The sequence below is a fragment of the Streptomyces sp. NPDC059373 genome, from assembly GCF_042751495.1.
Lineage (GTDB): Bacteria > Actinomycetota > Actinomycetes > Streptomycetales > Streptomycetaceae > Actinacidiphila.
Genome location: NZ_JBHYXC010000001.1, coordinates 524,569 through 635,260, shown reverse-complemented (window position 1 = coordinate 635,260; position 110,692 = coordinate 524,569). Strand labels below are relative to the sequence as shown.

The following is a 110,692-nucleotide window of genomic DNA, read 5'->3' as shown; positions in this document are numbered from 1 at the left end:
GAGGTCGTGCGGGCGGACGATGGTGTGCTCGTAGAGGAAGGCGCCGACGACGATCACCAGGCCGAGCCAGAAGAAGGCTCCGGCGCCGGTGGCGAGGGCGTACCAGACGAAGAGCCCGGTGGTGAGGGCGTGGCAGACGCGGGCGCCCCGGATCGCGGCCGGGATGCCGAAGCGGGCCGGCACCGACATGACGCCGATCTCGCGGTCCGTCTCGACGTCCTGGCAGGCGTAGATGAGGTCGAAGCCGCCGATCCAGACGCCGACGGCGAGGCCGAGGATCACCGCGTCCCACGACCATTCCCCGGTGATGGCGAGCCAGGCGCCGATCGGGCCCATCGCCTGGGCGAGGCCGAGGATGGCCTGCGGGAAGTTCGTGAAGCGCTTGCCGTACGGATAGAGCACCATCGGGAAGACCGCGATGGGGGCGAGCGCCAGGCACAGCGGATTGAGCAGGGCGGCCGCGCCGAGGAACACCACCAGGGCGACCAGCGCCCCCGTCCAGGCGGACTTCACCGTGACCGCGCCGGTGACCAGTTCGCGGTGAGCGGTGCGCGGATTACGGGCGTCGATCTCGCGGTCGATGATCCGGTTGGCGGCCATCGCGAAGGTCCGCAGGCCGACCATGGCGATGGTGACCAGGAGCAACCGCCCCCAGTGGACGTTCCGGTCGAGCTGGAACATCGCGGTGAGGGAGGCGATGTACGCGAAGGGCAGCGCGAAGACCGAGTGCTCGATCATCACCAGGCGCAGGAAGGCCTTGGTGCGGCCCGGCTGCGGGATCGCGGCAGAGGCGGTGCTCACAGGCCGTACTCCTTCCAGCGGCGGTCGACCTTCGTGGCCGTCTCGGGGTCCGGCAGGACCATGTCCGGCCAGCCCCCGTCCCGCGTGTAGCCCTCTTCGGGTAGCTTCCTGGTCGCGTCGATCCCTGCCTTGCCGCCCCAGAACTGCTGGTACGAGGCGTGGTCGAGGTGGTCGACCGGGCCCTCGACGACGGTCAGGTCACGGCCGTAGTCGGTGTTGCCGAGCGCCCGCCAGGCGACCTCGTGCAGGTCGTGCACATCGCAGTCGGCGTCGACCACGATGATCAGCTTGGTCAGCGACATCATGTGCGCGCCCCAGACGGCGTGCATGACCTTCTGGGCGTGCTTGGGGTACTTCTTGTCGATCGAGACGATCGCGCAGTTGTGGAAGCCGCCCGCCTCGGGCAGGTGGTAGTCCACGATGTCCGGCACGATGACCTTCAGCAGCGGCAGGAAGAAGCGCTCGGTGGCCCGGCCCAGTGGCCCGTCCTCCATCGGCGGCCGGCCGACCACCGTGGACTGCAGCAGCGGACGCCTGCGCATCGTCACGCAGTCGATGGTCAGGGCCGGGAAGGGCTCCTGCGGCGTGTAGAAACCGGTGTGGTCGCCGAACGGCCCCTCGGGGAGCATCTTTCCCGGCTCCAGCCAGCCCTCGACGACGACCTCGGCCTGCGCGGGGACCTGGAGCGGGACGGTCCTGCAGTCCACCAACTCCACCCGCTTGCCCTGGATGAAGCCCGCGAAGAGGTACTCGTCGATGTCGCCGGGCAGCGGCGCCGTGGCCGCGTACGTCACCGCCGGCGGGCAACCGAAGGCGATCGCGACGGGCAGCCGCTCACCGCGCCGTTCGGCGGCCTTGTAGTGGTTGCGGCTGTCCTTGTGGATCTGCCAGTGCATGCCGATGGTGCGGCGGTCGTGCCGCTGCAGCCGGTACAGGCCCAGGTTGCGGATGCCGGAGTCCGGGTCCTTGGTGTGCGTCAGGCCCAGGTTGAAGAAGGACCCGCCGTCCTGGGGCCAGGTGAACAGGGCCGGCAACTGCTCCAGGTCCACGTCGTCGCCGGTGAGGACGACCTCCTGGACGGGCGCGTCCTTGACCTTCTTCGGCGGCACATGCGTCATCCCGGCCAGCTTGCCGAAGGCCTCGCGGACGCCGACGAAGCCGTGCGGCAGCTCCGGCTTCAGCAGGCCGCCGATCCGGTCGCTGATTTCGGCGTACGACGTGAGGCCGAGCGCCTTCAGCAGGCGGCGGTCGGTGCCGTAGACGTTCATGGCCAGCGGCATCGAGGACCCGGTGACGTTCTCGAAGAGCAGCGCCGGGCCGCCTGCCTTGTTCACGCGGTCGACGATCTCGCCGACCTCCAGATAGGGGTCGACCTCGGCCTTGATGCGCTTGAGGTCGCCGTCCTTCTCCAGAGCTCTGAGGAACGAGCGAAGATCGTCGTAAGCCATGCGTTCCAGTATCCGGTACGCACTACTCTGGACCCGTCACCGGGCCCCTCGTGCGGCCCTTCGCCGTGTTCTGGGGGACCCTGCCGCGATGTCCGGTTATCTGCCGTACCTGTTGGTGCTGGCGCTGTGGATCTACGCCTTCATCGACTGTCTGAACACCCCGGAGCAGGAGGTGCGCGGGCTGCCCAAGGTGGTCTGGGTCCTCATCATTCTCCTCTTCGGTGAGGTGCTGGTCGGTCCCATCGCCTGGCTGGTGGCGGGCAAGCACCGTGGGGTCCCGGCGGGCGGCAGCACGCCGTCGGAGTGGCACCGCAACCACCGCACCGAGGCTGCTGAGACGGGGCCGTGGATCGCGCCGGACGACAACCCGGAGTTCCTCAGGTCGCTGCGCGAGGAGCGCAAGAGGGACGAGTCGCTCCTCAAGGACTGGGAGGCCGACCTGCGGCGCCGCGAGGACGAGCTGCGGCGGCGGGAGCAGGGCGGCCCCGGGCCCGAGGACGACCCCAGGGCCTGAGGCAGCCGGAGGCATACATCCTGTACGCCTCCGGGGCGGGCGGTGCGGACATCGCGCCCGTTGGGCCGGGCGGCCGGGGCCCGGATAGTTGAGGTGCATGACGACCGCTCCCACCAGCGCCGCAGCGCCTCCCGACAGCCCCGCGTACGGCGACAAGGTGATCGCCGTCGAACCGGCGGGCGCCGAACCGATACCGCTCGCCGAACGGCACGGCAGCCCCGTCCAGCTCCTGTGGACCTGGGCCTCGCCCAACATCGAGTTCGCCACCGTCTTCATCGGCGTGCTCCCCGTCATCGCCTTCGGGCTGACCTTCTGGCAGACCGCCGTCGCCCTGGTCCTCGGCACAGCGGTGGGCGCGGTCTTCCAGGGCATCCTCAGCCTGGAGGGGCCGCGCTTCGGGGTCCCGCAGATGGTCGCCGGGCGGCTCGCCTTCGGCTACCGGGGCAACGCGCTGCCGTCCGGGATCAACGCGGCCGTGGCGGGCATCGGCTGGTTCGCCGTCAACAGCGTCAGCGCGGCCTTCGCGCTGAACACGCTGACCGGACTGCATCCGCTGCCGAGCCTGTTCCTGGTCGTGGCCGCGCAGATCGTGGTCGGCTTCATCGGGCACAACTTCGTGCACGCCTTCGAGCGTTACGCCTTCCCGGTCCTCGGGGTCATCTTCGTACTGGCCGCGATCTGGACCTTCGGCAAGGCCGATCTGTCCGCCCCCGCCGCCTACCACGGCGGCACCGCCGGCTTCCTGCTCGCCTTCAGCACGGCCTTCGGCTACGCGGCCGGCTGGAACTCGTACGCCTCCGACTACACCCGCTACCTGCCCCAGGCCACGGCGAAGTGGAAGACGGCGCTGTACCCGGCCCTCGGGCTCTTCGTCTCCGTCACCTTCATCGCCCTCATCGGTGCGGCCTCGGCCACCATCGCCTCGCCGAAGAACGCCACGCCCACGGCAGCGTTCACCGGTCACCTGCCGGGCTGGCTGGGCAATCTGACGCTGCTCGCGATCATCATCGGCGCGATCTCGGCCAACGCCCTCAACGTCTACTCGTCGGCGATCTCCTTCGCCGCCATGGGCATCCGGCTGCCCGCCCGGCTCGGCCGCAGCACCCTCGTCGTCGTCTTCGGCGTGCTGGGCCTGCTCTTCGCCTGGAGCGGCCTGTCCGACGCCGGTTCGTCGTACGAGGCGTTCCTGCTGATCATCTCCTACTGGGTCGCCCCCTGGCTCGGTGTGGTCTTCGTCGAGCAGTGGCTGTCGCGCAGGGCGCCGCACGACGGGCTGGCCGCCCGGCTCACCGACTCCTCGTATGCCAACTGGGCCGGTCCGGTGGCGCTGGTGGTGGGGATGGCGGTCTCGATCTCGCTCTTCTCCAACCAGACGAAGTACGTGGGGTGGGCCGCCAAGCACTGGTCGGGCATCGGCGACATCACCTGCGTGGTCGGCTTCGTCGTGAGCGCCGCGCTGTACGCCGCGCTCCGTCCGGTGTTCCGGGCGCGCACCTGACGGCCTGATGCTCTGACCGACCCAGAGGCTGCGCGGCGAGCGGGATAGGCTCGCAGGCATGGACGACAGCAAGCCGCGCAAGCCCTGGGTCGTCGGCGTGTCCGGGGCTTCCGGGACGCCGTACGCGGCGGCTGTGCTCCGCGGGCTGCTGCAGGCGGGCGAGGCGGTGGACCTGGTGGTCAGCCGGGCCGCGCGGCTCACCGTCCTGGACGAGACGGGGGCCCCCTTCCGCGACGCGCACTGGCGGGAGGACCTGGCCCGGTGGCTGGCCCGCGGCGCCGACGGGACGGCCGAACGCTTCGCGGGCGCCGACCTGGCCGACGTACGGTACTGGGCCGCCGGGGATTTGGCGGCGGGGCCCAGTTCGGGGTCGTACGGCGTGAAGGGGATGCTGATCGTCCCGGCGAGCACGGCGTGTGTGGCGGGGGTCGCGCTCGGGCTGTCCAAGGACCTGCTGCAGCGTGCGGCGAGCGTGACGCTCAAGGAGCGGCGCCCCCTGGTGGTGGCGGTGCGCGAAACCCCGCTGAGCGGGCAGACCCTCCGGCACCTGGTCACCCTGGACGAGGCGGGCGCCGTGGTGCTGCCTGCCTCGCCCGCTTTCTACGCCGGTGCGACCGGTATCCAGGACCTGGTGGACTTCGTCGCGGGGCGGGTCCTGGACGCGGCAAGGGTGCCGCACAAGCTCTACCGCAGGTGGGAAGGCGAGCTCGGTGGAGCCAGAGCCGAGTAGATGCGCAGGGCGCACCGCCACTTATGCCTTAGATTCTTGTCCAGACAGCGCAGTCACGGCACGAATGAAGGGGTCCATTCTGATGGACGCGGTGGACAGGCAGCTCATCCAGGCGCTACGTGAGAACGGCCGCGCTTCTTACGCCGAGCTGGGCCGGTTGGTAGGCCTGTCGGGCCCCAGCGTCACCGACCGGATCAACCGCCTGGAGCAGGCCGGCGTCATCACCGGCTACCGGGCCACAGTCGCGCCCACGGCGCTCGGCCTCGGCGTCACCGCCCTGGTCGGCCTGCAGCTCAGCGACGCCGCCGACCACGAGGACGTGGCCATGCGGCTGCGCGACCTGGACGAGATCGAGGACTGCTGGTTCATCGCCGGCGAGGATTCGTACATGCTCAAGGTCCGGGTCCCGGACGTGGACGGCCTGGAGCGCACCATCCGCCGGCTGTCGGGAACCAAGGGCGTGGCCAGGACCCGTACGACGATCGTGCTCAGCACGAAGTGGGAGAACCGGGTCGGCTCACTGCCCGACGAGTGAGGGCGCCTGGGGGTCGTGCCCCCAGGAATACGCAGTGGCGTAGGCTCGATCGGGTCGAATCGGACTGGCGGACTGACTGGAGGACGCGGCATGGACGCTGGGCTCAAGCGTGAGCTGGAGGACAAGGTTCACTCGGGCGAGCGGCTCACCCGGGAGGACGGCATCGCCCTCTACGAGTCCGACGACCTGGCGTGGCTCGGGGGCCTCGCGCACCACGTGCGGGAGAAGAAGAACGGCGACGTCGTCCACTTCAACGTCAACCGGCATCTGAACATGACGAACGTGTGCACCGCGTCGTGCGCCTACTGCTCCTTCCAGCGCAAGCCGGGCGAGAAGGACGCGTACACGATGCGCATCGAGGAGGCCGTCCGCCTCGCCACGGCGATGGAGGGCGAGAACCTCACCGAGCTGCACATCGTCAACGGCCTCCACCCGACGCTGCCCTGGCGCTACTACCCGCGCTCGCTGAAGGCCCTCAAGGAAGCGCTGCCCTCCGTCTCGCTGAAGGCCTTCACCGCCACCGAGATCCACCACTTCGAGACCATCTCCGGGCTCTCCGCCTCCGAGATCCTCGACGAGCTGATCGACGCCGGCCTGGAGTCCCTGACCGGCGGTGGCGCCGAGATCTTCGACTGGGAGGTCCGGCAGCACATCGTCGACCACCGCACCCACTGGGAAGACTGGTCGCGCATCCACCGCCTGGCCCACGAGAAGGGTCTCAAGACCCCCTGCACCATGCTCTACGGCCACATCGAGGAGCCCCGGCACCGCGTGGACCACGTCCTGCGCCTGCGTGAGCTCCAGGACGAGACCGGCGGCTTCCAGGTCTTCATCCCGCTGCGCTACCAGCACGACTTCGTCGACCTCAAGGACGGCAAGGTCCGCAACACCCTCCAGGCCCGCACCACCATGGCCTCCGGCGCGGACGCGCTCAAGACCTTCGCCGTCTCGCGGCTGCTCTTCGACAACGTGCCCCACGTGAAGGTCTTCTGGGTCATGCACGGCGTCCAGACCGCCCAACTCGCCCTCCAGCACGGCGCCGACGACATGGACGGCTCCGTCGTCGAGTACAAGATCACCCACGACGCCGACAACTACGGCACGCCGAACAAGCTGACGCGGGACGACTTGCTGGACCTCATCCGGGATGCGGGCTTCCGACCGGTGGAGCGCAACACGCGCTACGAGATCATCCGCGAGTACCCGGGCCCCGACGCCGGCCGCCGCGAAGCGCCGCAGCCCATGCGCCTCTGACTTTCCGGCGCGTTCTCAGGTTCGGCTGGATCGTGCCGAAGCCGCCCCGGGAAAGGCAGGCGCAGCGCCCCCACGCGCAACACGCCTGCCCTCCCGGGGCGGCTCCGTCGTATCCCCTGGCCGTGCCTCCTATTGCCGTACCGCGTTCAGGTGGTGGCGGGTGCGGGCGGTGGAGGTGACCTCTTCGAGGAAGGCGGCGGCGCGGTCGGAGGTGCCGGGGACGAGCCAGGACTGGATGGCGTCGTGGACGACGATCTGGACGCCGGTGCCCTCGAGGACGGTCGGGAGGGTGTGGACGACGGTCGAGGGGAAGCTGACGACCGTACGGGCCACGGGCCCGGAGCGCAGGGCGAGTTCGAGGGGAAGCTCGGGTGAGATGATCTCGACGCCGGCGACCTCGGCGATGCGGGCGAGCTTGGCGGGGTCCTCGCGGCGGTGGGCCAGGTAGCGGTCGATGCCGTACTCGTGGGCGAGGGTGGTGACCTCGGCGATGTAGCGGTTGACGGAGACCAGGCCGGTCTCGGCCAGCGAGGTGCCGACCAGGTCGACGCCCGGCAGTATCCGGGGCGGCCCGTAGCGGCGGCGGGTCCAGCTGTAGCCGTTGACGGAGGCGACGCCGCCGGGGGGCAGCCGCAGATCCGTGGCGAGGGAGGAGAAGACCTCCAGCCGCCTGCCGTGGCCGGGGGTGAGCCGGCGCCCGGCGCGGACGGCGGCGGCCGGGGCGGACTTGCCGTCACGGTGCCACCGTACGAGGGGTTGTCCGGCGAGCAGTTGGGTGGACAGCTCCAGGGTCGCCGTACCGTCGTCGACGAGCACCACGTCCTGGGCGCGGGTCAGCGGCAGCAGGTGCTGGATGAGGCCGGAGAAGGGGTCGCCGATCACCAGCCGGCCGGCCCCGGCCAGCTTCGGCGCCATGGCGGCGACGCAGCGGGCCAGGGCGACCGGGTTACGGCGGATGTCGTGCACGCTCACGCCGACGCCCTCGGCACGAGCCACCGACACCATGGCGTCCAGTTGGCGCCGGGTGGTGTCGTCGAGGGGGAGAAGGACCGCGGCGTCGAGCCGGCCAGGGTCAACAGCGCCACGGCGCTCTCCCAGCGCCCACTCCAGCAGGTTGAGCAGCTGGGCGGGGCTCTCCACCAACGCGAGCGTGCGGCTCATCAGGCGGAGGCCAGTTCGGCCTCGGCGGCCTCCTGCTCGGCGATGACGCCGGGCACGCGGCGGAGCTTCTTCATGGGGCCGAGTTCGCCGTCGTAGACCTTCTTGACGCCGTCGCCGAGGGCCTGCTCGATGATGCGGATGTCGCGGACGAGGCGGTCCAGGCCCTGGGGTTCCACCGAAGCGGCCTGGTCGGAGCCCCAGTTGGCGCGGTCCAGGGTGATGTGGCGCTCGATGAAGACCGCGCCGAGGGCGACGGCCGCGAGGGTGGTCTGCAGGCCGATCTCGTGGCCGGAGTAGCCGATCGGGACGTTCGGGAACTCGTTCTGCAGGGTGTTGACCATGCGGAGGTTGAGCTCTTCGTTCTTCGCCGGGTAGGTCGAGGTGGCGTGGCAGAGGATGATGTTGTCGCTGCCGAGCACCTCCACCGCGTGGCGGATCTGCTTCATGGTCGACATGCCGGTGGAGAGGATGACGGTCTTGCCGGTGGCGCGCAGGGCGCGCAGCAGTTCGTCGTCGGTGAGGGAGGCGGAGGCGACCTTGTGGACGCGGATGTTGTCGAACTTCTCCAGGAAGGCGACGGCCTCGACGTCCCACGGGGACGCGAACCAGTCGATGCCCTTCTTGGTGCAGTACTCGTCGATGGCGCGGTAGCCGGCCTCGTCGAACTCCACCTTGTGGCGGTAGTCGATGTAGGTCATGCGGCCCCAGGGGGTGTCGCGTTCGATGTCCCACTGGTCGCGCGGGGTGCAGATCTCCGGCGTGCGCTTCTGGAACTTCACCGCATCGGCGCCGGCCTCGACGGCCGCGTCGATCAGGGCGAAGGCGTCCTCCAGGCTGCCGTTGTGGTTGATGCCGATCTCGCCGGTGACGTAGACGGGGTGGCCGGGGCCGACCAGGCGGTCGCCGATCCGGCGGACCTTGATAGGGGAGGAGGTCATCGCTTGTACAGTTCCTTTCCGAGAAGCCAGGCGGCTATCTCCCGGACAGCTCCGTGTCCGCCGTTTTTGGTCGTGGTAGTCCTGGCGGCGGCACGGGCTTCTGGTTGGGCGTCGGCGACCGCTACCGGCCAGCCGACGATGTTGAAACAGGGCAGGTCGTTTACGTCGTTTCCGGCGTAGAGCACCCTTTGGGGATCAACCCCCTGCTCGTCGCACCACTTTTTGAGTGCGAGGTCTTTGCGGTCGATGCCGTGCAGCACGGGAATGGAGAGCTTCCGTGCGCGGGCGGCGACGACCGGGTTGGTCTCGGTGGACAGGATCAGGATCTTCAGGCCCGCGCGGCGCAGTGCCGCGATACCGAGGCCGTCGCCGCGGTGCACGGCCACCGTCTCCCGGCCGGCCTGGTCGATCCAGACGCGGTCGTCGGTCTGCGTACCGTCGAAGTCCAGCACGACGGCGTCGACGTCGTCGCGGGTGGGCAGGGACCCCGGAGCGTCGGCGTCCAGCAGCGGGGCGAGGGCGCGGGCCCGGTCGAGGTCGCCGGGCTCGTCGATCTCCAGAACGCGGTCCGGGTCGGTGCGTACGACGGTGGTGCGGCCGAAGAAGCGGTGCCCGGCGGTACGGAAGCCGTCGGCCCGCATGGCGTAGGCGGTGCCGGTCTCCAGGAACTCCTGCGGGCGGTCCTGGCGGCGTGGGCGGGAGGCCTTGTCGTGGTTGACGCCGAAGGCGCCGTCCTCGTCCGTGCGCCAGAGGAAGCCGTGGGTGGGCGCGGCGGTGAGTGCCGAGTCTGCGCCCTCCTCCACGACGGCGGCGGCGACGCCCTGGACTTCCTCGTGGGTGATGAAGGGGCTGGTGCACTGCACGAGCAGGACCACGTCCACCACGGCCTGGTGCCGGGCCTCGTAGTCGTCCATCGCGTGCAGTACGGCCGCCTCGCTGGTCGCGGTGTCGCCGGCGATCGCGGCGGGCCGCAGCACGACCTCGGCGCCGGCGCCACGGGCGGCCTCGGCGATCGACGGGTCGTCCGTGGAGACGACGACGTCGGTGATCAGGCGGGCCTCACGGCAGGCCCGTACGGCCCGCGCGACCAGCGGGACGCCGCCGACCGGGGCGAGGTTCTTGCCGGGGACGCCCTTGGAGCCACCCCGGGCGGGGATGACCGCCAGGACGCGCGGCTGCTGACCGGTGCTCATATCTGCCCCCAGCGGCGGATCATGGGGGCTACCCGCTGGTGGCCGACCCGGTAGAGGCCCTTGGCGCTGCTGCGTACCGCTTTTCGCAGCGGGCGGCTGATGACCCCGGCGAAGCCGCTGCCGTCCCCGAGCGGGACGGGGAGCGGGCGGCCCTTCTCGTCCAGGCCGTGCCGGGCCAGGAGCTCGGGGAGGTAGAAGCTGCTGCGCTGCGGGGTGTGGAAGGTGCGCAGCACCGGCAGCGGGCCGTTCTCGCGCAGCACGGCGATCCGGGCGCGGGCGGCGGCGTACGGGTTGCTCTTGCCGACGCCCTGGGAGGCCACCCACTGCGCGTCGGGGACGGGCACGACCCCGTTGTCCAGGTCGTCCCAGGAGGCGAGGCAGCCCGAGTTCACGAAGTAGTGGTTGCCGTGGGCCTCGCGGACGCCGAAGTCGGTGAGGATCGCGGTCGGGATGCCCCGGTGCAGGGACTCCAGGGCGGCCGTGGAGCTGACCGTGACCAGCAGGTCGGTGTGGTCCAGGACCTCGCCCATGTTGCCGTACACCAGCTGGAGGTTCGGCGGCGCCGTCTCCTCCAGCTCCTCGATGAGAACCTGGTACGGGTGCGCCTCGACGTGCGTGGTGTGCTCGCCCGGCAGGCTGCGCAGCTTGAACAGCACCAGGCGCTCGGGGTGGCGGCGGGCGTGCGCGGCGGCACGCTCCAGCAGGCGTATTCGGGCGTTGCGGCCCTTGGGTACGGACGGCTGGACCGCGAAGCAGAGGGTGAAGGGCCGGTCGGCGCTGTAGACCGCGGGAGGGTCGTACGGGTCGCCGCCGAGGAAGGGCAGGGCGGCCTCGACAACCGTGTCCGGGTCGATGTCGACCCCCCGGAAGGCGGTCCGGAAGCGGTCGGCGTCGAAGGCGCTGTTGGCGATCACGATGTCGATGCCGGCCCGGGTGAGCAGGCCGTCGATCAACTTCTCGTAGACAACTCCGACATATCCGGTCACGGTGATCGGCCGGTGCGGACGCCCGTCCCAGTTCTGTCCGAGGCTGTGGGCCAGGGCCAGCGTCGTGCCGCCCGCGGTGGCGAAGACCAGGATGTCGGCGGCGGCCAGCTCCTCGTCGTCCATCAGTTCGGCGGCGATCACCTCGCGCTGGGTGTCCGGCTGGATTCCGACCTCGGCCAGCTGACGCTCGGTCGGCGTCGAACGGGCACGCAGGAAGTACGCGTCGAGCCTGTGCTCGGGGGCGATTTGGCGAGCGACCGAGGCACCCCACTTCCAGCGGGTGTCCGAGTCGGCCAGCACGACGACGCGCTTCGGGGTTGTTGTCACGTGTGTGGCCCTTCCGGGCGGGCGGTGCGACGCCCGGTGATGATGTGATTGTGGGGGTACTCCCGTTACGGGAGTGAGCTGAAGCTACGGACCGGGCATGAGGCAGGCCTGAGGACTGCCTTAGTCCCGGATGAGGAGCATCTGAGTGTTCGCCTCACGGGCGAACAGACCTCCTCGGTGTTGACGCATGGTCGACCAACAAGGTGACGCTTAGGGAAACCAGGTCTATACGGACCGTGTCATGGGTCTGTGACCTGCGGCGTCGTGATTGTTGGGTTGGTCACTCCCAGGGTCGGTGGTCAGCCCAACTACCCTTGCCGGGCGGGCATATGGGGACCCAGGAGGCATTCCGCGGCGGCGGCCGCACGCCGGCCGCGTCTACGCTCGTTACTTATGGCGACGCTCACCTATGAACTCGACCCCGAGCCCACCCCGGCGCTCCTGGATCAGCTGACCGACCTCTGGGCCGAGGTATCCAACGCCGGCGGCGCGGTCGGCTTCGCCGACCTCCCGGTGCCCCGTGAGGTCGTACGGCCCGAGGTGGAGCGCTACGCCATGACCCTCGCGGAGGGCCGCACCCGGCTGCTGGGCGGCTTCGACGAGGACGGACGGCTGGTCGCCACCGCCTTCTTCGGCTTCAACACCCACCGCCTCCAGGGCCACTGGTGCTGGCTCTACACCGTCATGGTCCACCCCTCCCTCCAGGGCGGCGGCCACGGCAGCGCCCTGCTCGCCGAGGCCGAGCGGCACGCCCGCGCCCTGGGCCTCGAAGCGCTCCGGCTCACCTGCCGGGGCGGCATGGGCCTGGAGGACTTCTACGGGCGCTGCGGCTACAAGGAGGTCGGCCGCGTGCCGGGCGGCCTGCGGGTCTCCGCCGACGACTACCGCGACGACATCATGATGTGGCTCCCCCTGACCTGACCGTCGGGGCGCCATGCTTCACTGGACGGGCACAATCCACGAAACCGAAAGAGGGAATCCGTCGTGAGCTGGAAGCCGAGTCCCATGCTCCGCTACACGCTGCTCCGCCTCGGCCTCTTCGTCGGCTGCTTCGCCGTCATCTGGGGCCTCGTCTACGTACGGGTCCTCCCCGCGGGCCTCGGCAACTCCAACCTGCTCTGGGTCATGCTCCTCGCCCTCGTCATCAGCGCCCCGCTCAGCTTCGTCCTGCTGCGCGGCACCCGTGAGGCCGCCTCGGTGCACGTCTCCCAGCGCGTCGAGCGGGCCAGGCGCAACTTCGAGTCCACCGCCTCCCACGAGGACGCGGCGGACGACGCAGCGCGGGCCGCGCAGAGCTGACCCGGCCACCGCACCTGCTCAGCCGGGGCCGACGGTCCCCGTGACGTGCAGCCGGTCCCGGCCGCGCAGCTCGAAGGCCCCGCCCTCGGCGGCGTACGTCACCGTGGCCGGCAGCAGCACCGGTGCCCTGAACTCCGCCCGGGCGGTGACGGGCCGGTCCGTCGGCGGCGCGGCCGCGGCGACGCAGCGGGCGAACGTCCACATCCCGTGCGCGATCGGCCGGGAGAAGCCGAAGGGCCTGGCCGTCCACGGGTAGAGGTGGATGGGGTTGTAGTCGCCCGAGACCGCGGCGTGCCGACGGCCCAGGCCGGCCGGCAGCCGCCACTCCTCCACATGTCCCGCCCCGGCCGGGGGATCGACCGGCGGGGCCTCGGACGGCGCCGTACGGTCGGTGCGGTGGCGCGAGAGGTACGTACTGCGGTCGTACCAGACGAGCGTGCCGTCCAGACGGGCCTCCGTGACCACGACCGCTTCGGTGCCCCGGTGGTGGGGACGCAACTCCTCGGCGTAGACCGTCAGTTCGGGGCGGTCGTGGACGCTCAGCGGCCAGTGCTGGGTGATCTCGATCGACGTATGCACCAGCCCGAGCAGGGGCAGCGGAAAGCTCCGCGCCGCCATGAGCTTCGCCGCCAGCGGGAAGCCCAGAATGTGCGGGTATGTGAGCGGCACCGGTTCCGTCGTCCCGAAGCCGCACACCCGCGCGTACGCGGCCACCCGGCCGGCGTCGATCCGTACGTCCGTCTGCCTCAGCCGCGTGTCCGGCAGCATGGCTCCGGCCGAGGGGTGCTTGCCGATGCCGGTGAGAACGCCGCCGGCCAGGGTGAGAAGCAGGGGCACGTCAGCCTCCGTGTGAGGGGTCGGGGGCGTCGGGGATGTCAGGGGGGCACCGATCGCGTCAACCGGTGTCACGTCAGGGGCCCAGGAGGCTCTGGCCGCGGACCCTCACGACCCGCCCTGTGACGCCGCCCGACCCGGGTCGGCGAGCCAGGCGACCGTCTCGGCCACGTCGACGGGCAGGCCGCACCGATCGCCCATTGGCCTTCTCCTTACTCGGGAGTAGATTTACGCGAGAGTAGGTTACCGGAGGTAAGTGCACGTCCGCCAAGGAGACTCCCGATGAGCCCCACGAGCAACAGCCCCCGCCGAGTCGCGATCCTCGCCGGGAACCGGATCCCCTTCGCCCGCGCCGACGGCCCCTACGCCACCGCCTCCAACCAGGACCTGCTGGGCGCGCTCGCCACCGGCCACCCCTTCGCAGCCACCGGCGCCCGCAGCACGGCGACCCTCGCCAAGCTGCTCGCCGAATCCGCGAAGCAGGGTGGCGGCCCGTCCCGCGGCCTCATCTCCGTCTGCGCCGCCGGGGGCCAGGGGGTCACCGCGATCCTCGAACGCCCCTGAGCCTGCCGCCGCCCGTCGCCGTACGTACTGCCAAGCCCTCACCCTCGCCCATGGAGCCGCCATGTCAGCCGCCACTGCCCTCGCTCCGCCCGCCCTCGTCGAGCCCGAAAAGCTGGTCACCAACGGCCGTGTCGTCCAGGTGTCCGTCCCCCCGCTCGTGACGCCGGCCGTGCACGGCAGCCTCGCCGACATCCCGTTCGGCAACGCCGCCGAGGCCCCGGACGAGCCGGTCCTCAGCCGCAAGGACGGGCAGGGCACCTGGCAGGACGTCACGGCCGCCGTCTTCCGGGACGAGGTGCTGGCGGTGGCGAAGGGCCTGGTGGCGGTGGGCCTGCGGCCCGGCGACCGGTTCGCGATCATGGCGCGTACGTCCTACGAGTGGACGCTGCTGGACTTCGCGGCCTGGGCGGCGGGCCTGATCACCGTGCCGATCTACCCGACCTCCTCCGCATCCCAGACCGCGTGGATCCTTGCCGACTCGGGCGCGGTGGCCTGCGCGGTGGAGACCGTCGACCAGTCCCGCCTGATCACCGGTGTACGCGACAGGATCCCCGGCCTCCAGCACCTCTGGCAGATCGACGCGGGCGCCGTCGGCCAGCTCCTCGCCACCGGCCGCGGCATCCCCGACGAGGAGATCCTGGCCCGCCGCAGCATGCTCACCCCCGGCACCGTCGCCACCCTCATCTACACCTCGGGCACCACCGGCCGCCCCAAGGGCTGCATCCTCACCCACGGCAACTTCTTCGCCGAGGTCGACAACGCGATCGAGCTCCTCCACCCCGTCTTCAAAGCGAGGACCGACGAGCCCGCCGCCACCCTCCTCTTTCTCCCGCTCTCCCATGTCTTCGGCCGTATGGTCGCCATCGGCTGTCTCCGCGCCCGCGTCCGCCTCGGCCACGCCCCCAGCATCGCCACCGACGACCTGCTCGCCGACCTCGCCGGCTTCCGGCCGACCTTCCTGCTGGCGATCCCGTACGTCCTGGAGAAGGTCTACAACACCGGCCGCGCCACCGCCGAGAAGATGGGCCGCGCCTCCTCCTTCGACCGCGCCGCCCGCATCGCCCAGGCCTACGGCGAGACGCTCGCCGCCGGGCGCGGCCCCTCCCTGAAGCTCAAAGCCGCGCACAAGCTGTACGATCCGCTGGTCTACCGCCGCATCCGGGCCGCCCTCGGCGGACGCGTCCGGTACGTCATCTGCGGCGGCTCACCGCTCGGCCGCCGCCTCACCGCCTTCTACGCGGGCGCCGGCATCCAGGTCTTCGAGGGCTACGGCCTGACGGAGACCACCGCCGCCGCCACCGTCACCCCGCCCCTGGCACCCCGCCTCGGCACCGTCGGCTGGCCGCTGCCCGGCTCGGCGGTCCGGATCGCCGAGGACGGCGAGGTGCTGCTCAGCGGCGGCCAGGTCTTCAACGGCTACTGGAACACCTCCGTCGGCGCCGAACGCGCCCTCCGGCACGGCTGGTTCGCGACCGGTGACATCGGCGAACTGGACGCCGACGGCTACCTCACCATCACCGGCCGCAAGAAGGAGATCATCATCACCGCGGGCGGCAAGAACGTCGCCCCCGCGCCCCTGGAGGACCGGCTCCGCGCCCACCCCCTGGTCGCCCAGTGCATGGTCGTCGGCGAGGGCCGCCCCTACGTCACCGCGCTCGTCACCCTCGACCCCGACGGTCTCGCCCACTGGCAGCACATGCGCCACAAGGACGGCCGCAAGCGCGCCGAGGCCGCCCTGGACCCCGAGCTGCTGGCCGACATCCAGCGCGCGGTCGACGACACCAATTCGACGGTCTCCCGCCCCGAGTCCATCCGCCGCTTCGCGGTGCTCCCCATGGAGTTCACCGAGGACTCCGGGCACCTCACCCCCTCCATGAAGCTGAAGCGGCAGGCCGTCCTCACCGACTTCGCCCAGGAGATCGAGGCGCTCTACGCCCCGCGCTGAGCGCAAAAGAGAGCAGGAGCCCCGCACCGAGGTGCGGGGCTCCTTGGGTACTGCTAGCAGGCCGCGATCAGACCGGCGTGACGTTCTCCGCCTGAGGACCCTTCGGGCCCTGAGTGACATCGAAGTTCACCTGCTGGTTCTCCTCGAGGGAGCGGAAGCCAGAGGCATTGATCGCGGAGTAGTGAACGAAGACATCCGGGCCGCCGCCGTCCTGGGCGATGAAGCCGAAGCCCTTTTCAGCGTTGAACCACTTGACGGTTCCGGTAGCCATAAGCCCTCCTTGGGCCAAAGGGTTGCCCTGCTCCAGAACCTGCTACTGCGAAGTCTGAAAACTACAAAAGCCTGCGGGTTACATGCTCCGCAGGCTCTGTACTGCAAGGGAAACCAAACTGCAACTTGCGATGACAGTAGCACGCAGGATCAGCGCCGGGGAAGACCAACAAGATCGGATTTCTGAGCGGGTGTCGCGGCAGTAACGATCACTTCGCGCGGGGGTTGCGAGGCGGTGTCGCGAGGCCCCCGCCGCAAGATCCACGAGTGCCGGGACTAGCCTCCTGATGTGGATAAATCTGCGCCTTATGCCGCCGGCCGACCCACCCGCCCCCGAGTCGGGCACATCCAGTTCCTGAACTGCGTCCCCCTTTATTGGGGCCTCGCCCGGACGGGTGCCCTGCTCGACCTGGAGTTGACCAAGGACACCCCGGAGAAGCTCAGCGCCCAGCTGGTCCGGGGCGACCTGGACATCGGGCCGATCACCCTCATGGAATACCTCAAGCACTCCGACGAGCTGATCGCCCTCCCCGACATCGCCGTCGGCTGCGACGGTCCCGTCATGTCCTGCGTGATCGTCAGCCAGGTCCCCCTCGACCGGCTCGACGGCGCCCGGGTCGCCCTCGGTTCCACCAGCCGTACGTCCGTACGCCTCGCCGAGCTGCTGCTCGCCGACCGCTACGGCGTCGCCCCGGAGTACTACACCTGCCCGCCCGACCTCGGCCTGATGATGCGTGAGGCCCAGGCAGCCGTCCTGATCGGCGACGCGGCACTGCGCGCCTACCTGCACGACGGGCCGCAGCTCGGCCTGGAGGTCCACGACCTCGGCCTGATGTGGAAGGAGTGGACAGGGCTGCCCTTCGTCTTCGCCGTCTGGGCCGCCCGCCGCGACTTCCTGGCCCGCGAGCCGGAGACCGTGGCCCAGGTCCACCAGGCCTTCCTGGCCTCGCGAGACCTCTCGCTGGAGGAGGTCCCCAAGGTCGCCGAGCAGGCCGCCCGCTGGGAGACCTTCGACTCCGACACCCTCCAGCGCTACTTCACCACCCTCGACTTCTCCCTCGGCGCCGAGCAGCTCACCGGTATCGCCGAATTCGCCCGACGCGTCGGCTTCCCGCCGGAGGCGAGGGTAGAACTGCTGTAATGCAGCCACTGGAAGCGAACGACCCGGCCATCATCGGCACCTATCGGTTACTGGGGCGGCTCGGCGCGGGCGGCATGGGCCGGGTGTACCTGGGCCGCAGCCCCGGCGGGCGGACCGTGGCGGTCAAGGTCGTACGCTCCGAACTCGCCGACGACGCCGAGTTCCGTACGAGGTTCCGGCGCGAGGTCGACGCGGCCCGAAGAGTCGGCGGCGCCTGGAGCGCCCCCGTGCTCGACGCCGACACCGAGTCGCCGGTGCCCTGGATCGCCACCGGGTACGTGGCCGGCCCCGCGCTGTCCGACGCGGTGGCCGGGTTCGGACCCCTGCCGGAGGCCGGGGCGCGGGCACTGGGCGCCGGGCTGGCCGAGACGCTGGCCCATGTGCACGGCCTCGGGCTGATCCACCGCGACCTCAAGCCCGCCAACGTACTCCTCGCCCTCGACGGGCCCCGCCTGATCGACTTCGGCATCGCCCGCGCCATGGACGCCACGGCGGCAAGCGCCACCGGCACCGGGGTCGTGGTCGGTTCGCCCGGCTACATGTCCCCCGAGCAGGTCCTCGCCCGGCCGATCGGGCCGCCGTCCGACGTCTTCGCGCTGGGCGCGGTGCTGGCGTACGCGACCACCGGACGCGGGCCCTTCCGGGGGGACAGCGCGGCCGTGCTCCTCTACAAGGTCGCCCACGAGGAACCCGAGCTGGACGGCATGCCCGCCGGCCTGCGCGAGGTCGCCGAGGCCTGCCTCGCGAAGGACCCGGCGGCACGGCCGAGCCCCGCCGAGGTCGCGCGCCGGCTCGCGCCGGGTGGCGCCTCCGCACTCGTACGGCAGGGCTGGCTGCCGCCCGCCCTCACCGGGCAACTGGCCGCCCGGGCGGTCGAACTGCTCAACCTGGAGGCCGCGGCGCCGCAGGACGCGGCACCGGCCGGCTTCGGGCCGGCGCCCAGCGACTACGTACCGCTGGTGCGGGGTCCGGAGCCGGAGCCGGAGCCGGAGCCGGAGAAGCCCGGGCGGAGGCGGACCGCCGTCGCGGCGGCCGTGCTGGTGACGCTGGCGGTGGCCGCGGGGCTCGCGGTCTGGCTGCTGCCGCACGAGGGCAAGGGCAGTGGCCCGGTGGCGGCGACCGGGTCGGCCACGGCCACGGCAACGGCAACGGGCACGGCAACGGGCACGGGCACGGGCACGCCGGCATCCGTACCGGCCGCCTTCGTCGGCCGCTGGAAGGGCGACACGACGACCTCGAACCTCGGGGCGCCCGGCACCTTGGACATCACCATCAAGGACGGCCGGGTCGGGGCGGTCGTCGGCCGTGACCACAGCGTTCTGGACTTTCTGGGCACCACCTACGACTGCAGCGGCGACTGGAAGCTCTCCAAGGTCACGGCCAAGGAGATCGTCCTCGACACCAGCGGCGGCACCAATCCGCACCCCGGAATCTGCTCCGACGGCTCCAACAACGAACGCTTCATCCTCAATTCCGACGGCACCCTGCACTACAAATCCGGCGACAGCCTGGCCGGCAAGCCCGAAGGCGACCTCACCAAGTCGGGCGGCTGACCCCCTGGCGTAGGCTGAGCAGGTCCGTCAAACCCTCCGGAAGGGATGCCCGGTGCCCGAGACCGCCGATCTTCAGTCCGTTCTCGACCGTGCTGCAGCGGGCGGCCGCATCACCCCGGAGGAGGCCCTCGGCCTCTACCGGTCCGCGCCCCTCCACGCACTCGGCTCGGCCGCCGACGCCGTTCGCCGCCGCCGCTACGCCGGCACCGAGCACATCGCGACGTACATCATCGAGCGGAACATCAACTACACGAACGTGTGCGTCACCGCGTGCAAGTTCTGCGCCTTCTACGCCGCCCCGAAGGACACCGACAAGGGCTGGACCCGCGACCTCGACGACATCCTGCGCCGCTGCGCCGAGACCGTCGAACTCGGCGGCACCCAGATCATGTTCCAGGGCGGCCACCACCCGGACTACGGCGTCGAGTACTACGAGAAGCACTTCAGCGCCATCAAGCAGGCCTACCCGCAGCTGGTCATCCACTCCCTCGGCGCGTCCGAGGTCGAGCACATGGCCCGTATCTCGGGGGTCACCGTCGAGGAGGCCATCAGCCGCATCCACGCGGCCGGCCTGGACTCCTTCGCGGGCGCTGGCGCCGAGTTGCTGCCGGAGCGGCCCCGCAAGGCGATCGCCCCGCTGAAGGAGAGCGGCGAACGCTGGCTGGAGATCATGGAGACCGCGCACGGGCTGGGTGTGGAGTCCACCTCCACCATGCTCATGGGCACCGGCGAGACCAACGCCGAGCGCATCGAGCACCTGCGCATGATCCGCGACGTCCAGGACCGTACGGGCGGCTTCCGCGCCTTCATCCCGTACACCTACCAGCCCGAGAACAACCACCTGAAGGGCCAGACGCAGGCCACGATCTTCGAGTACCTGCGCCTGATCGCGGTCGCCCGGCTCTTCCTCGACAACGTCGCCCACATCCAGGGCTCCTGGCTCACCGTCGGCAAGGAGGCCGGCCAGCTGTCGCTGCACTACGGCGCCGACGACCTCGGCTCGGTGATGCTGGAGGAGAACGTGGTCTCCTCGGCCGGCGCCAAGCACCGCTCCAACCGCATGGAGCTGATCCACCTCATCCGGACCGCCGGCCGCGTCCCGGCGCAGCGTGCGACCACCTACGAGCACCTCGTCGTCCACGACGACCCGGCGAACGACCCGGTCAACGACCACGTCGTCTCCCACCTCTCCTCCACCGCCATCGCGGGCGGCACCGCCCACCCCGAGCTGAAGCTCATCGACGCGTCCTGATGCTCACGCTGCACGCCGCGCCACTGGTCCTGCCGGTCGGCGCGGCGCCCGTCCCGGACGGCGCGGTCGCGGTCGAGGGGGACCGCATCGCGGCCATCGGCCCGTACGAGCAGCTGGCGTCGGCGTATCCGGGCGCCCGGGTCCGGCGCTGGCCGGGGGTGATCACGCCGGGGCTGCGGCAATGGCACGGCACCTGGCTGCTGACACGTACGTATCACCCGGACCCGCGTGAGGCGGCGGAACTGGGCGAGGAGCCGATCGACGGCGAGGGCCTGGCCGCGCTGGAGATGACCGACGCCCGCTGGGGCTCGAGCGCCCGCCGGGGGCTTCAGCGGATGCTGCGCTACGGGACCACGGCGGTGGCGGCCGGGCCCATCAGCAATCCGGCGGTGCGGGCCGCGGTGGCCCGATCCGGACTGACCGTCGTCTCCGCGCTGCAGGCGCCGGGCATCATTCCCGAGGTCTCCCTCGACCCCTTCGTCAACGCCCACGACCTGGCGGGCGCCGTCGCGGCGCCGCTGGCCGTCGGCGCGCGTGCCGACCTCGCTGCCTTCGACGTGCCGGACGAGGCCGCGCTGACGGCGAAGGGCGCGGCGAGTTGCGTGGCCACGGTCCTCGCCGGACGGCTGGTGCACCGGCGGGCGTAGAACCGCTCGCGGGTCAGGCCGCTCGCGGGTCAGGCCGCTCGCGGGTCAGGGCCCGGTCACGATGCAGGAGTAAGCGACGACGCCGTTCTCGTTGGGCGTGGGGAGCGGGGAGGGCGTCGGGCACCGCTCCCAGGTGGCGCGCCCCGGCTCGTCCGCCGCTTCGGAGGAGGTGTTGAGCCACTGCGTCAGGGCCGCCCCCAGCACGACGAGAAGCAGCCAGCCGCCGACCAGATACCGCTTCGCTCGTAAGGACACGCCCAGATGGTATTGGGCACCGACACGACCCCTGCGGCGGGGGCCCGGGCGGGCGGGGTCCAGAATGGGGGCGTGACCCGAGCATCCCTGGACAAGCAGCCGCACGAAGTCGCCGCGATGTTCGACGACGTCGCGGCCAACTACGACCTGACCAACGACGTGCTGTCGCTCGGCCAGGACCGCCGCTGGCGCAAGGCGGTGGCCCAGGCCCTGGACGTACGCCCGGGGGAGCGCGTCCTGGACCTCGGGGCGGGCACCGGGACGTCGTCCCTGCCGTTCGCCGCCGCCGGGGCGAAGGTCGTGCCGTGCGACTTCTCCCTCGGGATGCTGCGGGAGGGCAAGAAGCGCAACCCCTTCCTCCCGCTGACCGCCGGTGACGCGACCCGGCTGCCCTTCGCGGACGGGGTCTTCGACGCCGTCACCATCTCCTTCGCGCTGCGCAACGTCCACGACACGGACGCCGCGCTCCGCGAGATGTTCCGGGTCGCCAAGCCGGGCGGCCGGGTCGTCATCTGCGAGTTCAGCCACCCCACCTGGGCGCCCTTCCGCACCGTCTACACGGAATACCTCATGCGTGCCCTGCCGCCGGTCGCGACCGCGGTCAGCAGCAGCCCGGACGCGTACGTCTATCTCGCCGAGTCCATCCGCGCCTGGCCCGATCAGCCCGCGCTCGCCGCGAAGCTGCAGAAGGCCGGCTGGGCGAAGGTCGCCTGGCGCAATCTGACCGGCGGCATCGTCGCCCTGCACCGCGCCACCAAGCCGTAGTCCGCGTCCGACTTCGACTCTCCGCAGTCCGACTCTTACGAAACGGGAGATCCCGACCGTGACAGAAGCCGTCGCTTCCGAACGCAGCGCCGATGTGATCGTCGTAGGGGCCGGTCCCGCCGGTTCGACCACGGCGTACTACCTGGCCAAGGCCGGGCTTGACGTCCTGCTCCTGGAGAAGACCACCTTCCCGCGCGAGAAGGTCTGCGGCGACGGGCTGACCCCGCGCGCGACCAAGCAACTGGTCGGCATGGGCATCGACATCTCCGAAGAGGCGGGCTGGCTGCGCAACAAGGGCCTGCGCATCATCGCCGGCGGCGTCCGCCTCCAGCTCGACTGGCCGGAACTCGCCTCCTTCCCGGACTACGGACTCGTACGCAAGCGCGAGGACTTCGACGAAGTCCTGGCCCGCCAGGCCGAGAAGGCCGGCGCCCGCCTCTATGAGCGCTGCAATGTCGGCGCCCCGATCCGCGACGAGCGGACCGGCAAGATCACCGGCGTCGAGGCGAAGCTCGGCGAGGAGAAGACCCCCGTCACCTTCCACGCCCCTCTGGTGGTGGCCGCCGACGGCAACTCCACCCGGCTGTCGCTCGCCATGGGCCTGCACCGGCGTGAGGACCGCCCGATGGGCGTCGCCGTACGGACGTACTTCACGTCGCCGCGCCACGACGACGACTACCTGGAGTCCTGGCTGGAGCTGTGGGACAAGCGCGGCCCCGAGGACCGGCTGCTGCCCGGCTACGGCTGGATCTTCGGCATGGGCGACGGCACGTCGAACGTCGGGCTCGGCATCCTCAACTCGTCCTCCGCCTTCAAGGAACTGGACTGGCGCGAGGTCCTCAAGTCCTGGTGCGCGTCCATGCCCGAGGACTGGGGCTACACCGACGACAACCAGATCGGCCCCATCCGGGGCGCGGCGCTGCCGATGGCCTTCAACCGCCAGCCGCACTACACCAGGGGCCTGCTGCTTGTGGGTGACGCCGGCGGCCTCGTCAACCCGTTCAACGGCGAGGGCATCGCCTACGCGATGGAATCCGGCCACATCGCCGCGGACGTGATCGTGCAGGCCCACGCCCGCCAGACGCCCGGGCAGCGCGAACTCGCCCTCCAGGCCTACCCGCGCATCCTCAAGGACACCTACGGCGGCTACTACACGCTCGGCCGTGCCTTCGTGAAGATGATCGGGAACCCCAAGGTCATGAAGATCGCGACCCAGCGCGGCCTGACCCACCCCATGCTGATGAAGTTCACGCTCAAGCTGCTCGCCAACCTCACCGACCCGGTCGGTGGCGACGCGATGGACCGCGTGATCAACGGACTGACAAAGGTCGCTCCGCGTTCGTGAGATGAGACATGGCGCGGTCGCAGAGCTTTGCGCTGCGGCCGTCGTCCGTCGAGGTGACGGTGAAGAAGAGCCGTGCGTCGTGGCCTACGACGAACACCAGGGGCGTGCCGGACAGGCTCGTGTGGGCGGCCGGGTAGAGGGCGTCGAGGCGCAGTGGTCCGTAGTCGGCCGGGACCGACGACGGGCGCATGTTGCTGATGGAGACGTCGAAGAGGCTCTGCCGGCGCTCGCTGCGCAGCAGCAGTGAACTGACGGCCGCGCGGGGGAGGAACGGGAGCAGACGCAGGACCCGGACCAGCGGGACGAGTTCTTCGGGGCGCAGGCGGTGGTGGAGGTCGGCTCTGACACTTCGGGCCACCTCCCAGAAGTCGTCGGGGCTGTTTCCGTCGACCTCCGTCAGGAGGGTGGCCGCGTAGAGGCCGACGGCCTCGCCGGGGGACGGGTCCAGCAGCCGTCGCAGGTCCGCCGGTACGGCGATGGCGGCCGGGGCCGCCGGGTGGCCGAGGTCGGCGAGGGCTCGGGCGAAGGCGGTGCTCAGCGCGGCCTGGAGCGTGGCGCCCTCGGCCCGGCAGCGGGCGAGGAGAGCCGAGGTGGCGGCAGCGTCGAGGGACCAGATGGCGTGGCGGAGCGGGCCGCCCCCCGGGTGCGGCGGGCGGCTCTTGCCGCGCAGGTCGCGGGCCATCCTGCGCAGGTCGGCCGGATCGACGCGGCGGCCGGGGAGCAGGTCGTCGGCGGGAGCCGCCAGGACGGGGGACATGTCGGCCGCCGGGTCGGCGAGGAGGCGCAGCAGATCCCGCAGGACGACGCACATCGACAGGCCGTCGGCGACGAGGTGGTGGTAGACCCCCACCAGGTCGAAGGAGTCGCCGGCGTCGACCATGACGAAGCGGGCCAGCGGCCCGGTGCCGGCGTCGAAGGGGCGCTGCAACTCCTCCTCGACGATCTCGGCGGTACGGCCGAAGTGGTCCGGGGCGGTCACCCTGACCACCCGCAGATCCGGGTCCGGCACCCCGTCCGTGGTGAGCCGGGCCTGCCAGGGACCGGCGTCGGCGATGCGCGCGGCGAGCAGGGGGTGCCGACGGCGGACGGCGGACAGGGCCGCGCGCAGCAGATTGGGCGTGGTCCGGCCGTGGATGCGGCCGGTGAGCGCGATGGTGACGGGCAGCACCTCGCCGGCCGCCCACACGAAGCGCTCGGTCGGTGACAGTCGGCGGCGCATGCTGTTGCTCCTCTACGCAGTGAGGGCTGCCCGCAGTCCATCGGGCAGGGTGATCTCCGGGGTGAACGGCAGCCGGCCCGGCGCGGTGGTCCAGGCGGGGTGCAGTGCCTCGGCGACCTTGTCCGGGTTGAGGACGGACCCCCGGCCGAACACCCGTGCCGCCGCCACCGCCACGCCCCCCGGGATGTGGACCACCCGGGGCGCCCGCCGCCCCAGCACCGCGGCGACCGCTGCACCGATGTCGGCCCAGAGGTGCTCGGTGCCGTCGCTGACGTGGTAAATCGCGCCGGGAGCACCGGAGTCGGCGGCGGTGAGCAGGGCGCGGCACAGGTCGTCCACGTGGATCAGCGAGTAGTGGCGCGGCCCGGGCCGGCCGATGGCGGGCAGCAGCCCGGTGCGCACCGCCGTCACCAGGCGGGGGAGGAACTCGTGGTCCCCGGGGCCGTAGACGATCGGCGGCCGGACGATCACGCCGGGCACGCGGTGGGCGACCTCGCGCAGTGCGTGTTCGCCGCCGAGCTTGCTGCAGCCGTACGCGGAGACCGGCGCGGGCTCCTCCTCCTCGCGGCGCTGCCGACCGGGGCCGGCGGCGGCGAGGGAGGAGCAGTGGACCAGACGCGGCGGTTCCGGCAGGGCGGCGAGGGCGGCGCAGAGCCGTCGGGTGCCTTCGGCGTTGACCCGGTCGTAAAGGTGTCGGCTCGGCGCCTTGGTGACCCCGGCGAGGTGGATGACCCGGTCGGCACCCTGGACGGCGGCGAGCAGCCCGGCGCCGCTGGCGAGGTCGCCGTAGGCGGTCCGCACGCCGGGGAGGGCCGGGCCGGCGCGTACCAGAGCGGTGACGTCGTGGCCGCCGTCGGCGAGGTGGCGCAGCATTCTTCGGCCGATGAAGCCGGTCGCGCCGGTGACGAGATACCTCATGGGGTGCACCTCATGAGGAAGCGCGCTCGTAGAGGCGGTGGGTGCGGAAGAGGATGCCGCCGACGGCTTTGGCGTAGCGGTTGGCGTCGCGGTTGTCCTCCAGGATCCAGGAGAGCTCGCTCTCGGTGTAGCCGAGGCGGAAGGCCGCGCGCTGGGTCTGGAGATACAGGGCGGCGGCCAGGCCGCGGTTGCGGTGCTCCTTCCTGATGCCGGAGGTGATGGCGCGGGTGCGGTTGATATGGCAGGCGGCCCGGCTGATGCGGATCAGCCCGATGGGCAGGCCGCAGGTGGTGAGCCGGCCGCGGGCGGCGCGGAGGGCCTGGTTGGTGTCGGGCAGCCAGAGGGTGAAGGCGACGGGCTCGTCGTGGACCTCGGCGATCTGGAGCAGCTCGGGCTTCAGGATGGGCTTCAACTGCTGGACCGAGTGGTCGAATTCGGCGTCGGTCATGGGGACGGCGGCGTAGTTCTCGGCCCAGGCGTCGTTGTAGATGGCCTTGACGGCCGCCAGGTCGGCGTCGAAGTGCGCCATGTCGAGCGGCCGGATCCGGACGCCGGGGGCGGCCAGGGCGCGTTCGGCGACGCGGCGGATGACGGCCGGGGGCTCGCCGTCGGAGGGCATGGGGATCCGCCAGGAGACCAGGTCCTTGGCCTTGGTGAAGCCGCAGCCTTCGAGCAGCGCCGGATAGTACGGCGGGTTGTACGGCATCATCATCGTCGGCGGGCCGTCGAAGCCGTCCACCAGCACTCCGCACTCGTCGTTCGTGGAGAAGCTGAGCGGGCCGAGCATCCGGCTCAGGCCCCGCTCGGACAGCCAGCCGGCCGCGGCGTCGAGGAGCGCGGCGGCGGCCGCGGCGTCGTCGGCGCACTCGAAGAGCCCGAAGTGGCCGCACGTGGGGTCGTGGCGCTCCTTGAAGCGGGGGTCGACGACGGCGGCGATCCGGCCGACGACCGCGCCGCCGCGCCGGGCCAGGAAGAGCTGGACCGTACCCACCTGGTGGAAGGGGTTCCGGCCTGGGTCGAGGAAGGCGCGCTGCTCCCGCTCCAACGGGGCGACCCAGTGCGGGTCGTCACGGTGGAGCGCGTACGGGAGGCGGACGAAGGCGGTGGTGTCGGCGCGGCCCCGGACGGTGGTGACGGTGACGGGCGCGATGGTGAGGGCCGCACCGGTGACGGGCGTGCCGGTGATCGCGGTCATCGGGCACCCACCGTTTCCCGTTCCCGCAGGCCGAGTCGGTGACCGGCGGCGGCGAAGGCGTCGAGGATGCGGGCGATGTGGTCGTCGGTGTGGGTGGCCTGCAGGGACAGCCGGATCAGCGCCCGGCCCATCGGCACGGCGGGGGCGACCACGGCATGGGTGAACACGCCCTCGTCCAGCACCTCCTTCCACATCCGCCCGCACAACTCGGCGTCACCGATGTGCACGGGGACGATCGGGGTGACGGACTCGCCCGCGCCCCCGGTGTCGAAGCCCAGCGCCCGCAGGCCGGCCTCCAGTCGCCTCGCCAGCTCGAACACCCGCGTACGGCGTTCGGGTTCGCGCTCGATGATGTCCAGCGCGGCGAGCGCGGCGGCGACCGTGGCCGGCGGCATCGAGGCGGTGAAGATGACCGGCCTGGCGCTGTAGCGCAGGTAGCCGATGATGTCGGCCGGGCCGGCGAGCACGCCGCCGACCGAGCCGAAGCACTTCGACAGGGTGCCGGTGTACAGGTCCACGGCATCCGGCAGCCCGAAGTGCTCGGCCACGCCCCGGCCGTGGGCGCCGAGCAGCCCGATGTCGTGAGCGCCGTCGACCACCAGCCGGGCGCCGTGGAGCCGGGCGAGCGCGGTGAGTTCGGGCAGCCGGCACAGGTCGCCCTCCATGGAGAACAGCCCGTCCGTGACGATGACTTTCGCGGCGCCGGGGTCGGCCGCGGTGAGCTGCCGCTCCAGATCGGTCATGTCGGAGTGCCGGTACAGCCGCTTCTCGGCGGCGCCGAGCCGGATGGCGTCCACCATCGAGGCGTGGTTTGCCATGTCGCTGAAGACGAGGTCGCCCCTGCCGAACAGCGGGGTGAGCGCCAGGTTCGCCTGGAAGCCGGTCGTGGTCACGATTGCCGCCTCGCGGCCGAGGAACGCGGCGAGCCTGGCCTCCAGCTCCTCGTGCAGCGGCAGCGTCCCGCACACCAGACGGCTCCCGGAGCACGAGGTGCCGTACCGGTCCAGCGCCCTGGCGGCGGCCGCCCGCACTCTCGGGTCGCCCGACAGCCCGAGGTAGTCGTTGCAGGCGGTCATGACCACCCGTACGCCGTCGACCAGGACCTCCCCGTCCCCGGCGGCCGCCATGGGGCGGTAGAACGGCCGTGGACCGGCCTCCGTCATGGCCCGGGCGAACGGCGGCAGGTGTTTGGCGAAGATGTCCGCCATGGTTTCTCTCCTCAGATCCTCAGAGCGCGATGGGGAGGCGGGTGATGTCGGCCATGCTCGGCCCGGGCTGCCGTACCGGTGGCGCGGCGAGCCGGGCGCCCGGAAGTTCGCGGGCGAAGCCCCGCACGAAAGCGGTGGCCTGGGCACGGGCGAGCAGGGCGCCCAGGCAGTAGTGCAGCCCTGAGCCGTAGGCCAGCAGCCGTTGCGGGGGACGGCCGGGATCGAAGGTGTGCGGGTCCGCGAAGAGCTCCGGGTCGCGGTGCGCGGCCCCGATGAGGGCGTGGACGATCTGGCCCTCGGGCAGCGGCCGCCCGGCGATTTCCGTGTCGGCACCGGCGACCCGGGTCACCACCCGGCCCGGTGGATCCCAGCGCAGCATCTCGTCGACGAGCCGGTCGGCGAAGTCCGGCTCGCGGCAGATCCTCGCCGCGAGGTCCGGGAGGGTCGCCAGGGCCTGCGCCAGGCCGGCCAGCAGTGCGGCGGTGGTGGGCACCCCCGCCGAGAACAGCGTCAGCAGCAGATAGCGCGCCCCCTCCGGATCCTCGGCCGCCCAGCGGGACAGCAGGTCGCCGGTGGGCCGGAGCCGGCGGTCGGCCAGGATCCGGTCGTAGCAGGCCAGTTGGGCCTCGGCGGCCTGGTCGGCCCGGCGTACGACACTTGGCGGGCTGGCAAGCTCCTCGACGCGGACCATGGCCAGGCTCTCGGCGGTCAGCCATGCCTGGTCGACCTCCGCGGGCAGCCCGAGCAGCCCGGCGAGCACGGCGGTCGGCAGCGGACGGCAGACCGCTTCCACGATGTCGGCGGAGCCCTCCCGGCGGACCCGGGTCGCGAACTCGCGCACGTACTGGTCGGCCAGCGGCTCCACGACGGACGCCGCCAGGTCCGCCACCACCCGGGGGGTGAGCGCCGCCGCCAGCGGGCGGCGCCGCGCGGTGTGCTCGGGCGGATCCTGCTGCAGGGGCGTCTCGCAGAGCCCTGCCGTGCTCGGGCTGTCGCGCCAGCCCGGCCGGTGCCGGTCGCGCCAGGAGGCGCTGAGCGTGCGCCAGTTCCGGTCGGCGAGCACCTGTCGGCAGTCGTCGTAACCGGTGACGAGCAGGGCGCGCCAAGGGGTGGACACCAACGGTCCCGCGGCGCGCAGCTCGTCGTAGACGACGGCCAGATCCCGCGGGTCCGAGGCATGGCGCCACCGTCGTACGAGGCCGGCGGAGGCGCGGGCGTCCAGAGTCGGGGCACTCGGGATACTCAGCAAAAGCTTCTGACTCATCTGTCGTCGGAACGGGCTTCGGCCTGAAGTCGGATATGGAAGCCTGCTCCGCCGACCACGCTCCGAGCCAGTCGAAAGCGCCCTTTTCACCTGTCCGTGGACTAAGTTCGCTTTCCGCCGCGCAAGCCAGTACGGTCTCCGACCGCGCGCGCGTATCCGGTCCCCGGTGACGCGCCGCCGGTCAGACCGGCCGGCCGGCCGCCACCGCGCTCGCCCCCAGCCGCGCCCGGACGCGGTCCGGGTACCGGGCCGTGAAGACCGCGGGTATCGCGAAGCCGGCGACCTGGACGGCGATCGATACGACGGTGCCGAGGTGGGCGGCGGTCACGACCGCGGCGGCGGTCGCCGTGAGGGTGAAGGACCCGGCCCAGAAGGCGGTGAGCATGCGGTTGATGCGCAGGAAGACCGGGTTGTCCCACACCTCGCGCGGGGCCTGTCGGCGGGCTATGCCGGTGGTGAATGGACGACCGAACGCCAGGGTGGCCCAGGCGGTGACGGCCAGCCAGGCCAGGGAGAGCGCGCCCGAGTAGTGCCGAAGTCCGCTGTCGGGGAGGGCGAAGGCCACGGCGGCAAGAGCGGTGAAGTACCCCACCGTGCAGGCCTCGAGTATCAGGGCGTCGGCAGGGACCCCGGCCCTGCGGGCCTTCACCAGCAGCCATGCACCGAGAGCGAGTCCGGTCAGTGCGCCCCACTGCCAGCCGATCGTGGACACGGCCGCGAACGCGATCCACGGGATGAAGCCGCGCAGGTAGTTCATGGGATTCCCCCACCGAGTTCCTTGGAGTTCCTTCTCTGACATGTCGAAAGTAGAAGGTCCAGGGTTGACATGTCAAGAGTGGAAGGTAAAGTCATCTGTATGAGCCTCCGACACGCACTTCTGGGACTGCTCGCCGACCGCCAGGCCAGCGGGTACGACCTGATGAAACTCTTCGAGACCTCACTCGCGAACGTCTGGCCCGCCACGCAGAGCCAGGTCTACGGCGAGCTGGGCAAGCTCACGGACGCCGGCCTCCTCGAGGTCGCGGCCGAGGGCCCGCGCGGGCGCAAGGAGTACACCCTGACCGAGGCAGGGCTGGCCGAGCTGAAGCACTGGCTCATAGAGACCGAGCCGACCCGGGTCAGGCGGAGCGACGCGCTGCTACGGGTGTTCTTCCTGGGCGTCCTCACGCCGCTGGAAGCCGTGACCTTCCTGGAGACCGAGGCGGCCCGCGCCGCTGAACAGCACGAGGCGCTCCAGCAGCTCGACGCCGCGGTCGACTGGGGCGACGACCCGCTCTCCGTCAACGGCCGCCTCGCGCTGGAGTACGGGCTGCGCTTCAGCACGATGCGGGAGGAGTGGGCGCGCTGGGCCGCCGAACGCATACCGAGACCCGAGGGCGCTCGGAAGCCCGAAGAGGCCCAGCAGCCCGAAGAGACCGAGCTGTCCGAAGATGCCCTACGGCCCGAGGAGGCCCAGCAGCCCGAGGAGCCTCAGAAGCGGAGCACCGCTGCGATGTGATCGTGTGCCGAGAGCGCGCCGTCGGGGAGGAAGGCCACCTCGCCGCCGGTGTCCAGCGTGGCCTCGATGATCTCGTCGACGATGTCCTCGCGGACGGCGAGCCCGACGGCGGCCTCGGAGTCGGCGGGCAGCAGGTGGCTGTCCGTGACGACGACGGTCCGCTGGAAGCCCTCCTCGACCGCGAGCAGGTCGATGCGGCCCTCGCGCACGGTCTGCCAGACCTCGTCCAGACCGGCGGCGAAGACCTTGCGGCCTTGCGCGTTCTCGATCCGCTGGGCCACCCGGTCGATCTCGTGCTCGGCCTCGGCCGCGAGCACCGGCCGCAGCTCCTGCTCGAGCGCGTGGGCGGGGCCGTTGGCGAGGCCGCCGCTGTGGAGGCGCCCGGCCGCCGACTTGGCCGTCGTGCCGACATCGTCGAGGAGGCTCAGCTCCTGCGGCAGGCCGACCAGGTAGAAGGGCCGGGGGTTCTCGGCGAGCAGCGCGTGCAGGGCCACGTCGACCTGACGGAAGTAGCGCCGGGCCTCTTCACCCCGCAGCGGGTCGAAGCGGTCACCGACCCGCTCCTGGTGCTCGGGGTCGGGCTGGGGGATCTCGGGTTCCATCGGGAAGCCGCCGGTCTCGGCCTTGCGCAGCTCGTCGTAGCTGCCGCTCCACAGCGTCGTGAGGTTGAGCGACACCGCCAGCACCCAGTACGGGTGCGCCTGCTCGCGGGCCGCGACCAGATTGCGGGTCTCGAAGGTGTCGCTGAGGACGACCCGTTCGGGCACGGTGCGCGGCAGGTCCCAGACGTGGTTCTCGCCGCGCGCCGCGAAGAGCACCAGCCCTTCCAGGGTGCGGCGGAGATCGACCTCGGTGACGGCCCGGTCCAGTTGGGCCGCGACCTCGAAGCGGGCCTCCCGGGACACCGCGGGATCGGCTTCGAGGCGGCGCTTGGCCTCGCCGACGAGATTGCGCAGCCGGACCGGATCCTCCGAGTTCAGCCGCTGGCGGCGATGGACCGGCAGGGCCACGGTGACAGCGGGATAAGGCCGCCGTGCCCGCAGCTCCGCGAGTGTGCCCGATGTCAGGTCAGTGATGTGCATCAGCGCCTCCCGACGGTGGCTCTTCCCCCAAGCATCACGCACCTGCCCCGGGCCCGCGCGGTGAATGGGGGAGGGGCCGCCGACTTTTCCCAAAGCCGGCGGCCCCGCACAAAACGTCAGGCGACGCGTACCGCCGAGGTGGGCATGTAGTAGGCCATCTTCTGGATGACGACGCCCTTGCTGGGGTTCGCGGCGTCCAGGTATTCGCCGTTACCGACGTATACGGCGACGTGGTAGGCCGAGCCGCGTCCGCCCCAGAAGAGCAGGTCGCCGACCTGGACGTTGGAGACGGAGACCGCGGTGCCGACGGTGGACTGCTCGGCGGCGGTGCGTGGCAGGTCGACGCCGATGGTCGCGAAGGCGGCCTTGGTGAGGCCGGAGCAGTCGTAGGAGGACGGGCCCGAGGCGCCGTAGACGTACGACTTGCCGACCTGGGCCTGGAGGAAGCCGATCACAGCGGCGATGCTGCCGGTCGCCGACGAGGACGTGGAGGTGAGCGAGGTGCGCGCGGAGGAACGGGAGGCGGCGGCGGTGTCGCGCGCCTTGGCGGCGGCCTTTGCGGCGGCGGCCTTGCGGTCGGCGGTGAGCTTGGCCTTCTCGGCCTGCTTGAGGGCCGCTTGGTACGCGTCGTCCTTCTCAGCCTGGACCTGGAGGTCGAGCGCGGTCTGGTCCAGCGCGTCGACGGCCTGTGCGGCCGTGGTGGCCGTCGACAGGGGGATCACCGGGATGCTGCCCGTGGTGGCCGGGTCGTTCGTCGTAGCGGTGTCGGCGTTCGCCGGAGCCGACATTCCGGTCAGAGCAAGCGTGCCGATGACGCCGCCGGCGATTCCTGCGCGGCGCACCCAGTTGGTGTTGGGCGCGGTCTGCGAGGCATGTCGCCGACGGCGTATATGCGAGGTCGTATCGGTCTGAGAAGAAGACATGGAGTCTTGGGTATCAGGCCTGAGCGGTTCCGCTCAACAAAAGTGCGATGCGCCACAGTTGAGGGCGCTGTACCGCTATCATCCGTTTTTCGATCTTACTTATAACCGGCATTCGCGACATCAAGTCCATTTGTTCGTGCGCGCGTTCACGCGCTTCCGGGCGCGTCAGCACGGGGGTTGCCGACTCACCCGCACGGGCGGCCGGGCTCTACCACGTCGCGCCGTCCATCTCCAATTTGCCTGCGTCGCAAGGTTCTTGATAATGCAACAACCGCTGCGACCAGGGGTAACGTGGTGAAATATGACTTCTGGTGATCATTTGAGTGTGACGAGTGAGAAGATCACCGCTCATCCGACTTCATGATCATTCACCGGGTGGTGTAGATCACAAAGGTGAGAGTGAACCCCGTGTCGCAGATCACAGACCGGGAGACGTAGGATGCAGGCGGTTCGGGCTTGTGAACTGCCTCACATGGACGCGATCTTCGTGACGCGGCTCACACACCCGGGCACGGTCCGTCATCAGTCATCGTCGACTGGAAGGAGCGGGGACGGTGAACGCCTACGCGCCCATCCTCGTGCTGGGCGGCCTCGCGGCCGGCTTCGCGATCTTCTCCGTGCTCATGGCCTCGCTGATCGGCCCAAAGCGGTACAACCGGGCCAAACTTGAGGCGTACGAGTGCGGTATCGAGCCCACTCCGCATCCGGCCGGTGGTGGCCGCTTCCCGATCAAGTACTACCTCACGGCGATGCTCTTCATCGTCTTCGACATCGAGATCGTCTTCCTCTATCCCTGGGCCGTCACCTTCGACTCCCTGGGGATCTTCGGGCTCGTGGAGATGCTCCTCTTCGTGCTCACCGTCTTCGTCGCCTACGCCTATGTCTGGCGTCGCGGCGGCCTGGAATGGGACTGAAGGGGCGGGAGTAACACAGCATGGGTATTGAAGAGAAACTGCCGAGCGGATTCCTGCTGACGTCCGTCGAGACGGCCGCCGGCTGGGTGCGGAAGGCGTCGGTCTTCCCGGCCACCTTCGGCCTGGCCTGCTGCGCCATCGAGATGATGACCACCGGGGCCGGGCGCTACGACCTGGCCCGCTTCGGCATGGAGGTCTTCCGCGGCTCACCGCGGCAGGCGGATCTGATGATCGTCGCCGGCCGGGTCAGCCAGAAGATGGCCCCCGTCCTGCGCCAGGTCTACGACCAGATGCCGAACCCCAAGTGGGTCATCTCCATGGGCGTCTGCGCATCGAGCGGCGGCATGTTCAACAACTACGCCATTGTGCAGGGAGTTGACCATGTTGTCCCGGTTGACATCTATCTGCCCGGATGTCCGCCACGGCCCGAGATGCTGCTGGACGCGATCCTCAAGCTCCACGAGAAGATCCGCCACGAGAAGCTCGGCGTGAACCGCGAGCAGGCGGCCCGCGAGGCGGAGGAAGCGGCTCTCAAGGCACTCCCCACGATCGAGATGAAGGGGCTGCTGCGGTGACCGACTCCCCGAACACCCCCAACCCGGACCGCGACGTCCAGGCCCAGAACCTCCCCGGCCAGCGCGCCGACCACGGCGAGGCCATCCGCGTCCAGCGCGGCATGTTCGGCGCCCGCAACGGCGGCGACACCTCCGGCTACGGAGGCCTCGTACGGACCGTAAGGCTGCCCGGGGCCACCAGCCGCCCGTACGGAGGCTGGTTCGACGAGGTCGCCGACGAGCTGGAAGGCGCGCTGGAGGAGCAGGACCTCCTCCCGGAGAACGCGATCGAGAAGACCGTCGTCGACCGCGACGAGCTCACCTTCCACATCGCCCGCGAGCACCTGCCCCTCGTGGCCGGCACCCTCCGCGACGACCCCGCCCTGCGCTTCGAGCTCTGTACGGGCGTGAGCGCCGTCCACTACCCGGAGGACAAGGGCCGCGAGCTGCACGCCGTCTACCACCTGCGGTCGATCACCCACAACCGGCTGATCCGCCTGGAGGTGTCGGCGCCCGACGCGGATCCGCACATCCCGTCGATCGTCGGGACCTACCCGACCAACGACTGGCACGAGCGCGAGGTCTACGACTTCTTCGGCCTGGTCTTCGACGGTCACCCGGCGCTCACCCGGATCATGATGCCGGACGACTGGCAGGGCCATCCGCAGCGCAAGGACTATCCCCTCGGCGGCATCCCCGTCGAGTACAAGGGCGCCCAGATCCCGGCTCCGGACCAGCGGAGGTCGTACTCGTGACCACCCACCACGCACCCCAGCAGGCCGAAGAGCGCGAGACCACCGAAGGCCGGGTCTTCACCGTCACCGGCGGCGACTGGGACGAGCTCTCCGAGACTGTCGGCAAGGCCGACGACGAGCGCATCGTCGTCAACATGGGCCCCCAGCACCCGTCCACCCACGGCGTGCTCCGGCTCATCCTCGAAATCGACGGCGAGACGGTGACCGAGGCCCGCTGCGGTATCGGCTATCTCCACACCGGTATCGAGAAGAACATGGAGTTCCGGACCTGGACCCAGGGGTCCACCTTCGTGACCCGCATGGACTACCTCACGCCATTCTTCAACGAGACGGCGTACTGCCTGGCGGTCGAGAAGCTGCTCGGCATCACCACCGAGATCCCGGACCGGGCCACCGTCATCCGCGTGATGCTGATGGAGCTGAATCGCATCTCCTCCCACCTGGTGGCCATCGCCACCGGCGGCATGGAGCTCGGCGCCACCACGATCATGATCTACGGATTCCGGGACCGCGAGCTGATCCTGGACGCCTTTGAGCTGATCACCGGCCTGCGCATGAACCACGCGTACGTCCGGCCCGGCGGCCTCTCCCAGGACCTCCCGCCGGGCGCCGTCGACCAGATCCGCGAGCTGGTGAAGAAGTTCCGTAAGAACCTCCCCGAGTACGACAAGCTCGCCACCGGCAACCCGATCTTCAAGGCCCGTATGCAGGACGTCGGCTACCTGGACCTGGCCGGCTGCATGTCGCTCGGCGCCACCGGGCCCATCCTCCGCGCCGCCGGCCTCCCGCACGACCTGCGCAAGTCGCAGCCGTACTGCGGTTACGAGAACTACGACTTCGACATCCCGACCGCCGACACCTGCGACTCCTACGGCCGCTTCCTCATCCGCCTGGAGGAGATGCGGCAGAGCCTGCGGATCGTCGAGCAGTGCCTGGACCGGCTCCAGCCCGGCCCGGTCATGGTCGCCGACAAGAAGATCGCCTGGCCCGCGCAGCTCGCGCTCGGCCCGGACGGACTCGGTAACTCGCTGGACCACATCAAGAACATCATGGGCACCTCCATGGAGGCCCTGATCCACCACTTCAAGCTGGTGACCGAGGGCTTCCGGGTCCCGGCCGGACAGGCGTACGTCGCCGTGGAGTCGTCCAAGGGCGAACTCGGCGTCCACGCGGTCAGCGACGGCGGGACCAGGCCCTTCCGGGTGCACTTCCGGGATCCGTCGTTCAGCAATCTGCAGAGCATGGCGGCGATGTGCGAGGGCGGCCAGGTCGCTGACGTCATCGTCGCCGTCGCGTCCATCGACCCCGTGATGGGAGGCGTCGACCGGTGACAGACGTGAGCCTGGGCATCCCGCAGATGCCCGCGCCGGATTATCCGGCCGACGTACGGCAGCGGCTCGAAGCCGACGCCCGCGAGATCATCGCGCGCTATCCGAGCAGCCGAAGCGCCCTGCTGCCCCTGCTGCACCTCGTGCAGGCCGAGGAGGGCTATGTCACCCGCACCGGCGTGCGCTTCTGCGCCGAGCTGCTGGAGCTGACGACGGCCGAGGTCACGGCGGTCTCGACCTTCTACACCATGTACCGCCGCAAGCCGAGCGGCGACTACCAGGTCGGGGTCTGCACCAACACGCTGTGCGCCGTCATGGGCGGCGACCAGATCTTCGACGAGCTCAAGCAGCACCTCTCCGTCGGCAACGGCGAGACCACGGAGGACGGCAAGGTCACGCTGGAGCACATCGAGTGCAACGCGGCCTGCGACTTCGCGCCCGTGGTGATGGTCAACTGGGAGTTCTTCGACAACCAGACCCCGGAGTCCGCCAAGCGGCTCGTCGACGACCTCCTGGCAGGCCGCACCGTCGAACCGACCCGGGGCGCTCCACTGTGCACATACAAGGAGACGTCCAGGATCCTCGCCGGGTTCCCCGACGAGCGCCCCGGCGCCGTCGAGGCCACCGGCGGAGCCGGCCACGCCTCGCTCGCCGGACTGCGGCTGGCCCGCGGTGAATCGCTGCCGGGTGCCGGGGCGGCCGTACCGCGCCAGCCCTCGCCGCCGCCGCAGGACGAGACGCCGCCGGCCCACCCCAGCTCGCACGATGCCCCGCTGAAGTCCGCGGTCTCCGACCCGGACCACCCGGCCGGGCCGGTCACGGAAGAGGACGGGGAGGACAAGTGACCATGGTGGACTCGGAAGAGAAGCTGCTCTCACCCGTTCTGTCGGCGTTCTGGGACGACCCGCAGTCCTGGACCCTGAAGACCTACCGCCGTCACGAGGGTTACGAAGGGCTGAAGAAGGCCCTCGCGATGCCGCCCGACGACGTCATCGCCTTCGTGAAGGACGCCGGGCTGCGCGGCCGTGGCGGCGCCGGCTTCCCGACCGGCATGAAGTGGCAGTTCATCCCGCAGGGTGACGGCAAGCCGCACTACCTCGTGGTCAACGCGGACGAATCCGAGCCGGGCACCTGCAAGGACATCCCGCTGCTGTTCGCCAACCCGCACGCGCTGATCGAGGGCATCGTCATCGCCTGCCACGCGATCCGCTCCAACCACGCCTTCATCTATCTGCGCGGCGAGGCCGTCCCGGTCCTGCGCCGCCTGCACGAGGCCGTCCGTGAGGCGTACGCGGCCGGTTATCTCGGCACCAACATCCAGGGCTCCGGCTTCGACCTGGAGCTGACCGTCCACGCCGGCGCGGGCGCGTACATCTGCGGCGAGGAGACCGCACTGCTCGACTCCCTCGAAGGCAGGCGCGGCCAGCCCCGCCTGCGGCCGCCCTTCCCGGCGGTCGAGGGCCTGTACGCGTGCCCGACCGTGGTGAACAACGTCGAGTCCATCGCCTCCGTCCCGGCGATCATGGTCAAGGGGAAGGAGTGGTTCCGCTCGATGGGCAGCGAGAAGTCCCCGGGCTTCACGCTCTACTCGCTCAGCGGCCACGTCACCAACCCCGGCCAGTACGAGGCCCCGCTCGGCGTCACCCTGCGCCAGCTGCTCGACATCAGCGGCGGCATCCGGGCGGGTCACCGGCTCAAGTTCTGGACGCCGGGCGGCTCCTCGACCCCGATGTTCACCGACGAGCACCTGGACGTCCCGCTGGACTACGAGGGCGTCGCCGCGGCCGGGTCCATGCTCGGCACCAAGGCGCTGCAGTGCTTCGACGAGACGACCTGCGTCGTACGGGCCGTGACCCGGTGGACCGAGTTCTACGCCCACGAGTCCTGCGGCAAGTGCACGCCCTGCCGCGAGGGCACGTACTGGCTCGTCCAGCTGCTGCGCGACATCGAGGCCGGTAAGGGCGCGCTGTCCGACCTCGACAAGCTCTACGACATCGCCGACAACATCAACGGCAAGTCCTTCTGCGCCCTCGGCGACGGCGCGGCCAGCCCGATCTTCTCCTCCCTCAAGTACTTCCGCGCGGAGTACGAGGACCACATCGAGCTCGGCGCGTGCCCCTTCGACCCGGCCAAGTCCACCGTGTGGGCCGACAAGTCTCACCTGGAGGTGACCGCGTGACCGTCACGACCAACGCCCCCTCCGAAGAGGCGGCGGTACCGCCCGAAGACCTGGTGTCCGTCACCATCGACGGCATCCCGCTCTCCGTACCCAAGGGCACGCTGGTGATCCGGGCCGCCGAGCTGCTCGGCATCGAGATCCCGCGCTTCTGCGACCACCCGCTGCTCGACCCGGTCGGCGCCTGCCGGCAGTGCATCGTCGAGGTCGAGGGCCAGCGCAAGCCCATGGCGTCCTGCACCATCACCTGTACGGACGGGATGGTCGTCAAGACGCAGCTCACCTCCGGCGTCGCCGAGAAGGCGCAGCGCGGGGTGATGGAGCTGCTGCTCATCAACCACCCGCTGGACTGCCCGGTCTGCGACAAGGGCGGCGAGTGCCCGCTGCAGAACCAGGCGATGAGCGCCGGCCAGTCCGACACCCGCTTCGAGGGCAGGAAGCGGACGTACGAGAAGCCGATGCCCATCTCCACGCAGGTGCTGCTCGACCGTGAGCGGTGCGTGCTGTGTGCGCGCTGCACCCGGTTCTCGCAGCAGATCGCCGGAGACCCCTTCATCGAGCTGCTGGAGCGCGGCGCGCTGGAGCAGGTCGGCACCGGCGAGGGCGACCCCTTCCAGTCGTACTTCTCCGGCAACACCATCCAGATCTGCCCGGTCGGGGCGCTGACGTCGGCGGCCTACCGCTTCCGCTCGCGGCCCTTCGACCTCGTGTCGTCGCCCAGCGTCTGCGAGCACTGCGCGGGCGGCTGCGCCACGCGTACGGACCACCGGCGCGGCAAGGTCATGCGGCGCCTGGCCGCCGACGACCCCGAGGTCAACGAGGAGTGGATCTGCGACAAGGGCCGCTTCGGCTTCCGCTACGCGCAGCGGCCGGAGCGCCTTTCGCATCCACTGGTACGGAACGCCGAGAGCGGGGAGCTGGAGCCCGCCAGCTGGCCCGAAGCACTGGAGGCGGCGGCACGCGGCCTCCACCGCGGGCGGACCGGCGTGCTGCCCGGCGGGCGGCTGACGGTGGAGGACGCGTACGCGTACGCCAAGTTCGCGCGGGTCGTGCTCGACACGAACGACGTGGACTTCCGGGCCCGTACGCATTCGGCCGAGGAAGCCGACTTCCTGGCGGCCGCCGTCGCCGGCCGCGGACGTGACCTGGACGGGAGCGGGGTCACGTACCGGCTGCTGGAGGCCGCACCGGCCGTGCTGCTGGCCGGGCTCGAGGCCGAGGAGGAGGCGCCCGGCGTCTTCCTCCGGCTGCGCAAGGCCCACCGCAAGCGCCGCCAGCAGGCCTACGCGCTGGCGCCGTTCACCACCCGGGGCCTGCAGAAGGCGGGCGGCGTGCTGCTGCCCGCCGCGCCGGGCACCGAACCGGAATGGCTGGACGCGCTGGCCGGTGGCGTGGGACTGGACGACCTGGGCCAGCGGGCCGCCGACGCGATGCGGGCCGAGGGCGCGGTGATCCTGGTCGGCGAACGGCTGGCGGCCATCCCCGGCGCGCTGACCGCCGCCATCCGCTTCGCCCAGGCCAGCGGTGCCACCCTCGCGTGGATCCCACGCCGTGCCGGTGAGCGCGGCGCCGTGGAGGCGGGCGCCCTGCCCGGGCTGCTGCCCGGCGGCCGTCCGGTCACCGACCCCCGGGCCCGGGACGAGGTCGCCCAGGTCTGGGGCGTCGGCCTGCTGCCGCACCGCTTCGGCCGCGACACCGGCGAGATCCTGGCGGCGGCGGCCAAGGGAGACCTGGCGGCGCTGCTCGTGGGCGGCGTCGAACTCGCGGACCTGCCGGACCCGGCGCTCGCCCGCAAGGCCCTGGACGCGGCCGGGTTCGTCGTGAGCCTCGAACAGCGGCCGAGCGAGGTGACCGACCGGGCCGACGTCGTCCTCCCGGTCGCCGCCGTCCCCGAGAAGGCCGGCACCTTCCTCAACTGGGAAGGCCGCGCCCGGCTCTTCGAGGCCGCGCTCAAGCCCGACCAGGCGGTCGGCCGGCTCCAGATGCCTGACGCGCGGGTGCTGACCATGCTGGCCGACGCGCTCGACGTGCCCCTGGGCCTGACGGACGTGACCTCCGCCCGGGCCGAGCTCTCGCGGCTCGCGCCCTACGACGGGCCGCATGCCTCGCCGCCGCTGGAGACGGCCGCCTCCCTGCCCCAGCCGGGGTCCGGAGAGGCGGTGCTCGCCGGACACCGGCTGCTCCTGGACCAGGGGCGGCTGCAGGAAGGCGACGACGCGCTGGCCGGTACCCGGCATCCGGCGGTGGCGCGGCTGTCCGCCGCCACGGCCGAGGAGGTCGGCGTGGCCGAGGGCCAGCTGCTGGAGGTCTCCGGCCCGGCCGGGTCCGTACGGCTTCCGCTCCAGGTCACGGCGATGCCCGACCGCGTCGTCTGGCTCCCGCTCAACTCCGTGGGCGGGGGAGTGGCGTCCGACACCGGCGCCGTCCCCGGCCAGGTCGTCAAGCTGGAGGTGCAGCGGTGACCACGCACACACTCGCCGCAGAGAATCTGACGATGTTCGGCACCGACCCGTGGTGGCTGGTCGTCGTCAAGGCGGTCTTCTGCTTCGCGTTCCTGATGGTGACCGTGCTGTTCTCGATCGTCTGGGAGCGCAAGGTCGTCGCCTGGATGCAGCTGCGCATCGGCCCCAACCGCCACGGCCCCTGGGGCATGCTCCAGTCGCTCGCCGACGGCGTGAAGCTGATGCTCAAGGAAGACATCATCGTCAAGCGCGCCGACAAGGTCGTCTACGTCCTGGCGCCGATCGTCGCCGCGATCCCGGCCTTCATGGCGATCGCGGTGATCCCCTTCGGCCCCGCCGACAACGAGGTGTCGATCTTCGGGCACCGCACCGCGCTCCAGCTCACCGACCTGCCGATCGGCATCCTCTACATCCTGGCCACGGCCTCGATCGGGATCTACGGCATCGTGCTCGCCGGCTGGTCGTCGGGCTCGACGTATCCGCTGCTCGGCGGCCTGCGCTCATGCGCGCAGATGATCTCGTACGAGATCGCGATGGGCGTGGCCTTCGCCTCGGTCTTCCTCTACTCCGGATCGATGTCGACCTCGACGATCGTCGAGTCGCAGCAGAACCGCTGGTACATCCTGCTGCTCCCGGTGTCGTTCATCATCTACATCGGCACCATGGTCGGCGAGACCAACCGTGCGCCGTTCGACATGCCGGAGTCCGAGGGCGACCTGGTCGGCGGCTTCAACACCGAGTACTCGTCGATCAAGTTCGCGCTCTTCATGCTCGCCGAGTACGTGAACATGGTGACCGTCTCCGCCGTCGCGACCACGCTCTTCCTGGGCGGCTGGCGGGCTCCCTGGCCCATCAGCACCTTCTGGGAGGGGGCCAACCACGGCTGGTGGCCGATGCTGTGGTTCGTGGTGAAGGTGCAGCTGCTGCTGTTCTTCTTCATCTGGCTGCGCGGCACGCTGCCGCGCGTGCGCTACGACCAGCTGATGAAGCTCGGCTGGAAGGTCCTGATCCCGGTCTCGGTGGTCTGGCTGATGCTGGTCGCCACCGTCCGGGCGCTGCGCAACGAGAACTACGACTTCCAGCAGATCGTGCTCTACGTCGGCGGGGCGGTGGTCCTCGTACTCCTGGTCTCGCTCGTGGTCGACGTGTTCCGCGACCGCGAGGGCAAGGAACGGGCGGCGGCCGAGAAGGACGCGCCACCACAGGAGTTCGACCCGCTGGCGGGCGGTTTCCCCGTGCCGCCACTGCCGGGGCAGACCCTGCCGCCGGTGCCGCGTCGCCGTTCGCGTGCGGAACGCCAACTCGTCGGCCCCGCCGACAAGGAGAAGGAGGCCGACGATGCCTGAGTTCCTCGGCCCGGTCGCAGGCTTCGGCGTGACCTTCAAGGCCATGTTCAAGAAGCGGCTGACCGAGCAGTACCCGGAGGAGAAGAAGCCCACCGCGCCGCGCTTCCACGGGCGGCACCAGCTCAACCGCCATCCGGACGGGCTGGAGAAGTGCATCGGCTGCGAGCTGTGCGCGTGGGCCTGCCCGGCGGACGCCATCTACGTCGAGGGCGCGGACAACACGGAGGAGGAGCGTTACTCCCCGGGTGAGCGCTACGGCCGCGTCTACCAGATCAACTACGCGCGCTGCATCCTGTGCGGCCTGTGCATCGAGGCCTGCCCCACGCGGGCGCTGACGATGACCAACGAGTACGAACTCGCCGACTCCAGCCGCGAATCCCTGATCTTCACCAAGGAGCAGCTGCTCGCGGGCCTCGAAGAGGGCATGGTCGACAGCCCCCACTCGATCTACCCCGGCACGGACGAGCAGGACTACTACCGCGGCCTGGTCACCGAGGCCGCGCCCGGTACGGAGCGCCAGGTGCCCGTCTCCAAGAACGAGAAGAACGAGAAGGACGAGAAGGACGCGAAGGAGGTGGGGGCATGAGCAACCTCGCCGTCTACACCACCTCCACCGGGGAGGCGTTCCAGTTCTGGGTGCTCGGCACCGTCGCGGTGCTGGGCGCGCTCGGGACCGTACTGATGAAGAAGGCGGTGCACAGCGCACTGTCGCTCGCGGGGACGATGATCGTCCTGGCCGTCTTCTATCTGGCGCAGGGCGCGTACTTCCTCGGGGTCGTGCAGATCGTGGTCTACACGGGCGCGATCATGATGCTCTTCCTCTTCGTCGTGATGCTGGTCGGCATCACCGCCGCCGACTCCCTCAAGGAGACGCTGAAGGGCCAGCGCTGGCTCGCCGCCCTCACCGGCATCGGCTTCGGCATCCTGCTGATGGTCGGCATCGGCAACGCCTCGCTCGGCAACTTCACCGGGCTCGGCCAGGCCAACGCCAAGGGCAATGTCGAGGGCCTGGCGGCGCTGATCTTCACCAAGTACGTATGGGCCTTCGAGATCACCGGCGCGCTGCTGATCACCGCGGCCGTCGGCGCGATGGTGCTCACCCACCGCGAGCGGACCGAGCGCCGGTCGACCCAGCGCGAGCTGTCCGAGCAGCGGGTGCGCGAGGGCCGGCAGGTCCCGCCGCTGCCCGCACCGGGTGTGTACGCGCGGCACAACGCGGTGGACATCCCCGGGCTGCTGCCGGACGGTACGCCGTCCGCGCTGACGGTCAGCGACACGCTGCGGGCGCGCGGACAGGTCCGCGACGTGTCGGGCGAGGCGCTGGACAGCCTGGCCGAGCTGGAGCAGCACACGGCGGAGCGGCTGGGGCGCAAGCCTTCGCGTAAGGAGGTCGGAAAGTGAATCCGGTCAACTACCTGTATCTGTCGGCGCTGTTGTTCACCATCGGTGCGGCCGGGGTGCTCATCCGGCGGAACGCGATCGTCGTCTTCATGTGCGTCGAGCTGATGCTGAACGCCGCCAACCTGGCGTTCGTCACGTTCTCCCGGCTGCACGGAAACCTGGACGGCCAGATCATCGCCTTCTTCACGATGGTCGTCGCCGCCGCCGAGGTGGTCGTGGGACTGGCGATCATCGTGACGATCTTCCGCTCCCGCCACTCGGCCTCGGTCGACGACGCCAGCCTGATGAAGCTCTGAGGGGTAGCGCAAAGTGGAGAACTTGATCGGACTGCTCGTCCTGGCCCCGCTGCTGGGCGCCGGTGTGCTGTTGACCGGCGGCCGGCGGCTGGACCGCACGGGCCACTGGATCGGCTGCGCGCTGGCGGCCGCGTCCTTCGTGATCGGCGTCGTCCTCTTCGCCGGCATGCTCGGGCGTTCCGGCGATAACCGGACCCTGCAGTCGCACCTCTACAGCTGGGTCCCGGTCGGCGGCTTCCAGGCGGATGTCTCCTTCCGGCTCGACCAGTTGTCGATGACCTTCGTCCTGCTGATCACCGGTGTGGGCACGCTGATCCACATCTACTCGATCGGCTACATGGAGCACGACGAGCGGCGCCGCCGCTTCTTCGGCTACCTCAACCTCTTCCTCGCGGCGATGCTGCTGCTCGTCCTCGCCGACAACTACCTGCTGCTGTACGTCGGCTGGGAGGGCGTCGGCCTCGCCTCGTACCTGCTGATCGGCTTCTGGCAGCACAAGCCGAGCGCGGCGACGGCGGCGAAGAAGGCCTTCATCGTCAACCGCGTCGGCGATGTGGGCCTGTCGATCGCGATCATGCTGATGTTCACGACCTTCGGGACCTTCTCCTTCGGGCCGGTCTTCGACGCCGTGGGCAAGGCGCACACGGGGATCCTCACCGGCATCGGCTTCATGCTCCTGCTCGCCGCGTGCGGCAAGTCGGCCCAGGTGCCGCTGCAGTCCTGGCTCGGTGACGCGATGGAGGGCCCGACCCCCGTCTCGGCGCTGATCCACGCGGCGACGATGGTGACGGCGGGCGTGTATCTGATCACCCGCTCGGGTGCCATCTTCAACGCCGCGCCGGACGCGCAGACGGCGGTCGTCACGGTCGGCGCGGTCACACTGCTCTTCGGTGCGATCGTCGGTTGTGCCAAGGACGACATCAAGAAGGCGCTGGCCGGCTCCACGATGTCGCAGATCGGCTACATGATCATGGCGGCCGGACTGGGCCCCATCGGCTACGTCTTCGCGATCATGCACCTGGTCACGCACGGCTTCTTCAAGGCCGGGCTCTTCCTCGGCGCGGGATCGGTCATGCACGGCATGAACGACGAGGTCGACATGCGCAAGTACGGCGGCCTGCGGACGTACATGCCGGTCACCTTCGTGACCTTCGGGCTCGGCTACCTGGCGATCATCGGCTTCCCGGGACTGTCCGGCTTCTTCTCCAAGGACAAGATCATCGAGGCCGCCTTCGCCAAGGGCGGCACGGAGGGCTGGATCCTGGGTGGCGCGGCCCTGCTGGGCGCGGCCATCACGGCCTTCTACATGACCCGCGTGATGCTGATGACCTTCTTCGGCGAGAAGCGGTGGGAACCGGACGCGGAGGGCCACGAGCCGCACCCGCACGAGTCGCCCAGGTCGATGACGATCCCGATGATCGTGCTGGCCTTCGGATCCGTCATCGCCGGCGGGCTGTTCAGCCTCAACCAGTCCTTCCTGAAGTGGCTGGAGCCCGTCACGGGGTACGAGGAGGGCCACTCGCCGGTCAGCGCCGGTGCCGTGACAGGGGGCACCATGGTCGTCCTCGTCATCGGGGTGGCCCTGGCCTGGCTGATGTACGGGCGCCGGCCCGTTCCCCGTACGGCTCCGCGCGGCTCGCTCCTGACCCGGGCCGCACGACGCGACCTGCTCCAGGACGACTTCAACCACGTGGTCCTGGTGCGTGGCGGCGAGCACCTCACCCGCAGCCTCGTCTATCTGGACCACAGCGTCGTCGACGGCGTGGTGAACGGCACCGCCGCCTCCGTCGGCGGCCTGTCGGGGCGCATGCGCCGCCTGCAGAACGGATACGTACGGTCCTACGCCGTGTCGATGCTCGGCGGGACCGCCGTGCTGATCGCCGCGACGCTGCTGATGAGGGGCGTTGCCTGATGTCCTTTCCTCTCCTTACCGCGACCGCCGCGCTCCCGGCGCTGGGCGCGATCGCCACGGCCGCCGTCCCCGCCGCCCGGCGGAACGGGGCCAAGTGGCTGGCGCTGGGCTTCTCGCTGGCGACGCTCGTGCTGGCCGCGATCGTCGTCGTACGGTTCGACCCGGGCGGGGCGCGCTACCAGCTGACCGAATCGCACGCCTGGATCAAGGACTTCGGAGTCCGCTACGAACTGGGCGTCGACGGCATCGCGGTCGCGCTGATCGCTCTCACCGCACTGCTGATCCCCTTCGTCATCGCCGCCGGCTGGCATGACGCGGACCCGCTCGAAGACGCCAACCCCAACCGCCGCTGGCGGCCGACGCAGGGCTTCTTCGCGCTGATCCTGCTGGTCGAGGCGATGGTGGTGATCTCCTTCGAGGCCACCGACGTCTTCGTCTTCTACATCTTCTTCGAGGCCATGCTCATCCCGATGTACTTCCTCATCGGCGGCTTCGGGGACCGTGCCCATGAGCACGGTGAAGAGGAGGCGGCCCGCCAGCGCTCGTACGCGGCTGTGAAGTTCCTGCTCTACAACCTGGCCGGTGGCCTGATCATGCTGGCCGCCGTCATCGGGCTGTACGTCGTCACCGCCGACCAGCTCGGCACCGGCACCTTCTCCCTCCAGGAGATCCTCCAGGCGCGGGCCGCCGGCAAGCTGACCATGTCGTCGGGGGCCGAACGGGCGCTGTTCCTCGGCTTCTTCTTCGCCTTCGCCGTGAAGGCGCCGCTGTGGCCGCTGCACACCTGGCTGCCGAACGCGATGCAGGAGTCCACTGCCCCCGTCGCCGTCCTGATCACCGCGGTCGTCGACAAGGTCGGCACCTTCGCGATGCTCCGCTACTGCCTCCAGCTCTTCCCGGAGGCCAGCAAGTGGGCGACGCCGGTGATCCTGGTGCTGGCGGTGATCAGCATCATCTACGGCGCCCTGCTCGCCGTCGGCCAGCGGGACATCAAACGGCTGGTCGCGTACGCCTCCATCTCGCACTTCGGCTTCATCATCCTGGGCATCTTCGCCATGACCTCCCAGGGCCAGAGCGGCGCGACCCTCTACATGGTCAACCACGGGATCTCGACGGCCGCCCTGATGCTGGTCGCGGGCTTCCTGATCACCCGGCGCGGCTCCCGCCTCATCGCGGACTACGGCGGCGTGCAGAAGGTCGCCCCGGTGCTCGCCGGGACCTTCCTGATCGGCGGTCTGGCCACCCTGTCGCTGCCCGGGCTCGCGCCCTTCGTCAGCGAGTTCCTGGTCCTGGTCGGCACCTTCAGCCGCTATCCGGCACTCGGGATCATCGCGACCGTCGGCATCGTCCTCGCCGCGCTGTACGTCCTCGTCCTCTACCAGCGGACGATGACCGGCCCGGTGAAGGCCGGAGTCGAGGGCATGCCGGACCTCAAGGTGCGTGAACTCGCCGTCGTGGCACCGCTGATCGCGCTGCTGCTGCTGCTCGGCGTGTACCCGAAGCCGGTGACCGACATCGTCAACCCGGCGGTCCGGCAGACGCTCTCCGATGTGCACAAGACCGACCCCAAGCCGCCGCTGGAGGCCTCCAAGTGAGCAGCACCATGGCTGTCCACAGCCTGTGGACAACGGCGGCCACCACCGCCGACAAGATCCCGGCCCCCAAGATCGAGTATGCCCAACTGGCCCCGGTGCTGATCGTCTTCGGCGCGGCGGTCATCGGGATCATGGTCGAGGCCTTCCTGCCGCGCCGCTCCCGCTACCTCGCCCAGATCGGCGTGAGCGTGCTGGGCATGGCAGCCGCGTTCGCCGCCGTCGTGGCGCTCGCGGCGGACGGTTACGCGGGCAAGAAGGCGCACATCGCGGCCATGGGCGCGGTCGCGGTCGACGGCCCGGCGCTCTTCCTGCAGGGCACGATCCTGCTGGTCGGCATCGTCGGCGTCTTCACCTTCGCCGAACGGCGGCTCGACCCCAAGGCGCACGGCCGGCACGTCGACTCCTTCGCCGCGCAGGGCTCGGCGATCCCCGGCAGCGAGCAGGAGAAGGACGCCGTCAGGGCCGGTTTCACCACCACCGAGGTCTTCCCGCTGCTGCTCTTCGCAGTGGGCGGCATGCTGGTCTTCCCGGCCGCCAACGACCTGCTGACCCTCTTCGTGGCCCTGGAGGTCTTCTCCCTCCCGCTCTACCTGCTGTGCGCCCTGGCCCGCCGCCGGCGCGTCATGTCGCAGGAGGCGGCGGTCAAGTACTTCCTGCTCGGCGCCTTCTCCTCGGCCTTCCTGCTCTTCGGCATCGCCCTGCTCTACGGCTACGCGGGCACGGTCACGTACTCCGGGATCGCCTCCGTCATCGACGGCACCGCCAAGCTCACCCCGGCCCTGGCCAGTTCCTCGGCCAACGACGCCCTGCTGCTCATCGGCACGGCCCTGGTCGGCATGGGCCTGCTCTTCAAGGTCGGTGCCGTCCCCTTCCACATGTGGACGCCCGACGTCTACGAGGGCGCCCCGACGCCGGTCACCGGCTTCATGGCGGCGGCGACCAAGGTCGCGGCCTTCGGCGCGCTGCTGCGGCTGCTGTACGTGGTCCTGCCGGACCTGCGCTGGGACTGGCGGCCGGTGCTGTGGGGCGTCGCCATCCTGACGATGCTGGTCGGCGCCATCATCGCGGTCACCCAGACCGACGTGAAGCGCATGCTCGCGTACTCCTCCATCGCGCACGCCGGGTTCATCCTGGCCGGCGTCATCGCCGCCTCGCCGGACGGTGTCTCGTCGGTGCTGTTCTACCTGGCCGCGTACTCCTTCGTGACGATCGGTGCCTTCGCCGTCGTCACGCTGGTCCGCGACGCGGGTGGCGAGGCCACGCACCTGTCCAAGTGGGCGGGGCTGGGCCGGCGCTCGCCGCTGGTGGCGGCGGTCTTCGCGGTCTTCCTGCTGGCCTTCGCGGGCATCCCGCTGACCTCCGGCTTCGCGGGTAAGTTCGCTGTCTTCAAGGCAGCGGCGCAGGGCGGGGCGGTGCCGCTGGTGATCGTCGGTGTGATCTCCTCGGCGATCGCGGCCTTCTTCTACATCCGGGTCATCGTGCTGATGTTCTTCAGCGAGCCGAAGGCCGACGGCCCCACGGTCGCCGTGCCCTCGGCCCTGACCTCCACGGCCATCGCCGTCGGCGTTGCGGTGACGCTGGTGCTGGGGCTCGCGCCGCAGTACTTCCTGGATCTGGCGGGCCAGGCGGGCGTGTTCGTGAGGTAGTGAGGTAACTGCCTTACCAAGCAGGCGTGTTGGCGCCCCGGGGTCCCTGGAACCCGGGGCGCCGTCCTGTACCTAAAGAGCTCGCAATGTCCGAAAAAGTCTTGCCGGAATGCTCAATTCGGGCTTAACTTCCTTAGTGGTCATGGTCGGGGTGGGGCCGTGGATACCATGACCATTGGGGGGAAACGTGCGGAGTTCCGCGTTTGCGATCAATGCTGCCGTCCCGGGGCTGATCGTGAAAATCGGTAACTATCCGCTGCATCATGGCGGCGTCGGGGCGATCCGGAGCCTGGGGCGGCTGGGCGTGCCGATGTACGCCGTCACCGAGGACCGACATACGCCCGCCGCCGCGTCACGCTATCTGCGCGGCCGCTTCGTGTGGCCGACGACAGGGCTCGAGCCGGCGGAGAAGCTGGTCGAGGGGCTGCGGCGGATCGGGCGGGCCATCGGGCGGCCGACCGTGCTGATACCGACCGACGAAGAGGCCGCGGTCCTCATCGCCGAGCACGCCGACGAGCTGTCGCCGCACTTCCTCTTCCCCCGGATGGACGACCCCGGCCTGTCGCGGCGGCTGGCGAGCAAGCGCGGGCTGCACGAGCTGTGCGCGCAGTACGGGGTGCCGTCGCCGAGGGCCGCCTTTCCGGAGTCGTACGCCGAGATCGAGACATACGCGGCCACCGCCCGCTTCCCGGTGGTGGCCAAGAACCGCGAGGCCTTCGAACGCCGCCGCGCGCCGGCCGTGCGGGGGACGACCAGGATCGCCGGGGCGCGCGAACTGCTGGAACTGGCCCGGGGGTGGGGCCGCCGGCCCGGGGTGATCCTCCAGGATTATCTGCCGCGCGAGCATGCCGAGGACTGGATCGTGCACGCGTACTTCGGCCCCCGGGAGCCCGTGCTCTTCACCGGGGTCAAGGTCCGCTCCTGGCCGCCGCACGCCGGGATGACGGCTTGCGCGTACGTCGTGACCAATCCCGAACTGGCCGAGCTGGCCGCCCAGTTCTGCAAGTCGATCGGCTTCCAGGGCATCGCCGACCTCGACTGGCGCTACGACCGCCGCGACGGCCACTACAAACTGCTCGACTTCAACCCCCGCATGGGCGCCCAGTTCCGGCTCTTCGAATCGGCGGCCGGGATCGATGTCGTACGCGCCCAGCACCTCGATCTCACCGGGCGGGACGTCCCGCGCGCCCCGCAGCGCGAAGGCCGCCGCTTCGTCGTCGAGAACATCGACCTTCCCGCGCTGCTCGCGTACCGCCGCAGCGGCTACACCACCCCGCACGCCCCCGCGCGCGCCTCCGGGACGGAGCTGGCGTGGCTGGCCCGGGACGACCTCAAGCCCTTCGCCGTGATGCTCGCCCGGTTCGTGCGGCCGGGCGCGGCGCACCTGCTGCAGATGTACCGCTCGAATCGCTCGCATCGTTCCGGACACTCTCGAAAGGACGGCACATGACACCCGTAGCTGTGATCGGGGCCGGACCCTACGGCCTCTCGACCGCCGCTCACCTGCGGGCGCTCGGCGTCTCCGTACGGGTCTTCGGCAGCCCCATGGTGAGCTGGGCGGAGCAGATGCCGGCCGGGATGCTGCTGAAGTCCACCCCGGCCGCCTCGAGCATCTCCGCGGCCGTGCCGGGGCACACCCTGTACGACTTCGCGCGGGCGACGGGGGAGCGGCCGCTGGTGACGGACTGGGACATCATTCCGGTCGACACCTTCATCCGTTACGGGCAGTGGTTCCAGGAGCGGCTGGTGCCGGACCTGGAGCAGGTGCGGGTGGTCTCCGTCGACCGGCGCGGCCCCGGTTTCGACCTGAAGCTCGACTCGGGCGAGCAGTTCCAGGCCCGGGCGGTGGTGGTCGCCACCGGGCTGCACGGCTTCGCGTACGTCCCCGAACCGCTGCGGAGCCTCGCCCCCGACGGGCCGTCGCCGGTCGGCCCCGTCTCGCACAGCTCCCACCACCCCGACCTGCGGCGCTTCGCCGGGCGCGAGGTCGTCGTGGTCGGCGCCGGCCAGTCCGCGCTGGAATCCGCCGCGCTGCTCGCGGAAGCCGGCGCCCAGGTCCGGCTGCTCGCGCGCGGCCGGGGCGCGGTCGGCTTCGGCGACGCCCCCGACCGCCAGCCCCGCCTCCGCCCCGGATCCCCCTTCGGACGGGCCTGGTCGCTGTACGCCTTCAGCTACCACGCGCAGGCCTTCCGCTATCTGCCGGCGCCGACCCGGTTGTACCTGGTGCGGCGCGTCCTCGGGCCCCTGGGCGCGTGGTGGCTCCGTGAGCGCTTCGAGGGGCGCGTACGGGTGTCTTCCGGCCATGCGCTGCGGGGTGCCCGGGTGGACTCCGCCTCCGGCAAGGTCGTCCTCTCCACCGCCGCCCCGGGCGGCCGCGCCGCGGAGTTCGCCGCCGACCACGTCCTGGCCGCCACCGGCTACCGCGTCGACCTCGAAGCCCTCGGCTTCCTCGCCCCCTCCCTGCGCACCGCCCTCGCCCGCACCGGCGGCTCCCCCCGCCTCGGCGCCGACCTCGCCTCCTCCGTCCCCGGCCTGTACTTCACCGGGCTCCCGGCGGCGGCCACGTTCGGCCCTGTGCTGCGGTTCGTCTGCGGCACGGACTGGGCGTCCCCGCGGCTCGCGAAGGCGGTGGCCGGGGCCTGACCTCCCCCCCACCCCGCCCCTTCCCGTAACCAGGGGGCCGGCCCCCGAACGGCCTTCGGGAGTGTCCTCAAACGCCGGACGGGCGGATTCGCGGGGGCGCTGCCGGCGCATGCCGGGTGGAGGGCGGGGCAGGCTTGGGGGCGGCGGGCGTTGGGGCAAATGCGGACGTAGCGAGGCGAGGGGGCCATGCCCCCGCAGTGATCGAGAAGCGACGGGTTACGCTGCCGGTGTAGACAGCGCCACGCCAGAAGCCGCGGAAGCGATCTCAGCGACAGGAGAATCCCTCGTGACGACCGTCGTCGGGCCCTTCGGGCTGAGCGTGCGGGACCAGGCCCTAGAGGCCCACGTCCAGGCCGGGCTGTCGGCCGTCGAGGAAGGCCTGCTCGAAGCCACCAAGAGCGACGTCCCGTTCATCACGGAAGCGGCCCGGCACCTGGTGAAGGCGGGCGGCAAGCGGTTCCGGCCGCTGCTGGTGATGCTGAGCGCGCAGTTCGGGGATCCGCACGCGCCGCGGATCGTGCCGTCGGCCGTGGTCGTGGAGCTGACGCACCTCGCGACGCTGTACCACGACGATGTGATGGACGAGGCCGAGGTGCGCCGTGGCGTCCCGAGCGCCAATGCCCGCTGGGACAACTCGGTGGCGGTCCTGACCGGTGACTTCCTGTTCTCGAAGGCCTCGCACATACTGGCCGACCTCGGGCCGGAGGCCGTACGCATTCAGGCGGAGGCCTTCGAACGGCTGGTCACCGGCCAGATCCTGGAGACCGTGGGGCCGCGCGACGGGCGGGACCCGATCGCGCACTACCTCGACGTCCTCGCCGGCAAGACGAGCTCGCTGGTCGCCGTGTCCTGCCGCTTCGGCGCGATGATGTCCGGCGCTGACGAGACGGTCGTCGACATCCTCACGCAGTACGGAGAGCGGCTCGGCATCGCCTTCCAGCTGGCGGACGACGTACTCGACATCGCCAGCGACTCCCGCGAGTCGGGGAAGACCCCCGGCACGGATCTGCGCGAGGGCGTACCGACGCTGCCGGTGCTCCACCTCCGTACGCTGGTCGCGAAGGCCAACGGTTCCGCCTCCGCCGACGACCGCCGGCTCTGCGAGCTGCTGGACGGCGACCTCAGCGACGACGCCCGGCACGCGGAGGCGCTCGCCCTGCTGCGCGCCCACCCCGCGCTGGAGCAGGCCCGCCGGGACACGGTCCGGTACGCGGACGAGGCCCGGGCGAGCCTGGCACCGCTGCCCGCGTGCGCGGCCAAGCTCGCCCTCGAAGGTCTGTGCGACGCGGTGGTCCACCGCGCGGGCTGAACGCCTCCCGGCAGGGACCGGTTCACGGTTCGCCCCGTGACGCTCCTCCCACCGCAGGGCTGAACCCACCCCCCGGGCGGGCTCGTGTCCCCGGTGAGCGGCCGGTGCAGGGGGACCGGCCCACCACGGGAGGACACCCGCGATGAAGGGCATCAAGAACCGCCGCAGGGCGATCACACTGGCCGCCGGCACCCTCGCCGCGGCGGCGACGGCCGTCACCGGCGCTCTGATCGCCAAGACCCCCAACGGCACCGGCAACATCCCTGAGCTGGACCTCAAGGCCGACCAGGCCGGCCGCTCCGGCGGTCTGCTGTCGGGGACTCAGGAGATCCTGCGGCTCAACACGGTCGGCGGCGTCGCCCCGGCCGGCACCTGCGACCCGCACCGGACGCCGAAGGTGGGCGTTCCGTACCAGGCGGACTACCTCTTCCTGCAGAAGTAGCGAGCGGAAGCAGCCGAAGCAGCATCAACCGAGCCAACAGCGGGTACCCGCATACCTCCCTGGGGGTCTGTCATCCCAGGGGCGTACGCGTGGTTGATCCCGTCGGCTGATGCGCGGGTCCGGCCGGTTTGGTGTGATGGAACCACCACCACACGGCGGATCGGGTGACAATGGACCCGAGAGGTGGACGAGTGCGACGCAAACAGGCCCGCCGGCGACGACGAAGGTAGGGACGGAAAGCAATGGCACGAATCCCAGCGACAGACGACAACCCCGACAGGCGACGGAAGGCGATACGTTACGCCGTGCCCGTCCTCGCGGCGGGTGTGGCGGCGGCGACGATCGGACTCGTACCGGCACTTGCCAGCGCGGGCAGCCCGAATCTGCCGGACATCACCGCGCAGAAGCTGATCGAGAAGATGGCGGCTTCCGATACGCAGACGATCTCCGGCTCGGTGAAGTTCAGTACGGACTTCGGACTCCCGGCCATCGCAAGCGCGTTCGGGAGCAGTTTGGGCGGCAGCGGCACGGGCGGCAGCGCGAGCGCCAACCCGACGGACCAGCTCACCAAGCTGCTCACCGGCACGCACACGCTCCAGGTGGCGGCCGACGGCCCGGACCGGCAGAAGGTCTCGATCGTCGAGTCCGCCTCCGAGTACAGCGTCATCCACAACGGCACCCAGGTGTGGGCGTACGACAGCGGCAGCAACCAGGCGTACCACTCGACCGCCCCCAAGGGGGCGAAGAGCGGCGCCGGGACGGACCACACGTCCTCCACGCTCACCCCGCAGCAGGCGGCGGACCAGGCGCTGAAGGCGGTGGACAGCACGACGTCGGTCACCGTCGACGGCACGGCGAAGGTCGCCGGCCGGGACGCGTACCAGCTGCTCATCAAGCCGACGCAGGCCGACACGACGGTCGGTTCGATCCGCATCGCCGTCGACTCGGCGACGGGCGTCCCGCTGAAGTTCACGCTCACGCCCAAGGGCAGCGCGAAGCCGGCCGTCGACATCGGCTTCACGAAGGTGGACTTCGGCAAGCCCGCGGCCAGTACGTTCACCTTCACCCCGCCCAAGGGCGCCAAGGTGACCACGGAGAAGCCCGGCGCGGACGCGGCGACGAAGGACGGTGCGAAGGCGCAGGACAACGCCAAGTCCGCCCTCGACGGTCTGAACGTCATCGGAACCGGCTGGGACTCGATCGCCGAACTGAAGACCCCGAAGGGCGCTCTGCCCGGGCAGCAGAGCAACACCAAGGGCAGCACCTTCGACACCCAGTCCCTGATCAGCAGCTTCGGCAAGACGGTCAAGGGCAGCTTCGGCTCCGGTACGTTCGTCAGCACCCGCGTGGTCAACGCCCTGATCACCGACAGCGGCAAGGTCTACGTCGGCGCCGTCAGCCAGGACGCGCTGGTCAAGGCCGCGAGCAAGTAGGCCCAATGGCCTAGTGGCCCAGCAGGCACGGACGAAGGAGCGCGATGGAGGAGTTGCCCGCCGTGATCTCAACCCATGGGCTCACGAAGCGTTACCGGGGCGGGCAGCTCGCCGTCGACGGGCTCGACCTGACCGTGCCGCGCGGCAGCGTCTTCGGCTTCCTCGGCCCCAACGGCTCGGGCAAGACCACGACCATCCGCATGCTCATGGGGCTGATCGAGCCGACCTCCGGCACCGCGCGCGTCCTCGGCGAGCCCATGCCGCGCGCGGTGCGCACCGTACTGCCCAGAGTCGGGGCCCTCATCGAGGGCCCCGCCCTGTACGGCTTCCTCTCCGGCCGCGACAATCTGCTGCGCTACGACTCCGCCGACCCCACCGCCGACCCCCGCACCCGCCGGGCCCGGGTCGGCGAGGCACTGGACCGGGTCGGACTCGCCGCGGCCGCGAGCAAGAAGGCCCGCGCCTACTCGCTGGGCATGAAGCAGCGCCTCGGGCTGGCCGCCGCCCTGCTGCGGCCGCGCGACCTGCTGGTCCTGGACGAGCCCACCAACGGCCTGGACCCGCAGGGCATGCGGGAGATCCGTTCCCTGGTCAGAAGCCTGGCCGCCGACGGCACGACCGTCTTCCTCTCCTCGCATCTCCTCGACGAGATCGAGCAGGTCTGCACCCACGCCGCCGTCATGTCACGCGGCCGCCTCATCACCCAGGGCCCCGTCGACGCCCTCGCCGCGCGCAGCCGCCTCGCCGTCACCACGCCGGACACCGCCGACACCGTACGGGTCCTCAAGGAGCTCGGCGTGACGGACCTGGAGACCACCGCCGACGGCAAGGTCACCGGCGACCTCCCGCCCGACCCCGTTCCCGACCTGGCCGACCTCAATGCCGCCCTGGTGGCCGCAGGCATCCGGGTGCGCGGCTTCGGCCTCGAACGCGCCTCGCTGGAGGACGCGTTCCTCGCCCTGACCGGGGAGGGCTTCGATGTCGCAGGCTGAAACGCTGCCCACACCGGCCACGCCGGCGCCGAGGCCCAGCGCCCTCTGGCAGCTCGGTCTCTTCCGCAGCGAGTTCGTCACCGTCATGCGCCGCTGGCGCACCCTCGCGCTGCTCGCCGTCCTCACCGGTGTGCCCGTCCTCATCGGCATCGCGGTCAAGCTCGACACCAACGGCGGCGGCAGGTCCGGCGGAGGCGGCGGTGACGGCCCCGCCTTCATCGCCCAGATCACCAACAACGGCCTCTTCCTGGTCTTCACCGGTCTGGCCGCCACCCTCCCCTTCTTCCTCCCCATGGCCATCGGCGTCATCGCGGGCGACTCCATCGCCGGCGAGGCCAACTCCGGCACCCTGCGCTACCTCCTCGTCGCTCCCGCCGGGCGCTCCCGCCTCCTCCTCGCCAAATACGCCTCCGTGCTGGCCTTCTGCGTCGTCGCCACCCTCGTCGTGGCCGCCTCCGGGCTCATCGTCGGCGCCATCCTCTTCCCCCTCGGCGACGTCACCCTCCTGTCCGGCACCACGATCTCCTTCACGGAAGGCCTCTGGCGCGCCCTCCTCATCGCCGCCACCGTCGCCCTCTCGCTCACCGGCATCGCCGCCCTCGGCCTGTTCATCTCCACCCTCACCAACAGCGGCATCGCCGCCATGGCCACCACCGTCGGTCTCCTCATCACCGTCCAGATCGTCGACCAGATCCCCCAACTGCACGCCATCCAGCCCTACCTCTTCCCCCACTACTGGCTCAGCTTCGCCGACCTGCTCCGCGACCCCGTCTACTGGGACGAACTGCGGCGCAACTTCGGGCTGCAAGGGCTGTACGTGGCCGTCTTCGGGTCGGCCGCCTGGGCGCGCTTCAGCACGCGCGACATCACGGCCTGACGGCCCACACCGCCGGCGTACGGATGCCGGGCCGCACCTCGCCGCTGACGATGACGAGGTCGTCGCCCCAGCGCACGGCGGGGGTGGTGACCTGGGAGGGGCCGGGGAAGTCGCCCACGACGCGCCAGCGGTCGCGGTGGGTGTCGTAGAGCAGCAGCTCGCCGTTGAAGCCGGTGTGGTGGTCGTAGATCCAGGTCACCGCGTCCTTGTGGCCGGCCGCCGTCTGCCGCTGGATCAGATTCCAGCGGGCCAGGTCCTTGTCGCCGCCCGCGAGGAGGAGGTGGCGGCCGTCGCCCACCGGCCAGGCGAGGCCCGCGGTGACGCACCAGGGCAGCTCGGTGAGGGTGCTCCAGGTGGCGGTGCGGGGGTCGTAGGCGTAGGCGTCGCGGTAGAAGTGCCAGGTGCCGTGGGCATCGGCGGCCCGGCCGCTCACCAGGTAGAACCTGCCGTCGGCCGCCGCTCCGACCGCCACGCTGCGGGCCGGGCCCGGCCAGGTGGGGAGGGTGCGCCAGCCGTCGCCCGGGCGGGCCAGGTCGAGGGCGTAGAAGTCGGCGCCCTCCGCGACGTAGAGCTTCTTGCCGATCAGCGCGGCCACGGCGTACGACATCGGGCGGGGGAGGTCCGGCAGCTTCTCCCGTACGAGCCGGTGCCCCGCCGGGTCATAGCGGAGCCGGATGACGTCCGCGAACTTCGTCACCGTCGCCAGCGCAGCGCCGTTCGGGCCACCCCGGAAGCCCTCGCCGCCGATCACCACGACTCCGTCGGCCGTACTGACGCACGCGGCATAGGCGAGGGCGTCCGGCAGGCTCAGGCTCCCGTCCAGCCACGTCCGGTCCGGGCCCATCACGAAGGCGTCCGCCCAATAGATCTTGCCCAGCGTGTTCGCCCGGGTCGCCGTGAGCGCCGGCTCCGGGAAGTTGGCGCCCCCCGCGGCGATGAGATACCCGCCGTGGGCGCCCACCACCATTCCGGCGAGGCCGATCTGCCGCCAGTAGTCCTCCCTGACCGGGATCGCCGCGTTCCACGCCGTCCTGTTCGCCGGCAGGTCCGGCAACCGGCGGAACACGGGCCTGCCGGTGCCCTCGGCGGCGGCCGCCGGGCTTTCGGCCCCCGCCGCCACCAGCGGTGCGGCCGCGGCCCCGACCGCGAAGGCCCGCCGGGTGATGCGTGCGCTCATCATGCCTCCGTTCATTGCGGCCTGATTCGTTTCCCCCACCCCGCCCCTTCCCGAAACCACGGGCTCCGCCTCTGGACCCGGGAGGGTGTGTTGTCGGGTTCGGGTCCGTGGTCGGGTTGTGCCAGCCCGTTCCGCCTCAGGCGGACGGCCTACCCACAACCCGGTTGGCCGTGAATTCAGCCCGTCCGGCGTTTGAGGACCGGGGGTCCAGGGGGCTGGCCCCCTGGTTTCGGGAAGGGGCGGGGTGGGGGAAGACCCGCCGGGCTCCGTCACAGGTCGCTCACCGCGATCCGGGTGAAGGCGATGGTCTCGTACGGGCCGGACTGGCCCGTCTCGTAGAGGAGCCCCACCGCCCCGGCGGAGAGCTGGACGAGGTCGGAGTAGGCGGCGGGGAGGGGGGAGAGCTGGAGGACGGGGGTCCAGGTGGCGCCGTCGTCGGTGCTGGCCCGGAGGGTCATGGCTTTGCGGGCGGCGGGGTCGGCGGGGCCGGAGTAGAGGAGGGGGCCGCCGCGGACCTGGAGGACGCTGCCCTGGACGATGGGGCCGGCGAGGGTGGGCTGGGGTTGGTAGGGGTCGACGAGGGTGCGGCCGCCGTCGTCGCTGTAGGCGTCGCAGCGGACGCCCTCCGCGGTGCCCTTGTGGTCGCGGGCGTTGAAGTAGACGCGACCGTCGGGGAGCTGGGCGGCGGTGGTCTCGTTGACGTTGACGAAGCCGTCGGGGTCGTCGTCGACGCAGCCGATGTGCCAGCTGTGGCCGCCGTCGTCGCTGAAGAGGTCGTGACCGCCGTAGTACTTGGCCTCGGCGCCGGTGTCGGTGGAGCCGGCGGGCGGGGCGATGGAGTGGTTGGCGGGGACGACGAGGCGGCCGCGGTGCCTGCCGTGGGTGAGGGCGATCGCGTGGCCGGGGCCGGTGGCGTACCAGCGCCAGTCGTCGCGCTTGGCGGAGGCGGTGATCTCGCGGGGCTCGGTCCAGCCGAGGCCGTCGTCGTCGCTGTGCTGGACGAAGACCCGCCGGGACTGTTCCGGGGTCGCCGCGCCCGTCATGATCTGGGTCTCGGTGACGGACGCCGAGTTGCGGCAGGTCAGCAGCACGATGCGGCCGGTGCGGGGGTCGACGACGGGGGCGGGGTTGCCCTGGGTGTCGGTGCCGGCCTCGGCGACGACGTGGAGGGCGCCCCAAGTGCGGCCGCCGTCGGTGGAGCGGCGGGCGACGACATCGATGTCCCCGGTGTCGCTGGCGGAGTGCCCGCGCCCTTCGGCGAAGGCGATGAGGGTGCCGCGCCGGGTGCGTACGACCGCGGGGATACGGAAGGTGTCGTAGCCCTCCGTCCCGGAGGTGAACGGCACCGAGGTGGTCGCGGGTGCGTCGGCGGCGTAGGCCGTCCGGGTGATTAACGCCGAGCCGAGGGCCGCCAGCGGCAGCGCCAGAACCGTGCGCCGGTCGAGCGGCATCAGACGGCCTCCCGGGCCTCGGTCGCGGGCGGCTGCGCCGCGGCGTGCCGGGAGTCCGACCAGCGCTGCACCCGCGCCGGGACGTCGAAGCCGACCAGCACGATGACCACCGCCGTCAGCGACAGCCCCAGCACCGCGATCGCCGTGCCCAGGCTCAGCGGCTCGGCGAGCTTCGCCCCGAGCACCGGAGCGGCGGCGCCGCCCAGCGCGCCGACGTTGTAGCTGAAGCCGAGCCCGGCCGCGCGGAAGCGCACCGGGTAGTGCCCGGAGACGTACTTCGGCAGGATCCCGGACGCGCCCTGGCCGGTCCCCAGCAGCAGGAAGAGCAGCACCCACAGGGCGACCGTGTGGCCCTCGCCCAGCGCGAAGACAGGCCAGACGAAGAACAGCGAGGCGAGCAGCATGCCCACGTACGCCCGCCGCGTCCCGATGCGGTCGCCGAGGAAGCCGGAGAGGATGGAGCCCGCCGCGTAGCCGATGCCCGCGTAGAGCAGGGCGTCGGAGACCTGGCCGGGGTCGTAGTGGAGGTCGGTCTTGAGGTAGGTCGGCAGCAGGGACTGCAGCGGCCAGGAGTACAGGAAGGCGCTGAACACGGTGATCATCAGCGCGACCATCACCGGCCACAGCCGCCCCGCGAACTGGACGGCGAAGGTCACGAAGCACGCCGCGGCGACCGCCACGAGCACCAGCGTGACCGGCATCGTCTGGTTGCGCAGCACGAAGAAGATGCTCAGCGCCGCGACGACCCCGATCGGCAGGTTCCACGCCGACCGCCGCCCCGTGAAGAGCACCGCCGCCGCGCTGACCGGCCGCTCCTTCGCGCTGAACTCCGTCCACTCCTTGGTCTCGGGCAGCCGCTTGCGCAGGTAGATGGCGAGGACGACCGGGATGATGCCCAGCCAGAACAGCACCCGCCAGCTGGAATGCGGCACGACCCAGGCGTACGTCTTCGCGGCGAGGACGCTGCCCAGCGGGTAGCCGGACAGCAGCATGCCGCTGGCCTTGTTGCGCAGCCGCGCCGGCCAGCTCTCGATGACGTAGGTGGCGCTGGCGGTGTACTCGCCGGCCATGCCGAGCCCGATCACCATCCGGAAGGCGAACAACGACCAGTAGTCCCAGGCGAAGCCGCACAGGGCCGCCCCGACGGCGTACAGCGTGATGCTCAGCACCATGGCGGGCCGCCGTCCGAAGCGGTCACCGAACGCGCCGATCGCGAGCCCGCCGAACCAGCGGGAGATGAAGGCGGCCGACACCAGGGTGGCCGCCGTGACGGTGGAGAGGTGGAATTCCTGGGCGACCTCGGTCAGCACGAGGGTGATCAGGACGAAGTCGAAGCCGTCCATGGCGTAGCCGAGCCATGCCGCGGCGAAGGCCTTCCAGTCCTGCGGGGACAGCTCCCGGTACCAGGGGACGGGGTCGACGGGGTCGGTGGTGGCGTTGCTGCTGCTACTGCTCATTGCGGCTCGCTCTCCTCGACGTTGAGGGAGGTAGGACGTAGGACGTCCTATGCGTAGCGGTACCGTAGGGCCCATGTCCATACGGCACAAGCCCTCCGTGCAGGACCGGTTGGTCGACATGATCATCGAAAGCGGCCTCGACGCGGGCGCGCCACTCCCGGCCGAGCCGGAGTTGATGCGGGCCCTCGGCGTGAGCCGTAATTCTGTGCGAGAGGCGCTCAAGGGCCTCCAGGCGCTGGGCATTGTCGACATCCGGCACGGCTACGGCACCTTCGTCGGCGAGGCGCAGCTGCGGGCCCTGGCCCCCGGGCTGCTCTTCCACACCCGGCTGGCCGTCCGCCGGGCCGACCACCGCGCCCTGCACGACATCGTGGAGGTCCGCGCGCTCCTGGAGGGCGGCCTGATCCGCCGCGCCGCCCTCGAGCTCACCGAGGACGACCTCGGCCGCCTCGACGCGGAGCTCACCGCCCTCGCCGCCGACGGCGCGGAGGGCCGGGCGGGCCACGACCGGCGCTTCCACGAGCTGCTCTACGAGTCCCTGGGCAACGCCATGGTTCTGCAACTCATCGGGCTGTTCTGGGACGCCTACCGCGAGCTGGAGCACGAGGTCGGCAAGCCGCGGACCGACCACGACCAGGTCGTGCGCCAGCACCGGCGTGTCGTGGACGCCCTCCGGGCGCGCGAGCCGGAGGCCGCCGCCGACGCGATAGCCGCGCACTTCGCCGACGTCCAGTCCCGCATCGACCGCCTCGGCTGAGCCCCGGGCTTATTGCTCCGGGCTTGTTGCGCCGGCCTTGCTACGCCGCGAAGAACGCCTTCGCCCGCGCCAGTCCGTCCGTGTCCTTCTGTATGTCACCGGGCCTGCTGCCGTTGCCCAACAGCGCCCCGCCCCAGCGCATCCCGGCGTACGCGGCCGTGTGCCGCAGCGAGCCGACCAGGGGCGCGGCGGTGGCCGGATCCTGGCCGGAGAGGGCGGTGACCGACCACAGTGTCTTGCCGCGCAGGCGGTCGAGGAAGTCGAGGCCGGGGACGCGCATCCAGGCGGACCAGTGGTCGAGGTAGAGCTTGGTGCTGGTGGAGAGGCTGAACCAGTAGAGGGGCGAGGCCACGACGAGGTCGGTCGCGTCGAGCGTGGCGTCGAGCAGGGTGCGGGCGTGGCCGGTGGGTTCGGGGTAGGTGCCGTCGCCGGTGTGGCGGAGGTCCTCGAAGGCCGGCAGCGGGAGGTCGGCGAGGTGCAGCCACTGCTGCCGGGCGGCAGGCGGGAGTTGCTGGGCCGCGTGGCGCGCGAGCGTCTCCGTGTTGCCGCCGGTGCGGGCGCTGCCCAGCAGGAAGAGGTACTTCCGGTCCTCGGTCGCGGTCACGCTGTCTCCCCATTCGCTTGCGTATGCATTAAGTGCGTACGCATGGAGATGCTAGCAGGCCGTCCCGCCGCGACCGGTGCCTCACGCGAGTTCGGTCAGCGGTCTCCAACCCACCAGCCGGCACAGCGTCGCGTACAGCAGCGCGGGATCGACGAAGGGCGCCTGCTCCGTCGGCTGCGAGTACCACGACAGCGGCCAGGTGTCGCCCTGCAGGGCGGGCACGCCGACGTAACCGACGCTGGTCGAGGTGCCGCTGAGCCGCATGATGCCGGGCGGCCAGCGGTAGTCGGTGGCGCTGCCGGGCGGACAGAGGAAGTACATCCAGCGGCTGCCGACGGCCTCGCGGATGATCGGCCCGGCCGCGTCGTCCGTCTCGTCGGCGAGTTCGTCGGCGACTTCCTCGGCGCGCAGCCCGGCAATGCGTACGGCGTCGAACTGGACGCCCGTACGGCTGAGTTGGTGCCCGGAGGCCGGGACCCAGTCCGGGCGATAGGGGAGTGGTGGGCGCGGGGCGGACGGAGCACCGAACTCCGGTTCTGCGGGGCCGGGGGAAGGATAAGCCGCCGCATCCTGGTTGGGGGGAGGTTCTGTGTTCATGGGGTCAACGATTCCGTTACGGAGTTAGCGTCACCACGAACGGCGCGGCTACAGACGGAGTTGTACAGGCAGCGGGGAGGCGACGGACGATGAGTCAGACCGACGGATCGTCAGCGACCCTGCGGGTCTTCGGCGGACAGGTGCGCTGGCTGCGCACCGAGGCAGGCCTGACCCGCGCCGAACTCGGCGAGCGCATCGACTACTCCGAGTCCATGGTCAGCGCCGTCGAGCAGGGCCGCCGCATCCCCAAGCAGGACTTCATCGACAAGGCCGACACCGTCCTCGGCGCGCGCGGGCTGCTCAAGGCCGCCGGGCCCTTCCTCGCGCAGGAGCGCTACCCCTCCTGGTTCCAGGACTTCGCGCTGCTGGAGTCGGAGGCGGTGAGCATGTACCTCTACGCGAACCAGACCATCCCGGGCCTGCTCCAGACGGAGGGATACGCACGGGCGGTGATCGCCGCCCGTTGCCCGCCGCTGGACGACGAGGAGATCGAGAGCCGAGTCGCGGCACGCCTGGACCGGCAGAGCGTGCTGACCCGTAAGCCCGCCCCCGTACTGGGATTTGTGATCGAGGAGGTCGTGCTCCAGCGCCCCATCGGCGGGCCGGAATTAATGAAAGCTCAATTGCACCGCCTGCTGGACTGCGGCAGCATGCGCAACGTGTCGCTCCAGGTCATGCCGACCTGGCGCGAGACCCACTCCGGTCTCGACGGCCCCATGGTGCTGCTCGAAACCCCCGAACGCCGCAGTCTGGCCTATGTCGAAGGCCAGAGCGGTAGCTTCCTGATCTCCGATCGGGACGAGGTCAGTGTGCTCACCCAGCGGTATGGAATCATCCGCGCACAGGCCCTCAGCCCGGAGGAGTCAGCGAGCCTGATCGAACGGCTGGCAGGAGAACTATGAGCAGCGAGCACGACACGCCCGCTTCCGATTCCCCGGAACTGGCGTGGTTCACGAGCAGCTACAGCGGCAACGAGGGCGGCGAGTGCGTCGAGGTCGCCGCCACTCCCGGCACCCACGGCGCGGTCCACATCCGTGACTCCAAGGACAGATCGGGACCCGTTCTCGCCTTCACCGCCGGCGCCTGGGACGCCTTCGTCTCCCTCGTCAACGCTCGGTAGCCGCTCAGGCGACCCGCGCGCCCTCGTCCCCGGCAACGACGCCGGCGCCGGGGGCGCGCGCCGCGTCGCGCAGGGCCACATGCGTACGGCGGGCGTTGCGCAGCGCGTCCCAGGTGAGGATGGCCAGCGCCGCCCACACCAGGGCGAACCCCGCCCAGCGGGCCGGCGGCATCGCCTCGTGGAAGTAGACCAGGCCCAGCACGAACTGGAAGACCGGCGCCAGATACTGCAGCAGGCCGATGGTGGACAGCGGGATACGGATCGCGGCGGCACCGAAGCAGACCAGCGGGATCGCGGTGATCACCCCCGCGGCCGCGAGCAGGGTGGCATGGCCCGCGCCGTGCGTCGCGAAGGTGGAGTCACCGCGGGCCCCGAGCACGACCAGGAAGGCGAGCGCCGGCAGGAACTGCAGCGAGGTCTCGGCGGCCAGCGACTCCAGGCCGCCCATGTTGACCTTCTTCTTGACGAACCCGTACGTCCCGAAGGAGAAGGCCAGGACCAGCGAGATCCACGGCGGCCGTCCGTAGCCCACGGCCAGCACGACCACCGCGGCCAGGCCGATCCCGACGGCGGCCCACTGGGCGGGGCGCAGCCGCTCGCGCAGGACGACGACGCCGAGGGCGATGGTGACCAGCGGGTTGATGAAGTAGCCGAGCGAGGTCTCGACCACATGGCCGCTGTTGACGCCCCAGATGTACGTGCCCCAGTTGACCGAGATCACGGTCGCGGCCAGCGCGAGCAGCCCGAGCCGCTTCGGCTGCCGCAGCAGCGCCGGTATCCACTGCCAGCGGCGCAGCACCAGCAGGATGACCGCCACGACGACCAGCGACCAGATCATCCGGTGGGCGAGGATCTCCAGCGCCCCCGCCGGTTCGAGCAGCGGGAAGTAGAGCGGGAAGACACCCCACATGCCGTACGCGGCGAAGCCGTACGCGAGCCCGGCGCGCTGTTCGTTCAACGGATCCTCCCGGGTCGGACGGCAACCGTCCGACGGTAGCGCGGGGGATCAGGCGCTGTCATCTGCGTCCCGCATAACGGTCATGACGCGATGACCCTTGATGACGGTGCTGCGGGACGCAGACGCAGACGCAGACCTGGCGTCGGCCCGTTCAGCCCTTCAGCGCGGCCGCGATCGTGTCGGCGAGCGGCGTGGTCGGGCGGCCGATGAGGCGGGAGAGGTCGCCGCTGCCGCCGGCCAGCAGGCCGCGCGAGATGCCGGACACGTCGACGTCGACCAGGATGTCGGCGAACTGCTCGGGCAGGCCCGCGCCGAGCAGGATGCCCTTGAGAGCCTCGGCCGGGACGTCGGCGTACGCGACCTCCTTGCCGGACTGCTTCGACAGCTCGGCGGCGTACTCCGCCAGGGTCCAGGCCTCGTCGCCGCTGAGCTCGTACGCCGTGTTCTCGTGGCCCTCGCCGGCCAGCACGGCGGCCGCGGCGGCCGCGAAGTCCTCGCGGGTGGCCGAGCCGACCTTGCCTCCGCCGGCACTGCCGACGACGCCGTGCTCCAGGTGGACGGGGATCTGGGCGGTGTAGTTCTCGGTGTACCAGCCGTTGCGCAGGAAGGTGTAGGGCAGGCCGGAGTCGAGGATGGCCTGCTCGGTGACCTTGTGCTCGGCGGCGAGCGCGAAGTCGGCCGCGGGTCCGCCGAGGACGCCGGTGTACGCGAGCCGGGCCACGCCCGCGTCCTTGGCGGCGTTGATGACGGCGGTGTGCTGGGCGACGCGCCGGCCGACCTCGCTGCCGGAGATCAGCAGGACGACGTCACCGACCTGGAAGGCGCCCGCCAGCGTTCCCGGGTCGCTGTAGTCGGCGACCCGCAGCTCGACGCCACGGTCCGCGATGTCGGTGGCCTTCGCCTCGTCGCGTACGACGGCGGCGACCTGGTCGGCGGGGACCTTGACGAGCAGCTCGTCGATGACGAGACGGCCCAGCTGTCCGGTGGCTCCGGTGACGACGATGCTCATGGGATGCGTTCTCCTGTTTCCGTGGGTGCGGGTGGGTGCAGGACTAACGCTAAAACCTGTACTAACTTCTGGAAAGTACCCACTTTGAAGTAAGGTACTGGCATGTCGGTAAGTGAAAGCACCAGCGGAAGGTCCGGCGCCCTGCGGATTCTCGCGCCGGATGTCAACGCCGCGAGCTGCCCCTCCCGCGTGATCCTGGAGCACGTCACCAGTCGCTGGGGCGTCCTCGTACTGGCCGCGCTCATGGACGGCACGCTGCGCTTCAGCGAGCTGCGCCGCACCGTCGGCGGGGTCAGCGAGAAGATGCTCGCCCAGACCCTGCAGACCCTGGAGCGGGACGGCTTCGTGCACCGCGAGGCGCACCCCGTCATCCCCCCGCACGTCGACTACTCCCTCACCCCGGTGGGCGAGGAGGCCGCCCGCCAGGTCTGGACCCTGGCCCGCTGGGTGGAAGGCCGCGTCCCGGACGTGATGACCGCCCGGGACGCGTACGACGAGGCCCACTAGGGGCGCGGGGAACTGCGCTCAGAGCACCGTCCAGGTGTCGTTGCCGTTGAGGAGAGCGCCGAGGTCCCCCTTGCCGTGCTGCTCGACGGCTGCCTCCAGCTGGTCGGACATCTCGGTGTCGTACACCGGCCGTTCCACACTCCGCAGCACGCCGATCGGCGTGTGGTGCAGCGTGTCGGGGTCCGCGAGCCGGGACAGCGCGAAGGCGTTGGTCGGCGAAGCCGCATGCGCGTCGTGGACCAGCACCGACCCCTCGTTCTCGGGCGTGACGTCCACGACCTTCAGGTCGCCGGTGGCCGGGTCGCGTACGACGCCCTTGGAGGCTTGCGCGCCGAAGCGGATGGGCTGCCCGTGCTCCAGGCGGATCAGGGTCTCCTCGGATGTGGCGTTGTCCTTGAGGGCGTCGAAGGCGCCGTCGTTGAAGATGTTGCAGTTCTGGTAGATCTCCACGAGCGCCGTGCCGGGGTGGGCCGCGGCCTCTCTCAGCACCTGGGTGAGGTGCTTGCGGTCGGAGTCGATGGTGCGGGCGACGAAGGACGCCTCGGCGCCGATGGCCAGCGAGACCGGGTTGAAGGGCGCGTCCAGGGAGCCCATCGGGGTCGACTTGGTGATCTTGCCGACCTCGGAGGTGGGGCTGTACTGGCCCTTGGTGAGGCCGTAGATCCGGTTGTTGAACAGCAGGATCTTCAGGTTCACATTGCGCCGCAGCGCGTGGATCAGATGGTTGCCGCCGATGGACAGGGCGTCTCCGTCACCCGTGACCACCCATACCGACAGGTCCCGGCGCGAGGTGGCCAGGCCGGTGGCGATGGCGGGGGCGCGGCCGTGGATGGAGTGCATGCCGTACGTGTTCATGTAGTACGGGAAGCGGCTGGAGCAGCCGATCCCGGAGACGAAGACGACGTTCTCGCGGGCCAGGCCGAGTTCGGGCATGAAGCCCTGGACGGCGGCGAGGATCGCGTAGTCCCCGCAACCGGGGCACCAGCGCACTTCCTGATCCGACTTGAAGTCCTTCATCGACTGCTTGGCGTCGGCCTTGGGGACCAGGCTCAGCGCCGGCAGCCCCGGCGTCGGGTGGTCGATGGCAGGTGCCTCAGACATCCGCGCTCTCCTCCTGAATGGCGGTTGCGAGCTGCTCGGCCTTGAAGGGAAGGCCGGTGACCTGGGTGTAGGAGCGGGCGTCGACCAGGTACTTCGCCCGCAGGAGGTGGGCGAGTTGGCCGAGGTTCATCTCCGGCACCACCACCTTCTCGTAACGCCCCAGCACCTCGCCGAGATTCCGCGGGAAGGGGTTGAGGTGGCGCAGATGGGCCTGCGCGATCCGGCCGTCCGAGCCCCTGATGCGGCGTACGGCGGCGGTGATCGGGCCGTAGGTCGACCCCCAGCCGATGACCAGGGTCTTCGCCTCGCCGGAAGGGTCGTCGACGGTCAGGTCGGGGACCGTGACGCCGTCGATCTTGGCCTGCCGGGTGCGGACCATGAGGTCGTGGTTGGCCGGGTCGTACGAGATGTTGCCGGTGCCGTCCTGCTTCTCGATGCCGCCGATGCGGTGCTCGAGGCCCGGGGTGCCCGGCACCGCCCAGGGGCGGGCCAGGGTCTCGGGGTCGCGCAGGTATGGCCAGAACTCGCCGTCGTGGTTGGGCGCGGTGGCGAACTGCACGCGTAGATCCGGCAGATCGTCGAGGTCCGGGATCCGCCAGGGCTCGGAGCCGTTGGCCAGGTAGCCGTCGGAGAGCAGGAAGACCGGGGTCCGGTACGTCAGCGCGATCCGGGCCGCCTCCAGGGCGGCGTCGAAGCAGTCCGCCGGGGTGGACGGCGCCACGATCGGCACCGGGGCCTCGCCGTTCCTGCCGTACATCGCCTGGAGCAGGTCGGCCTGCTCGGTCTTGGTCGGCAGCCCGGTGCTCGGGCCGCCGCGCTGGATGTCGATCACCAGTAGCGGCAGCTCCAGGGAGACCGCCAGCCCGATCGTCTCCGACTTCAGTGCCACCCCCGGCCCGGAGGTCGTGGTCACCGCCAGCGACCCGCCGAAGGCCGCGCCCAGAGCGGCGCCGATCCCGGCGATCTCGTCCTCGGCCTGGAAGGTGCGTACGCCGAAGTTCTTGTGCTTGCTCAGCTCGTGCAGGATGTCCGAGGCCGGGGTGATCGGGTACGAGCCCAGGAACAGCGGCAGATCCGCCTGTTTCGAGGCCGCCACCAGCCCGTACGACAGGGCCAGGTTCCCCGAGATGTTGCGGTAGGTGCCCGTGGGGAAGGCGGCGTCGGCCGGCGCGACCTCGTAGGAGACCGCGAAGTCCTCGGTGGTCTCGCCGAAGTTCCAGCCGGCCCGGAAGGCCGCCACATTCGCCTCGGCGACCTGCGGCTTCTTGGCGAACTTCTTCCTCAGGAAGGCCTCGGTGCCCTCCGTCGGCCGGTGGTAGAGCCAGCTGAGCAGACCGAGCGCGAACATGTTCTTGCTGCGCTCGGCCTCCTTGCGGGACAGGTCGAAGTCCTTGAGCGCCTCCACCGTCAGGGTGGTCAGCGGCACGGGGTGCACCGCGTACGCCGCCAGCGAGCCGTCCTCCAGCGGGGAGGCCGGGTAGCCGACCTTGGTCATCGCGCGCTTGGTGAACTCGTCGGTGTTGACGATGATCTCCGCGCCCCGCGGCAGGTCGTCGATGTTCGCCTTCAGGGCGGCGGGATTCATCGCCACCAGCACGTTCGGCGCGTCGCCGGGCGTGAGGATGTCATGGTCGGCGAAATGGAGCTGGAACGACGAAACGCCCGGCAGGGTGCCTGCGGGCGCTCGGATCTCGGCGGGGAAGTTCGGCAGCGTGGACAGATCGTTGCCGAACGATGCTGTCTCCGAGGTGAAACGGTCCCCCGTGAGCTGCATCCCGTCCCCGGAATCGCCCGCGAACCGGATGATCACCCGGTCCAGACGCTTGGTCTCCTTCGCCGGTTTCCGCTGTTCACCGAGCACGTGATGCTCGGCGGATGGGCTGCTGACCTGGCTGGTCACTGAATCGGACCTCCTTCGAGGCGGCGGCTCACGCACAAGGTCGTGACCTCTTGTCCCACCCGCCATCGTACGTGGGTAAGGGTGCCCTTCCCCGGGAAAACCGCACTTCGGGTTCTCCGTATGCCACGTTTTGTCACGATGCCTCGCCCCCCGACGCTGCTGCTGTGTAAGACGCCTGCGAGTGGTCCTTTAGTTCTACGCCTCTCTGGCATCTGACAGGGTGTCAAATGGCTGGGAATCCAGCTAGGAATTCAGATAGGTGAGCACTGCCAGCACTCGACGATGATCCCCCTCACTGGGCGCCAGGCCCAGCTTCAGGAAGATATTGCTCACGTGCTTCTCGACCGCCCCGTCGCTGACCACCAGCTGCTTGGCGACCGCCGAGTTCGTACGACCCTCCGCCATCAGACCCAGGACCTCCCGCTCGCGGGGGGTGAGCCCCGCCAGCACGTCCTGCTTGCGGCTGCGGCCCAGCAGCTGTGCCACCACCTCCGGATCCAGGGCCGTCCCGCCCTGCGCCACCCGGACCACGGCGTCCACGAACTCACGTACATCGGCTACCCGGTCCTTGAGCAAGTAGCCGACGCCCCGGCTGCTTCCTGCCAGCAGCTCGGTCGCGTACTGCTCCTCCACGTACTGCGACAGCACCAGCACGCCCAGCTCCGGATGCTCCCGGCGCAGCTGCACCGCCGCCCGCACCCCTTCGTCCGTATGGGTGGGCGGCATCCGCACATCCGCCACGACGACGTCCGGCAGCGCGCCCCCGTCCGCCATCTCGCCGATCACCTTGATCAGGGAGACGGCGTCGCCGACCCCCGCCACCACGTCGTGTCCGCGGTCGGTCAGCAGCCGGGTCAGCCCCTCCCTGAGCAGCACCGAATCCTCGGCGATGACCACCCGCACCCTGTCCTCCACGGCTCCAGCCCCCCATGTCTGCGTCATCGCTCCCCAGCATCCAGCAATGGGGCACGAGCGCGGAGGATTACGCAGGGGGTATCACGTACGCCAGGGCAGCTCGGCGGCGATGGTGGTCGGTCCGCCGGCCGGGGAGTCCACGGCCAGCACGCCGTCGACCGCGTCGAGGCGCTCGGCGAGGCCCGCCAGCCCGGAGCCCGCGGCGGTGGAGGCGCCGCCGCGGCCGTTGTCGATGACGTGGATCATGAGCCGGTCGCCGGACTGCCAGAGATCGACCGTGGCACGGGACGCCCCGCTGTGCTTGCTGATGTTCTGCAGCAATTCGGACACCGTGAAGTACGCGATGCCCTCGATCGCCGGCACCGGCCGGCCCGGCAGGTCCACGGTCACCGACACCGGCACCGTGCACCGGGCGGCGACCGACGACAGGGCGGCGTCGAGGCCCCGGTCGGTCAGCACCGCCGGGTGGATGCCGCGGGCCAGGTCGCGCAGCTCCTGCAGGGCGAGCTTCACCTCGCCGTGCGCCTCGTCGACCATGCTCGCGGCCGCCTTCGGGTCCTCCTGCAGCTTCTCCTTGGCCAGGCCCAGACCCATGGCCAGGGCGACCAGCCGGGCCTGGGCCCCGTCGTGCAGATCCCGCTCGATGCGCCGCAGGTCGGCGGCTGCGGTGTCCACCACCGTCCCCCGGTCCGACTCCAGCTCGGTCACCCGGGTGGCCAGCCGGGACGGCCCGAGCAGCCCGGACACCATCAGCCGGTCGACGTACGCCATGCCACGGATCAGCCACGGCGAGATCAGGACCAGCGCCAGCCCGAAGCAGGCCGTGAGCGCCACCTCGAAGGGCGAGTCGAGCCACCAGCCGTTGCCGTTCCCGTCGCCGTAGAGCTGCAGGCCGGGCTGGTGGGCGTACGTCGGGAACACCCACTGCCACAGGGGATAGGTCAGAAAACCCCAGCCGTACGTGAAGAACGAGACCGACACGGAGAAGCTGAAGATCCCCCACGGGAAGTGCAGAAAGCAGTAGAGGACGTGCCGCCACGACACCCCACTGCCCAGCTGCGCCCCCAGCCACGGCATGAACCCGTGGCCCTTCGCCACCACCGGCCCCGGCTCCGCCACATCGAGCCGCAGCAGCCCCCGCGCCCGCGCCCGCTCGACCACGCCCAGCCCCCGCGCCCCGGCCAGCCCGGCCGCCAGCACCGGAACACCCAGGAAGGTCACCAGCAGCCCGGCGCCCAGCGACAGCATCGTCACGACATAGACGAAACCGATGATCCCCATCGGCAGATTCAGCAGCAGATACCCGAACTCCCGCCACGTCCGCCCCTCGAGCGGCGCCCGCAGCGCCGCGGGCACCCGGTGGTCTCGCGCATCCATGTAGCCGTAGGCCATCGTCCCGTCCGTCCTCTGAAAGTCTGCGTACTGCCAGCGTCGTACGGCGGCGCTCAGGCGCCCATGGTGCGGATCGGCCTCTTCAGGCGGGGGATAGCCCCACCTCGGCGCTCCGCGCGGGTCTCATCCGGGTTGTGGGAGGGCGTTCCGCAAGGCGAGCGAAGCGAAGTGGGGGGTTCCCCGCCCGAAGGCCGGGGGCGCGGGCACCTCCCAGCGTCTGGCTGGGGGAGGCTGCCACAACCCGGCCACCGGCGGTCAGCCGCCTACGAGGCCACCCGAAGATCACCGGTCGCGCCACGGCAGCTCGGCCGTGATCGCCGTCGGCCCGCCCGCCGGGGAGTCGACGACGAACAGCCCGTCGACCGAGCCGAGCCGCTCCGCCAGGCCTGCCAGGCCGGAACCGCCCGCGGCCGAGGCGCCGCCCTGTCCGTCGTCGCGCACCTGGATCATGAGGCGGTCGTCGGACCGCCACAGCTCGACGCCGGCCGTGCGGGCGCCGCTGTGCTTGCTGACGTTCTGCAGCAGCTCGGACACCGTGAAGTACGCGATGCCCTCGATCGCCGGGGCCGGGCGCCCGGGAAGGTCCACGGTCACCGACACCGGCACCGTGCAGCGCGCGGCGACCGACGACAGGGCGGCGTCCAGGCCCCGGTCGGTCAGCACCGCCGGGTGGATGCCGCGGGCCAGGTCGCGCAGCTCCTGCAGGGCGAGCTTGACCTCGCCGTGCGCCTCGTCGACCATCTTCGCGACCTCGGCCTCGTTGTCGGCTCGGCCCTCCAGGAGCTTCTCCTTGGCCAGACCCAGATCCATGGCGAGGGCGACCAGCCGGGCCTGGGCCCCGTCGTGCAGGTCCCGCTCGATGCGCCGCAGGTCGGCGGCGGCGGTGTCCACCACCGTGCCCCGGTCGGACTCCAGCTCGGCGATGCGCCGCTCCAGCTCGTCGGAGGGCTGCAGCAGCCCCCGCACCATGGCCCGGTCGGCGTTGGCGAGGCCGCGCGCGATGAACGGCAGCACCGGCCAGGCCACGAAGAGCGAGACGAGGGTGATGACGAAGGTGGCGATGCCCCACGGCAGCCGCATGAAGAAGTACAGGGCGTGCCGCCACCCCACCGGGTCCTTGAGCGACGTCCACAGCCACGGCAGAAAACCGAGCGTGCCGGGCCGCAGCCGCCTCGGCTCCTCCACCACGACCCCGAGCAGCCCCCGGGCCCGTGCGCGCTCCAGCCCGCCGAGGAGCCGGCAGCCGGCCAGTCCCAGGACCAGCAGCGGCAGGCCGACCACCGTCACCGACAGTCCGAGGCCGATGGAGAGCGTGACGACGACGTAGACGAACCCGAGGATGTCGAGCGGCAGGTTCGCCAGCAGAAAGGCGATCTCCTTCCAGGTCACCGCGTCGAACGCGAAGCGTGGGGGCGGCAGTGAAGGGGTCGGAGTGATCTCTGACTGGCTCATGGGCCCAAGCCTGCCGGGCGGTTGGGCGGTAACGCCATGGGGTGCGTACGAGGGACAAGGTGGGGTTATCCCGACCAGGGCCCAACGCGGTTGCTCAGCACTCAAGGGGCAGGGCCTAGACTCCGTTCGTAATCAACGTCTAAAGATCCACCGGGATCGCTCGGGATCGCTGGACAACGAGGAAACGACGAGAATCGAGGGGCGGACGGACGTGGACTACTTCCACGGCTACTCGGTCGTCGGCCTGGTCGCGGTGGTCGGCGTGCTCTTCGTCGCCGTGGCCTTCGGCGGCGGGCGGCTGCTGCGACCGGACCTGCCGACGCGGGAGAAGCTGCTCACCTACGAGTGCGGGGTCGACCCGGTCGGCGAGGGCTGGGCCCACACCCAGATCCGCTACTACGTGTACTCGTTCCTGTACGTGATCTTCGCGGTCGACGCGATCTTCCTCTTCCCCTGGGCGACGGTCTTCGCCGCCAAGGGATACGGCGGCACCACGCTGGTCGAGATGTTCGTCTTCCTCGGCTTCCTGGCCGTCGGCCTCCTCTACGCATGGAAGAAGGGGGTCCTGGAATGGACGTGACCCCTGCACCTGTCCCCGAGCCGCAGCTGCTGCCCGAGCCGCGCAGACTCGGCACGCTCGCCCGCCTGGCCCCCGAGCCGATGAAGGTGGTCCTGAACTGGGGCCGCCGCTACAGCCTGTGGGTCTTCAACTTCGGGCTGGCCTGCTGCGCGATCGAGTTCATCGCCGCCTCCATGTCCCGGCACGACTTCATCCGGCTCGGCGTGATCCCGTTCGCCCCCGGGCCGCGCCAGGCCGACCTGATGATCGTCTCGGGCACGGTCACCGACAAGATGGCCCCGGCCGTCAAGCGGCTCTACGAGCAGATGCCCGAGCCCAAGTACGTCATCTCCTTCGGCGCCTGCTCGAACTGCGGCGGCCCCTACTGGGACTCGTACTCCGTGACGAAGGGCGTCGACCAGATCATCCCGGTCGATGTCTACGTCCCCGGCTGCCCGCCCCGGCCCGAGGCGCTGCTCCAGGGCATCCTCAAGCTGCAGGAGAAGATCGCCCGCGAGTCGCTGGGCGAGCGCTACGCCCGACCGGCCTCGGTGGCTCAGCTCAGCAGCGGCCTGGTCACGGGAGACGGCAGATGACCCACCCCTACGATCGGCTGCCCGACGCCGCCGCCGAGATCTTCGGCGAGGAGGCGAGGGCGGAGGAGGCATACGGTCTGCTGACGGTCGACGTGCCCGTCGGCTCATGGATCGCGGCCCTGGAGATCGCCCGCGACAAGCTCGGCTGCACCTACTTCGACTGGCTGAGCGCCGTCGACGAACCCGGGACCGGCTTCCGCGTCTGCGCCCACGTCGTGTCCCTGGGCGAGGGCAGGGTGCGCCGGCTGCTCGTCCGTACGACCGTCCCGCGCGAGGCCGCCGCGCTGCCGACCGCCACCGACGTCTACGCGGGGGCCGGCTGGCACGAGCGCGAGACGTACGAGATGTTCGGCATCGACTTCACCGGCCACCCGCACCTGGAGCCGCTCCTGCTGCCCGAGGGCTTCGAGGGGCACCCGCTGCGCAAGGACTTCGTGCTGGCGTCCCGGGTCGCCAAGGCCTGGCCCGGCGCGAAGGAGCCGGGCGAGTCCGAGCACGGCGGTCCCAAGCGCCGGACCATGCTGCCGCCGGGCGTGCCGGACCCCAACGACTGGGGCCCGATGAAGGGCCAGCTCCCGCCCGCTCCGGCCCGGCCCGCCCGCGCGGCCCGCCCGCCGCGAGCCGCGGGAGAGGCCCCGGCCCGACGAGCCCGGAGCGTCAGCGAGGGCTCCGCAAGCCAGGCCGCCGAGACCCCGGCCGAGACCCCGGCCCAGGCCGAGCCCGCCAAGCGCACCCCGGACGCCCCGTGGGAGAAGCCCAAGCCCGCCGTTGACGAAGGAGGCGAGAACGCGTGAACGATGTCCTCGATGTCGTCCTGCGGCTCGTCGCCGTACTCGTCGTCTTCCTCACCCTCCCGCTGGTCGTCGGCCAGACCGAGCACAAGGTCATGGCCCACATGCAGGGCCGGCTCGGCCCGATGTACGCGGGCGGCTTCCACGGCTGGGCGCAGCTGGTCGCCGACGGCGTGAAGTTCGCGCAGAAGGAGGACGTGGTCCCGGCCAACGCCGACCGCAGGATCTTCCAGCTCGCGCCCGCCGTCGCCCTTCTGCCCTATCTCCTGGTCCTGATCGTGATCCCGGTCGGCCCGCACGGCTTCGTGGGGCAGGCCATCGACGCCGGCCTGTTCTTCGTGCTCGCCGTGATGGGCGTGGGGGTGCTGGGCTCGCTCATGGCGGGCTGGGCCTCGGCCAACAAGTTCTCCCTGCTCGGCGGCCTCCGTACCGCCGCGCAGCTGATGGCGTACGAGCTGCCGATGCTGCTGGCCGCCGCCTCGGTCGCGATGGCGGCCGGCACGCTGTCGCTGCCGGGGATCGTCGAGGCGTACCACTGGTGGTGGACGCCGTGGCAGATCGTCGGCGCGGTGGTCTTCTTCACGGCGGGGCTCGCCGAGCTGCAGCGGCCGCCGTTCGACATGCCGGTGGCCGACTCCGAGATCATCTTCGGGGCCTACACCGAGTACACGGGCCTGCGCTTCGCACTGTTCCTGCTCGCCGAGTACGCGGGCATCGTCGTGCTCTGCGCCCTGACGACCGTCCTGTTCCTCGGCGGGTGGCACGGGCCGTGGTCCGACAGCATCGGCTGGCTGTGGACGCTGATCAAGACCTTCGTCCTCGCCTTCATCGTCATCTGGCTGCGGGTGACCTACCCCCGCATGCGTGAGGACCAGCTCCAGAAGCTCGCCTGGACGGGCCTCATCCCGCTCGCCCTGGCCCAGATCGCGCTCACCGGCGTCATCAAGGTGGTGATCTCGTAATGGCTCAAGACAAGATGAAGCTGCCCGGCTCCGGCCTGGCCAAGGGCCTCGCCGTCACCCTGCGCACCATGACCCGCCGCTCGGTCACCGCGCAGTACCCGGACGCGCAGCCCGAACTGCCCCCGCGCAGCCGTGGCGTCATCGCGCTGTTCGAGGAGAACTGCACGGTGTGCATGCTGTGCGCCCGCGAATGCCCCGACTGGTGCATCTACATCGACTCCCACAAGGAGACGATGCCCGCCGCGGCCCCCGGTGGCCGCGAGCGCAGCCGCAATGTGCTGGACCGCTTCGCGATCGACTTCTCGCTCTGCATGTACTGCGGGATCTGCATCGAGGTGTGTCCCTTCGACGCCCTCTTCTGGTCCCCGGAGTTCGAGTACGCGGAGACCGACATCCTCGAACTGACCCATGAGCGCGACAAGCTCCGCGACTGGATGTGGACGGTGCCGGCCCCGCCGCCGCTGGACCCCGGCGCCGAGGAGCCCAAGGAGGTGGCGGCAGCGCAGAAGTCGGCGGAGAAGGCGGCCGCCGCGCGGGCGCAGGAGGGCGACGCATGAGCCTCGCGGCCGCACACTCCGGCTTCCTGTCCCCGACCGGCGTCGAGATCGCCTTCGTCCTGGTCGGCATCGCGACCGTCGGCGCGGCGCTCGTCACCGTGACCACCAAGCAGCTCGTGCACGCCGCGCTGTGGCTGGTCGTCGCGCTCGGCGGGCTCGCCGTCGAATACCTGCTCCTCACCGCCGAGTTCATCGCCTGGGTGCAGGTGCTGATCTACGTGGGGTCCGTGGTCGTCCTCCTGCTCTTCGGGCTGATGCTCACCAAGGCCCCCATCGGCCGCTCCCCGGACGCCGATTCGGGCAACCGCTGGGCCGCGCTCGCGGTGGCCGTGGCCTCGGCGGCCACCCTCGTGTGGGTGGTCGTGGACGCCTTCCGGGCGACCTGGATCAACCTCGACGGGACCGTCCAGGGCTCCACCAAGGTCACCGGGCAGATCCTCTTCCAGCACTGGGTGCTGCCCTTCGAGGCGCTGTCCGTACTGCTCCTGGCCGCACTCGTCGGCGCGATCGTGCTCTCCCGCAGGACCGACCGGAAGACCGGAGCGCGCTGATGCACCTCGTCTATCCCGCCGTGCTGTCCGCCCTCCTGTTCTCCGTCGGGCTGTACGGCGTACTCGCCCGCCGCAACGCGATCCTCGTCCTGATGTCGCTCGAGCTGATGCTGAACGCGGTCAACCTCAACCTGGTCGCCTTCGACGTCTGGCTCCGCGACACGCTCCACGCCGGCCAGGCGCTCACGCTGTTCGTCATCGTCGTGGCCGCCGCCGAGATCGGCATCGGCCTGGCGATCGTCCTGCTCGTGTACCGCAACCGTGGCACCTCCGACGTCGACCGGCTCACCGACCTCGCCGACTCCGACGAGCCCCCCGTAGTGGCTGCACCCGAAGAGAAGGCAGAGGCCGCAGCGTGACCGTGACGACCCTGGCCGTCCTCGTCCCCCTTCTTCCGTTCCTCGGCGCGGCCGCATCTTTCTTCCTCGGCAAGCGCGCCCCCGGCTTCGCCCAGCCGGTCGCCGTGCTGCCGACCGCCGCCGCCTTTGTGCTCGCGGCGACCGTCGCCGTACGGCAGGGCAGCGGGCCGGCCACCGACGCCGCCCACCGGCTCACCCCCACCGGCTCGGTGCCGATCGACCTCGCCCTGCACCTCGACGGCTTCGCGGTCCTCATCGCCGTCCTGGTCGGCCTGGTCGCGACCTGCGTGCAGCTGTACTCGACGGGCTATCTGCGCGACGACCCGCGGTATGTCTCCTACTCCGCCCTGGTCTCCCTCTTCACCGCCGCCATGTTCCTGGTCGTCTACACCGGCGACCTGATGGTGCTGCTGGTCGGCTGGGAGATCATGGGCATCTGCTCGTACTTCCTGGTCGGGCACTACTGGGAGACCGAGGCCGCCCGCTCCGCCTCGATCAAGGCCTTCCTGGTCACCAAGCTCGGCGATGTCCCCTTCCTGATCGGCCTGTTCGCGCTCGCCACCGACGCCGGAACGTTTCGGATCAACGGCGTCCTCACCGCCGCCACCCACGGCGAGCTGCACCACCCCACCCTGATCGCGCTGCTGCTGCTCGCCGGAGTCGCCGGCAAGTCCGCCCTGTTCCCGCTGCACACCTGGCTGCCGGACGCGATGGCGGGCCCGACGCCGGTGTCCGCGCTGATCCACGCCGCAACGATGGTCGCGGCCGGCATCTACTTCGTCGCCCGGCTGCTGCCGGTCTTCGAGACCTCCGCCGCCGCGATGGCCGTCCTCGCCGCCATGGCGGCGATCACCATGATCGGCTCGGGGCTGGCCGCGCTCGCCCAGGACGACATCAAGCGGGTGCTGGCCTATTCGACGATCGGCCAGCTCGGCTACATGGCCGGCGCGCTCGCCGTCGGCGACCGCAGCGCCGCCGTCTTCCACCTCCTGTCGCACGGTGCCTTCAAAGCCCTGCTCTTCCTCGGGGCGGGCGTCGTCATCCACGCCTCCGGCACCAACTCGCTGGCCGCCATGTCCCGTATGGGCGACCTCGGCAAGCGCATCCCCGACGCCATGTGGACGATGGGCATCGCCCTGGCCGCCCTCGCCGCGCTGCCGCCCTTCTCCGGCTTCTTCTCCAAGGAGTCCGTGCTGCGCGCCGCCGAGCACGCCTCCGGTGGCCACACCGCCCACATCCCGGCGGCCGTCGGCTGGACGGTCCTGATCGCGGGCCTGGTCACCGCCGTCCTCACGGCCGGCTACGCCACCCGCCTGTTCCTCCTGGTCTTCCGGGGCCAGGGCGCGACCGTGGCCGACCACGGCCGGGAGCCGGTCGTCATGAACGCCGTGCTCTGGGTGCTGGCCATCCCGACCATCGCCTTCGGCATGATCTCCCTCCTGCCCAGGGTCTTCGACCTCCCCCAGTGGTTCGACGGCGAGGCGCTCACCCCGACCCTCACCACCTCCGTCCTCGGCATCGGCCTCGCCCTCGTCGGCGTGCTCGCCATGTACGGCGCCTGGCAGGCGACGGCCACCCGCCGCCAGGTGCCCATCGGAGCCGTGGTCGCCGCGCCGCCGCAAGAGCTCGAACCCGCCCTCGTCGAGGAGACGGCCATCGACACCCACGCCCGGGTCTACGGCGACATCGCCGCCGCCCAGGACCCCGGCGACCCCGGACGCCTGCTCCTCGGTCCGCTGCACCGCCACGCCGCCCACGGCTTCCACCTGGACGCCCTCTACGCGGCGCTGTTCGTACGCCCCGTGCTGGCCGCCGCGGGCCTGGTGCGCTTCCTGGACCGCGAGGTCATCGAGACCTACGTACGCGGCACGGGCGCCGCACCCCGCCTGCTCGGCGCTGCCGTGCGCAGGGCACAGACCGGCAATGTGCAGACCTATCTCAGCGTGCTGCTGGCCGGCTCCGTCGTACTCGCCGTCCTCGTAGCCGTCGGAGCGTGAGCCGTGAACGACACCGTCCTCCAGTACCTGCTCGCGGCCATCGTCGTCATGCCGCTGCTCGGCGCGGTCGGGGCCCTGCTCCCGCCCCCGCCCGGCCTGAGGGGCAAGAGCCCCGACCAGGCCGTGCTCCGGCACGGCGTGACCGTCTCCGGCGTGGTGCTCGCCCTGACCATCGCGCTCGCGGCCGGCTTCGACCACGACCACCCCGCGACGATGCAGGCGAGCACCGACATCAGCTGGATCCCGGCGCTCGGCATCCGCATCCACCTCGGCATCGACGGCATCAGCCTCCCCCTCCTCGTGCTGACCGCGCTGCTGACCTTCCTCTGCGCGGTCTACAGCTACTTCAAAATGCCCGCGGGTCCGTCCCCCAAGGCCTTCGTCGCGCTCATCCTCGTCCTCGAGTCGGGCACCCTCGCGACCTTCGCGGTGCTCGACCTGATCCTCTTCTTCCTGGCCTTCGAGATGGTCCTCATCCCGATGTACTTCCTCATCGCCCGCTGGGGCGGCGAAGGCCGGGAGAAGGCCGCCCTCCGCTTCATCCTCTACACACTCCTCGGCTCCGTGGTCATGCTGCTCGGCCTGCTCCTGATCGGGATCAAGGCGGGCACATTCGACATGGTGACACTCGCCACTGACAGTGCTCACGGAGTACACCTCAGTCACACCACGCAACTGATCGCCGCCCTCGCCATCGGCCTCGGCCTCGCCGTCAAGGCCCCCATGTGGCCGCTCCACAGCTGGCTCCCGGACGCCCACACCTCGGCGCCCACCGTCGGCTCGGTCCTCCTGGCCGGCGTCCTGCTCAAGATGGGCACGTACGGGTTCGTCCGGATCCTGCTCCCCATCACCCCCGACGCGATGCAGACCTACGCGCCCTACCTGGCCGCCTTCGCCGTCATCGGCATCATCTACGGGTCCCTGGCCTGCCTGGCCCTCGCGAGGCAGGGCACCGGCGGCGACCTCAAGCGGCTCATCGCGTACAGCTCGGTCGGCCACATGGGCTTCGTGCTGCTCGGCATCGCGACCCTGACCACGACCGGCGTCAACGGCGCGCTGTTCGCCAACATCGCGCACGGCCTCATCACCGGCCTGCTCTTCTTCCTGGTCGGCTCGCTCAAGGACCGGTACGGCTCCACCGACCTCGACCGCCTCGCCGGCCAGACCGGTGCCGCCCTGTACGGCCGGGCCCCGAGGCTGGGCGGCCTGCTGGCCTTCGGCGCGGTCGCCTCGCTCGGGCTGCCGGGCCTGGCGGGCTTCTGGGGCGAGATGCTGGCCATGTTCGGCGCCTTCAAGCCGGCCGTGGGGCTGGACCGGGGCGCGTACCTGACCTTCACCGCCATCGCGGCCTTCGGCACGCTGCTCACCGCCGCGTACCTCCTGGTCGTCGTACGCCGGGTCTGCATGGGCGAGCGCAGCACCGCAGAAGCGACCGAGCCGGTCCTGGCGGACGTCCAGACCTACGAGTTCGCGGCCTGGACCCCGCTGGTCGCCCTCACCGTCATCGCCGGGCTCTGGCCCGCACTCCTCCTCGGCCTGACCGACCCGGCCGTGCGTACCCTCCTCGGAGGCAGCTGATGGGTACCCTCGTCCAGTCCGTCGACTGGGTCGCGATCGCGCCACCGGTCATCGCGGCCGCCGTGGCGCTGATCGTGCTGGTCGCCGACCTCTTCGTCAGCGAGGCACGCAAACCGCTGCTCGGCTGGCTCACCGTCGGCGGGCTGGTCCTCGCCGGACTGAGCCTGATCCCGCTCCTGGACCACGACCGCAGCACCTTCTGCCTCACCACCGCCGGCCGCGACTGCTCCTACGTGGCCGACCACTTCACGCTCGTCATCCAGCTCCTGGTGATCGGCGGCGCGCTGCTCACCGCCCTGCTGTCCATCCACACCATGGACGAACTCCCGGCGGGGGAGTACTGGTTCCTGCTGCTGTCCTCCGTCTCCGGCGCCGCCCTGCTGCCCGCCTCCCGTGACCTGGCGACGCTGATCATCGCCCTGGAGGTCGCCAGCCTCCCGGCCTTCGCCCTCGTCGGCATCAAGCGCGGCGACCGGCTCTCCAGCGAGGCCGCGCTCAAGTTCTTCCTCTCCTCGGTCGCCGCCACCGCCGTCACCCTGCTCGGCGTCAGCTTCCTGTACGCGGCCACCGGCACTCTGCACCTCACCGCGCTGGCCCACGGCCTCACCGGCGTCGACCCCCAACTGGCCACCCTCGCCAAGGCGGGCGCCGCCCTCACCATCGTCGGCTTCGCCTTCAAGCTCGCCGTCGCGCCCTTCCACTTCTGGGTGCCCGACACCTACACCGGCGCGCCGCTGCCCATCGCCGCGTACCTGTCCGTCGTCGGCAAGGCGGCCGGCTTCTCCGGCCTGATCCTGATCACCGTCGTCGCCCTCAAGCCGTACGCGGACGTCTGGGGCCGCGCCGTCGCCGTCCTGGCCGCCCTCACCATGACCGTCGGCAACGCCGCCGCCCTCCGGCAGCGCGCCGACGCCTCGCGCAGCGCCGTACGCCTGCTCGCCTGGTCCTCCATCGGCCAGGCCGGCTACCTCCTGGTCCCGATCGCCGCCGCCGCGTACGCGGGCACCGACGAGATCGGCACCACCATCGCGTACGCCCTGATGTACGGAGCCGTGAACCTCGGCGCCTTCGCGGTCGTCGCGCTCGTGGCCCGCAGCGCCCCCGACAACCGCCTCACCGACTACCGGGGGCTGTATGCGCGGCGCCCCCTGGCGGCCCTGTCCATGGCCTTCTTCCTGCTCTGCCTGGCCGGGCTGCCGCCGGGCATCATCGGGCTGTTCGCCAAGGTCGCGGTCTTCTCCTCGGCCGTGCACGCCGGGCTCGGCTGGCTGGCCGTCATCATGGCGCTGAACGTCGTCGTGGCCCTGGTCTACTACCTCCGCTGGACCGCTCTGCTCTTCGCGAAGCCGGAGGGCGCGCAGGCCCCGGCCCCGGCCGTCACCCGATCGCCCCCCCTCACCGCGGCCATCGCGCTCAGCGCGGTCCTCGGCATCGCCCTGTCCGGTGCGCCCCAGCTCGTCCTCCGCTTCGCCTCCGGTGGCCTGCTGTGACCGGTGCACAAGGGAACTAACACCTTTCCGGTGGCGTTGCCCCCTACGGGAGGTTCTCCTTGTGGAGAGAGATCTCCCGACGCTGATTTCAGCGGGGACCTAGGAGGACGCACCGTGCACCGCCGGCACAACGGGCTGAAGACCGCCGCTCTCCTTGGTGGACTGTCGGCGCTCATCCTGCTCATCGGCAGCTTCTTCGGCCGTACAGGACTGATCGTCGCGCTCGTCGTCGCCCTGGGCACCAACGCGTACGCGTACTGGAACAGCGACAAGCTGGCTCTACGCGCGATGCGCGCCCGCCCGGTCAGCGAGTTCGAGGCCCCCGGCCTCTACCGAGTCGTCCGCGAGCTGTCCACCGCCGCCCGCCAGCCCATGCCGCGGCTCTACATCTCCCCGACCCCGGCCCCGAACGCCTTCGCCACCGGCCGCAATCCGCGCAACGCGGCGGTCTGCTGCACCGAGGGCATCCTGCGCATACTCGACGAGCGTGAGCTGCGCGGGGTCATCGGCCACGAGCTGAGCCATGTCTACAACCGCGACATCCTCATCTCCTCCGTCGCGGGCGCCCTGGCCTCCGTGATCGTCTTCCTGGTCAACTTCGCCTGGCTCATTCCCATCGGCCGCTCCGACGACGACGACGGCCCCGGCCTGCTGGGCATGCTGCTGATGATGATCCTCGGCCCCCTCGCCGCCAGCCTCATCCAGCTCGCCGTCAGCCGCTCCCGCGAGTACGAGGCCGACGCCTCCGGCGCCCGCCTCACCGGCGACCCGCTCGCCCTCGCCAGCGCACTGCGCAAGCTCGACGCCGGCACCAAGCAGCTCCCGCTCGCGCCCGAACCGCGGCTGGAGACCACCAGCCATCTGATGATCGCCAATCCGTTCCGTCCCGGCGACGCGTCGAAGCTCTTCTCGACCCACCCGCCCATGGCCGAGCGCATCGCCCGGCTGGAAGAAATGGCAGGCCACCGATGAGGACTCTGCTCAACATCATCTGGCTGATCGTCTGGGGACTGTGGATGGCCATCGGCTACGCCCTGCTCGGGCTGCTGATGTTCGTCTTCATCATCACCATCCCCTGGGGCATCGCCGCCTTCCGGATCGCCAACTACGTCCTGTGGCCCTTCGGTCGTACGACGGTCGAGCGCCCCGACGCCGGGGCCGCCTCCTTCGCGGGCAACATCATCTGGCTGGTTCTCGCCGGCATCTGGCTCGCCCTCGGCCATATCGTCGCGGGCATCGGCTTCTGCCTGACGATCATCGGGATCCCCTTCGGCATCGCCAACTTCAAGATGGTCCCGATCTCGCTCGTCCCCCTGGGCCGGGAGATCGTCCCTGTGTGACGCAGGTCACCTCCGACCGCTGTGAACCGCCCGCCCTCCCGGCCCGTGTACTGGGGAACCGCGGAGAGGACGGAGTCAGTGGATGGCGGCATTGTGGTCCCGCACTCGGCAGAGCACGAGTGACGAGGCGCTGATCCGATCGCTCTACGAAGAACACGGCGCCGCGCTGCTGGCGTACGCGACCCGGCTCACCGGTGACCGGGGGGCGGCCGAGGACGTCGTGCAGGAGACCCTGATCAGGGCCTGGCGGCATCCCGAGGCGCTGGTCAACGGCAAGGGATCGGTGCGCGGCTGGCTGCTCACCGTGGCCCGGAACATCATCACCGACCGGTACCGGGCGAAGGCGGCCCGGCCCGTGGAGGTCCCCGAGTCACCGGCGACGCCGCCCGTGCAGGAGGACCACGCGCAGCAGGTCGTGGATTCGATGGTCGTAATGGAGGCTTTGGACCGACTTTCCCCGGATCACCGGGATGTGCTGCTGGAAATCTACTTCCGGGGTCAGAGCGTCGCCGAAGCCGCGAAGAAACTCGGAATACCACCGGGAACCGTGAAATCCCGGTCACACTACGCTCTCAAGACTTTAAGAGAGCTCTACGCGAATAAGAATGCGAATACGCAGAAACCGGTCGCACTGCGGGAGGTGGCGGCATGAGTACGACGCAGCATGACAGCGAGCGTCACGACAGCGAACAGCTCACCGCCTACGTCCTCGGGGTCCTGGGCGAGCAGGAGGTGAGGGACGTCGACGAGCACATCGCCACCTGCGACCCGTGCCGTGGCGAACTGGCCGAGCTGCGGGAGATGGAGCAGGCGCTGGGCGAGGTCCCGCCGGAGGCCTTCATCGACGGACCGCCCGAGGGCGGCGACCTGCTGCTTCAGCGCACCCTGCGGCAGGCGCGCGCCGAGCGCTCCGGCCGCGACCGGCGCCGGTACGCCGCCATCGGTGCCGTGGCCGCGGCCGCCGCAGGGGTCCTGCTCTACGGCGGCGTGCTCATCGGCCAGAACGGCGAATCCGGACCCCCGCAGGCCCTGCCCACGACCCCGGTGTCCACGGCGCCGTCCGGCGTCAAGGTCGGCTCGGCCACCGACCCGGTCACCAAGGCCGGCCTGACGGTGCAGGTCACCCCGGCCGCCAACTGGGTCCGGGTCAACGCCTCCGTCACCGGTATCCCGGCAGGTGAGCGGTGCCATCTGGTGGTCGTCGCCAAGGACGGCAGTCGGGAGGTCGCCGGCGGCTGGGTCGTCGGCGCCGACAACGGCCACGGCAAGGCCGCCAACCTCGACGGCTCGGCCGCCATGGCGCCCGGCGACGTGGCCTCCGTACTCGTCGAGAACACCGACGGAAAGAAATACGTCTCCGCTTCACTGTGATTTCCCTGGACGAACGCGGCGTCGCCACACTCCCCCCGGCGGCGCCGCGTTCATTGCGTAGATTGCCGGCGCATTGCTGATTCATTGCAGACCGAGAATCCTCGAACTGGGTTCCGAGGAATCCCCCATGCGCGCTGCAGCGGTGGTAGTGTCCGCCACGATCTACGCAGAGGAGTCGCGCAAACCCTTGCCGTAACGACGGAATACAGCGGGCTCACAGGAACGCATCGTCCCAGGGGAGCGACTGATGTCCGGCGGTGAGTACCGGCCCCAATACCACCCGGCCGGTTTCGACGGCGAGCTTCGGCTCGCCCTGGAGGATCTGCGCGCGGGCCGCTGGCGCGAAACCCGGGAACTGCTCGCCCGCACCGGCGAGGACTGGGGGCTGCGCACCGCCCGGACCCAGGTCCTGGCCGTGGCCGCCGCCCGGACGGACGCGGTCGCCGCCTGGCTGACCGAGGAGCCCTCCAGCGCCGACGCCGTCGTGATGGAGGCCAGGGTCGCGGTACAGCGCGCCCTGCACGCCCACCGCGCCCGGCAGCCCGACGCCGAACGGCTCGCCGCCCGCGCCCGGCTGGTCTCCCAGGACGCCACCCAGTTCGCTCTCGAGGACCCGGTGCCGTGGATCTGTCTGCTGTCCCTCGCCCTGGTCGACGTGGGCCAGCACCTCCCCGAGCACCGGGTGCCGCCCCCGGAGGGCCTGTTACCGACGGGGCCGTGGGGTCTGCTCGAAGAGGTCTACAAACGGGATCCGTACAACCGCGAGGCCTGGCACCGCATGCTCCAGGTGTTCTACGCCCGCAAGATCAACGCCTTCGACTACGTCCGGTGGGTGGCGTCCTGGGCCCCGCTGGGCTCACCCCTTCTGGTCCTCCCGCTCTACGCGTACGCCGAGGACTACCGCTCCCGCCGCGCCAGCGGCGCGACCAGCGGTCTCGCCCTCTACTGGATCAGCGAACAGGTCACGCACTACACCGGCCGGGCCCTGGACGACTGGTTCCGCCACTCGGCCCCCGCCACCCTCCCCCCGACTTCGTCGGGGAGTACCCCCATCTCGCTTCGCTCGCCCATCGACCTCAACCACCTCGGCCATGCCCTGTACTCGGGCGGCTTCGACGGCGGGACCGAGGTCTTCGAGGCCATCGGCCCGCACGCGACGCCCGCGCCCTGGCAGGACATCGCCGACTCGCCGCAGCACTGGGAAGAGGAATTCCTCCGCGCCGGACGCTACTTCCTGGGCGGCGGTACCAGCCGGTGACTCTTCTCCCGAGAGCCGACCGAGCACCGCCGGCCCGTAGCTGACCCCCGGCCCGGCCCCCCCTTCTTGCCCACCCCCGCCCCCCTTCACCGGAGGTTTCTCCGTGTCCTTCCCCACGTCCCCCGACGGCGGCGCCCAAGGCGGCCTGAACGACGAGGCGATGCTGCGGCGTCTCGGCTATCAGCCCGAACTCGCCCGCCGTATGGGCCCGTTCGGTAACTTCGCGATCAGCTTCTCGGTCATCTCGATCCTCTCCGGCTGCATGACCCTGTACGGCTTCGGCCTGATCACCGGCGGCCCCGCGGTGATGCTCTGGGGCTGGGCCGGCGTCGGCGTGATGGTGCTGCTGCTCGGCGCGGCGCTCGCCGAGGTCACCAGCGCCTACCCGACCTCCGGCGCCCTCTACTACATGGCCGACCAGCTCGGCGGCCCGCGCTGGGGCTACTACACCGGCTGGTTCAACCTGCTCGGCCTGCTGGGCGCGATAGCCGGAATCGACTACGGAGCCGCGCTCTTCAGCGGCGCGTGGCTCAACCTGCAGTTCGGCTTCACACCCACACCGGGGAAGATCCTGGTGATCTTCGCGGTGATCCTGCTGCTGCACGCCACGCTCAACCTGTTCGGCGTACGCCTGGTCAGCGTGCTCAACTCCGTCAGCGTGTGGTGGCACCTCGGCGGCGTCGCCGTGATCGTCGGGGCCCTGGCCATCGTCCCGTCCCACCACCAGTCCGTGGGCTTCGTCTTCGGCCACTTCGCCAACACCACCGGCTGGTCCAGCCCGCTCTACGTCGGCGCCCTCGGCCTGCTGCTCGCCCAGTACACCTTCTGCGGCTACGACGCCTCCGCCCACCTGTCGGAGGAGACCACGCAGGCCCAGGTCAGCGCCTCCAAGGGCATCGTGCACTCCATCCTGTGGTCCTGGATCGCCGGATTCGTCCTCCTGGCCGGCCTCAGCTTCGCCATCCAGGACTACGCGGGCACCATCGGCTCCGCCACCGGCGTCCCGCCGGCCCAGATCTTCATCGACGCGCTCGGCAATGGCGGCGCCAAGGCCCTGCTGCTCGTCGTGATCGTCGCGCAGCTCTTCTGCGGCAACGCCGAGGTCGCCGCCGCCTCCCGGATGGTCTTCGCCTTCTCCCGCGACGGTGCCATGCCCGGCTCCGGCCTCTGGCGCCGCATCAGCGGCCGCACCCGCACCCCGGTCAACGCCGTCTGGCTGGCGGTCGGCGTCGCCTTCGTCCTGGCCCTGCCGTCCCTGTACTCCCCGACGGCGTACGCCGCCGTCACCGCGATCAACGTCATCGGCATCACCCCGGCCTACGCGATCCCGGTCTACCTGCGGCTGCGGGCCGGCGACCGCTTCACCCCCGGCCCCTGGAACCTCGGCCGCTGGAGCAAGCCCATCGGCTGGACCGCCGTGGTCTGGGTCGCCTTCGTCACCATCCTGTTCTGCCTGCCGCAGGTCTCGCCGGTGACCGGCAAGTCCTTCAACTACGCCTCGGTCGCGCTGCTCGTGGTGCTGCTGCTGGCCACCGTCCTGTGGCTGACCCGCGGCCGCCGCCAGTACGACGTCCCGGTCTACGGCTCCGCCACCGAGCGCGCCGAATTCGCCCAGGACGTGGTCTGACCCGGATGAAGCTCGAAGAACTGCGCCGGCAGGTCGACAGCGGCGAGGTGGACACGGTCTACCTCGCCCTGCCCGACCTCCAGGGCCGGCTCAAGGGCAAGCGCCACGGCGCCCGCCACTTCCTCGACCACATCGTGGGTGAGGGCGCCGAGATGTGCGCGTACGTGCTGGCCACCGACATGGACATGCATCCGCTGGACGGCTTCGAACTCGCCTCCTGGTCCACCGGCTACGGCGACCTGCGCCTCGTCCCCGACCCGGCGACCCTGCGGCCCCTGCCCTGGATCCCGCGTACCGCCCTGCTCCTCGCCGACGCCGTCGGCGAGGCCGGCCGGCCGGTGGAGGTGTCCCCGCGCCGCATGCTGCGCCGCCGGCTCGACGAGTTGGCGGCGCGCGGCATCCACGTCAAGGCCGGCATCGAGACCGAGTACATCCTCTACGAGGGCACCCCCGCCCAGGCCCACAAGCGCGGCTACCGCAAGCTCAGGCCCGCGGTCACCGACAACCTGGACTACGCCCTCGACCACCCGCCGGCCGTCGACCACTACTTCCGCGAGCTGTCGGCCGGCCTGAGCGGGGCCGGACTGCCGGTCGAGGCGATCAAGACCGAAGCCGCCCTCGGCCAGGTCGAGGTCACCTTCCCGTACGGCGACGCGCTCGCCGCCGCCGACGGCCATCTGGTCTTCAAGCACGCCGCGAAGCACATCGCCGAGCGGGCGGGCCTGGCCGCCACCTTCATGGCGGCCCCGGAGACCGGCGTCGGCAACGGCCTCCACCTCCATCTGTCCCTCTGGACGGACGACGGAGTGCCGCTCTGCGCGGACCCGGAGGGCAACCTCTCCGGCCTGACCCGGCAGGTCATCGCCGGACTCCTGGACGCGCTGCCGGCCCTGACCCCGCTCTACGCCCCGACCGTCAACTCGTACAAGCGTTTCGCCCCCGACTCCTTCGCCCCCACCCGCTACACCTGGGGGCGCGACAACCGCACCTGCGCCGTACGCGTCGTCGGCCACGGCGACGGCCTCCACCTGGAGGTACGCCTGCCGGGCGCCGACGCCAACCCCTACCTCGCCCTCACCGCTGCCCTCGCCGCCGCCCAGCACGGCATCGACCACGACCTCAAGCCCCCGCCCCCCGCCACCGGCAGCGCCTACCAGGACGCCGAAGCCCCTTCCGTGGCCCCGACCCTGCACGACGCGCTCGACGCCTTCCGCGAGAGCGAACTGCCGTCCCGGCTCCTCACCCCCGCCGTCGCCGCGCACTACGCGCACGCCGCCCGTACCGAACTGGACGGCCTGCGCCTGCAGGTGACGGACGCCGATCTGCGCCGGGGCTTCTCCCGCGCGTAGTCACGGTGGGCCGGGGGAGGGGACACCGCCCGGCCCACCGCTACAACTTCTGAACGCTCACCAGACCCTTGACGCATGTTCAACAACGGTGGGTCAATGGGTGGCGCCGTCGGATGCAGGATTCGGTGGCACTGCGTAAAAGTTCTGGAGCCGCACGTCCCGCTGTCCGCTGCGCCTCGATCGTGCGCGCAGCGCCGCGCGCCATCCCGCGCCCTTGGTCGCCGAGCAAGGGCTATAGAACGGCGCCCTGAGAGAGCGCTCTCCCGTCTCTCGCGACGCCCCTACGCCCACGAACAAAGGAAGCTCCACACTCGACGAAAGGCCCATCGCCGTGTCCTTTCCCCGCGCCCTGCGTCGTGCCCAAGGCCCCGATGACCCCCAGGGCCCCCCAGGAGCCCAAAGACCGCTGGGCCTCCTCGGCCGCCGCGGCCGGACCGTCCTGGCCGGAGCCACCGCCCTACTGGCCCTGAGCGCAGTCCCGGCCCCCGCCGCCCAGCCGCAGACCGCCACCTACCTGGACTCCCGGGCCCCGGTGGCCCGCAGGGTCGCGGACCTGGTCAGCCGGATGACCCTGGCGGAGAAGGTCGGCCAGACCGCCCAGCCGGCCGTGGTCACGATGCAGGGCGAGTGCAGCTGGTCCGGCGGTGAACTCAACCCTTCCTGCATGCAGCGCATCCTCGCCGACCAGCACGTCGGGTCCGTGCTGTCCGGGGGCGGCGAAGCACCGGTCAAGAACACGCCCAAGGACTGGGCCGAGATGGTCAACTCCGTTCAGAAGTACGCCCTGGACCACTCGCGACTGCACATCCCCATCGTCTACGGCATCGACGCGGTGCACGGCCACAACAACGTGGTCGGCGCCACCAAGTTCCCCCAGCAACTCGGCCTCGGCGCCACCTGGGACCCGGCGCTGTCCGAGCAACTCGGCACGTCCACCGCCGCCGCGGTCAAGGCCACCGGACCGACCTGGGACTTCGCACCGGTACTGGACATCTCCCGCGACACCCGCTGGGGCCGCTACTACGAGACCTACTCCGAGGACCCCTACCTCGCCGGGTCGCTGGGCGCGAGCAACATCAAGGGCCTCCAGAGCAGCGGCCAGGTCGCCGCCACCGTCAAGCACTTCGCGGGCTACTCCCAGCCCCTGAACGGGCACGACCGGACCCCGTCCCAGCTCGACATGCGCTACCTCCAGGACACGATCCTGCCCGCCTACAAGACCGCCGTCGACGCCGGCGCGCAGACCGTGATGGTCAACTCCGGTGCGATCAACGGCATCCCGGCCCACTCCTCGCACTACCTGCTCACCGACGTGCTCCGTAAGCAGTGGGGCTTCAAGGGCGTCGTCGTCAGCGACTGGAACGACGTACAGAACCTGCAGACCGCCTACCACATCACCGGCAGCTACGCCGACGCCGCCGGGATCGCCATGAACGCCGGGGTCGACGTCGCCATGCTGCCCCCCGGCAGCGTCGACGGCTATATCGACGGCCTCACCCAGCAGGTCCACGACGGCAAGGTCTCCATGGCCCGCCTCGACCAGGCCGTCTCCCGCGTCCTCACCCTCAAGTTCCAGCTCGGCCTCTTCGAGCACCCGTACGTCGACGCCACCAAGGCCGACGCCGCCGTCCTCGGCACCGACAAGGACCTCGCCGTGCAGGCGGCGACCGAGTCGATGACCCTGCTGCGCAACGACAACAACGTGCTCCCGCTCTCCACCGGCCTCGGCAAGGTCGTCGTCGCCGGGCCGTCCGCCGACTCCGTTCCGAACCAGGACGGCGGCTGGACCATCGGCTGGCAGGGCATCCCCGATGGCGTGACCGACCCCGGCGTCACCGTCTACCAGGGCGTCAAGGCGCTGCTCGGCAGTGACCACACCGACCTCGCCACCACCGCCGACGACGCCGTGGCCAAGACCCAGAACGCCGACGCCGCGATCGTCGTCGTCGGCGAGAAACCCGGCGCCGAGGGCAACAACGACAGCGAGACCCCGGCCCTGTCCGCCGACCAGCAGGCCCTGGTCGACCGGCTCCAGGCCACCGGCAAGCCGGTCGCGGTCGTCGTCATCGCCAGCCGGCCCCTGGTCCTGGGCAGCGCCGACGACGCCAAGCAACTCCTGATGGCCTGGCTGCCCGGCAGCGAGGGCGGCACCGCCGTGGCCGACGTCCTCTTCGGCCGCGCCAACCCCAGCGGCCGCCTCCCGGTCTCCTGGCCCAAGAGCACCGGCGACCAGCCCATGTACTACCAGCAGCTCCCCGGCACCAACGGCGGCCCCAGCTCCGGCTACGACCCGCTGTTCGCCTTCGGCTCCGGCCTCTCCTACACCACCTACGACGTCAAGGGCGTCACCCTCCCCGACGCCACGCTGTCCCGCAACGGCACCGTCAAGGCCGCCGTCCAGGTCGCCAATACCGGCAAGACCGCCGGCGACCTGGTGGTCCAGCTGTACGCCACCCAGCCCGTCGGCGCGGTCCTCACCCCGCCCAAGCAGCTCGCCGCCTACACCCGCGTCCACCTGAAGGCCGGCGAGACCCGCACCGTCAACGTGTCCTTCCCGCTCTCCCGGCTCGCCGTCACCACCGGCGACATCACCGGCACCGGCCCGCGCGCCGTGCGCCCGGGAACGTACACGATCTCCGTCGGCACACAGAGCGCCGACCTGACCGTCCGGTAGTCCCGCTGGTCCCCCCACGAATCCGCCAACGGCACGACCGGCAACGACAGGGGCAGGGCGCAGGGGTGGATCCCGCCACCCGTGTGCCCTGCCCCTGCCATGTGCTCCGACTGACGACTTCTCAGCGGTAGTTGACGAACTGCAGGGCGAACTCCAAGTCCTTGCCCTTCAGCAGCGCGATCACGGCCTGCAGGTCGTCCCGGTTCTTGGAGCTGACCCGCAGCTCGTCGCCCTGCACCTGCGCCTTGACGCCCTTGGGGCCCTCATCGCGGATGATCTTGGCGACCTTCTTCGCGTTTTCCTGGGAGATGCCCTCCTCGATGGACGCGAAGATCTTGTACTCCTTGCCGGACAGCTGCGGCTCGCCCGCGTCCAGCGACTTCAGCGAGATACCCCGCTTGACCAGCTTGGTCTCGAAGACATCGAGGATCGCCTTGACCCTCTCCTCCGAGTTCGCCTGCATCAGGATCTTCTCGCCCGACCAGGCGATCGAGGCGCCCACGTTCTTGAAGTCGTAGCGCTGCGAGATCTCCTTGGCGGCCTGGTTGAGGGCGTTGTCGACCTCCTGCCGCTCGACCTTCGAGACGATGTCGAAACTGGAGTCGGCCATCTTCTGTTGGCTCCTTGGCTCTGATCCACTTCGTTCGCGGCCCACCGTGGACCGCGACCGCAAGCCTAGCCACCGTCCCTGTCCGAAGGGCTGATCAACCGAGTGGCGGAGCACCCCCGCCCATCGGGTATTGTTTACGTCGTCGCCACGGAGCACCCCACGCGGGAGCCCGGGGGCGGCACCATCCCAGGCGGTGTGCCCGAGTGGCCAAAGGGAGCAGACTGTAAATCTGCCGGCTCAGCCTACCCAGGTTCGAACCCTGGCGCCGCCACATGGGAGACCCCCGTTGAACTGCGGAAACGCAGCCCAGCGGGGGTCTTTGGCGTCAGCCGTCGATGGCTGGACGGCCCGGATTACCCATACCGTCCGGATTACCCATGCCGTCAGGGCTGCCCGGACTGTCCGGACGACCCGAGCTGTCAGGGCTGCCTGAGCTGTCAGGACGGCTTGAGCTGTCAGGGCTGCCCGAGCTGTTCGGACGCCCCGAGCTGTCAGGGTTAACCGAGCTGTCAGGGCTGCCCGAGCTTTCAGGACGCCCCGAACTTTCTGGACGGCTCGGGCCTTCCTGACGCCGCGGGCGCTCGATGGGGAGGGCCTCGGTTGTGCCCAGGATGGTGTCGGCGGTGCTGGGGGGGAGGGCCGTGTTGCCGGGGGGAGGAAGTACGCCGAGGCCGCCGATGGCGTACACGCAGCGCTCCTTAGGTGCCTTCGGACAGGCTGCCGCCGTGCCCATCAGACCCCTGCGGGCGGTCGGCATCCCGGGAGGCAGGCTCACCCAGGCGTTGGTGGCGGGGCTGTAGACCTCCACCGTGGCGAGCGAGGCGGTGCCGTTCGTCCCGCCGATCGCGTACACGCAGCCGTTCACCACTCCCCGGGGGCAGGGCGCTCCCACCGCCGACAGTTCCGATCGGGCGGTCGTCATCGCAGTCAGCTTCACCCACACGTTGGCTGCGGGGCTGTAGACCTCAACCTCGTTCGTGACGGCGGCGGTGTTGCCGGCGCCGGTGATCCCGCCGATGGCGTACACGCAGGTGCCATGCAATCCCAGGCCGGAGGGGCAGGTCGCGGCCGCTGCTCCAAGGTAGGCGCGGGCAATGTTCATGTCCGGCAGGTGGCCCCACGTGTTGGTGGCCGGGCTGTACACCTCTGCTGTGCGCACCGGGGTGGCGCCCCTGGGGTTGGCAACAGTGATCCCGCCGAGGGCGTAGACACAGGTGCCCCGCAGTGGCACCCCGAGGTCTTCGGGACAGGGTGCCTTGACACCTGCCAGGCCCTGACGGGCGGTCGGCAGCGTGGGCAGGGTGATCCAGCCGTTGGTGGCCGGGCTGTACGCCTCCACCGTGTTCGAGACGACCGCCGGGTAGCCGGTCTTCGCGCCGTACCCGCCGATGGCGTACACGCAGGCCCTGCGCAGTCCCTTCGGGCAGGGGGCGCCCACCCCCGCCAGATCCTGGCGGGGGGTCAGCATCTCCTGCAGGCTGGCCCAGGTGCCGGCGGCCGGGCTGAATGCCTCCGCCGTGCCCTGGGGGGTCATGAGGTCGGTGCCGCCCCGGCCCCCGACGACGTAGACGCACAGGTTCTTCAGGCCATCAGGGCAGGGTGCCGTCGCTCTCGCCGCAAAGGCGCGAGGGGTCATCGACGGCAGGGTCAGCCACACCCCCTGCGCATGGGCGGCGATGGCCGTCAGGGCCAGCAATGGGGTGAGGGCCAGGGTGATGAAACGACGCCAGCGTGATCGTCGACGCAGCGATATGTGATTGCTCCCCATCGGACACCTCTTTCAGAGCATGCCGCAACGGAGCCCGCTGCGACCGGAATGAGAGCTTCGCGGCTATTCACTCAGTCGCAGAGAGGGGTCGCTCACCAGGGGCGCCGAACGGCTGAAAGAGTCCCGCCACCAGAGGGAAGTTCTGACCCGTCAGTTGCCGGCGACGTCCTTCACGGCGACCGCCACCGGCGTGTGACCCTCGATCAGCTCCAGGGTCAGCCCGGCGGTTGAAGGCGTGTCGATCAGCTCCGCCAGCACCGCCGCCACGTCGTCCCGGCTGACCGGCCCGGGCCCGGTGGAGGCCGCGAGCTGCACGCGACCGGTGCCGGGGTCGTTGGTGAGGTGCCCCGGGCGCAGGATGGTCCAGTCGAGGCCGGTGCGGGCCTGCACGTCGGCGTCGGCGGCGGCCTTGGCCCGGAGGTAGACGGCGAAGACCGGGTCGGTGCCCACCGGGGGCGTCGCGGTGGCGCCCATGCTGGAGACCACCAGATAGCGACGTACGCCGGCCCGCTCGGCGGCGTCGGCGAAGAGCACGGCGGCGGCGTGGTCGACGGTCTCCTTGCGGGCCGTCCCGCTGCCGGGCCCGGCGCCGGCCGCGAAGACGGCCGCGTCGGCGCCCTGCAGGGCGTGGGCGATCTCCTCGACGGAGGCTTTCTCCAGGTCGTGGACGAGCGGGTCGGCGCCGACCGCGCGCAGGTCCTCCGCCTGTTCCGGGTCGCGGATGAGGCCCGCGACGTCGTTCCCGCGCCCGGCGAGCAGCCGCTCCAGCCGCAGCGCGATCTGTCCGTGTCCACCAGCGATCACAATGCGCATGTCTTCGACGCTACGCCTCACGCCGGATCCTTGCGGCTCCGGGTCTGCCGGGGCAGATCCAGCGCCAGCGTGTCGGTGAACTCCCGCACGGCGCTGGTCCGGGACACCACCCGCCCCCGGTGGATCACGATCCGGCTGTACGCGAGCGACAGCGCGGCCTCGATCCGGTCGGCCCGCACTGCCAGCAGCTCCGCCGGGAAGCCCGCCTCGATCCGGACCTCCGGCAGCCCCAGCACCGCCCGGGCCTGCCCGCTGACGGCGCCGTAGGCATCGGCGGCGCCGCACTCCCCGTACGAGGCCAGCAGGAAGGCCGCCTCCAGCGGGTCGCCGCGCCCGACCGGGTTGGCCAGGTCGCGCAGGGCACCGCTGCCGGCCGCGACCCGCACTCCGGCGGCGCGCAGCGCCCGTACCGGGGCAACGGGACCGCGCCGTACGGTTTCGAGAGCACCGCAGCCGCCCTGGGGGAGGGCGACGACGGACACCCCTGCGGCGGCGAGCTGGTCGGCGGCGCGGGCTGCGGAGTCGCGGGGGAGCCGGGCCAGTCCGCCGCAGGGGCCGATGGTGACGCCGGGGCGCAGTCCGCCGGCCATGGCGGCGAGCCGGGCCAGCCGCGCCGGGTCGCCGCCTTCCGTGTGCAGGTCGACGGGGAGGCCGAACTCGTCGGCGACGCCGAGCACCGTCTCGACGTATCCCCCCGGGTCCGGATCGAGGTCGGGGCAGCCGCCGACGACCCCGGCGCCCATCTTCAGCGCGTCGCGCAGCACGGCGAGCCCGTCCGCCCCGGCGATGCCGGTGAGCAGCCGGGGCACGGCCACGGCGTGCAGCTCGGCCAGCCCCCGCAGGGCGCGCCGGGCCTGCAGCACGGCCTCCAATGCCCGCAGCCCGGCGACGTCGCCGATCCTGACGTGCGTACGGATCGCGGTGGTGCCGTGCCCGAGCTGCAGCAGCACCGCCTCGGTGACCCGGCGCTGGACGTCCTCCTCCTCGTACGAGGGCGGGCCGCCGCAGTCCGCGGTGAGCGCGGTGTCCAGGTGGGCGTGCGGGTCGGCGGGGGCGGGCAGCAGCAGGTAGCCGCTGAGGTCGATGCGGGGGGCCTGGCAGCCGGCGGCGAGGCTGCCGGCGGTGCCGACGGCCTCGATGCGGGGACCGCCCAGCCGTACGTCGACGGAGCGGCCGTCGGCGAGGCGGGCGCCGCACAGCAGAAGGGGAGTGTCGGTGGCGGCCACGGAGGGCTGCGGCGGGCTGTCGGTCATCGCGCTCCTCGAGGCCGGAGGCAAGATCACGCGAGCACGAGCCTAGGGCGCGGCACCCGATGCGTCCCGTAAGAGGCGAATAGTCGTACCGGTGCCGTCACCCTCCGGAGGGGCGGGCCGCCTCCCCAAGTGACCTGCGTGACACCGCAGACCGCGTCCGGTGTGCCCCGCAGATACGGATTTCACCTTCGGCGGCGGACCGTGTAATGTCTTCCCCGTTCGCCCCTATAGCTCAGTCGGTAGAGCGTCTCCATGGTAAGGAGAAGGTCTGCGGTTCGATTCCGCATGGGGGCTCTGATGATCAGCTGACCCGCCGTCCGGCGGGTTGTCTCTTCATCGCAGCGGCGTAGCTCAGTCGGTAGAGCAAGCGGCTCATAATCGCTGTGTCACCGGTTCAAGTCCGGTCGCCGCTACCCTGTGTAGCCGATTGTGGGATCGGTCCTTCAATCGGCTACTCTTGCTGTGTTCACTTTCTATTACCCGTTCGTCAAGGAGCACTCACGTGGCCGCCACCGACGTCCGCCCGAAGATCACGCTGGCCTGCGTGGAGTGCAAGGAGCGGAACTACATCACCAAGAAGAACCGGCGTAACGACCCGGACCGTCTTGAGATGAAGAAGCACTGCCCGCGCTGCAACGCGCACACCGCGCACCGCGAAACGCGCTGATCTCAGGCTTTACGTAACACGAGGCCGTCCCCACAACCGGGGGCGGCCTCGTGGCGTTTGACTCCAGGCGTTTGATCCACAGCGTTTGTTCCAACAGGAGGTGCCGATGGCGCTGGACCAGTCCTTCGTCGGGCGGACGTATCCGCCCACCGCTCCCTACGAGGTGGGGCGCGAGAAGATCCGCGAGTTCGCCGAGGCGGTCGGGGACCCCAATCCCGTCTACACGGACCCGGATGCGGCCAAGGCGTTCGGTCACCCCGACGTGATCGCCCCGCCGACCTTCCCCTTCCTGATCACGTACAAGGCCGCCGGGCAGGTCGTCCTGGACCCCGAACTCGGGCTGGACTTCGGCCGCGTGGTGCACGGAGACCAGAAGTTCAGCTACACCCGCCCGGTCCGGGCCGGGGACCGGCTGTCCGTGACGGTGGCCATCGACGCCATCAAGTCCCTCGCCGGGAACGATGTCATCGACGTACGGGGCGATGTGCGGGACGAGAGCGGCGAGCACGTCGTGACCGCCCTGATGAAGCTGGTGTCCCGGGCACCGGAGGAGAGCTGACCATGACCGCGAAGATCTCCTACGACGAGGTCGAGGCCGGCACCGAGCTGCCCGCCCGGATGTTTCCGGTGAGCCGCGCCACACTCGTCCAGTACGCGGGCGCCTCGGGCGACTTCAACCCCATCCACTGGAACGAACGGTTCGCCAAGGAGGTCGGGCTGCCGGACGTCATCGCGCACGGCATGTTCACCATGGCCTCCGCCATCCGCGTCGTCACCGACTGGGTCGGCGACCCGGGCGCGGTCACCGAGTACGGCGTCCGCTTCACCAAGCCGGTCGTCGTCCCCAACGACGACAAGGGCGCGCTGATCGAGGTCACCGCCAAGGTCGGCGCCAAGCTGGACGACCAGGAGCGCACGGTCCGGGTCGACCTCACCGCGACCGCCGACGGCCAGAAGGTGCTGGGCATGTCGCGGGCCGTGGTCCGGCTGGCCTGAGGGCTCGCAAGCAGGGCGGCGGCGGGATTTTCCGCCGCCGTACCCTCTTGACCCCGCTGGTTATTGATTGATAACTTACTTGGCATGGCAAGCGACGGAATCCGGATGACCGCCGACGAGCGCCGCGAGGCGGCGATCCGGGCGGCGGTGACCGAATTCGGTCTGACCGGCTACAACGGCACCTCCACCGCCGTGATCGCCAAGCGCATAGGCGTGTCACAGCCGTATCTCTTCCGGCTCTTCCCGAACAAGAAGAGCCTCTTCCTCGCCGCCGCCGAGCGCTGCTTCCAGAGCATCGAGCAGTTCCTCGAGCAGGTCACCGAGGGCCTGGAGGGCGAGGCCGCCCTCCGCAAGATGTGCATGTCGTACACGGAGCTGATCAGCGGGAACGACACCCTGCGTATGCAACTCCAGATGTACGTCGCCTCGGTCGACGACGACGAGATCCGCGAGTTCTGCCGGCGCGGCTGGATGGAGCTGTGGTCGTACGTCGTGGCCCGCACGGGCGTCGACGACGGCGAGGCCGCGCAGTTCTTCGGCACCGGCATGCTCGTCAATGTGCTGGTCGCACTCGGCATCGGCGAGGGCGAGCGCTGCTGGACGGGCATCGAGAAGCTCTACGCGGACCGCTATCCCCGCTGATCCCATCGCTGTGCACGGCAGCGCATCCATATGTCCGCAAAGGTTATTGATCAATAACTAACATCATCGCAGGGGGAAACATGGAAGAGCAAGGCACCACCACCCGGCGCGGCTCCGCCGCCTGGGCGCTGGTCATCACCAGCGTCGCGGGCTTCATGGCCGCGCTCGACAACCTCGTCGTCACCACCGCCCTCCCCTCCATCCGCAAGGACCTCGGCGGCGGCCTGGCCGACCTCGAATGGACCGTGAGCGCCTACACCCTCACCTTCGCGGTCCTGCTCATGTTCGGCGCCGCCCTCGGTGACCGCTTCGGCCGCCGCAAGCTCTTCGTCATCGGCATCGGCATCTTCTCCGCCGCCTCCGCCGCGGCCGCGCTCGCTCCCGGCATGGGCGAGCTGATCGCCGCCCGCGCCGTCCAGGGCGTCGGCGCCGCGATCCTGATGCCCCTGACCCTGACCCTGCTCACGGCCGCCGTCCCGGCCGAGCGCCGCGGCACCGCCTTCGGCATCTGGGGCGCGGCCAACGGCGTGGCCGTCGCCACCGGTCCGCTCATCGGCGGCGCGCTGACCGAGCACGTCTCCTGGCACTGGATCTTCTGGCTGAACGTCCCGCTCGGCCTGCTCCTCATCCCGCTGGCCCGCCTCCGCCTCGACGAGAGCCGTGGCGCCACCGCCCGCCTCGACGTCCCCGGTACCCTGCTCGCCAGCGGCGGCCTGTTCGGCCTCGTCTACGGCCTCATCCGCGGCACTGCCGACGGCTGGACCAGCACCTGGGTCCTGACCGGCCTGATCGTCGGCGCCGCGCTCCTCGCCGGCTTCGTCCGCCACGGCATCCGCGGCAAGAACCCCATGCTGCCGATGCGCCTCTTCCGCAGCCGCGCCTTCTCCGCCATCAACGCGGCCAGCCTGCTGATGTTCCTCGGCATGTTCGGCTCGATCTTCCTGCTCAGCCAGTTCCTGCAGGGCGTCGGCGGCTACTCCCCGATGGAGGCCGGCGTACGGATGCTGCCCTGGACCGGCATGCCGCTGCTCCTGGCCCCGGTCGCCGGCGCCGTCTCCGACCGCATCGGCGGCCGCCCGGTGGTCGCCACCGGGCTCGCCCTCCAGGCCGTCGGCCTCGCGCTCTTCGCCCTGGTCATCTCTCCCGACGTCTCCTACGCCTCCCAGCTCCCGGCCATGGTCATCAGCGGCATGGGGATGTCCCTGTTCTTCGCGCCCAGCGCCCACCTCGTCATGAGCAGCGTCCGCCCCGAGGAGCAGGGCATCGCCTCCGGCGCCAACAACGCTCTCCGCGAGGTGGGCGGCGCGCTCGGCATCGCCGTCCTGGCCTCCGTCTTCTCCGCCCAGGGCGGCTACGAGTCCGCCGCCCGGTTCGCCGACGGCCTCAGCCCCGCCCTCTGGGTCGGCGCCTCCGCCGTCGCGCTGGGCGCGGTGGCGGCCCTCGTGGCTCCCCGCCTGCGCCGTACGGAGACCGTCGTGCGGTCCGTCGACTCGAAGGAGCGGGTCGCTGCCGCCGGGTAACCGCCGCACCTGGCGGGTGCCGGTCCGGGGCCTCCGGGGCTGGGGGTCCTGGACCGACATATTTACGTGCGTGACGGCCCCTCCGCTGCCTCACCCGGCATGCCGCACACAAATATGCGGAGCGTCCAGAACCCCCACCCCTCCGACCCCGGCCCTCCCGCCGTACGCGCCTGCGGGCAGCAACGCGGCGGTGCGAGGGGGTGAGGGGCGGCAGCGGGGCAGGAAACCCTCCCGCCGTACGTGACTGCGGGCGCCAACGCCGCAGCGCGAGAAGGCACCCGGGCACGAACGGCCACCCTCCGCCCTACGTAACTGCGGGCATCAACGCCGCAGGGCGAGGGGGTGAGGGGTGGCCGTCGGGCACGAGACAGGAGTGCCGGGGTCACCCTCCGCCCTACGTAACTGCGGGCATAAAGCCGAAGGGTGAGGGGTGAGGGGTGAGGGGTGGCTGTCGGGGACGAAACGAGTGCGGGGCCCTCCCGCCGTACGCGACTGCGGGCAGCAACGAGGCAGTGCCGTGACGGCGAGGGGAGGCAGCCGGGCACGAGAACGGGAGGGCAAGGGATGGCAGCCGGGCACGAGGCGGGAGGGCCGGGGTCATCCTCCGCCCGGCGTGGCTGTGGGCAGCAACGCAGGGGGGAGGGCGATTGGGGGCGAGGGGAGGGCCGGGGTCGGAGGGGTGGGGGTTCTGGACGCTCCGCATATTTGTGTGCGGCATGCCGGGCAAGAAAACCGGTGGCCCGTCACGCACGTAAATATGTCGGTCCAGGACCCCCAGCCCCGGAGGCCCCGGACCGGCACCGGGAACGGCCCCTGGATGGCGCTGCGTAAGCTGAACCGCGTGACCGTTACGTACGACGCCCCGCTTGCCCCGCTGACGACTTTCCGCCTGGGCGGCCCCGCCGCGCGCCTGGTGACGGCGACGACCGATGACGAGGTGATCGCGGCGGTGCGCGAGGCGGACGGCTCCGGGACCCCGCTGCTGATCATCGGGGGCGGCAGCAACCTGGTGATCGGGGACGACGGTTTCGACGGCACCGCGCTGCGCATCGCCACCACGGGCTTCGCCCTGGACGGTACGCGGCTCGAACTCGCCGCCGGCGAGGTGTGGACGGATGCCGTGGCCAGGACGGTCGAGGCGGGGCTGGCGGGAATCGAGTGCCTGGCCGGCATCCCGGGCTCGGCGGGGGCGACGCCGATCCAGAACGTGGGCGCGTACGGCCAGGAGGTGTCGGCGACGATCGCCGAGGTGGTCGCGTACGACCGCGACCTCGGCGCGGTGGTGACGGTCGGGAACGCGGACTGCGCCTTCTCCTACCGCCACAGCCGCTTCAAGGCGGACCCGGCCCGCTACGTCGTGCTGCGCGTCCGCTTCGACCTGGAGGACGCGGGAGGGCTGTCCGCGCCCGTCAAGTACGCCGAGGTCGCCCGCGCGCTCGGCGTCGAGCCGGGCGGGCGTGTGCCGCTGGCGCTCGCCCGCGAGACGGTGCTCAGGACGCGCGCGAGCAAGGGCATGGTCCTGGACCCCGCGGACCACGACACCTGGTCCGCGGGCTCCTTCTTCACGAACCCGATCCTGAGCGAAGCCGAGTACGACGTCTTCATCAGCCGCGTGCACGACCGCCTCGGCCCGGAGGCGTCGTCGCCCGGCTGGCCGGCCGGCGACGGCCATGTGAAGACCTCAGCCGCCTGGTTGATCGACAAGGCTGGCTTCACCAAGGGCTACGGCTCAGGGCCGGCCCGGATCTCGACCAAGCACACGCTCGCCCTGACCAACCGCGGCCAGGCCAAGGCCGAGGACCTCCTCGCCCTTGCCCGTGAGGTGCGGGACGGCGTCCACGCGGCCTTCGGTGTCACGCTGGTCAACGAGCCCGTGACGGTCGGCGTCAGCCTCTAGGCCTCAGCCCTTGGCCGCGCCCACCCCCACCACCTGCTTGACCGTCGCCGGGTCGCCGACGCAGTCGAGCATCGCGAGGGCCAGGTCGGCCCGCCCCAGTGAGCCCGCGTTCGGCACGTTGGCACCGATGACTTTGCGGTAGTGCCCGGTGAACGGCTTCTTCGTCAGATTCCCGGGCCGCATCGCCGTCCAGTCGAGGGCGCTGCGCCGCAGTTCGTCCTCCATGGCGGCGAGGTCGGTGTAGACGTCCTTCAGGATCGCGCTGATCAGGGGGAGGAGGATCTGCCGGCCGAGGAAGCCCTCGCCTTCCGCCAGTGGGCCGACCGGTGCCGCGCTGATCGTGATGAGGCGCCGGGTGTCGCCCGCCTCCATCGCCCGCACGATGGCCCGGGTGCCGGCTTCGGCGATGCCGGTGGTCTTGCGTCCGGTGGGTCCGAGCCCGGACAGCACGGCGTCGCGTCCGGCCACCAGGGGGCGCAGGGCTTCCGCGTCCGTGACGTCGGGGACCTTCGCGACCGTCAGCAGCTCGCCCTGGACCGGCAGCCGTGCCGGGTCGCGCACGACGGCGGTGACCTCGTGCCCGTCTTTCAGCGCCTGTCGTACGACCTCCAGGCCGGTACGTCCCGTCGCGCCGAGGACCGTGAGCTTCATGTCCGTCCACCTCCAGGTGGGTAAGTATTCACTCACCACTAGAGTGAGTGCATGCCCACCCGCGAGTCAACGTCCACCAGGGTCCGGATTCTGGAGGCCGCCGAGCGCCTTATGCGGACCATCGGCCTCGCGCGGACCACCACCAAGGAGATCGCCCGCGCCGCGGGCTGCTCCGAGGCCGCGCTCTACAAGCACTTCAGCAGCAAGGAGGACCTGTTCGTACGCGTCCTCGAGGAGCGGCTGCCCAACCTCGGCCCGCTGCTCGCCGAGCTCACCGCCGACCCCCGCGGCCGCACCGTCGAGCAGTGCCTCATCGACATCACGCGCACGGCGACGCTCTTCTACGAGTCGAGCGTGACGATCGCCGCCTCCCTCTTCGCCGAACCGGCCCTGTTGGAACGGCACCGCGAAGCCGTACGCGTGATGGGTGTCGGTCCGCACATGCCGCTGCTGGCGCTGGCCCGCTACCTGCGCACCGAGCGCGACCACGGCCGGATTCGCGCCGAAGCCGACCCCGAGGCGGCGGCTGAGCTGTTGCTCGGGGCGTGCTTCCAGCAGGCGTTCTTCAGCCAGTTCATGGGCGAGGACATCGCGCCCGGCCGCCTGGACGACTTCGCGGCCGGCGTGGCCCGTACCGTCCTGGCCGGCATCGCCTGACGCCGCCCGCGCCGGCCCCGGGGGATCACCCCGCCGCGAGCCAGCCGTCGACGCCGGCCAGCAGCCGGTCCCGTACGTCCTCCGGGGCGCGGGAGCCCCGCACCGACTGGCGGGCCAGCTCGGCCAGCTCCTCGTCGGTGAAGGCGTGCGCGTCCCGGGCCAGTTCGTACTGCGCGGCCAGCCGCGAGCCGAAGAGCAGGGGGTCGTCGGCGCCGAGCGCCATCGGTACGCCGGCCTCGAAGAGGGTGCGCAGCGGCACGTCCTCAGGCTTCTCGTAGACGCCCAGGGCGACGTTGGACGCCGGGCACACCTCGCAGGTGATCTGCCGTTCGGCGAGCTTCGCCATCAGCCGGGGATCCTCCGCCGCGCGGACCCCGTGCCCGACGCGGCCGGCGTGGAGGTCGTCGAGGCAGGCGCGGACGCTGCTGGGGCCGGCCAGCTCGCCGCCGTGCGGCGCGGCCAGCAGCCCGCCGTCCCGGGCGATGGCGAAGGCGCGGTCGAAGTCCCGGGCCAGGCCCCGCCGTTCGTCGTTGGAGAGCCCGAAGCCGACCACGCCCCGGTCGGCGTACCGTACGGCGAGCCGTGCCAGCGTCCGGGCGTCCAGCGGGTGCTTCATGCGGTTGGCGGCGACGATCAAGGCCATGCCGACGCCGGTGTCCCGGGAGGCGGTCTCCACCGCGTCGAGGATGATCTCCATCGTGGGGATGAGCCCGCCCAGGCGGGGTGCGTACGAGGTCGGGTCGACCTGTATCTCCAGCCAGCCCGAGCCGTCCCTGGCGTCCTCCTCGGCGGCCTCGTGGACCAGCCGCCGGATGTCCTCGGGCTCCCGCAGCACCGACCGCGCACTGTCGTAGAGCCGCTGGAAGCGGAACCAGCCGCGCTCATCCGTCGCGCGCAGCTTCGGGGGCTCGCCGGAGGTCAGGGCCTCGGGAAGGTGCACACCGTACTTGTCCGCCAGCTCGAGCAGTGTGCTGGGCCGCATGGAGCCGGTGAAGTGCAGGTGCAGGTGTGCCTTGGGGAGCGTTCGTACGTCACGTGCCATTCACAGATCCTGCCGTACGCCATGGTCGCGCCGGTACCGCTTTGCCCGAACGAGGGCTTGCCCGAATACGGATTCGGGCAAGCCCGGGCCCGGTCGTCAGTGGGCCTCGCCCAGCAGCTTCTGGAGCCGCGAGACGCCCTCGACCAGGTCCTCGTCGCCGAGCGCGTACGACAGGCGCAGGTAGCCCGGCGTGCCGAAGGCCTCGCCCGGGACCACGGCGACCTCGACCTCGTCCAGGATGAGCGCGGCGAGCTCGACGGAGTCGGCCGGGCGCTTGCCGCGGATCTCCTTGCCGAGCAGGCCCTTCACCGACGGGTAGGCGTAGAAGGCGCCCTCGGGCTCGGGGCACACGACGCCGGGGATCTCGTTGAGCATCCGGACGATCGTCTGGCGGCGGCGGTCGAACGCGGTCCGCATCTCCGCGACGGCGTCGAGGTCGCCGGAGACGGCGGCCAGCGCCGCGACCTGCGCGACATTGCTGACGTTGGACGTGGCGTGCGACTGCAGGTTGGTGGCGGCCTTGACGACGTCCTTGGGGCCGATGACCCAGCCGACCCGCCAGCCGGTCATGGCGTAGGTCTTGGCGACGCCGTTGACGACGATGCACTTGTCGGCCAGCTCGGGCACCACGACCGGCAGGGAGGAGAACTCCGCGTCGCCGTAGACCAGGTGCTCGTAGATCTCGTCCGTCAGGACCCACAGGCCCTTGTCGGCGGCCCAGCGGCCGATCGCCTCGACCTGCTCACGCGGGTAGACCGCGCCGGTCGGGTTGGAGGGCGACACGAAGAGCAGCACCTTGGTGCGCTCGGTGCGGGCGGCTTCCAGCTGCTCCACGGACACCCGGTAGCCGGTGGTCTCGTCGGCGACGACCTCGACCGGGACGCCGCCGGCCAGGCGGATCGACTCGGGGTAGGTGGTCCAGTACGGAGCCGGGACGATGACCTCGTCACCCGGGTCGAGGATCGCGGCGAAGGCCTCGTAGATGGCCTGCTTGCCGCCGTTGGTGACCAGGACCTGGGACGGGTCGACCTCGTAACCGGAGTCGCGGAGCGTCTTCGCCGCGATGGCGGCCTTCAGCTCCGGCAGGCCCCCGGCCGGGGTGTAGCGGTGGTACTTGGGGTTGCGGCAGGCCTCCACCGCGGCCTCGACGATGTAGTCGGGGGTGGGGAAGTCCGGCTCGCCCGCGCCGAAGCCGATCACCGGACGCCCGGCGGCCTTGAGGGCCTTGGCCTTGGCGTCCACGGCGAGCGTCGCGGACTCGGAGATCGACCCGATGCGGGCCGACACGCGTCGTTCGGTGGGGGACTGTACGGGAGGGGTTGCAGCGGTCATGCCTGCATCGTCGCAGACGCCCCGGGCCCGGGGCATACGAGTTCCCGACCCGAAGTCCACGGCCGGACGCCATGCATTCGACGCAGGGTCGCCGAACACGTACACTCATCCGTCGATGGACCCCGCGAGCTGATCTTGCCTGCGCACATCGTGCAGCCGGTCGGATGCGGTACGTTGGGGACGCTTCAAAGGGTCGTAGCTCAATTGGTAGAGCACTGGTCTCCAAAACCAGCGGTTGGGGGTTCGAGTCCCTCCGGCCCTGCTATACGCAGGCGTAGGTTAGGAATTTTTCAGCAAACGACCCGGATTCAGGTGAGGACGAGTGACGGAAGCCCTGGGCTCCACCGCAACGCCTGAGAGTGGTCGACCCGAAGACGTTGAGTCCGCGGAGACCACCAGTAAGAAGGCCCGCAAGGGCGGCAAGCGCGGCAAGAAGGGCCCTGTGGCCCGGCTCGCGCTCTTCTACCGCCAGATCATCGCCGAGCTGCGCAAGGTCGTCTGGCCTTCCAGGAACGACCTGGTCACGTACACCAGCGTGGTGATCGTCTTTGTTGTGGTCATCATCGCGCTCGTGACCGTGATTGACTGGGGATTCAGCAAGGGCGTCTCGTACGTCTTCGGGTGATTCCCCCGCGGAAGGTGCCCAAAGGCGCCCGACCGCCAGATCCACCCCTTGAAGTCAGGAAGAAGCAGCCACCGTGTCTGACCCGAATCTGAACGACGCCGTCGATTCCGCTGCGGCGGTAGAAGCCGACGTTGACGCGGCTGCGTCGGCCGATGTCCCGGGCGACGACACCGAGCTGGAAATCGTCGAGGCTGCCGACGAGACCGACGAGTTCGAGGCCGAGGACGCCGAAGCGGGCATCCCGGCCGAGGCCGCCGCCGTCCACGTCGAGGACGAGGACGAGGCCCTCGCGGCCGAGGCCACCGAGGACTCCGAGGACGAGATCGAGATCGAGGAAGAAGAAGCCGAACCGGTCGACCCGGTCCAGGCCTTCCGCGAGGAGCTCCGCACCCTGCCCGGCGAGTGGTACGTGATCCACACCTACGCCGGCTACGAGAACCGCGTGAAGTCCAACCTGGAGCAGCGCGCCGTCTCGCTCAACGTCGAGGACTACATCTACCAGGCCGAAGTGCCCCAGGAAGAAGTCGTCCAGATCAAGAACGGCGACCGCCGCACTGTCCGCCAGAACAAGCTGCCCGGCTACGTGCTGGTGCGCATGGACCTGACGAACGAGTCCTGGGGCGTCGTCCGCAACACCCCCGGCGTCACCGGCTTCGTCGGCAACGCGTACGACCCGTACCCGCTGACCCTGGACGAGATCGTCAAGATGCTCGCCCCGGAGGTCGAGGAGGCGGCGGCCGCCGCTGCCGAGGCCGAGGGCGGCGCACCGGCCAAGCGCAAGGTCGAGGTCCAGGTGCTGGACTTCGAGGTCGGCGACTCGGTCACCGTCACCGACGGCCCGTTCGCGACGCTGCAGGCGACGATCAACGAGATCAACGCCGACTCGAAGAAGGTCAAGGGCCTCGTCGAGATCTTCGGCCGCGAGACGCCGGTCGAGCTCAGCTTCGACCAGATCCAGAAGAACTAGTCGCGGCACCCAGTCTTCCGTCCAGGTCAGGTCGGCTTCGCAGCCGCCCTGACCTGCTCGGTTTCAGGCCTCGCCACGGTACCCGCTATCGTGGTGCGGTATGCCTGCTCGCAGGCAGAGAACACTCTCACTAGGACCCGGAGAGAGCAATGCCTCCCAAGAAGAAGAAGGTCACGGGGCTTATCAAGCTCCAGATCAACGCCGGCGCGGCCAACCCGGCGCCGCCGGTCGGCCCCGCGCTGGGCCAGCACGGCGTGAACATCATGGAGTTCTGCAAGGCCTACAACGCCGCGACCGAGTCGCAGCGTGGCATGGTCGTGCCGGTGGAGATCACGGTCTACGACGACCGTTCCTTCACCTTCATCACCAAGACTCCGCCGGCCGCCAAGCTGATCCTGAAGGCCGCGGGCGTGGACAAGGGCTCCGGCGAGCCGCACGTCAAGAAGGTCGCCAAGATCACGACCGCTCAGGTGCGCGAGATCGCCACGACCAAGCTCCCTGACCTGAACGCCAACGACCTGGACGCCGCCGCGAAGATCATCGCCGGCACCGCCCGTTCCATGGGCATCACGGTCGAGGGCTGACGAAAGCCACCACCCCTGTGGAAGGGCCTGCTCGGCCCACACCACGACTCCAAAGCATTCAGGAGAAGCAATGAGCAAGCGCAGCAAGTCTCTCCGCGCTGCGGACGCCAAGATCGACCGGGAGCGTCAGTACGCCCCGCTCGAGGCCGTCCGTATCGCGAAGGACACCTCCACCACCAAGTTCGACTCGACCGTCGAGGTCGCCATGCGTCTGGGTGTCGACCCGCGCAAGGCCGACCAGATGGTCCGTGGCACCGTGAACCTTCCGCACGGCACCGGCAAGACCGCCCGGGTCCTGGTCTTCGCGACCGGTGACCGTGCCGAGGCCGCGCGTGCCGCGGGCGCCGACATCGTCGGCTCCGACGAACTGATCGACGAGGTCGCGAAGGGCCGTCTGGACTTCGACGCCGTCGTCGCCACCCCGGACCTCATGGGCAAGGTCGGCCGCCTGGGCCGCGTGCTCGGTCCCCGCGGCCTGATGCCGAACCCGAAGACCGGCACCGTGACCCCGGACACCGCCAAGGCGGTCACCGAGATCAAGGGCGGCAAGATCGAGTTCCGCGTCGACAAGCACTCGAACCTGCACTTCATCATCGGCAAGACCTCGTTCGGTGAGCAGCAGCTGGTCGAGAACTACGGCGCCGCGCTGGACGAGATCCTTCGTCTGAAGCCGTCCGCCGCCAAGGGCCGCTACATCAGGAAGGCCGCCATCAGCACCACGATGGGCCCCGGCATCCTGGTGGACCCGAACCGCACCCGCAACCTCCTCGTCGAGGAGGACGCGACCGTCTGACGGTCCTCGCGTCTGCACAAGGCACCACAGGCTGGGCCTGCTCCTCCGGGAGCAGGCCCAGCCTGTTATTTTCTGCCCTTATGGACTTCAGGTGGCGTATGACGACGTGCGCGGCCGTCGCGCTGGTGACGACCGCCCTCGCGGGCTGCAGCGGCGGTACGGCCTCCCCGGACGCCTCGGCCACCTCCACCGACCCCCAGGTGCTCAGCGCGCTGCGCAAGGCCGCCACGGCCACCGAGAAGGCCGGCTCCGCCCAGGTCGACGGCACCTCGAAGACCGGCACCTCCTCCAGTGCCCGGCACGGCGTCCTGGACTGGTCCCACACCCCCGCCACGGGCCGGCTGACCGTCACCGGCACCGGCGCGGGCCAGACCCGCAGCCTGCGCAAGGCGGTCTACGTACGGGTGTCCGACAGCGTCGCCGCGTCCATGGGCGGCAGGCACTGGCTGAAGTACGGCGCCGCCGCGGCGGGCACTCTCGCCGGGCAGCTCGGCGCGAGCGACCCCGCCGGGCCGGTGAAGGAGCTCATCGCGTCCGGGGACGTACGCAGGGTCGGACCGGAGCGTGTGCGCGGCGTGCGGACCACGCACTACCTCGGCACCACCGACACCCAGCGGATCGAGCTGTGGATCGACAAGCGGGGCCTGGTGATCAAGTCGCTTCAGAAGGACGACGGCTCGGCCGGCTCCACGACCACCACCGCCTACTACGCGCACTACGGCACCCACGTCGTCGTCAAGGCCCCGCCGGCGGCCGACACGGTGGACTACACGGCGCTGCTGAAGGCGCAGAGCGCGAGCCCTTCGGCGTCCGCCTCGTAGGCACTGTCCGAGGGCGCTGTCAGTGGGCGCTGCCCGGGCGATTTGGTCGGGGCGCGGGCGTCGCGTACTCTTTGGGAGAAGCCAAAGACCGCTGGTCGTTGCCGCGCCCGATTCGAGGGAGCGGCGGCCGAAGGATCCGCTACATGCGGACGACCCGCGTAGGTGACAGTGGAAGACTCCCGTGGTTCACGCCCGGTCGAGTCCGCCCCGTGCGCCTGCGCCGGGGCGTTTGTTTTGTTCAGCCCCTTCCGTGCGGTCCGCAATCACCCGGAAGGAGGCCGAGACTCATGGCGAGGCCCGACAAGGCTGCCTCGGTTGCCGAGTTGACGGACAAGTTCCGCAGCTCGAACGCCGCAGTGCTGACCGAGTACCGCGGTCTCACCGTGGCCCAGCTCAAGCAGCTGCGCCGTTCGCTCGGTGAGAACGCCCAGTACGCCGTGGTGAAGAACACGCTGACCAAGATCGCGGCCAACGAGGCCGGGATCAGCACGCTGGACGACCAGTTCGCTGGTCCGACGGCGGTCGCCTTCATCACCGGTGACCCGGTGGAGTCGGCGAAGAGTCTGCGTGACTTCGCCAAGGAGAACCCGAACCTCATCATCAAGGGCGGTGTCCTTGACGGTAAGGCGCTCTCCGCGGATGAGATCAAGAAGCTTGCGGACCTCGAGTCCCGCGAGGTGCTGCTCGCCAAGCTGGCGGGTGCCTTCAAGGCAAAGCAGTCCCAGGCTGCCGCGCTCTTCCAGGCCCCCCTGTCGAAGTTCGTCCGCACCGCGGAAGCGCTTCGTGCCAAGCAGGCCGAGCAGGGCGGTGCCGGTACCCCGGCTCCCGCCGAGGCCGAGGCGGCGGAGTAACTCTCCCCGTTCGGTATCAGCGGGCCGGAACGCCCGCCTACATGTACGCATCCGGCACCTGCCGAAATTAGTGGAAGGACGCCAATCATGGCGAAGCTGTCCCA

108 protein-coding genes, 4 tRNA genes and 1 pseudogene (2 of these 113 running past the window's edge) are annotated in these 110,692 nt (G+C 70.6%); 77 read left to right on the top strand and 36 right to left on the bottom strand.

The genetic code is table 11. From position 1 onward, the window contains the following. A protein-coding gene (mqnP, locus tag ACFXJ5_RS02990; RefSeq protein WP_384625928.1) for a menaquinone biosynthesis prenyltransferase MqnP crosses the window boundary here: on the bottom strand, positions 1-801 show its 5' portion. 102 nt of this gene lie to the left of the window's left edge; 801 of the gene's 903 nt are visible here — the first part of the coding sequence; the start codon lies at positions 799-801; its stop codon lies off the left edge, out of view. Beyond that, a complete protein-coding gene (locus tag ACFXJ5_RS02985) occupies positions 798-2,249 on the bottom strand; it encodes a menaquinone biosynthesis decarboxylase (RefSeq protein ID WP_384625925.1) in 1,452 nt (483 codons plus the stop codon). The genes mqnP and ACFXJ5_RS02985 overlap by 4 nt, the downstream gene beginning before the upstream one ends. An 88-nt stretch (positions 2,250-2,337) precedes the next feature. Here ACFXJ5_RS02985 and ACFXJ5_RS02980 point away from each other — a divergent pair, with 88 nt between their 5' ends. From ACFXJ5_RS02980 to mqnE, 5 genes are all read left to right on the top strand, one after another. Then, positions 2,338-2,763: a PLD nuclease N-terminal domain-containing protein gene (locus ACFXJ5_RS02980; RefSeq protein ID WP_384625922.1), complete on the top strand. Its 426-nt coding sequence runs from the start codon at positions 2,338-2,340 to the stop codon at positions 2,761-2,763. 97 nt (positions 2,764-2,860) lie between these two features. Further along, entirely contained in the window at positions 2,861-4,261 is a 1,401-nt protein-coding gene (locus ACFXJ5_RS02975) for a purine-cytosine permease family protein (protein ID WP_384625919.1), read from the top strand. 58 nt (positions 4,262-4,319) lie between these two features. Continuing rightward, positions 4,320-4,991: a UbiX family flavin prenyltransferase gene (locus tag ACFXJ5_RS02970; RefSeq protein WP_384625916.1), complete on the top strand. Its 672-nt coding sequence runs from the start codon at positions 4,320-4,322 to the stop codon at positions 4,989-4,991. Positions 4,992-5,073: 82 nt separating this feature from the next. Further along, positions 5,074-5,526 carry an Lrp/AsnC family transcriptional regulator gene (locus ACFXJ5_RS02965; RefSeq protein WP_384625913.1) on the top strand — a complete coding sequence of 151 codons (453 nt, stop codon included), beginning with the start codon at positions 5,074-5,076 and terminating at the stop codon, positions 5,524-5,526. 90 nt (positions 5,527-5,616) lie between these two features. After that, the gene (mqnE, locus tag ACFXJ5_RS02960) at positions 5,617-6,780 is read left to right on the top strand and encodes an aminofutalosine synthase MqnE (RefSeq protein ID WP_384625911.1); all 1,164 of its coding nucleotides are present in this window, start codon (positions 5,617-5,619) and stop codon (positions 6,778-6,780) included. Positions 6,781-6,909: 129 nt separating this feature from the next. On the opposite strand, the gene ACFXJ5_RS02955 is transcribed toward mqnE, so the two are convergent. The 4 genes from ACFXJ5_RS02955 to ACFXJ5_RS02940 are packed head-to-tail and all read right to left on the bottom strand — an operon-like array spanning position 6,910 to position 11,385. Next, positions 6,910-7,941 carry a hypothetical protein gene (locus ACFXJ5_RS02955; protein ID WP_384625908.1) on the bottom strand — a complete coding sequence of 344 codons (1,032 nt, stop codon included), beginning with the start codon at positions 7,939-7,941 and terminating at the stop codon, positions 6,910-6,912. Beyond that, positions 7,941-8,879, bottom strand: coding sequence for an N-acetylneuraminate synthase family protein (locus ACFXJ5_RS02950; RefSeq protein ID WP_384625905.1), 939 nt, complete (start codon positions 8,877-8,879; stop codon positions 7,941-7,943). The genes ACFXJ5_RS02955 and ACFXJ5_RS02950 overlap by 1 nt, the downstream gene beginning before the upstream one ends. Beyond that, positions 8,876-10,072: a cytidylyltransferase domain-containing protein gene (locus ACFXJ5_RS02945; RefSeq protein ID WP_384625904.1), complete on the bottom strand. Its 1,197-nt coding sequence runs from the start codon at positions 10,070-10,072 to the stop codon at positions 8,876-8,878. The genes ACFXJ5_RS02950 and ACFXJ5_RS02945 overlap by 4 nt, the downstream gene beginning before the upstream one ends. Then, complete coding sequence (locus ACFXJ5_RS02940) at positions 10,069-11,385, bottom strand: DUF6716 putative glycosyltransferase (RefSeq protein ID WP_384625901.1); 1,317 nt, start codon at positions 11,383-11,385, stop codon at positions 10,069-10,071. The genes ACFXJ5_RS02945 and ACFXJ5_RS02940 overlap by 4 nt, the downstream gene beginning before the upstream one ends. Positions 11,386-11,778: 393 nt before the next feature. Here ACFXJ5_RS02940 and ACFXJ5_RS02935 point away from each other — a divergent pair, with 393 nt between their 5' ends. Both ACFXJ5_RS02935 and ACFXJ5_RS02930 read left to right on the top strand, forming a co-directional pair. Beyond that, the gene (locus ACFXJ5_RS02935; protein ID WP_384625898.1) at positions 11,779-12,306 is read left to right on the top strand and encodes a GNAT family N-acetyltransferase; all 528 of its coding nucleotides are present in this window, start codon (positions 11,779-11,781) and stop codon (positions 12,304-12,306) included. 84 nt (positions 12,307-12,390) lie between these two features. Next, positions 12,391-12,684, top strand: a complete 294-nt coding sequence (locus ACFXJ5_RS02930) for a DUF4229 domain-containing protein (RefSeq protein WP_384626561.1) — start codon at positions 12,391-12,393, stop codon at positions 12,682-12,684. 18 nt (positions 12,685-12,702) lie between these two features. On the opposite strand, the gene ACFXJ5_RS02925 is transcribed toward ACFXJ5_RS02930, so the two are convergent. After that, positions 12,703-13,521: a MaoC/PaaZ C-terminal domain-containing protein gene (locus ACFXJ5_RS02925; protein WP_384625895.1), complete on the bottom strand. Its 819-nt coding sequence runs from the start codon at positions 13,519-13,521 to the stop codon at positions 12,703-12,705. Between the two features lie 393 nt (positions 13,522-13,914). On the opposite strand from ACFXJ5_RS02925, the pseudogene ACFXJ5_RS02920 reads away from it, so the two are divergent. Further along, a pseudogene (locus tag ACFXJ5_RS02920) lies at positions 13,915-14,082 on the top strand (acetyl-CoA C-acetyltransferase); the annotation flags it as partial. 61 nt (positions 14,083-14,143) lie between these two features. Continuing rightward, entirely contained in the window at positions 14,144-16,027 is a 1,884-nt protein-coding gene (locus ACFXJ5_RS02915) for an AMP-dependent synthetase/ligase (protein ID WP_384625892.1), read from the top strand. A 67-nt stretch (positions 16,028-16,094) separates the two neighbouring features. On the opposite strand, the gene ACFXJ5_RS02910 is transcribed toward ACFXJ5_RS02915, so the two are convergent. Beyond that, complete coding sequence (locus ACFXJ5_RS02910; RefSeq protein ID WP_003984261.1) at positions 16,095-16,298, bottom strand: cold-shock protein; 204 nt, start codon at positions 16,296-16,298, stop codon at positions 16,095-16,097. Between the two features lie 288 nt (positions 16,299-16,586). On the opposite strand from ACFXJ5_RS02910, the gene ACFXJ5_RS02905 reads away from it, so the two are divergent. Genes ACFXJ5_RS02905 through ACFXJ5_RS02890 form a run of 4 tightly spaced genes read left to right on the top strand, consistent with a single transcriptional unit; the run spans position 16,587 to position 20,890 of the window. Continuing rightward, a complete protein-coding gene (locus tag ACFXJ5_RS02905; RefSeq protein ID WP_384625889.1) occupies positions 16,587-17,438 on the top strand; it encodes a menaquinone biosynthetic enzyme MqnA/MqnD family protein in 852 nt (283 codons plus the stop codon). Then, positions 17,438-18,991, top strand: coding sequence for a serine/threonine-protein kinase (locus ACFXJ5_RS02900; RefSeq protein WP_384625886.1), 1,554 nt, complete (start codon positions 17,438-17,440; stop codon positions 18,989-18,991). The genes ACFXJ5_RS02905 and ACFXJ5_RS02900 overlap by 1 nt, the downstream gene beginning before the upstream one ends. 52 nt (positions 18,992-19,043) lie before the next feature. Next, positions 19,044-20,243, top strand: a complete 1,200-nt coding sequence (gene mqnC, locus ACFXJ5_RS02895; RefSeq protein WP_384625884.1) for a cyclic dehypoxanthinyl futalosine synthase — start codon at positions 19,044-19,046, stop codon at positions 20,241-20,243. After that, positions 20,243-20,890 (top strand): imidazolonepropionase-like domain-containing protein, encoded by a 648-nt coding sequence (locus tag ACFXJ5_RS02890; RefSeq protein ID WP_384625883.1) that lies wholly within the window; start codon positions 20,243-20,245, stop codon positions 20,888-20,890. The genes mqnC and ACFXJ5_RS02890 overlap by 1 nt, the downstream gene beginning before the upstream one ends. A gap of 45 nt (positions 20,891-20,935) precedes the next feature. Here ACFXJ5_RS02890 and ACFXJ5_RS02885 read toward each other — a convergent pair whose 3' ends face one another. Beyond that, on the bottom strand, positions 20,936-21,145 hold the full coding sequence (locus ACFXJ5_RS02885; RefSeq protein WP_384625880.1) for a hypothetical protein: 210 nt from the start codon (positions 21,143-21,145) through the stop codon (positions 20,936-20,938). Positions 21,146-21,217: 72 nt separating this feature from the next. On the opposite strand from ACFXJ5_RS02885, the gene ACFXJ5_RS02880 reads away from it, so the two are divergent. Then, on the top strand, positions 21,218-21,910 hold the full coding sequence (locus ACFXJ5_RS02880) for a demethylmenaquinone methyltransferase (protein WP_127361483.1): 693 nt from the start codon (positions 21,218-21,220) through the stop codon (positions 21,908-21,910). A gap of 58 nt (positions 21,911-21,968) precedes the next feature. After that, positions 21,969-23,255 carry a geranylgeranyl reductase family protein gene (locus tag ACFXJ5_RS02875; protein WP_384625877.1) on the top strand — a complete coding sequence of 429 codons (1,287 nt, stop codon included), beginning with the start codon at positions 21,969-21,971 and terminating at the stop codon, positions 23,253-23,255. On the opposite strand, the gene ACFXJ5_RS02870 is transcribed toward ACFXJ5_RS02875, so the two are convergent. The 6 genes from ACFXJ5_RS02870 to ACFXJ5_RS02845 form a co-directional block, all read right to left on the bottom strand. Then, positions 23,221-24,474: a condensation domain-containing protein gene (locus ACFXJ5_RS02870; protein WP_384625875.1), complete on the bottom strand. Its 1,254-nt coding sequence runs from the start codon at positions 24,472-24,474 to the stop codon at positions 23,221-23,223. The two genes, ACFXJ5_RS02875 and ACFXJ5_RS02870, sit on opposite strands and share 35 nt — an antisense overlap. Before the next feature lie 12 nt (positions 24,475-24,486). After that, positions 24,487-25,392 (bottom strand): NAD-dependent epimerase/dehydratase family protein, encoded by a 906-nt coding sequence (locus ACFXJ5_RS02865; RefSeq protein ID WP_384625872.1) that lies wholly within the window; start codon positions 25,390-25,392, stop codon positions 24,487-24,489. Positions 25,393-25,402: 10 nt separating this feature from the next. Next, the gene (locus ACFXJ5_RS02860; RefSeq protein WP_384625869.1) at positions 25,403-26,587 is read right to left on the bottom strand and encodes a GNAT family N-acetyltransferase; all 1,185 of its coding nucleotides are present in this window, start codon (positions 26,585-26,587) and stop codon (positions 25,403-25,405) included. Then, on the bottom strand, positions 26,584-27,795 hold the full coding sequence (locus ACFXJ5_RS02855) for an aminotransferase class I/II-fold pyridoxal phosphate-dependent enzyme (RefSeq protein ID WP_384625866.1): 1,212 nt from the start codon (positions 27,793-27,795) through the stop codon (positions 26,584-26,586). The genes ACFXJ5_RS02860 and ACFXJ5_RS02855 overlap by 4 nt, the downstream gene beginning before the upstream one ends. Before the next feature lie 19 nt (positions 27,796-27,814). Continuing rightward, a complete protein-coding gene (locus tag ACFXJ5_RS02850) occupies positions 27,815-29,059 on the bottom strand; it encodes a cytochrome P450 (protein ID WP_384625863.1) in 1,245 nt (414 codons plus the stop codon). A 181-nt stretch (positions 29,060-29,240) separates the two neighbouring features. Continuing rightward, entirely contained in the window at positions 29,241-29,816 is a 576-nt protein-coding gene (locus ACFXJ5_RS02845) for a hypothetical protein (RefSeq protein WP_384625861.1), read from the bottom strand. Positions 29,817-29,915: 99 nt separating this feature from the next. Here ACFXJ5_RS02845 and ACFXJ5_RS02840 point away from each other — a divergent pair, with 99 nt between their 5' ends. Beyond that, a complete protein-coding gene (locus ACFXJ5_RS02840) occupies positions 29,916-30,557 on the top strand; it encodes a helix-turn-helix transcriptional regulator (RefSeq protein ID WP_384625858.1) in 642 nt (213 codons plus the stop codon). On the opposite strand, the gene ACFXJ5_RS02835 is transcribed toward ACFXJ5_RS02840, so the two are convergent. Together ACFXJ5_RS02835 and ACFXJ5_RS02830 are read right to left on the bottom strand one after the other, a co-directional pair. Then, positions 30,530-31,639 carry a baeRF3 domain-containing protein gene (locus tag ACFXJ5_RS02835; protein WP_384625855.1) on the bottom strand — a complete coding sequence of 370 codons (1,110 nt, stop codon included), beginning with the start codon at positions 31,637-31,639 and terminating at the stop codon, positions 30,530-30,532. The genes ACFXJ5_RS02840 and ACFXJ5_RS02835 overlap by 28 nt on opposite strands. Before the next feature lie 116 nt (positions 31,640-31,755). After that, a complete protein-coding gene (locus ACFXJ5_RS02830) occupies positions 31,756-32,562 on the bottom strand; it encodes a C40 family peptidase (protein ID WP_384625852.1) in 807 nt (268 codons plus the stop codon). Positions 32,563-33,116: 554 nt separating this feature from the next. Here ACFXJ5_RS02830 and ACFXJ5_RS02825 point away from each other — a divergent pair. The 21 genes from ACFXJ5_RS02825 to ACFXJ5_RS02725 all read left to right on the top strand — a co-directional run bounded on the left by ACFXJ5_RS02825 (position 33,117) and on the right by ACFXJ5_RS02725 (position 56,643). Beyond that, positions 33,117-33,476, top strand: a complete 360-nt coding sequence (locus ACFXJ5_RS02825) for an NADH-quinone oxidoreductase subunit A (RefSeq protein WP_127361492.1) — start codon at positions 33,117-33,119, stop codon at positions 33,474-33,476. A gap of 20 nt (positions 33,477-33,496) precedes the next feature. Continuing rightward, complete coding sequence (locus tag ACFXJ5_RS02820; RefSeq protein WP_384625849.1) at positions 33,497-34,051, top strand: NuoB/complex I 20 kDa subunit family protein; 555 nt, start codon at positions 33,497-33,499, stop codon at positions 34,049-34,051. Next, on the top strand, positions 34,048-34,785 hold the full coding sequence (locus tag ACFXJ5_RS02815) for an NADH-quinone oxidoreductase subunit C (RefSeq protein ID WP_384625847.1): 738 nt from the start codon (positions 34,048-34,050) through the stop codon (positions 34,783-34,785). The genes ACFXJ5_RS02820 and ACFXJ5_RS02815 overlap by 4 nt, the downstream gene beginning before the upstream one ends. Further along, positions 34,782-36,116 (top strand): NADH-quinone oxidoreductase subunit D, encoded by a 1,335-nt coding sequence (locus ACFXJ5_RS02810; RefSeq protein ID WP_384625845.1) that lies wholly within the window; start codon positions 34,782-34,784, stop codon positions 36,114-36,116. The genes ACFXJ5_RS02815 and ACFXJ5_RS02810 overlap by 4 nt, the downstream gene beginning before the upstream one ends. A gap of 26 nt (positions 36,117-36,142) precedes the next feature. After that, positions 36,143-36,958: an NADH-quinone oxidoreductase subunit NuoE gene (gene nuoE, locus ACFXJ5_RS02805; protein WP_384626559.1), complete on the top strand. Its 816-nt coding sequence runs from the start codon at positions 36,143-36,145 to the stop codon at positions 36,956-36,958. A 2-nt stretch (positions 36,959-36,960) separates the two neighbouring features. Then, positions 36,961-38,292, top strand: coding sequence for an NADH-quinone oxidoreductase subunit NuoF (nuoF, locus tag ACFXJ5_RS02800; protein WP_384625843.1), 1,332 nt, complete (start codon positions 36,961-36,963; stop codon positions 38,290-38,292). Continuing rightward, positions 38,289-40,751: an NADH-quinone oxidoreductase subunit G gene (locus ACFXJ5_RS02795; RefSeq protein WP_384625841.1), complete on the top strand. Its 2,463-nt coding sequence runs from the start codon at positions 38,289-38,291 to the stop codon at positions 40,749-40,751. Before nuoF ends, ACFXJ5_RS02795 begins: the two co-directional genes overlap by 4 nt. Before the next feature lie 32 nt (positions 40,752-40,783). Further along, positions 40,784-42,097, top strand: a complete 1,314-nt coding sequence (gene nuoH / locus ACFXJ5_RS02790) for an NADH-quinone oxidoreductase subunit NuoH (protein ID WP_384626556.1) — start codon at positions 40,784-40,786, stop codon at positions 42,095-42,097. Beyond that, positions 42,090-42,683, top strand: a complete 594-nt coding sequence (nuoI, locus tag ACFXJ5_RS02785; RefSeq protein WP_384625838.1) for an NADH-quinone oxidoreductase subunit NuoI — start codon at positions 42,090-42,092, stop codon at positions 42,681-42,683. The genes nuoH (ACFXJ5_RS02790) and nuoI overlap by 8 nt, the downstream gene beginning before the upstream one ends. Then, positions 42,680-43,498, top strand: a complete 819-nt coding sequence (locus ACFXJ5_RS02780) for an NADH-quinone oxidoreductase subunit J (RefSeq protein ID WP_384625835.1) — start codon at positions 42,680-42,682, stop codon at positions 43,496-43,498. The genes nuoI and ACFXJ5_RS02780 overlap by 4 nt, the downstream gene beginning before the upstream one ends. Next, entirely contained in the window at positions 43,495-43,794 is a 300-nt protein-coding gene (gene nuoK, locus ACFXJ5_RS02775) for an NADH-quinone oxidoreductase subunit NuoK (RefSeq protein WP_127361500.1), read from the top strand. Before ACFXJ5_RS02780 ends, nuoK (ACFXJ5_RS02775) begins: the two co-directional genes overlap by 4 nt. A 13-nt stretch (positions 43,795-43,807) precedes the next feature. Beyond that, a complete protein-coding gene (nuoL, locus tag ACFXJ5_RS02770) occupies positions 43,808-45,706 on the top strand; it encodes an NADH-quinone oxidoreductase subunit L (protein ID WP_384625833.1) in 1,899 nt (632 codons plus the stop codon). After that, positions 45,706-47,301: an NADH-quinone oxidoreductase subunit M gene (locus tag ACFXJ5_RS02765; protein ID WP_384625830.1), complete on the top strand. Its 1,596-nt coding sequence runs from the start codon at positions 45,706-45,708 to the stop codon at positions 47,299-47,301. The genes nuoL and ACFXJ5_RS02765 overlap by 1 nt, the downstream gene beginning before the upstream one ends. Before the next feature lie 8 nt (positions 47,302-47,309). Next, positions 47,310-48,947 carry an NADH-quinone oxidoreductase subunit NuoN gene (gene nuoN, locus ACFXJ5_RS02760; RefSeq protein ID WP_384625829.1) on the top strand — a complete coding sequence of 546 codons (1,638 nt, stop codon included), beginning with the start codon at positions 47,310-47,312 and terminating at the stop codon, positions 48,945-48,947. A gap of 235 nt (positions 48,948-49,182) precedes the next feature. After that, entirely contained in the window at positions 49,183-50,397 is a 1,215-nt protein-coding gene (locus ACFXJ5_RS02755) for an ATP-grasp domain-containing protein (protein ID WP_384625827.1), read from the top strand. Next, positions 50,394-51,590 (top strand): NAD(P)-binding domain-containing protein, encoded by a 1,197-nt coding sequence (locus ACFXJ5_RS02750; protein WP_384625826.1) that lies wholly within the window; start codon positions 50,394-50,396, stop codon positions 51,588-51,590. Before ACFXJ5_RS02755 ends, ACFXJ5_RS02750 begins: the two co-directional genes overlap by 4 nt. A gap of 286 nt (positions 51,591-51,876) precedes the next feature. Further along, positions 51,877-52,899, top strand: a complete 1,023-nt coding sequence (locus tag ACFXJ5_RS02745) for a polyprenyl synthetase family protein (RefSeq protein ID WP_384625824.1) — start codon at positions 51,877-51,879, stop codon at positions 52,897-52,899. A 142-nt stretch (positions 52,900-53,041) separates the two neighbouring features. After that, complete coding sequence (locus ACFXJ5_RS02740) at positions 53,042-53,341, top strand: DUF3455 domain-containing protein (RefSeq protein ID WP_384625822.1); 300 nt, start codon at positions 53,042-53,044, stop codon at positions 53,339-53,341. A 242-nt stretch (positions 53,342-53,583) separates the two neighbouring features. Beyond that, positions 53,584-54,774 carry an outer membrane lipoprotein carrier protein LolA gene (locus tag ACFXJ5_RS02735; protein WP_384625819.1) on the top strand — a complete coding sequence of 397 codons (1,191 nt, stop codon included), beginning with the start codon at positions 53,584-53,586 and terminating at the stop codon, positions 54,772-54,774. A 44-nt stretch (positions 54,775-54,818) separates the two neighbouring features. After that, positions 54,819-55,766, top strand: a complete 948-nt coding sequence (locus tag ACFXJ5_RS02730) for an ABC transporter ATP-binding protein (protein ID WP_384625817.1) — start codon at positions 54,819-54,821, stop codon at positions 55,764-55,766. After that, entirely contained in the window at positions 55,753-56,643 is an 891-nt protein-coding gene (locus tag ACFXJ5_RS02725; RefSeq protein ID WP_384625815.1) for an ABC transporter permease, read from the top strand. Before ACFXJ5_RS02730 ends, ACFXJ5_RS02725 begins: the two co-directional genes overlap by 14 nt. Here ACFXJ5_RS02725 and ACFXJ5_RS02720 read toward each other — a convergent pair. The 3 genes from ACFXJ5_RS02720 to ACFXJ5_RS02710 form a co-directional block, all read right to left on the bottom strand. Continuing rightward, on the bottom strand, positions 56,633-57,820 hold the full coding sequence (locus tag ACFXJ5_RS02720) for a kelch repeat-containing protein (RefSeq protein WP_384625813.1): 1,188 nt from the start codon (positions 57,818-57,820) through the stop codon (positions 56,633-56,635). The two genes, ACFXJ5_RS02725 and ACFXJ5_RS02720, sit on opposite strands and share 11 nt — an antisense overlap. A gap of 269 nt (positions 57,821-58,089) precedes the next feature. Continuing rightward, positions 58,090-59,271 carry an exo-alpha-sialidase gene (locus ACFXJ5_RS02715; RefSeq protein ID WP_384625810.1) on the bottom strand — a complete coding sequence of 394 codons (1,182 nt, stop codon included), beginning with the start codon at positions 59,269-59,271 and terminating at the stop codon, positions 58,090-58,092. Then, positions 59,271-60,728, bottom strand: coding sequence for a sialate:H+ symport family MFS transporter (locus tag ACFXJ5_RS02710; RefSeq protein ID WP_384625808.1), 1,458 nt, complete (start codon positions 60,726-60,728; stop codon positions 59,271-59,273). The genes ACFXJ5_RS02715 and ACFXJ5_RS02710 overlap by 1 nt, the downstream gene beginning before the upstream one ends. 73 nt (positions 60,729-60,801) lie before the next feature. Here ACFXJ5_RS02710 and ACFXJ5_RS02705 point away from each other — a divergent pair, with 73 nt between their 5' ends. Continuing rightward, complete coding sequence (locus ACFXJ5_RS02705; protein WP_384625805.1) at positions 60,802-61,485, top strand: FadR/GntR family transcriptional regulator; 684 nt, start codon at positions 60,802-60,804, stop codon at positions 61,483-61,485. A 40-nt stretch (positions 61,486-61,525) separates the two neighbouring features. Here ACFXJ5_RS02705 and ACFXJ5_RS02700 read toward each other — a convergent pair whose 3' ends face one another. Further along, positions 61,526-62,089: a flavodoxin family protein gene (locus ACFXJ5_RS02700; RefSeq protein ID WP_384625802.1), complete on the bottom strand. Its 564-nt coding sequence runs from the start codon at positions 62,087-62,089 to the stop codon at positions 61,526-61,528. A gap of 81 nt (positions 62,090-62,170) precedes the next feature. Next, positions 62,171-62,686 (bottom strand): hypothetical protein, encoded by a 516-nt coding sequence (locus ACFXJ5_RS02695; protein ID WP_384625799.1) that lies wholly within the window; start codon positions 62,684-62,686, stop codon positions 62,171-62,173. A gap of 89 nt (positions 62,687-62,775) precedes the next feature. On the opposite strand from ACFXJ5_RS02695, the gene ACFXJ5_RS02690 reads away from it, so the two are divergent. Continuing rightward, the gene (locus tag ACFXJ5_RS02690) at positions 62,776-63,588 is read left to right on the top strand and encodes a Scr1 family TA system antitoxin-like transcriptional regulator (RefSeq protein WP_384625796.1); all 813 of its coding nucleotides are present in this window, start codon (positions 62,776-62,778) and stop codon (positions 63,586-63,588) included. Then, positions 63,585-63,806 carry a DUF397 domain-containing protein gene (locus ACFXJ5_RS02685; protein WP_384625793.1) on the top strand — a complete coding sequence of 74 codons (222 nt, stop codon included), beginning with the start codon at positions 63,585-63,587 and terminating at the stop codon, positions 63,804-63,806. The genes ACFXJ5_RS02690 and ACFXJ5_RS02685 overlap by 4 nt, the downstream gene beginning before the upstream one ends. A 4-nt stretch (positions 63,807-63,810) precedes the next feature. Here the strand turns inward: ACFXJ5_RS02685 and rarD are convergent, their stop codons facing one another. Beyond that, a complete protein-coding gene (gene rarD, locus ACFXJ5_RS02680) occupies positions 63,811-64,764 on the bottom strand; it encodes an EamA family transporter RarD (RefSeq protein WP_384625790.1) in 954 nt (317 codons plus the stop codon). Positions 64,765-64,915: 151 nt separating this feature from the next. Then, positions 64,916-65,773 (bottom strand): SDR family oxidoreductase, encoded by an 858-nt coding sequence (locus tag ACFXJ5_RS02675; RefSeq protein ID WP_384625787.1) that lies wholly within the window; start codon positions 65,771-65,773, stop codon positions 64,916-64,918. Positions 65,774-65,875: 102 nt separating this feature from the next. Here ACFXJ5_RS02675 and ACFXJ5_RS02670 point away from each other — a divergent pair, with 102 nt between their 5' ends. Next, complete coding sequence (locus ACFXJ5_RS02670) at positions 65,876-66,280, top strand: winged helix-turn-helix transcriptional regulator (RefSeq protein ID WP_384625784.1); 405 nt, start codon at positions 65,876-65,878, stop codon at positions 66,278-66,280. An 18-nt stretch (positions 66,281-66,298) separates the two neighbouring features. Here ACFXJ5_RS02670 and ACFXJ5_RS02665 read toward each other — a convergent pair whose 3' ends face one another. The 5 genes from ACFXJ5_RS02665 to ACFXJ5_RS02645 all read right to left on the bottom strand — a co-directional run bounded on the left by ACFXJ5_RS02665 (position 66,299) and on the right by ACFXJ5_RS02645 (position 73,040). Further along, positions 66,299-67,381 carry a 2-oxoacid:ferredoxin oxidoreductase subunit beta gene (locus tag ACFXJ5_RS02665; protein ID WP_384625782.1) on the bottom strand — a complete coding sequence of 361 codons (1,083 nt, stop codon included), beginning with the start codon at positions 67,379-67,381 and terminating at the stop codon, positions 66,299-66,301. Continuing rightward, entirely contained in the window at positions 67,374-69,281 is a 1,908-nt protein-coding gene (locus ACFXJ5_RS02660; protein WP_384625779.1) for a 2-oxoacid:acceptor oxidoreductase subunit alpha, read from the bottom strand. Before ACFXJ5_RS02660 ends, ACFXJ5_RS02665 begins: the two co-directional genes overlap by 8 nt. Positions 69,282-69,524: 243 nt before the next feature. Next, entirely contained in the window at positions 69,525-70,184 is a 660-nt protein-coding gene (locus tag ACFXJ5_RS02655) for a response regulator (protein WP_384626554.1), read from the bottom strand. 93 nt (positions 70,185-70,277) lie between these two features. Then, entirely contained in the window at positions 70,278-71,588 is a 1,311-nt protein-coding gene (locus ACFXJ5_RS02650; RefSeq protein ID WP_384625777.1) for a sensor histidine kinase, read from the bottom strand. 282 nt (positions 71,589-71,870) lie between these two features. After that, a complete protein-coding gene (locus tag ACFXJ5_RS02645; RefSeq protein ID WP_384625775.1) occupies positions 71,871-73,040 on the bottom strand; it encodes a sensor histidine kinase in 1,170 nt (389 codons plus the stop codon). Between the two features lie 211 nt (positions 73,041-73,251). Here ACFXJ5_RS02645 and ACFXJ5_RS02640 point away from each other — a divergent pair, with 211 nt between their 5' ends. The 18 genes from ACFXJ5_RS02640 (at position 73,252) to ACFXJ5_RS02555 (ending at position 92,099) form a co-directional block, all read left to right on the top strand. Then, positions 73,252-73,620: an NADH-quinone oxidoreductase subunit A gene (locus ACFXJ5_RS02640; RefSeq protein ID WP_384625773.1), complete on the top strand. Its 369-nt coding sequence runs from the start codon at positions 73,252-73,254 to the stop codon at positions 73,618-73,620. After that, the gene (locus tag ACFXJ5_RS02635; RefSeq protein WP_384625770.1) at positions 73,611-74,195 is read left to right on the top strand and encodes an NADH-quinone oxidoreductase subunit B; all 585 of its coding nucleotides are present in this window, start codon (positions 73,611-73,613) and stop codon (positions 74,193-74,195) included. The genes ACFXJ5_RS02640 and ACFXJ5_RS02635 overlap by 10 nt, the downstream gene beginning before the upstream one ends. After that, positions 74,192-74,989 (top strand): NADH-quinone oxidoreductase subunit C, encoded by a 798-nt coding sequence (locus tag ACFXJ5_RS02630; protein WP_384625768.1) that lies wholly within the window; start codon positions 74,192-74,194, stop codon positions 74,987-74,989. Before ACFXJ5_RS02635 ends, ACFXJ5_RS02630 begins: the two co-directional genes overlap by 4 nt. After that, positions 74,986-75,948, top strand: a complete 963-nt coding sequence (gene nuoH / locus ACFXJ5_RS02625) for an NADH-quinone oxidoreductase subunit NuoH (RefSeq protein ID WP_384625765.1) — start codon at positions 74,986-74,988, stop codon at positions 75,946-75,948. Before ACFXJ5_RS02630 ends, nuoH (ACFXJ5_RS02625) begins: the two co-directional genes overlap by 4 nt. Next, on the top strand, positions 75,948-76,505 hold the full coding sequence (locus tag ACFXJ5_RS02620; protein WP_384625763.1) for a NuoI/complex I 23 kDa subunit family protein: 558 nt from the start codon (positions 75,948-75,950) through the stop codon (positions 76,503-76,505). The genes nuoH (ACFXJ5_RS02625) and ACFXJ5_RS02620 overlap by 1 nt, the downstream gene beginning before the upstream one ends. Beyond that, positions 76,502-77,056 (top strand): NADH-quinone oxidoreductase subunit J, encoded by a 555-nt coding sequence (locus tag ACFXJ5_RS02615; RefSeq protein WP_384625761.1) that lies wholly within the window; start codon positions 76,502-76,504, stop codon positions 77,054-77,056. The genes ACFXJ5_RS02620 and ACFXJ5_RS02615 overlap by 4 nt, the downstream gene beginning before the upstream one ends. After that, positions 77,056-77,415 (top strand): NADH-quinone oxidoreductase subunit NuoK, encoded by a 360-nt coding sequence (gene nuoK / locus ACFXJ5_RS02610; protein WP_384625759.1) that lies wholly within the window; start codon positions 77,056-77,058, stop codon positions 77,413-77,415. Before ACFXJ5_RS02615 ends, nuoK (ACFXJ5_RS02610) begins: the two co-directional genes overlap by 1 nt. Continuing rightward, positions 77,412-79,412: an NADH-quinone oxidoreductase subunit L gene (locus ACFXJ5_RS02605; protein WP_384625756.1), complete on the top strand. Its 2,001-nt coding sequence runs from the start codon at positions 77,412-77,414 to the stop codon at positions 79,410-79,412. Before nuoK (ACFXJ5_RS02610) ends, ACFXJ5_RS02605 begins: the two co-directional genes overlap by 4 nt. 48 nt (positions 79,413-79,460) lie before the next feature. Next, entirely contained in the window at positions 79,461-80,990 is a 1,530-nt protein-coding gene (locus tag ACFXJ5_RS02600) for a NuoM family protein (protein ID WP_384626552.1), read from the top strand. Continuing rightward, positions 80,990-82,480 carry an NADH-quinone oxidoreductase subunit N gene (locus ACFXJ5_RS02595; protein WP_384625754.1) on the top strand — a complete coding sequence of 497 codons (1,491 nt, stop codon included), beginning with the start codon at positions 80,990-80,992 and terminating at the stop codon, positions 82,478-82,480. The genes ACFXJ5_RS02600 and ACFXJ5_RS02595 overlap by 1 nt, the downstream gene beginning before the upstream one ends. Positions 82,481-82,594: 114 nt before the next feature. Further along, on the top strand, positions 82,595-83,452 hold the full coding sequence (gene htpX / locus ACFXJ5_RS02590; RefSeq protein ID WP_384625751.1) for a zinc metalloprotease HtpX: 858 nt from the start codon (positions 82,595-82,597) through the stop codon (positions 83,450-83,452). Continuing rightward, positions 83,449-83,820, top strand: a complete 372-nt coding sequence (locus ACFXJ5_RS02585) for a YccF domain-containing protein (protein WP_384625748.1) — start codon at positions 83,449-83,451, stop codon at positions 83,818-83,820. Before htpX ends, ACFXJ5_RS02585 begins: the two co-directional genes overlap by 4 nt. Positions 83,821-83,902: 82 nt before the next feature. Further along, positions 83,903-84,472, top strand: coding sequence for a sigma-70 family RNA polymerase sigma factor (locus ACFXJ5_RS02580; protein WP_384625745.1), 570 nt, complete (start codon positions 83,903-83,905; stop codon positions 84,470-84,472). Next, positions 84,469-85,191, top strand: coding sequence for an anti-sigma factor family protein (locus tag ACFXJ5_RS02575; RefSeq protein WP_384625741.1), 723 nt, complete (start codon positions 84,469-84,471; stop codon positions 85,189-85,191). Before ACFXJ5_RS02580 ends, ACFXJ5_RS02575 begins: the two co-directional genes overlap by 4 nt. 247 nt (positions 85,192-85,438) lie before the next feature. Then, the gene (locus ACFXJ5_RS02570; protein WP_384625738.1) at positions 85,439-86,449 is read left to right on the top strand and encodes a hypothetical protein; all 1,011 of its coding nucleotides are present in this window, start codon (positions 85,439-85,441) and stop codon (positions 86,447-86,449) included. Positions 86,450-86,552: 103 nt separating this feature from the next. Beyond that, on the top strand, positions 86,553-88,076 hold the full coding sequence (locus tag ACFXJ5_RS02565; RefSeq protein WP_384625735.1) for an amino acid permease: 1,524 nt from the start codon (positions 86,553-86,555) through the stop codon (positions 88,074-88,076). 5 nt (positions 88,077-88,081) lie between these two features. Then, on the top strand, positions 88,082-89,425 hold the full coding sequence (locus ACFXJ5_RS02560; protein ID WP_384625732.1) for a glutamine synthetase family protein: 1,344 nt from the start codon (positions 88,082-88,084) through the stop codon (positions 89,423-89,425). Between the two features lie 331 nt (positions 89,426-89,756). Continuing rightward, a complete protein-coding gene (locus tag ACFXJ5_RS02555; protein ID WP_384625729.1) occupies positions 89,757-92,099 on the top strand; it encodes a glycoside hydrolase family 3 N-terminal domain-containing protein in 2,343 nt (780 codons plus the stop codon). A gap of 121 nt (positions 92,100-92,220) precedes the next feature. On the opposite strand, the gene ACFXJ5_RS02550 is transcribed toward ACFXJ5_RS02555, so the two are convergent. Continuing rightward, positions 92,221-92,709, bottom strand: coding sequence for a YajQ family cyclic di-GMP-binding protein (locus ACFXJ5_RS02550; protein ID WP_384625726.1), 489 nt, complete (start codon positions 92,707-92,709; stop codon positions 92,221-92,223). Between the two features lie 189 nt (positions 92,710-92,898). Between ACFXJ5_RS02550 and ACFXJ5_RS02545 the strand changes: the two genes are divergently transcribed. Beyond that, positions 92,899-92,980 (top strand) — tRNA-Tyr (locus ACFXJ5_RS02545). Between the two features lie 54 nt (positions 92,981-93,034). Here ACFXJ5_RS02545 and ACFXJ5_RS02540 read toward each other — a convergent pair. The 3 genes from ACFXJ5_RS02540 to ACFXJ5_RS02530 all read right to left on the bottom strand — a co-directional run bounded on the left by ACFXJ5_RS02540 (position 93,035) and on the right by ACFXJ5_RS02530 (position 96,543). Then, a complete protein-coding gene (locus ACFXJ5_RS02540; protein ID WP_384625723.1) occupies positions 93,035-94,477 on the bottom strand; it encodes a hypothetical protein in 1,443 nt (480 codons plus the stop codon). 150 nt (positions 94,478-94,627) lie between these two features. After that, the gene (locus tag ACFXJ5_RS02535) at positions 94,628-95,290 is read right to left on the bottom strand and encodes an NAD(P)H-binding protein (RefSeq protein WP_384625720.1); all 663 of its coding nucleotides are present in this window, start codon (positions 95,288-95,290) and stop codon (positions 94,628-94,630) included. Between the two features lie 17 nt (positions 95,291-95,307). After that, positions 95,308-96,543 (bottom strand): amidohydrolase family protein, encoded by a 1,236-nt coding sequence (locus ACFXJ5_RS02530; RefSeq protein WP_384625717.1) that lies wholly within the window; start codon positions 96,541-96,543, stop codon positions 95,308-95,310. Between the two features lie 221 nt (positions 96,544-96,764). Here ACFXJ5_RS02530 and ACFXJ5_RS02525 point away from each other — a divergent pair. The 8 genes from ACFXJ5_RS02525 (at position 96,765) to ACFXJ5_RS02490 (ending at position 102,265) form a co-directional block, all read left to right on the top strand. Then, positions 96,765-96,837 (top strand) — tRNA-Thr (locus ACFXJ5_RS02525). 46 nt (positions 96,838-96,883) lie between these two features. Beyond that, positions 96,884-96,956, top strand: a tRNA-Met gene (locus tag ACFXJ5_RS02520). Between the two features lie 89 nt (positions 96,957-97,045). Beyond that, entirely contained in the window at positions 97,046-97,210 is a 165-nt protein-coding gene (gene rpmG, locus ACFXJ5_RS02515; protein ID WP_004571794.1) for a 50S ribosomal protein L33, read from the top strand. Positions 97,211-97,316: 106 nt separating this feature from the next. Continuing rightward, positions 97,317-97,769 (top strand): FAS1-like dehydratase domain-containing protein, encoded by a 453-nt coding sequence (locus ACFXJ5_RS02510; protein ID WP_384625714.1) that lies wholly within the window; start codon positions 97,317-97,319, stop codon positions 97,767-97,769. 2 nt (positions 97,770-97,771) lie between these two features. Further along, entirely contained in the window at positions 97,772-98,206 is a 435-nt protein-coding gene (locus tag ACFXJ5_RS02505; protein WP_384625711.1) for a MaoC family dehydratase, read from the top strand. An 84-nt stretch (positions 98,207-98,290) separates the two neighbouring features. After that, positions 98,291-98,848 (top strand): TetR/AcrR family transcriptional regulator, encoded by a 558-nt coding sequence (locus ACFXJ5_RS02500; RefSeq protein ID WP_384625708.1) that lies wholly within the window; start codon positions 98,291-98,293, stop codon positions 98,846-98,848. Positions 98,849-98,928: 80 nt separating this feature from the next. Continuing rightward, positions 98,929-100,368 carry a DHA2 family efflux MFS transporter permease subunit gene (locus ACFXJ5_RS02495; protein WP_384625705.1) on the top strand — a complete coding sequence of 480 codons (1,440 nt, stop codon included), beginning with the start codon at positions 98,929-98,931 and terminating at the stop codon, positions 100,366-100,368. 817 nt (positions 100,369-101,185) lie between these two features. Continuing rightward, entirely contained in the window at positions 101,186-102,265 is a 1,080-nt protein-coding gene (locus ACFXJ5_RS02490) for a UDP-N-acetylmuramate dehydrogenase (RefSeq protein WP_384625702.1), read from the top strand. Between the two features lie 3 nt (positions 102,266-102,268). On the opposite strand, the gene ACFXJ5_RS02485 is transcribed toward ACFXJ5_RS02490, so the two are convergent. Then, complete coding sequence (locus ACFXJ5_RS02485; protein ID WP_384625699.1) at positions 102,269-102,916, bottom strand: NAD(P)-dependent oxidoreductase; 648 nt, start codon at positions 102,914-102,916, stop codon at positions 102,269-102,271. A 51-nt stretch (positions 102,917-102,967) separates the two neighbouring features. Between ACFXJ5_RS02485 and ACFXJ5_RS02480 the strand changes: the two genes are divergently transcribed. After that, complete coding sequence (locus ACFXJ5_RS02480; protein ID WP_384625697.1) at positions 102,968-103,573, top strand: TetR/AcrR family transcriptional regulator; 606 nt, start codon at positions 102,968-102,970, stop codon at positions 103,571-103,573. Between the two features lie 25 nt (positions 103,574-103,598). On the opposite strand, the gene ACFXJ5_RS02475 is transcribed toward ACFXJ5_RS02480, so the two are convergent. Beyond that, positions 103,599-104,615, bottom strand: a complete 1,017-nt coding sequence (locus ACFXJ5_RS02475; protein WP_384625694.1) for an adenosine deaminase — start codon at positions 104,613-104,615, stop codon at positions 103,599-103,601. A 96-nt stretch (positions 104,616-104,711) separates the two neighbouring features. Continuing rightward, on the bottom strand, positions 104,712-105,947 hold the full coding sequence (locus tag ACFXJ5_RS02470) for a pyridoxal phosphate-dependent aminotransferase (protein ID WP_384625691.1): 1,236 nt from the start codon (positions 105,945-105,947) through the stop codon (positions 104,712-104,714). Between the two features lie 189 nt (positions 105,948-106,136). Here ACFXJ5_RS02470 and ACFXJ5_RS02465 point away from each other — a divergent pair. From ACFXJ5_RS02465 to rplL, 8 genes are all read left to right on the top strand, one after another. After that, positions 106,137-106,209, top strand: a tRNA-Trp gene (locus ACFXJ5_RS02465). 60 nt (positions 106,210-106,269) lie between these two features. Continuing rightward, positions 106,270-106,572, top strand: coding sequence for a preprotein translocase subunit SecE (gene secE / locus ACFXJ5_RS02460; protein ID WP_384625688.1), 303 nt, complete (start codon positions 106,270-106,272; stop codon positions 106,570-106,572). A gap of 73 nt (positions 106,573-106,645) precedes the next feature. Then, entirely contained in the window at positions 106,646-107,539 is an 894-nt protein-coding gene (nusG, locus tag ACFXJ5_RS02455; protein WP_384625686.1) for a transcription termination/antitermination protein NusG, read from the top strand. 149 nt (positions 107,540-107,688) lie between these two features. Beyond that, the gene (gene rplK, locus ACFXJ5_RS02450; protein ID WP_127356402.1) at positions 107,689-108,123 is read left to right on the top strand and encodes a 50S ribosomal protein L11; all 435 of its coding nucleotides are present in this window, start codon (positions 107,689-107,691) and stop codon (positions 108,121-108,123) included. 70 nt (positions 108,124-108,193) lie between these two features. Then, entirely contained in the window at positions 108,194-108,916 is a 723-nt protein-coding gene (gene rplA, locus ACFXJ5_RS02445; RefSeq protein WP_384625683.1) for a 50S ribosomal protein L1, read from the top strand. A gap of 98 nt (positions 108,917-109,014) precedes the next feature. Beyond that, positions 109,015-109,737: a hypothetical protein gene (locus ACFXJ5_RS02440; RefSeq protein ID WP_384625680.1), complete on the top strand. Its 723-nt coding sequence runs from the start codon at positions 109,015-109,017 to the stop codon at positions 109,735-109,737. A 287-nt stretch (positions 109,738-110,024) separates the two neighbouring features. After that, a complete protein-coding gene (gene rplJ / locus ACFXJ5_RS02435) occupies positions 110,025-110,588 on the top strand; it encodes a 50S ribosomal protein L10 (protein ID WP_127356399.1) in 564 nt (187 codons plus the stop codon). 87 nt (positions 110,589-110,675) lie between these two features. Further along, positions 110,676-110,692: the start of a 50S ribosomal protein L7/L12 gene (rplL, locus tag ACFXJ5_RS02430; protein WP_384625677.1), read on the top strand. Its footprint extends 367 nt past the window's final position; only the first 17 of its 384 coding nucleotides appear in the window; it begins with the start codon at positions 110,676-110,678; its stop codon lies beyond the right edge, outside the window.

Excerpts from the sequence above, each read along its gene's own strand:
- ACFXJ5_RS02985 (WP_384625925.1), bottom strand. The coding sequence starts at position 2,249 with ATGGCTTACGACGATCTTCGCTCGTTCCTCAGAGCTCTGGAGAAGGAC.
- nuoI (WP_384625838.1), top strand. The coding sequence starts at position 42,090 with ATGCCTGAGTTCCTCGGCCCGGTCGCAGGCTTCGGCGTGACCTTCAAG.
- ACFXJ5_RS02630 (WP_384625768.1), top strand. The coding sequence starts at position 74,192 with ATGACCCACCCCTACGATCGGCTGCCCGACGCCGCCGCCGAGATCTTC.
- ACFXJ5_RS02695 (WP_384625799.1), bottom strand. The coding sequence starts at position 62,686 with ATGAACACAGAACCTCCCCCCAACCAGGATGCGGCGGCTTATCCTTCC.
- ACFXJ5_RS02840 (WP_384625858.1), top strand. The coding sequence starts at position 29,916 with ATGAGCCTCCGACACGCACTTCTGGGACTGCTCGCCGACCGCCAGGCC.
- ACFXJ5_RS02915 (WP_384625892.1), top strand. The coding sequence starts at position 14,144 with ATGTCAGCCGCCACTGCCCTCGCTCCGCCCGCCCTCGTCGAGCCCGAA.
- ACFXJ5_RS02870 (WP_384625875.1), bottom strand. The coding sequence starts at position 24,474 with ATGCGCCGCCGACTGTCACCGACCGAGCGCTTCGTGTGGGCGGCCGGC.
- nuoN (WP_384625829.1), top strand. The coding sequence starts at position 47,310 with ATGGCTGTCCACAGCCTGTGGACAACGGCGGCCACCACCGCCGACAAG.
- ACFXJ5_RS02935 (WP_384625898.1), top strand. The coding sequence starts at position 11,779 with ATGGCGACGCTCACCTATGAACTCGACCCCGAGCCCACCCCGGCGCTC.
- ACFXJ5_RS02650 (WP_384625777.1), bottom strand. The coding sequence starts at position 71,588 with ATGGCCTACGGCTACATGGATGCGCGAGACCACCGGGTGCCCGCGGCG.
- ACFXJ5_RS02830 (WP_384625852.1), bottom strand. The coding sequence starts at position 32,562 with ATGTCTTCTTCTCAGACCGATACGACCTCGCATATACGCCGTCGGCGA.
- ACFXJ5_RS02730 (WP_384625817.1), top strand. The coding sequence starts at position 54,819 with ATGGAGGAGTTGCCCGCCGTGATCTCAACCCATGGGCTCACGAAGCGT.
- ACFXJ5_RS02595 (WP_384625754.1), top strand. The coding sequence starts at position 80,990 with ATGGGTACCCTCGTCCAGTCCGTCGACTGGGTCGCGATCGCGCCACCG.
- rplA (WP_384625683.1), top strand. The coding sequence starts at position 108,194 with ATGAGCAAGCGCAGCAAGTCTCTCCGCGCTGCGGACGCCAAGATCGAC.
- ACFXJ5_RS02480 (WP_384625697.1), top strand. The coding sequence starts at position 102,968 with ATGCCCACCCGCGAGTCAACGTCCACCAGGGTCCGGATTCTGGAGGCC.
- ACFXJ5_RS02580 (WP_384625745.1), top strand. The coding sequence starts at position 83,903 with ATGGCGGCATTGTGGTCCCGCACTCGGCAGAGCACGAGTGACGAGGCG.
- ACFXJ5_RS02495 (WP_384625705.1), top strand. The coding sequence starts at position 98,929 with ATGGAAGAGCAAGGCACCACCACCCGGCGCGGCTCCGCCGCCTGGGCG.
- ACFXJ5_RS02710 (WP_384625808.1), bottom strand. The coding sequence starts at position 60,728 with ATGAGCAGTAGCAGCAGCAACGCCACCACCGACCCCGTCGACCCCGTC.
- ACFXJ5_RS02950 (WP_384625905.1), bottom strand. The coding sequence starts at position 8,879 with ATGACCTCCTCCCCTATCAAGGTCCGCCGGATCGGCGACCGCCTGGTC.
- ACFXJ5_RS02500 (WP_384625708.1), top strand. The coding sequence starts at position 98,291 with ATGGCAAGCGACGGAATCCGGATGACCGCCGACGAGCGCCGCGAGGCG.
- ACFXJ5_RS02780 (WP_384625835.1), top strand. The coding sequence starts at position 42,680 with ATGAGCAACCTCGCCGTCTACACCACCTCCACCGGGGAGGCGTTCCAG.
- ACFXJ5_RS02635 (WP_384625770.1), top strand. The coding sequence starts at position 73,611 with ATGGACGTGACCCCTGCACCTGTCCCCGAGCCGCAGCTGCTGCCCGAG.
- ACFXJ5_RS02945 (WP_384625904.1), bottom strand. The coding sequence starts at position 10,072 with ATGAGCACCGGTCAGCAGCCGCGCGTCCTGGCGGTCATCCCCGCCCGG.
- ACFXJ5_RS02665 (WP_384625782.1), bottom strand. The coding sequence starts at position 67,381 with ATGTCTGAGGCACCTGCCATCGACCACCCGACGCCGGGGCTGCCGGCG.
- ACFXJ5_RS02765 (WP_384625830.1), top strand. The coding sequence starts at position 45,706 with ATGTCCTTTCCTCTCCTTACCGCGACCGCCGCGCTCCCGGCGCTGGGC.
- nuoE (WP_384626559.1), top strand. The coding sequence starts at position 36,143 with ATGCCCGCGCCGGATTATCCGGCCGACGTACGGCAGCGGCTCGAAGCC.
- ACFXJ5_RS02890 (WP_384625883.1), top strand. The coding sequence starts at position 20,243 with ATGCTCACGCTGCACGCCGCGCCACTGGTCCTGCCGGTCGGCGCGGCG.
- nuoK (WP_384625759.1), top strand. The coding sequence starts at position 77,056 with ATGCACCTCGTCTATCCCGCCGTGCTGTCCGCCCTCCTGTTCTCCGTC.
- ACFXJ5_RS02615 (WP_384625761.1), top strand. The coding sequence starts at position 76,502 with ATGAGCCTCGCGGCCGCACACTCCGGCTTCCTGTCCCCGACCGGCGTC.
- ACFXJ5_RS02535 (WP_384625720.1), bottom strand. The coding sequence starts at position 95,290 with ATGCGCATTGTGATCGCTGGTGGACACGGACAGATCGCGCTGCGGCTG.
- ACFXJ5_RS02750 (WP_384625826.1), top strand. The coding sequence starts at position 50,394 with ATGACACCCGTAGCTGTGATCGGGGCCGGACCCTACGGCCTCTCGACC.
- ACFXJ5_RS02855 (WP_384625866.1), bottom strand. The coding sequence starts at position 27,795 with ATGGCGGACATCTTCGCCAAACACCTGCCGCCGTTCGCCCGGGCCATG.
- ACFXJ5_RS02570 (WP_384625738.1), top strand. The coding sequence starts at position 85,439 with ATGTCCGGCGGTGAGTACCGGCCCCAATACCACCCGGCCGGTTTCGAC.
- ACFXJ5_RS02440 (WP_384625680.1), top strand. The coding sequence starts at position 109,015 with ATGACGACGTGCGCGGCCGTCGCGCTGGTGACGACCGCCCTCGCGGGC.
- ACFXJ5_RS02705 (WP_384625805.1), top strand. The coding sequence starts at position 60,802 with ATGTCCATACGGCACAAGCCCTCCGTGCAGGACCGGTTGGTCGACATG.
- ACFXJ5_RS02930 (WP_384626561.1), top strand. The coding sequence starts at position 12,391 with ATGCTCCGCTACACGCTGCTCCGCCTCGGCCTCTTCGTCGGCTGCTTC.
- ACFXJ5_RS02970 (WP_384625916.1), top strand. The coding sequence starts at position 4,320 with ATGGACGACAGCAAGCCGCGCAAGCCCTGGGTCGTCGGCGTGTCCGGG.
- ACFXJ5_RS02910 (WP_003984261.1), bottom strand. The coding sequence starts at position 16,298 with ATGGCTACCGGAACCGTCAAGTGGTTCAACGCTGAAAAGGGCTTCGGC.
- nuoF (WP_384625843.1), top strand. The coding sequence starts at position 36,961 with ATGGTGGACTCGGAAGAGAAGCTGCTCTCACCCGTTCTGTCGGCGTTC.
- ACFXJ5_RS02845 (WP_384625861.1), bottom strand. The coding sequence starts at position 29,816 with ATGAACTACCTGCGCGGCTTCATCCCGTGGATCGCGTTCGCGGCCGTG.
- ACFXJ5_RS02510 (WP_384625714.1), top strand. The coding sequence starts at position 97,317 with ATGGCGCTGGACCAGTCCTTCGTCGGGCGGACGTATCCGCCCACCGCT.
- ACFXJ5_RS02675 (WP_384625787.1), bottom strand. The coding sequence starts at position 65,773 with ATGAGCATCGTCGTCACCGGAGCCACCGGACAGCTGGGCCGTCTCGTC.
- ACFXJ5_RS02850 (WP_384625863.1), bottom strand. The coding sequence starts at position 29,059 with ATGAGTCAGAAGCTTTTGCTGAGTATCCCGAGTGCCCCGACTCTGGAC.
- ACFXJ5_RS02690 (WP_384625796.1), top strand. The coding sequence starts at position 62,776 with ATGAGTCAGACCGACGGATCGTCAGCGACCCTGCGGGTCTTCGGCGGA.
- mqnE (WP_384625911.1), top strand. The coding sequence starts at position 5,617 with ATGGACGCTGGGCTCAAGCGTGAGCTGGAGGACAAGGTTCACTCGGGC.
- ACFXJ5_RS02720 (WP_384625813.1), bottom strand. The coding sequence starts at position 57,820 with ATGAGCGCACGCATCACCCGGCGGGCCTTCGCGGTCGGGGCCGCGGCC.
- ACFXJ5_RS02685 (WP_384625793.1), top strand. The coding sequence starts at position 63,585 with ATGAGCAGCGAGCACGACACGCCCGCTTCCGATTCCCCGGAACTGGCG.
- ACFXJ5_RS02975 (WP_384625919.1), top strand. The coding sequence starts at position 2,861 with ATGACGACCGCTCCCACCAGCGCCGCAGCGCCTCCCGACAGCCCCGCG.
- rplJ (WP_127356399.1), top strand. The coding sequence starts at position 110,025 with ATGGCGAGGCCCGACAAGGCTGCCTCGGTTGCCGAGTTGACGGACAAG.
- ACFXJ5_RS02740 (WP_384625822.1), top strand. The coding sequence starts at position 53,042 with ATGAAGGGCATCAAGAACCGCCGCAGGGCGATCACACTGGCCGCCGGC.
- ACFXJ5_RS02835 (WP_384625855.1), bottom strand. The coding sequence starts at position 31,639 with ATGCACATCACTGACCTGACATCGGGCACACTCGCGGAGCTGCGGGCA.
- ACFXJ5_RS02735 (WP_384625819.1), top strand. The coding sequence starts at position 53,584 with ATGGCACGAATCCCAGCGACAGACGACAACCCCGACAGGCGACGGAAG.
- rplK (WP_127356402.1), top strand. The coding sequence starts at position 107,689 with ATGCCTCCCAAGAAGAAGAAGGTCACGGGGCTTATCAAGCTCCAGATC.
- ACFXJ5_RS02540 (WP_384625723.1), bottom strand. The coding sequence starts at position 94,477 with ATGGGGAGCAATCACATATCGCTGCGTCGACGATCACGCTGGCGTCGT.
- ACFXJ5_RS02725 (WP_384625815.1), top strand. The coding sequence starts at position 55,753 with ATGTCGCAGGCTGAAACGCTGCCCACACCGGCCACGCCGGCGCCGAGG.
- ACFXJ5_RS02980 (WP_384625922.1), top strand. The coding sequence starts at position 2,338 with ATGTCCGGTTATCTGCCGTACCTGTTGGTGCTGGCGCTGTGGATCTAC.
- ACFXJ5_RS02490 (WP_384625702.1), top strand. The coding sequence starts at position 101,186 with ATGGCGCTGCGTAAGCTGAACCGCGTGACCGTTACGTACGACGCCCCG.
- ACFXJ5_RS02505 (WP_384625711.1), top strand. The coding sequence starts at position 97,772 with ATGACCGCGAAGATCTCCTACGACGAGGTCGAGGCCGGCACCGAGCTG.
- nuoH (WP_384626556.1), top strand. The coding sequence starts at position 40,784 with ATGTTCGGCACCGACCCGTGGTGGCTGGTCGTCGTCAAGGCGGTCTTC.
- ACFXJ5_RS02715 (WP_384625810.1), bottom strand. The coding sequence starts at position 59,271 with ATGCCGCTCGACCGGCGCACGGTTCTGGCGCTGCCGCTGGCGGCCCTC.
- ACFXJ5_RS02600 (WP_384626552.1), top strand. The coding sequence starts at position 79,461 with ATGCCGCTGCTCGGCGCGGTCGGGGCCCTGCTCCCGCCCCCGCCCGGC.
- ACFXJ5_RS02965 (WP_384625913.1), top strand. The coding sequence starts at position 5,074 with ATGGACGCGGTGGACAGGCAGCTCATCCAGGCGCTACGTGAGAACGGC.
- ACFXJ5_RS02530 (WP_384625717.1), bottom strand. The coding sequence starts at position 96,543 with ATGACCGACAGCCCGCCGCAGCCCTCCGTGGCCGCCACCGACACTCCC.
- ACFXJ5_RS02575 (WP_384625741.1), top strand. The coding sequence starts at position 84,469 with ATGAGTACGACGCAGCATGACAGCGAGCGTCACGACAGCGAACAGCTC.
- ACFXJ5_RS02485 (WP_384625699.1), bottom strand. The coding sequence starts at position 102,916 with ATGAAGCTCACGGTCCTCGGCGCGACGGGACGTACCGGCCTGGAGGTC.
- ACFXJ5_RS02560 (WP_384625732.1), top strand. The coding sequence starts at position 88,082 with ATGAAGCTCGAAGAACTGCGCCGGCAGGTCGACAGCGGCGAGGTGGAC.
- ACFXJ5_RS02820 (WP_384625849.1), top strand. The coding sequence starts at position 33,497 with ATGGGTATTGAAGAGAAACTGCCGAGCGGATTCCTGCTGACGTCCGTC.
- ACFXJ5_RS02955 (WP_384625908.1), bottom strand. The coding sequence starts at position 7,941 with ATGAGCCGCACGCTCGCGTTGGTGGAGAGCCCCGCCCAGCTGCTCAAC.
- ACFXJ5_RS02585 (WP_384625748.1), top strand. The coding sequence starts at position 83,449 with ATGAGGACTCTGCTCAACATCATCTGGCTGATCGTCTGGGGACTGTGG.
- ACFXJ5_RS02645 (WP_384625775.1), bottom strand. The coding sequence starts at position 73,040 with ATGAGCCAGTCAGAGATCACTCCGACCCCTTCACTGCCGCCCCCACGC.
- ACFXJ5_RS02865 (WP_384625872.1), bottom strand. The coding sequence starts at position 25,392 with ATGAGGTATCTCGTCACCGGCGCGACCGGCTTCATCGGCCGAAGAATG.
- ACFXJ5_RS02475 (WP_384625694.1), bottom strand. The coding sequence starts at position 104,615 with ATGGCACGTGACGTACGAACGCTCCCCAAGGCACACCTGCACCTGCAC.
- ACFXJ5_RS02470 (WP_384625691.1), bottom strand. The coding sequence starts at position 105,947 with ATGACCGCTGCAACCCCTCCCGTACAGTCCCCCACCGAACGACGCGTG.
- ACFXJ5_RS02550 (WP_384625726.1), bottom strand. The coding sequence starts at position 92,709 with ATGGCCGACTCCAGTTTCGACATCGTCTCGAAGGTCGAGCGGCAGGAG.
- ACFXJ5_RS02860 (WP_384625869.1), bottom strand. The coding sequence starts at position 26,587 with ATGACCGCGATCACCGGCACGCCCGTCACCGGTGCGGCCCTCACCATC.
- ACFXJ5_RS02900 (WP_384625886.1), top strand. The coding sequence starts at position 17,438 with ATGCAGCCACTGGAAGCGAACGACCCGGCCATCATCGGCACCTATCGG.
- ACFXJ5_RS02620 (WP_384625763.1), top strand. The coding sequence starts at position 75,948 with ATGGCTCAAGACAAGATGAAGCTGCCCGGCTCCGGCCTGGCCAAGGGC.
- ACFXJ5_RS02670 (WP_384625784.1), top strand. The coding sequence starts at position 65,876 with ATGTCGGTAAGTGAAAGCACCAGCGGAAGGTCCGGCGCCCTGCGGATT.